General features: G+C 63.0%; 119 protein-coding genes (2 of these 119 cut by a window edge). 108 read left to right on the top strand and 11 right to left on the bottom strand.

Features of this window, described 5'->3' with window-relative positions; genetic code table 11:
* From pknB to spoVM, 4 genes are all read left to right on the top strand, one after another.
* A protein-coding gene (gene pknB / locus ACYQ0Z_RS09130) for a Stk1 family PASTA domain-containing Ser/Thr kinase (RefSeq protein WP_459867058.1) crosses the window boundary here: on the top strand, window positions 1-427 show its final stretch. It extends 1,553 nt beyond the left edge of the window; the window shows 427 of its 1,980 coding nt (coding positions 1,554-1,980); the start codon falls outside the window, past its left edge; its stop codon occupies window positions 425-427.
* Window positions 428-458: 31 nt separating this feature from the next.
* On the top strand, window positions 459-1,340 hold the full coding sequence (rsgA, locus tag ACYQ0Z_RS09125; protein ID WP_459867055.1) for a ribosome small subunit-dependent GTPase A: 882 nt from the start codon (window positions 459-461) through the stop codon (window positions 1,338-1,340).
* A gap of 2 nt (window positions 1,341-1,342) precedes the next feature.
* Window positions 1,343-2,026 carry a ribulose-phosphate 3-epimerase gene (gene rpe, locus ACYQ0Z_RS09120; protein ID WP_459867052.1) on the top strand — a complete coding sequence of 228 codons (684 nt, stop codon included), beginning with the start codon at window positions 1,343-1,345 and terminating at the stop codon, window positions 2,024-2,026.
* Between the two features lie 89 nt (window positions 2,027-2,115).
* Window positions 2,116-2,196, top strand: a complete 81-nt coding sequence (spoVM, locus tag ACYQ0Z_RS09115) for a stage V sporulation protein SpoVM (RefSeq protein WP_459868841.1) — start codon at window positions 2,116-2,118, stop codon at window positions 2,194-2,196.
* Window positions 2,197-2,320: 124 nt separating this feature from the next.
* Here spoVM and ACYQ0Z_RS09110 read toward each other — a convergent pair whose 3' ends face one another.
* From ACYQ0Z_RS09110 to ACYQ0Z_RS09095, 4 genes are all read right to left on the bottom strand, one after another.
* Window positions 2,321-2,503: a sulfurtransferase TusA family protein gene (locus tag ACYQ0Z_RS09110; protein ID WP_054671877.1), complete on the bottom strand. Its 183-nt coding sequence runs from the start codon at window positions 2,501-2,503 to the stop codon at window positions 2,321-2,323.
* Between the two features lie 82 nt (window positions 2,504-2,585).
* Entirely contained in the window at window positions 2,586-3,821 is a 1,236-nt protein-coding gene (yedE, locus tag ACYQ0Z_RS09105; protein WP_459867048.1) for a selenium metabolism membrane protein YedE/FdhT, read from the bottom strand.
* A 112-nt stretch (window positions 3,822-3,933) separates the two neighbouring features.
* Entirely contained in the window at window positions 3,934-4,122 is a 189-nt protein-coding gene (rpmB, locus tag ACYQ0Z_RS09100; protein WP_459867045.1) for a 50S ribosomal protein L28, read from the bottom strand.
* A 152-nt stretch (window positions 4,123-4,274) separates the two neighbouring features.
* Window positions 4,275-5,726, bottom strand: coding sequence for an ISLre2 family transposase (locus tag ACYQ0Z_RS09095; protein ID WP_459864219.1), 1,452 nt, complete (start codon window positions 5,724-5,726; stop codon window positions 4,275-4,277).
* A 279-nt stretch (window positions 5,727-6,005) separates the two neighbouring features.
* Between ACYQ0Z_RS09095 and ACYQ0Z_RS09090 the strand changes: the two genes are divergently transcribed.
* The 10 genes from ACYQ0Z_RS09090 (at window position 6,006) to ACYQ0Z_RS09045 (ending at window position 15,171) form a co-directional block, all read left to right on the top strand.
* On the top strand, window positions 6,006-7,703 hold the full coding sequence (locus ACYQ0Z_RS09090; RefSeq protein WP_459868838.1) for a DAK2 domain-containing protein: 1,698 nt from the start codon (window positions 6,006-6,008) through the stop codon (window positions 7,701-7,703).
* 60 nt (window positions 7,704-7,763) lie between these two features.
* The gene (locus tag ACYQ0Z_RS09085; RefSeq protein WP_459867042.1) at window positions 7,764-8,624 is read left to right on the top strand and encodes a DegV family protein; all 861 of its coding nucleotides are present in this window, start codon (window positions 7,764-7,766) and stop codon (window positions 8,622-8,624) included.
* An 86-nt stretch (window positions 8,625-8,710) separates the two neighbouring features.
* Window positions 8,711-9,376, top strand: a complete 666-nt coding sequence (gene sdaAB / locus ACYQ0Z_RS09080) for an L-serine ammonia-lyase, iron-sulfur-dependent subunit beta (RefSeq protein WP_459867039.1) — start codon at window positions 8,711-8,713, stop codon at window positions 9,374-9,376.
* Between the two features lie 28 nt (window positions 9,377-9,404).
* A complete protein-coding gene (sdaAA, locus tag ACYQ0Z_RS09075) occupies window positions 9,405-10,316 on the top strand; it encodes an L-serine ammonia-lyase, iron-sulfur-dependent, subunit alpha (protein ID WP_459867036.1) in 912 nt (303 codons plus the stop codon).
* Window positions 10,317-10,341: 25 nt separating this feature from the next.
* The gene (gene recG / locus ACYQ0Z_RS09070; RefSeq protein ID WP_459867033.1) at window positions 10,342-12,402 is read left to right on the top strand and encodes an ATP-dependent DNA helicase RecG; all 2,061 of its coding nucleotides are present in this window, start codon (window positions 10,342-10,344) and stop codon (window positions 12,400-12,402) included.
* Between the two features lie 358 nt (window positions 12,403-12,760).
* Window positions 12,761-13,171 carry a hypothetical protein gene (locus tag ACYQ0Z_RS09065; protein ID WP_459867030.1) on the top strand — a complete coding sequence of 137 codons (411 nt, stop codon included), beginning with the start codon at window positions 12,761-12,763 and terminating at the stop codon, window positions 13,169-13,171.
* Entirely contained in the window at window positions 13,116-13,406 is a 291-nt protein-coding gene (locus ACYQ0Z_RS09060; protein WP_459867027.1) for a hypothetical protein, read from the top strand. The genes ACYQ0Z_RS09065 and ACYQ0Z_RS09060 overlap by 56 nt, the downstream gene beginning before the upstream one ends.
* Before the next feature lie 6 nt (window positions 13,407-13,412).
* Window positions 13,413-13,694 (top strand): hypothetical protein, encoded by a 282-nt coding sequence (locus tag ACYQ0Z_RS09055; RefSeq protein ID WP_459867024.1) that lies wholly within the window; start codon window positions 13,413-13,415, stop codon window positions 13,692-13,694.
* Window positions 13,695-13,978: 284 nt separating this feature from the next.
* Window positions 13,979-14,575 (top strand): DsbA family oxidoreductase, encoded by a 597-nt coding sequence (locus ACYQ0Z_RS09050; RefSeq protein ID WP_459868835.1) that lies wholly within the window; start codon window positions 13,979-13,981, stop codon window positions 14,573-14,575.
* A gap of 65 nt (window positions 14,576-14,640) precedes the next feature.
* A complete protein-coding gene (locus tag ACYQ0Z_RS09045) occupies window positions 14,641-15,171 on the top strand; it encodes a MogA/MoaB family molybdenum cofactor biosynthesis protein (RefSeq protein ID WP_459867021.1) in 531 nt (176 codons plus the stop codon).
* A gap of 58 nt (window positions 15,172-15,229) precedes the next feature.
* On the opposite strand, the gene ACYQ0Z_RS09040 is transcribed toward ACYQ0Z_RS09045, so the two are convergent.
* On the bottom strand, window positions 15,230-16,537 hold the full coding sequence (locus ACYQ0Z_RS09040) for an APC family permease (protein WP_459867018.1): 1,308 nt from the start codon (window positions 16,535-16,537) through the stop codon (window positions 15,230-15,232).
* Window positions 16,538-16,763: 226 nt separating this feature from the next.
* A complete protein-coding gene (locus ACYQ0Z_RS09035; protein ID WP_459864370.1) occupies window positions 16,764-17,990 on the bottom strand; it encodes an IS256 family transposase in 1,227 nt (408 codons plus the stop codon).
* 804 nt (window positions 17,991-18,794) lie between these two features.
* Between ACYQ0Z_RS09035 and ACYQ0Z_RS09030 the strand changes: the two genes are divergently transcribed.
* From ACYQ0Z_RS09030 to coaD, 10 genes are all read left to right on the top strand, one after another.
* Entirely contained in the window at window positions 18,795-19,049 is a 255-nt protein-coding gene (locus tag ACYQ0Z_RS09030) for a mersacidin/lichenicidin family type 2 lantibiotic (protein WP_459867015.1), read from the top strand.
* 92 nt (window positions 19,050-19,141) lie between these two features.
* Window positions 19,142-22,402 carry a type 2 lanthipeptide synthetase LanM family protein gene (locus ACYQ0Z_RS09025; RefSeq protein ID WP_459867012.1) on the top strand — a complete coding sequence of 1,087 codons (3,261 nt, stop codon included), beginning with the start codon at window positions 19,142-19,144 and terminating at the stop codon, window positions 22,400-22,402.
* 21 nt (window positions 22,403-22,423) lie between these two features.
* Window positions 22,424-23,347 carry an ABC transporter ATP-binding protein gene (locus ACYQ0Z_RS09020; protein WP_459867009.1) on the top strand — a complete coding sequence of 308 codons (924 nt, stop codon included), beginning with the start codon at window positions 22,424-22,426 and terminating at the stop codon, window positions 23,345-23,347.
* Between the two features lie 16 nt (window positions 23,348-23,363).
* On the top strand, window positions 23,364-24,092 hold the full coding sequence (locus ACYQ0Z_RS09015; RefSeq protein WP_459867006.1) for an ABC transporter permease: 729 nt from the start codon (window positions 23,364-23,366) through the stop codon (window positions 24,090-24,092).
* On the top strand, window positions 24,093-26,261 hold the full coding sequence (locus ACYQ0Z_RS09010; protein ID WP_459867003.1) for a peptidase domain-containing ABC transporter: 2,169 nt from the start codon (window positions 24,093-24,095) through the stop codon (window positions 26,259-26,261).
* 301 nt (window positions 26,262-26,562) lie between these two features.
* Window positions 26,563-27,432, top strand: a complete 870-nt coding sequence (locus tag ACYQ0Z_RS09005) for an SDR family oxidoreductase (protein WP_459867000.1) — start codon at window positions 26,563-26,565, stop codon at window positions 27,430-27,432.
* 248 nt (window positions 27,433-27,680) lie between these two features.
* On the top strand, window positions 27,681-29,861 hold the full coding sequence (locus ACYQ0Z_RS09000; protein WP_459866997.1) for an MMPL family transporter: 2,181 nt from the start codon (window positions 27,681-27,683) through the stop codon (window positions 29,859-29,861).
* Window positions 29,862-29,919: 58 nt separating this feature from the next.
* Entirely contained in the window at window positions 29,920-31,005 is a 1,086-nt protein-coding gene (locus ACYQ0Z_RS08995) for a class II aldolase/adducin family protein (protein ID WP_459866994.1), read from the top strand.
* A 289-nt stretch (window positions 31,006-31,294) separates the two neighbouring features.
* Complete coding sequence (gene rsmD, locus ACYQ0Z_RS08990; protein ID WP_459866991.1) at window positions 31,295-31,912, top strand: 16S rRNA (guanine(966)-N(2))-methyltransferase RsmD; 618 nt, start codon at window positions 31,295-31,297, stop codon at window positions 31,910-31,912.
* Window positions 31,909-32,451: a pantetheine-phosphate adenylyltransferase gene (gene coaD, locus ACYQ0Z_RS08985; protein ID WP_459866988.1), complete on the top strand. Its 543-nt coding sequence runs from the start codon at window positions 31,909-31,911 to the stop codon at window positions 32,449-32,451. The genes rsmD and coaD overlap by 4 nt, the downstream gene beginning before the upstream one ends.
* Here the strand turns inward: coaD and ylbJ are convergent.
* A complete protein-coding gene (gene ylbJ, locus ACYQ0Z_RS08980; RefSeq protein ID WP_459866985.1) occupies window positions 32,401-33,627 on the bottom strand; it encodes a sporulation integral membrane protein YlbJ in 1,227 nt (408 codons plus the stop codon). The genes coaD and ylbJ overlap by 51 nt on opposite strands.
* Window positions 33,628-33,734: 107 nt before the next feature.
* On the opposite strand from ylbJ, the gene ACYQ0Z_RS08975 reads away from it, so the two are divergent.
* Both ACYQ0Z_RS08975 and ACYQ0Z_RS08970 read left to right on the top strand, forming a co-directional pair.
* Window positions 33,735-34,529: a patatin-like phospholipase family protein gene (locus ACYQ0Z_RS08975; RefSeq protein ID WP_459866982.1), complete on the top strand. Its 795-nt coding sequence runs from the start codon at window positions 33,735-33,737 to the stop codon at window positions 34,527-34,529.
* A complete protein-coding gene (locus ACYQ0Z_RS08970; RefSeq protein ID WP_459866979.1) occupies window positions 34,526-35,593 on the top strand; it encodes a SepM family pheromone-processing serine protease in 1,068 nt (355 codons plus the stop codon). Before ACYQ0Z_RS08975 ends, ACYQ0Z_RS08970 begins: the two co-directional genes overlap by 4 nt.
* 4 nt (window positions 35,594-35,597) lie before the next feature.
* Here ACYQ0Z_RS08970 and ACYQ0Z_RS08965 read toward each other — a convergent pair whose 3' ends face one another.
* Window positions 35,598-36,821: a nucleotidyltransferase gene (locus ACYQ0Z_RS08965; protein ID WP_459866976.1), complete on the bottom strand. Its 1,224-nt coding sequence runs from the start codon at window positions 36,819-36,821 to the stop codon at window positions 35,598-35,600.
* Window positions 36,822-36,955: 134 nt separating this feature from the next.
* On the opposite strand from ACYQ0Z_RS08965, the gene ACYQ0Z_RS08960 reads away from it, so the two are divergent.
* From ACYQ0Z_RS08960 to ACYQ0Z_RS08820, 29 genes are all read left to right on the top strand, one after another.
* Window positions 36,956-37,528 carry a YceD family protein gene (locus ACYQ0Z_RS08960; RefSeq protein WP_459866973.1) on the top strand — a complete coding sequence of 191 codons (573 nt, stop codon included), beginning with the start codon at window positions 36,956-36,958 and terminating at the stop codon, window positions 37,526-37,528.
* Window positions 37,529-37,548: 20 nt separating this feature from the next.
* On the top strand, window positions 37,549-37,722 hold the full coding sequence (gene rpmF, locus ACYQ0Z_RS08955; protein WP_459866970.1) for a 50S ribosomal protein L32: 174 nt from the start codon (window positions 37,549-37,551) through the stop codon (window positions 37,720-37,722).
* A 139-nt stretch (window positions 37,723-37,861) separates the two neighbouring features.
* Window positions 37,862-38,473, top strand: coding sequence for a transcription factor FapR (gene fapR / locus ACYQ0Z_RS08950; protein WP_459868832.1), 612 nt, complete (start codon window positions 37,862-37,864; stop codon window positions 38,471-38,473).
* The gene (plsX, locus tag ACYQ0Z_RS08945; RefSeq protein ID WP_459866967.1) at window positions 38,457-39,437 is read left to right on the top strand and encodes a phosphate acyltransferase PlsX; all 981 of its coding nucleotides are present in this window, start codon (window positions 38,457-38,459) and stop codon (window positions 39,435-39,437) included. Before fapR ends, plsX begins: the two co-directional genes overlap by 17 nt.
* Window positions 39,438-39,450: 13 nt before the next feature.
* Window positions 39,451-40,458 carry a beta-ketoacyl-ACP synthase III gene (locus ACYQ0Z_RS08940; protein WP_459866964.1) on the top strand — a complete coding sequence of 336 codons (1,008 nt, stop codon included), beginning with the start codon at window positions 39,451-39,453 and terminating at the stop codon, window positions 40,456-40,458.
* Between the two features lie 3 nt (window positions 40,459-40,461).
* Window positions 40,462-41,397 (top strand): ACP S-malonyltransferase, encoded by a 936-nt coding sequence (gene fabD / locus ACYQ0Z_RS08935; protein WP_459866961.1) that lies wholly within the window; start codon window positions 40,462-40,464, stop codon window positions 41,395-41,397.
* A gap of 59 nt (window positions 41,398-41,456) precedes the next feature.
* Window positions 41,457-42,194, top strand: coding sequence for a 3-oxoacyl-[acyl-carrier-protein] reductase (gene fabG, locus ACYQ0Z_RS08930; protein WP_459866958.1), 738 nt, complete (start codon window positions 41,457-41,459; stop codon window positions 42,192-42,194).
* 53 nt (window positions 42,195-42,247) lie between these two features.
* Window positions 42,248-42,487 carry an acyl carrier protein gene (locus ACYQ0Z_RS08925; protein WP_459866955.1) on the top strand — a complete coding sequence of 80 codons (240 nt, stop codon included), beginning with the start codon at window positions 42,248-42,250 and terminating at the stop codon, window positions 42,485-42,487.
* Between the two features lie 123 nt (window positions 42,488-42,610).
* Window positions 42,611-43,855 (top strand): beta-ketoacyl-ACP synthase II, encoded by a 1,245-nt coding sequence (fabF, locus tag ACYQ0Z_RS08920; protein WP_459866952.1) that lies wholly within the window; start codon window positions 42,611-42,613, stop codon window positions 43,853-43,855.
* A gap of 29 nt (window positions 43,856-43,884) precedes the next feature.
* Complete coding sequence (rnc, locus tag ACYQ0Z_RS08915) at window positions 43,885-44,574, top strand: ribonuclease III (protein ID WP_459866949.1); 690 nt, start codon at window positions 43,885-43,887, stop codon at window positions 44,572-44,574.
* Between the two features lie 86 nt (window positions 44,575-44,660).
* Window positions 44,661-48,230, top strand: a complete 3,570-nt coding sequence (gene smc / locus ACYQ0Z_RS08910) for a chromosome segregation protein SMC (protein ID WP_459866946.1) — start codon at window positions 44,661-44,663, stop codon at window positions 48,228-48,230.
* A 51-nt stretch (window positions 48,231-48,281) separates the two neighbouring features.
* Window positions 48,282-49,283: a signal recognition particle-docking protein FtsY gene (ftsY, locus tag ACYQ0Z_RS08905; protein WP_459866943.1), complete on the top strand. Its 1,002-nt coding sequence runs from the start codon at window positions 48,282-48,284 to the stop codon at window positions 49,281-49,283.
* A gap of 185 nt (window positions 49,284-49,468) precedes the next feature.
* Window positions 49,469-49,801 (top strand): putative DNA-binding protein, encoded by a 333-nt coding sequence (locus ACYQ0Z_RS08900; RefSeq protein ID WP_459866940.1) that lies wholly within the window; start codon window positions 49,469-49,471, stop codon window positions 49,799-49,801.
* An 11-nt stretch (window positions 49,802-49,812) separates the two neighbouring features.
* On the top strand, window positions 49,813-51,162 hold the full coding sequence (gene ffh / locus ACYQ0Z_RS08895) for a signal recognition particle protein (RefSeq protein ID WP_459866937.1): 1,350 nt from the start codon (window positions 49,813-49,815) through the stop codon (window positions 51,160-51,162).
* 44 nt (window positions 51,163-51,206) lie between these two features.
* Window positions 51,207-51,485, top strand: a complete 279-nt coding sequence (rpsP, locus tag ACYQ0Z_RS08890; RefSeq protein WP_459866934.1) for a 30S ribosomal protein S16 — start codon at window positions 51,207-51,209, stop codon at window positions 51,483-51,485.
* Between the two features lie 27 nt (window positions 51,486-51,512).
* On the top strand, window positions 51,513-51,740 hold the full coding sequence (locus ACYQ0Z_RS08885; protein WP_459866931.1) for a KH domain-containing protein: 228 nt from the start codon (window positions 51,513-51,515) through the stop codon (window positions 51,738-51,740).
* 77 nt (window positions 51,741-51,817) lie between these two features.
* A complete protein-coding gene (locus tag ACYQ0Z_RS08880) occupies window positions 51,818-52,249 on the top strand; it encodes a YlqD family protein (protein ID WP_459866928.1) in 432 nt (143 codons plus the stop codon).
* On the top strand, window positions 52,230-52,754 hold the full coding sequence (gene rimM / locus ACYQ0Z_RS08875) for a ribosome maturation factor RimM (RefSeq protein ID WP_459866925.1): 525 nt from the start codon (window positions 52,230-52,232) through the stop codon (window positions 52,752-52,754). The genes ACYQ0Z_RS08880 and rimM overlap by 20 nt, the downstream gene beginning before the upstream one ends.
* Before the next feature lie 13 nt (window positions 52,755-52,767).
* Window positions 52,768-53,505 carry a tRNA (guanosine(37)-N1)-methyltransferase TrmD gene (trmD, locus tag ACYQ0Z_RS08870; protein WP_459866922.1) on the top strand — a complete coding sequence of 246 codons (738 nt, stop codon included), beginning with the start codon at window positions 52,768-52,770 and terminating at the stop codon, window positions 53,503-53,505.
* A 151-nt stretch (window positions 53,506-53,656) separates the two neighbouring features.
* Window positions 53,657-53,998, top strand: a complete 342-nt coding sequence (gene rplS, locus ACYQ0Z_RS08865) for a 50S ribosomal protein L19 (protein WP_459866919.1) — start codon at window positions 53,657-53,659, stop codon at window positions 53,996-53,998.
* Window positions 53,999-54,074: 76 nt separating this feature from the next.
* Window positions 54,075-54,662, top strand: a complete 588-nt coding sequence (gene lepB, locus ACYQ0Z_RS08860; protein WP_459866916.1) for a signal peptidase I — start codon at window positions 54,075-54,077, stop codon at window positions 54,660-54,662.
* Between the two features lie 10 nt (window positions 54,663-54,672).
* Window positions 54,673-55,560: a ribosome biogenesis GTPase YlqF gene (ylqF, locus tag ACYQ0Z_RS08855; RefSeq protein WP_459866913.1), complete on the top strand. Its 888-nt coding sequence runs from the start codon at window positions 54,673-54,675 to the stop codon at window positions 55,558-55,560.
* Between the two features lie 35 nt (window positions 55,561-55,595).
* Entirely contained in the window at window positions 55,596-56,384 is a 789-nt protein-coding gene (gene rnhB, locus ACYQ0Z_RS08850; RefSeq protein WP_459868829.1) for a ribonuclease HII, read from the top strand.
* Window positions 56,385-56,561: 177 nt separating this feature from the next.
* Window positions 56,562-57,914, top strand: a complete 1,353-nt coding sequence (locus ACYQ0Z_RS08845) for a hypothetical protein (RefSeq protein WP_459866910.1) — start codon at window positions 56,562-56,564, stop codon at window positions 57,912-57,914.
* Window positions 57,911-58,225 (top strand): EscU/YscU/HrcU family type III secretion system export apparatus switch protein, encoded by a 315-nt coding sequence (locus ACYQ0Z_RS08840; RefSeq protein ID WP_459866907.1) that lies wholly within the window; start codon window positions 57,911-57,913, stop codon window positions 58,223-58,225. The genes ACYQ0Z_RS08845 and ACYQ0Z_RS08840 overlap by 4 nt, the downstream gene beginning before the upstream one ends.
* Entirely contained in the window at window positions 58,222-58,623 is a 402-nt protein-coding gene (locus ACYQ0Z_RS08835; protein WP_459866904.1) for a YraN family protein, read from the top strand. The genes ACYQ0Z_RS08840 and ACYQ0Z_RS08835 overlap by 4 nt, the downstream gene beginning before the upstream one ends.
* A gap of 30 nt (window positions 58,624-58,653) precedes the next feature.
* On the top strand, window positions 58,654-59,505 hold the full coding sequence (locus ACYQ0Z_RS08830) for an SDR family oxidoreductase (protein WP_459866901.1): 852 nt from the start codon (window positions 58,654-58,656) through the stop codon (window positions 59,503-59,505).
* 27 nt (window positions 59,506-59,532) lie between these two features.
* Window positions 59,533-61,068 (top strand): YifB family Mg chelatase-like AAA ATPase, encoded by a 1,536-nt coding sequence (locus ACYQ0Z_RS08825; protein ID WP_459866898.1) that lies wholly within the window; start codon window positions 59,533-59,535, stop codon window positions 61,066-61,068.
* Window positions 61,069-61,348: 280 nt separating this feature from the next.
* Window positions 61,349-62,581: an MFS transporter gene (locus ACYQ0Z_RS08820; protein WP_459866895.1), complete on the top strand. Its 1,233-nt coding sequence runs from the start codon at window positions 61,349-61,351 to the stop codon at window positions 62,579-62,581.
* Between the two features lie 29 nt (window positions 62,582-62,610).
* Here the strand turns inward: ACYQ0Z_RS08820 and ACYQ0Z_RS08815 are convergent, their stop codons facing one another.
* Window positions 62,611-62,907, bottom strand: coding sequence for a hypothetical protein (locus tag ACYQ0Z_RS08815; RefSeq protein WP_459866892.1), 297 nt, complete (start codon window positions 62,905-62,907; stop codon window positions 62,611-62,613).
* A gap of 351 nt (window positions 62,908-63,258) precedes the next feature.
* On the opposite strand from ACYQ0Z_RS08815, the gene sucC reads away from it, so the two are divergent.
* From sucC to codY, 9 genes are all read left to right on the top strand, one after another.
* Window positions 63,259-64,419 carry an ADP-forming succinate--CoA ligase subunit beta gene (sucC, locus tag ACYQ0Z_RS08810; RefSeq protein ID WP_459866889.1) on the top strand — a complete coding sequence of 387 codons (1,161 nt, stop codon included), beginning with the start codon at window positions 63,259-63,261 and terminating at the stop codon, window positions 64,417-64,419.
* A gap of 83 nt (window positions 64,420-64,502) precedes the next feature.
* Entirely contained in the window at window positions 64,503-65,411 is a 909-nt protein-coding gene (gene sucD / locus ACYQ0Z_RS08805; RefSeq protein ID WP_459866886.1) for a succinate--CoA ligase subunit alpha, read from the top strand.
* 126 nt (window positions 65,412-65,537) lie between these two features.
* Window positions 65,538-66,752, top strand: a complete 1,215-nt coding sequence (gene dprA, locus ACYQ0Z_RS08800; protein ID WP_459866883.1) for a DNA-processing protein DprA — start codon at window positions 65,538-65,540, stop codon at window positions 66,750-66,752.
* 61 nt (window positions 66,753-66,813) lie between these two features.
* Window positions 66,814-68,943, top strand: a complete 2,130-nt coding sequence (topA, locus tag ACYQ0Z_RS08795; protein WP_459866880.1) for a type I DNA topoisomerase — start codon at window positions 66,814-66,816, stop codon at window positions 68,941-68,943.
* Window positions 68,940-70,271 carry an FADH(2)-oxidizing methylenetetrahydrofolate--tRNA-(uracil(54)-C(5))-methyltransferase TrmFO gene (gene trmFO, locus ACYQ0Z_RS08790; RefSeq protein ID WP_459866877.1) on the top strand — a complete coding sequence of 444 codons (1,332 nt, stop codon included), beginning with the start codon at window positions 68,940-68,942 and terminating at the stop codon, window positions 70,269-70,271. Before topA ends, trmFO begins: the two co-directional genes overlap by 4 nt.
* 41 nt (window positions 70,272-70,312) lie before the next feature.
* Window positions 70,313-71,209 (top strand): tyrosine recombinase XerC, encoded by an 897-nt coding sequence (gene xerC, locus ACYQ0Z_RS08785; RefSeq protein ID WP_459866874.1) that lies wholly within the window; start codon window positions 70,313-70,315, stop codon window positions 71,207-71,209.
* Window positions 71,210-71,281: 72 nt separating this feature from the next.
* Window positions 71,282-71,770, top strand: a complete 489-nt coding sequence (gene hslV / locus ACYQ0Z_RS08780; protein WP_459868826.1) for an ATP-dependent protease subunit HslV — start codon at window positions 71,282-71,284, stop codon at window positions 71,768-71,770.
* Complete coding sequence (gene hslU, locus ACYQ0Z_RS08775) at window positions 71,767-73,176, top strand: ATP-dependent protease ATPase subunit HslU (RefSeq protein ID WP_459866871.1); 1,410 nt, start codon at window positions 71,767-71,769, stop codon at window positions 73,174-73,176. Before hslV ends, hslU begins: the two co-directional genes overlap by 4 nt.
* Before the next feature lie 52 nt (window positions 73,177-73,228).
* The gene (gene codY / locus ACYQ0Z_RS08770) at window positions 73,229-74,008 is read left to right on the top strand and encodes a GTP-sensing pleiotropic transcriptional regulator CodY (protein ID WP_459866868.1); all 780 of its coding nucleotides are present in this window, start codon (window positions 73,229-73,231) and stop codon (window positions 74,006-74,008) included.
* Window positions 74,009-74,349: 341 nt separating this feature from the next.
* On the opposite strand, the gene ACYQ0Z_RS08765 is transcribed toward codY, so the two are convergent.
* Window positions 74,350-75,576 (bottom strand): IS256 family transposase, encoded by a 1,227-nt coding sequence (locus tag ACYQ0Z_RS08765; protein WP_459864370.1) that lies wholly within the window; start codon window positions 75,574-75,576, stop codon window positions 74,350-74,352.
* 187 nt (window positions 75,577-75,763) lie between these two features.
* Here ACYQ0Z_RS08765 and flgB point away from each other — a divergent pair, with 187 nt between their 5' ends.
* The 38 genes from flgB to ACYQ0Z_RS08575 all read left to right on the top strand — a co-directional run bounded on the left by flgB (window position 75,764) and on the right by ACYQ0Z_RS08575 (window position 106,645).
* Entirely contained in the window at window positions 75,764-76,177 is a 414-nt protein-coding gene (gene flgB, locus ACYQ0Z_RS08760) for a flagellar basal body rod protein FlgB (RefSeq protein WP_459866865.1), read from the top strand.
* Complete coding sequence (gene flgC, locus ACYQ0Z_RS08755; RefSeq protein ID WP_459868823.1) at window positions 76,177-76,626, top strand: flagellar basal body rod protein FlgC; 450 nt, start codon at window positions 76,177-76,179, stop codon at window positions 76,624-76,626. Before flgB ends, flgC begins: the two co-directional genes overlap by 1 nt.
* Window positions 76,627-76,657: 31 nt before the next feature.
* The gene (gene fliE / locus ACYQ0Z_RS08750) at window positions 76,658-76,951 is read left to right on the top strand and encodes a flagellar hook-basal body complex protein FliE (protein WP_459866862.1); all 294 of its coding nucleotides are present in this window, start codon (window positions 76,658-76,660) and stop codon (window positions 76,949-76,951) included.
* Window positions 76,952-77,020: 69 nt separating this feature from the next.
* On the top strand, window positions 77,021-78,607 hold the full coding sequence (fliF, locus tag ACYQ0Z_RS08745; RefSeq protein ID WP_459866859.1) for a flagellar basal-body MS-ring/collar protein FliF: 1,587 nt from the start codon (window positions 77,021-77,023) through the stop codon (window positions 78,605-78,607).
* 12 nt (window positions 78,608-78,619) lie between these two features.
* Entirely contained in the window at window positions 78,620-79,630 is a 1,011-nt protein-coding gene (gene fliG, locus ACYQ0Z_RS08740) for a flagellar motor switch protein FliG (RefSeq protein ID WP_459866856.1), read from the top strand.
* A gap of 1 nt (window position 79,631) precedes the next feature.
* Window positions 79,632-80,474, top strand: coding sequence for a flagellar assembly protein FliH (gene fliH, locus ACYQ0Z_RS08735; protein WP_459868820.1), 843 nt, complete (start codon window positions 79,632-79,634; stop codon window positions 80,472-80,474).
* Window positions 80,449-81,777 (top strand): FliI/YscN family ATPase, encoded by a 1,329-nt coding sequence (locus ACYQ0Z_RS08730; RefSeq protein WP_459866853.1) that lies wholly within the window; start codon window positions 80,449-80,451, stop codon window positions 81,775-81,777. The genes fliH and ACYQ0Z_RS08730 overlap by 26 nt, the downstream gene beginning before the upstream one ends.
* Window positions 81,774-82,238, top strand: coding sequence for a flagellar export protein FliJ (fliJ, locus tag ACYQ0Z_RS08725; protein WP_459866850.1), 465 nt, complete (start codon window positions 81,774-81,776; stop codon window positions 82,236-82,238). The genes ACYQ0Z_RS08730 and fliJ overlap by 4 nt, the downstream gene beginning before the upstream one ends.
* A gap of 2 nt (window positions 82,239-82,240) precedes the next feature.
* Window positions 82,241-83,167 (top strand): magnesium transporter MgtE N-terminal domain-containing protein, encoded by a 927-nt coding sequence (locus ACYQ0Z_RS08720; RefSeq protein WP_459866847.1) that lies wholly within the window; start codon window positions 82,241-82,243, stop codon window positions 83,165-83,167.
* Between the two features lie 14 nt (window positions 83,168-83,181).
* Window positions 83,182-84,645, top strand: coding sequence for a flagellar hook-length control protein FliK (locus tag ACYQ0Z_RS08715; protein WP_459866845.1), 1,464 nt, complete (start codon window positions 83,182-83,184; stop codon window positions 84,643-84,645).
* A gap of 11 nt (window positions 84,646-84,656) precedes the next feature.
* Window positions 84,657-85,055, top strand: coding sequence for a flagellar hook capping FlgD N-terminal domain-containing protein (locus tag ACYQ0Z_RS08710; RefSeq protein WP_459866842.1), 399 nt, complete (start codon window positions 84,657-84,659; stop codon window positions 85,053-85,055).
* A 12-nt stretch (window positions 85,056-85,067) separates the two neighbouring features.
* A complete protein-coding gene (locus tag ACYQ0Z_RS08705; RefSeq protein WP_459866839.1) occupies window positions 85,068-85,892 on the top strand; it encodes a flagellar hook-basal body complex protein in 825 nt (274 codons plus the stop codon).
* Window positions 85,893-86,075: 183 nt separating this feature from the next.
* Window positions 86,076-86,270: a flagellar FlbD family protein gene (locus ACYQ0Z_RS08700; protein ID WP_459866836.1), complete on the top strand. Its 195-nt coding sequence runs from the start codon at window positions 86,076-86,078 to the stop codon at window positions 86,268-86,270.
* Between the two features lie 17 nt (window positions 86,271-86,287).
* Window positions 86,288-86,737, top strand: a complete 450-nt coding sequence (locus ACYQ0Z_RS08695; RefSeq protein ID WP_459866833.1) for a flagellar basal body-associated FliL family protein — start codon at window positions 86,288-86,290, stop codon at window positions 86,735-86,737.
* Between the two features lie 33 nt (window positions 86,738-86,770).
* A complete protein-coding gene (fliM, locus tag ACYQ0Z_RS08690; RefSeq protein WP_459866830.1) occupies window positions 86,771-87,763 on the top strand; it encodes a flagellar motor switch protein FliM in 993 nt (330 codons plus the stop codon).
* Window positions 87,756-88,949 (top strand): flagellar motor switch phosphatase FliY, encoded by a 1,194-nt coding sequence (gene fliY / locus ACYQ0Z_RS08685; RefSeq protein WP_459866827.1) that lies wholly within the window; start codon window positions 87,756-87,758, stop codon window positions 88,947-88,949. Before fliM ends, fliY begins: the two co-directional genes overlap by 8 nt.
* Window positions 88,950-88,989: 40 nt before the next feature.
* Window positions 88,990-89,352 (top strand): response regulator, encoded by a 363-nt coding sequence (locus ACYQ0Z_RS08680; RefSeq protein WP_459866824.1) that lies wholly within the window; start codon window positions 88,990-88,992, stop codon window positions 89,350-89,352.
* A gap of 9 nt (window positions 89,353-89,361) precedes the next feature.
* Window positions 89,362-90,066, top strand: a complete 705-nt coding sequence (locus ACYQ0Z_RS08675; RefSeq protein WP_459866821.1) for a flagellar biosynthetic protein FliO — start codon at window positions 89,362-89,364, stop codon at window positions 90,064-90,066.
* Window positions 90,063-90,830: a flagellar type III secretion system pore protein FliP gene (gene fliP / locus ACYQ0Z_RS08670; protein WP_459866818.1), complete on the top strand. Its 768-nt coding sequence runs from the start codon at window positions 90,063-90,065 to the stop codon at window positions 90,828-90,830. The genes ACYQ0Z_RS08675 and fliP overlap by 4 nt, the downstream gene beginning before the upstream one ends.
* A gap of 13 nt (window positions 90,831-90,843) precedes the next feature.
* Window positions 90,844-91,113: a flagellar biosynthesis protein FliQ gene (gene fliQ, locus ACYQ0Z_RS08665; RefSeq protein WP_459866815.1), complete on the top strand. Its 270-nt coding sequence runs from the start codon at window positions 90,844-90,846 to the stop codon at window positions 91,111-91,113.
* Window positions 91,114-91,122: 9 nt separating this feature from the next.
* Complete coding sequence (fliR, locus tag ACYQ0Z_RS08660; protein ID WP_459866812.1) at window positions 91,123-91,902, top strand: flagellar biosynthetic protein FliR; 780 nt, start codon at window positions 91,123-91,125, stop codon at window positions 91,900-91,902.
* A 14-nt stretch (window positions 91,903-91,916) separates the two neighbouring features.
* Window positions 91,917-93,002 (top strand): flagellar biosynthesis protein FlhB, encoded by a 1,086-nt coding sequence (gene flhB, locus ACYQ0Z_RS08655; protein WP_459866809.1) that lies wholly within the window; start codon window positions 91,917-91,919, stop codon window positions 93,000-93,002.
* A gap of 15 nt (window positions 93,003-93,017) precedes the next feature.
* Complete coding sequence (flhA, locus tag ACYQ0Z_RS08650) at window positions 93,018-95,060, top strand: flagellar biosynthesis protein FlhA (protein ID WP_459866806.1); 2,043 nt, start codon at window positions 93,018-93,020, stop codon at window positions 95,058-95,060.
* Window positions 95,060-96,379: a flagellar biosynthesis GTPase FlhF gene (gene flhF / locus ACYQ0Z_RS08645; protein ID WP_459866803.1), complete on the top strand. Its 1,320-nt coding sequence runs from the start codon at window positions 95,060-95,062 to the stop codon at window positions 96,377-96,379. The genes flhA and flhF overlap by 1 nt, the downstream gene beginning before the upstream one ends.
* On the top strand, window positions 96,372-97,283 hold the full coding sequence (locus ACYQ0Z_RS08640) for a MinD/ParA family protein (protein ID WP_459866800.1): 912 nt from the start codon (window positions 96,372-96,374) through the stop codon (window positions 97,281-97,283). The genes flhF and ACYQ0Z_RS08640 overlap by 8 nt, the downstream gene beginning before the upstream one ends.
* A 39-nt stretch (window positions 97,284-97,322) precedes the next feature.
* A complete protein-coding gene (locus ACYQ0Z_RS08635; protein ID WP_459866797.1) occupies window positions 97,323-98,444 on the top strand; it encodes a protein-glutamate methylesterase/protein-glutamine glutaminase in 1,122 nt (373 codons plus the stop codon).
* Between the two features lie 5 nt (window positions 98,445-98,449).
* A complete protein-coding gene (locus tag ACYQ0Z_RS08630) occupies window positions 98,450-100,603 on the top strand; it encodes a chemotaxis protein CheA (protein WP_459866793.1) in 2,154 nt (717 codons plus the stop codon).
* Window positions 100,604-100,685: 82 nt separating this feature from the next.
* The gene (locus tag ACYQ0Z_RS08625) at window positions 100,686-101,162 is read left to right on the top strand and encodes a chemotaxis protein CheW (RefSeq protein ID WP_459866790.1); all 477 of its coding nucleotides are present in this window, start codon (window positions 100,686-100,688) and stop codon (window positions 101,160-101,162) included.
* Between the two features lie 3 nt (window positions 101,163-101,165).
* On the top strand, window positions 101,166-101,783 hold the full coding sequence (locus ACYQ0Z_RS08620; RefSeq protein WP_459866787.1) for a chemotaxis protein CheC: 618 nt from the start codon (window positions 101,166-101,168) through the stop codon (window positions 101,781-101,783).
* Window positions 101,780-102,280, top strand: a complete 501-nt coding sequence (locus tag ACYQ0Z_RS08615) for a chemotaxis protein CheD (RefSeq protein ID WP_459866784.1) — start codon at window positions 101,780-101,782, stop codon at window positions 102,278-102,280. Before ACYQ0Z_RS08620 ends, ACYQ0Z_RS08615 begins: the two co-directional genes overlap by 4 nt.
* A 3-nt stretch (window positions 102,281-102,283) precedes the next feature.
* Window positions 102,284-102,667 carry a hypothetical protein gene (locus tag ACYQ0Z_RS08610; protein WP_459866781.1) on the top strand — a complete coding sequence of 128 codons (384 nt, stop codon included), beginning with the start codon at window positions 102,284-102,286 and terminating at the stop codon, window positions 102,665-102,667.
* Between the two features lie 13 nt (window positions 102,668-102,680).
* On the top strand, window positions 102,681-103,466 hold the full coding sequence (locus ACYQ0Z_RS08605; protein WP_459866778.1) for a FliA/WhiG family RNA polymerase sigma factor: 786 nt from the start codon (window positions 102,681-102,683) through the stop codon (window positions 103,464-103,466).
* Window positions 103,467-103,485: 19 nt separating this feature from the next.
* Window positions 103,486-104,064 (top strand): DUF6115 domain-containing protein, encoded by a 579-nt coding sequence (locus tag ACYQ0Z_RS08600; RefSeq protein WP_459866775.1) that lies wholly within the window; start codon window positions 103,486-103,488, stop codon window positions 104,062-104,064.
* A gap of 174 nt (window positions 104,065-104,238) precedes the next feature.
* Complete coding sequence (locus ACYQ0Z_RS08595) at window positions 104,239-104,547, top strand: ArsR/SmtB family transcription factor (RefSeq protein WP_459866772.1); 309 nt, start codon at window positions 104,239-104,241, stop codon at window positions 104,545-104,547.
* A complete protein-coding gene (locus tag ACYQ0Z_RS08590) occupies window positions 104,540-105,316 on the top strand; it encodes a cation diffusion facilitator family transporter (RefSeq protein ID WP_459866769.1) in 777 nt (258 codons plus the stop codon). The genes ACYQ0Z_RS08595 and ACYQ0Z_RS08590 overlap by 8 nt, the downstream gene beginning before the upstream one ends.
* Complete coding sequence (locus ACYQ0Z_RS08585; RefSeq protein ID WP_459866766.1) at window positions 105,280-105,597, top strand: acyl-CoA dehydrogenase family protein; 318 nt, start codon at window positions 105,280-105,282, stop codon at window positions 105,595-105,597. The genes ACYQ0Z_RS08590 and ACYQ0Z_RS08585 overlap by 37 nt, the downstream gene beginning before the upstream one ends.
* A gap of 425 nt (window positions 105,598-106,022) precedes the next feature.
* Complete coding sequence (locus ACYQ0Z_RS08580) at window positions 106,023-106,358, top strand: hypothetical protein (protein ID WP_459866763.1); 336 nt, start codon at window positions 106,023-106,025, stop codon at window positions 106,356-106,358.
* Between the two features lie 191 nt (window positions 106,359-106,549).
* Entirely contained in the window at window positions 106,550-106,645 is a 96-nt protein-coding gene (locus ACYQ0Z_RS08575) for a YjcZ family sporulation protein (RefSeq protein WP_459866760.1), read from the top strand.
* Window positions 106,646-106,706: 61 nt separating this feature from the next.
* Here the strand turns inward: ACYQ0Z_RS08575 and ACYQ0Z_RS08570 are convergent, their stop codons facing one another.
* On the bottom strand, window positions 106,707-107,708 hold the full coding sequence (locus ACYQ0Z_RS08570) for a DMT family transporter (RefSeq protein ID WP_459866757.1): 1,002 nt from the start codon (window positions 107,706-107,708) through the stop codon (window positions 106,707-106,709).
* A gap of 270 nt (window positions 107,709-107,978) precedes the next feature.
* Here ACYQ0Z_RS08570 and rpsB point away from each other — a divergent pair, with 270 nt between their 5' ends.
* The 6 genes from rpsB to ACYQ0Z_RS08540 all read left to right on the top strand — a co-directional run.
* Complete coding sequence (gene rpsB / locus ACYQ0Z_RS08565) at window positions 107,979-108,680, top strand: 30S ribosomal protein S2 (RefSeq protein WP_459866754.1); 702 nt, start codon at window positions 107,979-107,981, stop codon at window positions 108,678-108,680.
* 118 nt (window positions 108,681-108,798) lie between these two features.
* Entirely contained in the window at window positions 108,799-109,449 is a 651-nt protein-coding gene (tsf, locus tag ACYQ0Z_RS08560) for a translation elongation factor Ts (protein ID WP_459866751.1), read from the top strand.
* 148 nt (window positions 109,450-109,597) lie between these two features.
* Window positions 109,598-110,323, top strand: a complete 726-nt coding sequence (pyrH, locus tag ACYQ0Z_RS08555) for a UMP kinase (protein WP_459866748.1) — start codon at window positions 109,598-109,600, stop codon at window positions 110,321-110,323.
* Window positions 110,323-110,880 (top strand): ribosome recycling factor, encoded by a 558-nt coding sequence (frr, locus tag ACYQ0Z_RS08550; RefSeq protein ID WP_459866745.1) that lies wholly within the window; start codon window positions 110,323-110,325, stop codon window positions 110,878-110,880. The genes pyrH and frr overlap by 1 nt, the downstream gene beginning before the upstream one ends.
* Window positions 110,881-110,959: 79 nt before the next feature.
* Window positions 110,960-111,724 (top strand): undecaprenyl pyrophosphate synthase, encoded by a 765-nt coding sequence (uppS, locus tag ACYQ0Z_RS08545; protein WP_459866742.1) that lies wholly within the window; start codon window positions 110,960-110,962, stop codon window positions 111,722-111,724.
* 11 nt (window positions 111,725-111,735) lie between these two features.
* Window positions 111,736-111,885, top strand: the 5' portion of a protein-coding gene (locus tag ACYQ0Z_RS08540; protein ID WP_459866739.1) for a phosphatidate cytidylyltransferase. The gene runs 636 nt beyond the window's last position; the window shows 150 of its 786 coding nt (coding positions 1-150); the start codon lies at window positions 111,736-111,738; its stop codon lies off the right edge, out of view.

Genomic DNA, 111,885 nt, shown 5'->3' with positions numbered 1-111,885 from the left:
GGCCCAAGCGGAGGACACCCTGCGGAAACACGGGCTCAAGTTGGGCAGCGTGCGGGAAGAGCGCAGCTATTGGCCAAAGGGGACGGTGTTCCGCCAGTACCCGTACAATGCCGGGGACAACGTCCAGCCCGGGGCCTCGGTAGACGTGTGGGTGAGCGGCGGGCTTAAGGACGGTGCTGTGGAAGTGGTGGAAGAGGTACTCGTGTTGCCCCAGGATGGACCGGTCGACGTCACCATCAAAGTACAGGATGCCCGCGGCGTCCCGCTCACCGTGGCGAGTCGTACCGTGTCACGCCCGCAAACCATCGAGGTGCCGCTGATCCTCTCGCCCGATGCGGACGGCGTGATCCAGGTGTACCAGAATGGCAAGCTGGTCCGGCGCCAGACGGTCCGGTACCGTGACGTGGTAGAGAACGGCGGAACCTGAAGCCAAAACGATCGTCGAGGCAGGTGATGCGATGGCAACGGGTCGAATCATCAAGGCCATTGGCGGATTCTATTCTGTAGATGACGGTTCCAAGGTGTGGCAGTGCCGGGCGCGGGGGGTGTTTCGCAAAAAGGGGATCACCCCCCTTGTTGGTGACTGGGTCGAATTTGAGCCCGTTGGTACGGACGAGGGTGTGGTAACGGAAGTGGCCCCGCGCCAGAATTCCCTTGTCCGTCCGCCCATTGCCAACGTGGAACAGGCGGTGCTCGTCTTTTCCCTTCGCGAGCCGGACTTTAGCACGCTGCTCGCCGACAAGTTCCTCGTACACGTAGAACAGGCGGGGCTCGAGGCCCTCATCGTCCTGACCAAGGCCGACTTGGTCGACGACGAGGAGGAAATCGACGCGGTGCGGCGCCTCTATGAGACGCCCGGCTATCCCGTGGTGGCCACGAGCACCGTCACCGGCCGGGGTCTCGAGGAGGTGGCCGCACGTCTCAAGGACCGCGTCAGCGTGCTTGCTGGACAGTCGGGTGCCGGGAAATCGAGCTTGCTCAACGCCCTCGTGCCGGAGCTCAAGTTGCCCACGGGGGCCATCAGCAAAAAGCTTGGCCGCGGGCGGCACACCACCCGCCACGTAGAGCTAATCCGTCTACCGGACGGCGGTTTCGTGGCCGACACGCCGGGGTTCAGCCAGCTCGATTTTGGGGACATTGCGTCAACAGAGCTGGCCGCCTGTTTTCCGGAGATCCGCCGCGCGGCGGAAGGCTGCCGGTTTCGCGGATGCCTGCACGTGCGGGAGCCGGACTGTGCGGTGCGCGCCGCGGCGGACACCGGGGCGATTCCCCCGTCCCGCTATCGCCACTACTTGGCCTTTTTGACCGAGATACGTGAAAGGGAAGCGCGGAGGTACTGAGGATGATTCGTGTTGCTCCGTCAATCTTGTCGGCGGACTTTGCCCGTCTGGCCGAAGAAGTGAATGCCGTCGAGGCAGGCGGGGCCGATTGGATCCATGTGGACGTGATGGACGGCCATTTTGTCCCTAACCTGACAATCGGCCCGATGATCGTCGAGGCGCTGCGCCCCCATACGACGTTACCCCTCGATGTGCACCTCATGATCGAAGAACCGGAACGGTACATTGCCGCCTTCGCCCGTGCGGGAGCCGACATCATCACCGTGCACCAGGAAGCGTGTATCCACCTGCACCGCGTCGTGCACCAGATCAAGGAGGCCGGCGCCAAGGCGGGCGTGGCGATTAACCCCGCGACGCCGCCTGAGATGCTGACCGCCATCCTTGATGATGTGGACCTGGTCTTGCTCATGACCGTCAACCCTGGCTTTGGGGGACAAGCCTTCATTCCCGGCGTGCTGACGAAGATCCGCACCGTCCGCCGCTGGCTCGACGAGCGTGGCCTTTCCCACGTGCACCTCGAGGTGGACGGCGGCATCAACGCACAAACGGCGTCGCAGGTGGCCGAAGCCGGCGCCGACGTGCTGGTTGCCGGATCGGCTGTGTTCGGGGCTGCCGATCGCCGCGCAGCCATCGCCGCGATCCGCGCCGCAGCACAGCACGGCTTCTCCCTTCGCTCCCCTTCCTGAGTGTGGCACACATTTCTCGGCACCGGCTGAATATACTTTTACTAACGTGAAGGTGCCGTCATCACGGAGGGGATGAAGGAGGGGTAGGTGTGCGGTTTTATACCATCAAACTCCCGCGGTTTTTGGGCGGACTGGTAAAGGTGATGTTGGGTCTTCTAGGAAAAAAATAATGGACGGCACAAAAAAAGCCCCCCACCAGAACCTCCCGCGTGCAGGCCGGTACTGCTGCGATCAGGTCTGCACGCGTTGTTGTCGGAGGGATCTGGTGGGGGGAGGGTTTTTATGCCGTGCGGATTACGGACGCGGAACGCGAATGTAGAAATAGAGGTCTTGTCCGCGTTTTTCGGGTTCGCGCATTAGCTCGTACCCGTGTTTGACCACCTCTTCGGGTACGCTGCGGAAGGATTGCGGACAGTCTGCGATCACCAGCAACACTTCTCCGGGTTTCATCTGATTCAGCGCATCCAGCGCATACACGACCGGATAGGGTCACGGTTCGCCGCGGATATCGAGGAGATAATCCGCTTTCCACTCCTCGGCCATCTGGCTCCCCCCTTCCTCATTGAACGGTCGTCTTCTGCGGGATGAGGCGCGGTTCTGCCGCTTTCAGCCCCCGGCCGAACCGGTAATGCTTCTCCCACCACGACGCGATGAGGAACCAGCAAAGCAGCATGGCCAGGGTGCCGAATAGCGCGCCCCAGGGCCCCCAAGTCTCGAGCAAGTTGATGGGCTTCCAGCCCTCCGTAAGCGCATGGTAGAGGCCGAGATGGTCCCAGGCGTAGGCCAGCAGGGTTGCGCCTGTGATGTTGCCCACGCCGACCACCCAGAACAGGACCTGCCCTTCCATGGCGCGGTACATCCAACCGGTTTCGCAGCCGCCGGCAAGGACGATGCCCAGCCCGAACAGGAGACCGCCCAGCGCGGTGCTGGGAGCGGCCACCTTGATGACCGGCGGCATGCCGGACTGAATCAACCAGAAGGTGAGCACGACGGAAATCATCATGCCGACCGCCAACGCTTTGGTCATGACGGCACGGCCGCTGACCCAGAGATCGCGGAAGGCAGAGGTGAAGCAGATTTGTCCCCGCTCAATCAGGATGCCGAATCCGGCACCGAACAAGGCAGCCGCGGCGAGCAGGGGCTTGCCGGCAATCAGGTAGTGGACCACGATGGCGACAAAAATAACCAGCACCAGCAGGCCCAGGAGCGGCTGCACCTTCCGGCGGGACGTTGTTGCTGCGGCCGGTATCGGTTTGCCCGCCACACGCGTCAGATTCGGCTTGCCTCGCCACCAGGGGGTTTGCACGATTTTGACGCCAAGGTAGGTACCGGCGGCGGTGGTGATCATGAAGATCCAGGAGTGGAAGGAGAATTGCGGGACGCCGGTGAAAAAGGCCGCGAGGTTGCACCCCAGAGCCATGCGGGCCCCGAACCCCGCGATAACGCCCCCGATGAACCCCTGCAGCAGGCGGCGCTTTTGCTGGGGCACCCGGAGCTTGAAGTGGTTGCCCAGGAGCACCGTGATCAGCGCGCCGAACAGCATGCCGAAGACGATCCAGCCGTCGGTCCGCGTCAACGGCGTTCCGTCCATGTGGATCATCTGAAAATACGCCCACTGGGAGACGTCGACCCCCATGGCCTGCAGCAGGTGACCGCCGAAACGCGTAAACTCACCGGTCACTGCCCAGACGGTGCCGGTCACGCCGAAATACAGGGCGCTGAGCACACCTGCCAGACCGACGGCCACGTACGGGTTCCAGTAGTTATCCAATAGTTTGGTGTAGAGGCGTTGCACCGTCGTTCCCCCTTCACGCATCGCACCCGTTGGTTGTGCGCTTCCTCCGCGGATGCGTTGCTTGCCGACGAGCAATAGACGAGCAATATAAGAACGCGCGTCTGGACGAGGCTCAGACGCGCTGCACTTTGCCGGATTTCAGCGCCTTGACGCTGACCCATACGCGTTTCGGCTTGCCGTTCACCAGAATGCGCACCTTTTGCAGGTTCGGCATCCAGCGACGCTTGGACTTCTTATTCGAGTGGCTCACTTTATGTCCGGTGGACGGACGCTTTCCCGTCACATAGCAAACGCGTGCCATGTCGCCACCTCCTCCGTTCAGGGTCGATGCGGTGAGGCAGAAAAACACTGTGTCAATCTTACCACAGCAACGGAAGAGATGCAAGGCGCGCAGAACGCGCGTGCGTGTCAACTTTCAGTAGGTGCCCCGACACAAAAATTTGAGTGATCGGTTTACACCCTTCTTGGAATCGCCCGCACAAGCTCACGAAGCACATACTTTACCCAAGGCGCACCGGATCCAGGCCCGTTAAGGGCCGGAATCCTTGCGCGCAGCCATCCCTCTATGTCTGCTCTCCAACTCTTTTCCCTTTCCTCCGCCGCTCCTTTGCCAAACACATGGCTCATTCTTTCCGGTTGGGCTGTCCACTTGGTTTTCACCACTTCAGCCAGTTCCCCATTTGCCCGCGACGCCAAAAGCCGCGCCAACCGGCCGGCCCCCTCGACGCTCCAACGCGCTCCATGACGCTTCATCCGCCGTGCAATGTGATGAAACACTTGTCCCTCAATCGCCCCTAATCGCACGGGCTCTCCCAACTCCCGAATGCCTTCCCAGTTGGTCCGCAGATAGCGCCGCAACTGAACCACCCGCTGCCGCTGTGCCCCGCGGCTGCGATGTTCGGCTGCTTTCAGAGCCTGCTCAACCCCTTCCCAATCGGACGTTGCCAGCGCAGCACAAACCTCCCGATACGCCTTCTCGTCATGTCGAAGACTCTCCACCAGGTTCCGACGAAGGTGAAACGGATCGAGCCGGTATTGCGCTCCCGGAAAATACGCACACCCTTCTTTTACAAACGCCGCTCCATCACCCCCCACATACCATCGCTCCACTGCGCCGAAATCCCAATGTTCACCAAACTTCGCCACGCACTCTTCCCAAAAGGTCGTCCCTTCTGCTACACCGGCATGCACACAACGTTCTTGCAAACGACGCCGCTGGGCCGAAACGTCCCCTTTTCCCTCGTAGGCCACCGCCACCTTGACGGGAATCGTTGCCCGCTTCCCTTCCGAACGCCGGGCTGGTACCCAAACCTCATCCGCTTCCACATACACTGCCGAGCTCTTTCGTTGCCCTTTGGGGCTTACGCCCCGTTCAAACACATCCCGCCGCCGCTGTTCGATCTGTTGCCCCAATTCCCTACCGGCCTTTTGTACCTCCTGCCAGATGCTCATGGCCCGGATGTCCACATTCCCAAGCGTCACGTGCTTGAGCACTTCCGCTGCCCGGTGATACGGCATCTCCACCGCCAGGGCTACGGCCAACTGTCTTGCCCACGGCGAAAGCCGCTGGCGTGGTGCCAAGCCCAGCGCCTCATCCAGAAGGTACCGGCCCTGACCGCTTTCCCGGTCCACGTAGTACCGCCGCTCAATACGCACCTCACCAAAGGGCGTCAGGACCGTGCGCTCCTTGCGATGCACGATCTTTAAATGCTTCCGATCCCGGTTTTTCATAAACTGTTGATCCAACTCCGCACAGGCCGCCTGCAAAAGCCGGAGGGTTGCCTGCTGCACCAGTCGGTAGATGCCCTTCTCCAATGCCTCAAAATCCGGGCTTTGCTTCAGGAGGTCAGCCATTTCCTGCACAAGAAGGAGGATTTCTTGCACGGTTTCGCGAATCAATTTCATGAGACCTCACCGCCTCCTCGACTTCGTGTCGGGGCAAGTTGCCTGGCCAGACAACTTGCGGTGAGGTCTCTTTTCGTTTTTTCCTCACCGTGTTCCTACTGAAACTTTACACGCTCAGAACGCGCATCGTCTTTCCAAGGGTGCAATCCGTGATGTACAATGGGCGTTAGGCGTTCGGCGAGCGGACGACAGGCGGAAGCGGCGATGAGGCGCGGCGATCTGAATCTGTTCGGCATATCCAACGAAGAACGACATGCAACATGAGGAGGAACGCCGTTGGTGCAGACAATCGACGCAGTATGGTTTACGCGTATGGCGGAAACCGCGTTGAAACGCCTTCGGGATCACGCACCGGAAATCAACGCGCTGAACGTGTTTCCGGTTCCCGACGGCGATACGGGGACCAACATGACCTTGACATTGGAGGCAGGGGTTGCCGAGCTGCGGCGCGCCGCTGAGGCACATCTTGGCCGAGCGCTGCAGGCGTTTGCGCGCGGATTGCTGATGGGTGCCCGCGGCAATTCCGGGGTCATCTTGTCCCAGTTGTTCCGTGGGTTTGCGCAGGCCTGCTGCGACCGCGCTGTCCTCGACGGCTCCGGTCTGGCAAAGGCGCTGGAGGCCGGCGTGCACATGGCGTATCAGGCCGTGCTCGAACCGGCAGAGGGGACGGTGCTGACCGTGGCCCGGTTAGCTGCCGCCCGGGCGACGGCAATCGCGCAGCGGACCAGCAGCGTGGTCACGGTGATGGCGGAGACGTTGGAGGCGGCCCGTATGGCCTTGCGCCAGACGCCGGAGCTCTTGGCCACGCTGAAAAAGGCCGGCGTTGTGGATGCCGGGGGACAGGGGCTGGTGTACGTCTACGAGGGATTCCTCGATGCTCTGTGGGGCGAAGGCGCGTGGACGGAAGGGAAAGCGCTTTCAATCCCGGGCCTCGCAGCGTCGGAAGGCGCACATGCCTCCGTTTCTCTTCGGACTATGAAAGCCCATTCGTCTACCGAACCGATCGTTTACGGCTACTGTACGGAGGTGCTGATCGGCCTTAATCCGGCCGGCGCGCCTGCCTTCCGGGAGGAGGCCCTCCGCGAGACACTCAGCCGTCACGGTGATTCGATTCTTGTCGTGGCCGACGGGGAACTGGTTAAGGTCCACATCCACACGGAAACGCCCGGTACCGTTCTCAACCTGGCCCAAACCTATGGCGAACTTCTCCGCGTCAAAATCGAGAACATGCGCCAGCAGCATGCCCAGTTTCTCGGCGGGGCGCGGGATGCTGCTGACGCCGACTTCATAGAGGGGGCCGCCGAACCGGGAAATGCCCCCAAACCCTACGGCGTAGTGGCCGTGGCGGCCGGCGAGGGCATTGCCCGGCTGTTCCGCGGCCTAGGGGTGGACGTGGTCGTGGAAGGCGGGCAGACGATGAACCCGTCCGCGGCGGCGATCGCGGACGCCATTCGGCAGACGGGTGCCCGGCAGGTGATCGTGCTGCCCAACAACGGGAACGTGGTGCTGACTGCCGAGCAGGCGGCGACCCTGGCGGGGGTGCCGGCGATCGTCGTGCCTACCCGCTCGATTCCCCAGGGCCTGGCGGCGATGGTGGCCTTTGATCCAGACCGCTCCCTCGACGAGAACCGCACCGCCATGCTTGGGGCGGCCGCCGCAGTAAGGACGGGGCTCGTCACCACGGCGGTGCGCGATGGTGTAACGGACGGTTTGGCCGTCCGGAAGGGAGACTACCTCGGCATTGCCGAGTCGGCGATCGTTGCTTCCGGAACGGAGCTGTTGCCCGTCGTGCGGCAGCTGCTCGAGGCGCTGATCGATGCCGACGCGTCGCTGGTTACCGTGCTGGCCGGAGCCGATGTCGACGACCAGACGGTAGAGGAGGCGATTTCCGCCATTGCTGCGGCATGGCCGGAGCTGGAGGTGGAAGCCCACCGCGGCGAGCAACCGGTCTATTCCTTTATCTTTTCCGTGGAGTGAGCCTGCCCGCAGGCTGGGAGCGTGACGAAGGAAACGAATTTGCCTTCAGGAGGGGATTGGGTGGATGGGGTGTACGTGGTAACGGACAGCACAGCAAACCTGCCGCCAGAGACGGCCGAGCGCCTCGGCATCGCCGTGGTCCCCATCGTGGTGCACATCGGCGACAAAAACTACCGCGACGGGGTGGACATCACCGCAGCCGCCGTTTACGAGCGGATGGGGGAGGGGGACGTGCCGGTGAAGACGTCCCAGCCGTCGCCCCACGATTTCGTGGCCGTGTACGAGCGCATTATCGAGCGGGCCGGCGGTGCACGGCCAACCATTCTCTCCCTTCACCTGTCGTCCCGTTTCAGCGGAACGCTGCAGGCGGCAACGGTGGCCAAGCAGCTGGTGGCCGATCGGGCCGATGTAGTTGTTGTAGACACGAAGCTTACAGAATACCCAATGGGGTATATCGTGCAGCGTGTGGCAGCGGCGGCGCGGGACGGGGCGTCGGCGGACGAATGCGTTGCGCTGGTGGACCGCCTTCGCGCGAACACGCACGTCTTCTTCCTGGTCGATACCCTCGAGTATCTGCAAAAGGGCGGGCGCATTGGTCGCGCCGCCGCGCTGGTGGGGAGTTTGCTGCAGATCAAGCCCCTGCTGACATTGGAAGCCGGCGAAATCGGGGTGGCCGACAAGGTACGCGGCAAGAGGAAGGCCCTCGATCGTCTCTTTGCCCTGCTGGCGGAACGGGTCGGAGACCGACCGGTGCACGCGGGTGTCCTGCATGCCGCCGTGCCCGACGAGGCGGCGGCGCTCCGGGAGCGCGTGCAGGCGATGTTTCGCGTGGAGGGCCCCGTCGATGTGGTGGAGATTGGGCCGGTGGTGGGTGCCCACGTGGGGATCGGCACCCTCGCCGTCTCACTGGTAACCATATAAAATGATGTTGGAAGGCAATTGCGGAAGCGCTTTCGTTGTGGGCATGACCACGGTTGGTCGGGTTGCAAACAGGGGAGGCGGCGGAAATGAAATACCGATCCGTGTTCGACATCATCGGTCCGATCATGATCGGGCCGTCCAGCTCCCATACCGCGGGCGCTGCCCGAATCGGCCGCACGGCGCGCGCGCTGTTTGGCCGCGAACCGAAGGAGGTCGTCATTACCTTTTACGGGTCCTTTGCCCAGACGTACCGCGGTCATGGTACCGACGTGGCCATCGTCGGGGGCATCCTCGACTTTGACACCTTCGATCCGCGCATTCCCAGGGCCCTAGAGATTGCAGCCGAACGCGGCATTCGCGTGGTGTTTCGCCTGTCGGACGAGGAGGCGCCCCATCCCAACACGGCCCGCGTGCATCTGCGCGACGGGAGAGGGAGCCTGGAACTGGTCGGAATATCCATCGGCGGCGGAAAGATTGAGATCGTCGAGCTAAACGGCTTTGCCCTGAAGCTGTCCGGCAACCACCCGGCGCTCCTGGTGCTCCATGAGGACCGGTACGGCATGATTGCGGCCGTGTCAAACGTGCTGGCCAAGCACGCCATCAACATCGGGCACATGGAAGTGTCGCGCCGGGAGCGCGGACGCGAGGCGTTGATGGTCATCGAGACCGACCAAGGGATACCGGGGGATGCCATCCAGGAGATTGCGGCCATTCCGCACGTGCTCGCGGCCAACTACGTCCAGCCGGTATAGCAGAGGAAACGGCAAAGGAGCGGGGAAGATGGTCCACTTCCGGAGCATAAAGGAATTGGTGGAGCGATGCGAACGGGAGCAAAAACCGATCTCCGAGGCGATGATCGAGGCGGAAATGGCCGTCTCCGGCCGCAGTCGCGAGGCGATCTGGAACCAGATGGCCCAAAACCTCGAGGTGATGGAACAGGCCGTCAAACGGGGCATCACCGAGGACATCCGCTCGCGCAGCGGCCTGTCGGGCGGCGCGGCGAAGAAGGTGCAGGAGTACCTGGCCCGGGGAATGTTTTTGTCCGGCCACACGGTGCTTGACGCCGTGTCCAAGGCGATGGCGGTGAATGAAGTGAACGCGGCCATGGGCACGATCGTCGCCACGCCCACGGCCGGCGCCGCCGGCGTTGTCCCGGGGACGCTGTTTGCCCTTTCGGAGAAGCTGGAGGCGACAAGGGAGCAGCAGATTCGCTTCCTGTTCACGGCGGGCGCCATCGGGTACATTATTGCCAACAACGCCTTTATTGCCGGGGCTACCGGGGGCTGCCAGGCGGAAGTGGGTTCGGCTACAGCGATGGCAGCGGCGGCCATTGTGGAAATGGCTGGCGGCACGCCGCGCCAGTCGGGGGAGGCGGTGGCCATTGCCCTGAAAAACCTGCTCGGGCTGGTGTGCGATCCCGTGGCCGGACTGGTTGAGGCGCCGTGCGTCAAGCGCAATGCCATGGGGGCGGCCGTCGCCCTTGTCGCCGCCGATCTGGCCCTGGCCGGCGTCACCAGCGTTATCCCACCCGACGAGGTGATCGAGGCCATGTACCGCATCGGTGCCAGTATGCCGCGGGCGCTCAAAGAGACGGCCCTGGGCGGGCTGGCGGCGACACCAACGGGCCGTGCCCTGGCGGCCAAGATTTTCGGCCGCCCGCCGGCGATCGAGCCGCAGCAGACCGGCGACTGACGCGGGTGCGAGTGAGGGGGCAACGATGGGAAACAACGCTCGCATCCTCGAGCTGCCGGTGACGGCCGTCCCCGGCGTGGGAGAGGAGCGTGCCCGCCAGTTGGCCACCCTCGGCATCGCCACCGTAGGCGACCTCCTCTCCTACTTTCCCTATCGCTATGACGACTGGCGCGTGCGCGACCTGGCCACGGTCCAGCACGGCGAGCGGGTGACCGTCGAGGGCGAGGTGTGGGGGGAGCCGGTGCTGCGGGCATACGGAAAGAAGAAGTCGCGCCTGGCCTTTCGCGTGTTTGTCGGACCGGTGCTGGCCACGGCGGTGGTCTTCAACCGGCCGTACCTGGCCAAGCAGCTTGCTCCGGGCAAGCGGATCCTCCTCAGCGGCAAGTGGGACCGCTACCGGGCGCAGATCACCGTCGACGCCTACCGCTGGCCGGGGAAGGGCCACAACGAGGGGCTCGTGCCCGTTTACTCGGTGCGCGAGGGCGTGCCCGTGTCCCTCGTGCGCCAGGCCGTGGCTGCGGCCCTTGCAGCCTTTGGACCGCAGCTGGTTGACCCGCTTCCGGCCGAGGTTGTGGCCCGCCGCAAGCTGTTGCCCTATGCCGAGGCGCTCCGGCTGATGCACTTCCCCCGGAATGCCGCCGAAGGGGAGCGCGCCCGCCGGCGTTTCGCGTACGAGGAACTCTTTTTCTTCCAGCTCAAGATGCAGGCCTACCGCTACGCGACGCGCCGCAACGCGCCGGGTGAGGCAAAGTCCGTCCCGCGAGAGGCGGTGCGGGCCTTTGTACGCCAGCTCCCCTTTCCCCTGACCGGCGCACAGAAGCGTGTCATCGCCGAGATCCTCAACGACCTGGAAGCGCCGTACGCAATGAACCGCCTGCTGCAGGGCGATGTCGGGTCGGGGAAGACGGTGGTGGCGGCCGTCGCCCTCTTCGCCACCGTTCGCGCCGGCTATCAGGGAGCGCTGATGGTGCCGACGGAGATCCTCGCCGAGCAGCACCGCGACACGCTGGAGGGCCTCCTTGCCCCCCACGGCGTGCAGGTGGCCCTGCTCACCGGCCGGACGACGGCTCGAGAGCGCCGCGAGATCCTGGATGGACTGGCCATGGGCCTGGTCGACGTCGTGGTGGGAACGCACGCCCTGATCCAGGAGGACGTACAGTTCCGCCGCCTGGGCCTGGTCATCACCGACGAGCAACATCGTTTCGGCGTCGAACAGCGGCGCATCCTGCGGCAGAAGGGGCTGAATCCCGATGCCCTGTTTATGACGGCGACGCCCATTCCGCGCACGTTGGCCCTCGCCGTTTTCGGGGACATGGACGTTTCGGTGATGGACGAGCTGCCCGCGGGGCGCAAGCCGGTGAAGACCTACTGGGTGAAGGAAGCGCTGATGGAGCGTGTCCTCACCTTTGTGGAAAGGGAGCTGGCTGCCGGACGCCAGGCCTACTTCATCTGCCCCTTGATCGAGGAGTCGGAAAAGCTGGACTTGGAAAACGCCGTCGATTGGTACGAGCGCCTCCGCGCGCGCTTTGAACCGCGCGGCTACCCTGTTGCCCTGCTGCACGGCCGCCTGTCGGGCCAGGAGAAGGATGCCGTCATGCGCCGCTTTGCCCGCGGTGAGGCGCGCGTCCTCGTCTCCACGACGGTGGTGGAAGTGGGCGTCAACGTGCCCAACGCCACGGTGATGGTCATCTACGACGCCGAGCGCTTCGGCCTCGCCCAGCTGCACCAGCTGCGCGGTCGCGTGGGCCGGGGGGAGCACCAGGGGTACTGCATTCTCGTCGCCGATCCCAAGTCGGAGGTGGGCCGCGAGCGGATGCGCATTATGATGGAGACCACGGACGGCTTCGAGCTGGCCCGACGTGACCTCGAACTGCGCGGCCCGGGGGACCTCTTCGGCACGCGCCAGAGCGGGCTGCCCGATTTCAAAGTGGCTGACCTGGCCCGCGACGCCGTGCTGCTGGACGCGGCACGGGCCGATGCTGCCGACCTGGTCAGCCGTCCTGCCTTTTGGACGATGCCGGAATATGCCGCCCTGCGCGCCTATCTCGAACGGGAAGGCGTGCTGGAGGGCGTTAAGCTGGATTGAAAGGGAAACGCGGAACGCGGGGATCCCATCGCCAAGAGAACAGGCCTGCTCACCGGCCTGTTTTTCTTTTTTCATTGTCGCTTCCCCTGGGAACATGGGGGCGCTGCGGTACATCCGGGGCGGGAAATGGAGGAAATTTTTCTCCGTATCAGAAGGAAACCCAAAATTCCCATCGAATAGAAACCATAGGACGGACGCAAAAGGAGGGAACGGCACAAGAGCGGCTGGGACCATCGCTGCCGGCAACAGCGGGCCGGGCGTCATCACCATCGGCGTGCCGGGAGACAGCACGGCGGCCGTCACATCGAGGGCATACATCGCGGCAGGCTCTCCATACCGGGTGTATCAGGGGACGAGCATGTCGTCGCCGCCGAAGGCGGTTACCATCCCTGCCAATCGCGGAAAGAAGCGGTCGGGGACGGCGCCGCTTCCCGTGACGTTAAACACGAAGCACTTGGTGCCGGGGTTTTACAGTTCGGTGATCCGTCTCGATGACGGCGACGGCGTAACCGATCTCGAAATCCCGGTATCGGTTGTCGTACCGGTGTTACTGGATGTCCAGACCCGCGACACCTATAGCGATGAAGCCAGCGTGCCGACGGCCAAGTACACGCGCTATTTCTTCCGCATGCCGCACGGGGTAGAGAAGGCCGTGATCACCCTGCAGGTGGCGCGGCACGCGGCGGGCAGGCCCCCCTGGACGCTTGAAGCCCATGGTGTATACGCCGGACGGCCTGCTGTATCGCGACGTGCCTTATGTGGGCCTTGACTCGGCCGATGACGTCAGCATCGTGGAAATTCCCCATCCCCAGCCGGGGGTGTGGGAGGTGGACGTCTATGCCAGCCACGGGCAGGCCGGTCCCGCGTATCGGCTGGCCGCAGGACGGTACGCGCTCAAGGTCCAGTTGCGCGGCGTGATCGCCGAGCCGGATCAGTGGACGCTTACCGTTGCGCCGGCTATACGCTCGCTGACCAACCCGGCCGGTGACAACTACGACCTGTAGTACACGGTGCTCATCGACAACTTCGCCACGCCGTCGGGGCATGCCGAAATCGAGTACAGGAAGGCCCTCGTCAATGCCAGCGACGCCGAGCCGAACACGGCCATCGCGGTCAAGAACCTCGGCGCGAACGCCGTGCCACCGGACGGGAAATGGCGGGCGGTGGCCACGGTGAAGGTGCCCACGAGCAAGCGTACCGCGTACGCGGCGTTCCTCGTGGTGGAATACGGCGCGGGCCGGGCGCTGGTGCCGGTGACGGTGTCGACGGAAGGGACCGGTAAAACAAAATGAGCGTTGACGGTGTCGAAGGGACGGACAAGCGGTAACGGGCCTCCTGCGGGAGGCCCGTTTCTGTGCGTGCGGCGCGAGGGGGCCGTTCCGGATTGGTGGAAAGCGGCGGCGCAAAATAAAGACAGCGGCTGCCCCATCCTTTGTGCTATGGTGTAGGGGGAGCCGGTTTACGCATCAACCCAACAACGCGGTGAACGGGACAACCCGCATGCCACGAAAGCGAGGGGAGACACATGGCGGTTATCGTCCGCGTCTATTCCGATTTTGTCTGACCGTTCTGCTTCCTGGCGGAGGTTCCGCTCAACGAAGCAGTGAAAGGAAAGGATGTTCAGGTCGAGTGGATGCCGTTTGAATTGCATCCGTACCCGACACCGACGCTTCGCCCAGAATCGGACTACGTGCGACGGGTGTGGACCCAATCAGTTCAACCCTTAGCCCAACGGCTGGGCGTGCGGATGATTCTCCCGCCCATCTCTCCCATGCCCCATACCCATCTGGCCTTCGAGGGGTACCACTTCGCCAAGGAGCACGGCCAGGGCCACGCTTACCATCACCGGGTTTTCACCGCTTACTTCCAGGAAGGGAAAGATATCGGTGATCTCGACGTGCTCACGGAGCTGGCCCGCGACGTGGGACTCGATGCGGTAGCGTTTCGCGCCGCGCTTGATGCGCGCACCTATCAGGCGGTTCACCGCAAGGCCCTGCGCCACGCCGTCGAGGAAATGGGCATCACCGCCGTGCCGACCTTCGTCATTGGCCCGCGTGTTCTCGTTGGTCTGCAACGTAAGGAGGCCCTGGAACGGGCCATCGCCGAGGCGGCACGGCATGAAAGGGGCGCGGACGAGGCGGGGACGGCCTGTGGGCGGGACGGGTGCGGTTGAGCGGCCCCGCCGATCCCGTTCCATACGGGCATGCCAACCGGAAACGCGAAAGGGGGAGCGAAGCGATGTCCCGCGAGTCGATGTCCGTTGACGCGCATCGCCGCGAAGGGCCCGACACCGTGCGCTGCATGGTCGTCACCGTCTCCGACACGCGCACGCCGGAGACGGACAAGAGCGGCCAGCTGATGATGGCGTTGTTGCGGGAACACGGCTACGAAGTGGTCGACTACCGCATCGTCCCGGACGAGTACGACCGGATTTCTGGCGTGCTCCGCGAGGCCGCTGCGCGGGATGACGTCGAAGCCATCCTGCTCAGCGGAGGAACCGGCATCGCCGGGCGGGACACCACCTACGAGGCGGTGCGCGACGTTCTCGACAAGGAAATGCCCGGTTTCGGCGAACTTTTTCGCTGGCTTAGCTACGAGGAGATCGGCGCGGCGGCGATGCTGAGCCGGGCCATCGCCGGCGTCTTCGGTCAGACGGCCGTCTTTGCCATGCCCGGCTCCTCGAATGCGGTGCGCCTGGCCTTGACACGCCTCATTTTGCCGGAGATCCGTCACGTGATGCGCGAGATTTACAAGGACCGGCACCGGTGACGACCGTGACCGCATCGGAACCGGCTCCCTCCCGAAAACGGCCGCGGACGCCGTCACCTCAGCGGCGAAACGCGGCGGCAGGCGGGCGGTGCCGATGCCGCGCGGAGGGGCCGAACCATCGCCGCACCGCAAACAGGCCGGCGACGATGGCAACGGGGTAAAGCGCGCTCCATCCCAGGAAGGGAAGCGCCAGCGCGCACGTGGCCAGTGCCGCAACGGCCAGGACCCGCTCGGCGCGCCGCTCGGCCAGGCGAATGCCCGCCGCGGCGCCGAGGAGGTAAAGGGCAAGGTAGTTGGCCGTGGGAAGGGCGATGAGGCGGCGGACCGCCGCAGGGTCGGCGGCCAGCAGGACGAACACGGCGGTCCATCCCGCCAGGAGCGCGAGCAGGCCGCCGATCGGCACGTCACGACGGGCGAGCGAGCGCGCCAAGATGCGCGGGGCCGCGCCGCTCTCGGCGAGGGCGCGGGCGAGATGGGCCGCGGCACCGGCATAAGCATTGACGGTGGCGGTGGCGCAGAAGAGGGCTACGGCTCCGATTAGCCAGCCGGCCGCGGGCCCGAGGGCCACCTGGGCTACCTGCACCAAGCCTGCCTCCGTTTTCCCCGGGCCGTAGCTGCCGGTCCCCACCGTGACCAGCGCCGCGCCGAGGTACAGGGCGCCGATGATCGCTGCCGCCCACAGCACTGCCGGGACCAGATCACCTCGTGGGTCGCGGAACCCGCCGGACAGATGGGTGACGGCTTCCCACCCCACGAAGCACCAGAAGGTGAGCGCCATTGCCTGCCCGATGCCGATCCAGCCGTGCGGGGCGAAGGGAACAAAGCGCTGCGGATCGAGGTGGGGAAGGGCCGCCAACAGGGCGAGCAGGAGCACCGCCACGATGCCGCCGACGACGGCCACCTGCAGCCCGCCGGCTCCCTTGAAGCCCTGCAGGTTGGACACGAACGCGACCAGGAGAATGGCCGCGGTCAGCCATACGGCGGCGTTCGGAGGGAGACCGATCGCCGCCGCGGCATAGGTGGCACCAATCCACGCGGCGAGGGGTCCGCCGATGGGCGTGGCCAACAGGAACAGCCATCCCGTCGCGGCGCCGGCGGCGGGGCCGAACGCTTTCCGGGCGAAAGCGGCCACGCCGCCACCACCCGGGTAGCGCGCGGCCAGGAGGGCCATGGTTAGGGCCAGGGGCACGATGGCGACACTCATGAGCCCCCACGCCAGCAGCGAAGCGGGGCCGGCCCGTTCCGCAACGAGGCCGGGGAGTAGTAAAATGCCGGAGCCAAGCACAGCGCCGACATACAAGGCGACCCCGTGCACGCGGCCCAGCGGAGCGTGGCGGCGCGCATGCCCGTTTAAACGCGCCTCCATGAACGTCCCTCCTTCTCTTGACTGTAATCCCATCCTACACCGGGTGATAAAATCGGGCAAGACGATTCGTTACTAAAAAATGGAGATGACCAATACGGTATCAAGATAAACAAAAAGACTTTAGCAAGATGGTGTAAGATCAAGTCCAAATTTCTGTGTAAAATTGCCCCTCGGCTCGAACGGGCTTATCCCAAGAAATTACATACGGTCGGTAAGGGAATGGCCCCTAGCTGACCCGCACCACTTTCGCAGACGCTTCGGCCTCCTGAGCGGCACGCCATTCCAGGTATTCGGTCATGCCCAAATACTTTTTGCCGCTGGCCCACTTCTCGTCAATCTCCATCAGCAAAGCACCCAAAAGCCGCAAGGCGGACTCGCGGTTGGGGAAGATCCGAATCACTCGTTCACGGCGCCGAATCTCCTCATTCAGCCGTTCAACGGCGTTGGTGGTGCGCAGCCGCCTCCGGTACTTTTCTGGCAACGCCAAGACCGCCGTCGCGTCTTCAAAACCGGCTTCCAGGATCGCCATCGCTTTCGGTGCCTTCTCCTCGTACGCCTTCAGCGTTTGCTTCAGGAGTTGCCGTGCCGTCTCCATATCCGGTGCCTCCAGGATGGCCCGTACCCGGCCATGGACCTCCTCCTGCAGCGGTTTTGGTGTAGCATCGAGAATGTTTCGCACAAAGTGCGTCTGGCACCGCTGCCAGGTTACGCCCTGAAAGTGCCGCCGAATGGCGCGTACGAGCCCGCGATGGTCATCCGACACCACCACATCAACACCATGCAGCCCGCGGCTTTTCAACCAGCTGAAAAACTCGCCCCAGCTGGCTTCCGACTCGCTGTCGCCAAGCATCAGGCCCAACACCTCACGATATCCCTCGGTGTTGATGCCAATTCCGATAAGCGCGCCGCGTGACCGGACGCGCCCCTCTTCGCGTACCTTCAGCACCAGCGCGTCGACGAGGACAAAGGGATAGGCCTTCTCTTCAAGCGACCGGTTGTTCCATGCCTTGACCACCGGATCCAGCCGCTTGCACAGCTCCGAGATGGTGGATTTCGAGAACTCCGTACCGCACAGCTCCTGCGTGATCTGTTCAATTTTGCGCGTCGATACCCCGTTCACCACCATTTCCATTAAGGCCAACACCAGCGCCTGTTCGCTCCGTTGATAACGGGCAAACAGCTCCGTCGAAAACTTCCCGTTTCGAAACCGCGGAACCCGAAGCGTGAGGGTACCCACCCGGGTCGTGAGCTGATGCGGATACGTCCCATTGCGGTATCCCTGGCGTTCTTCCGTCCGTTCATAGGGCTCTGCACGCAGCTGCTCCGTGGCCTGAGCTTGCAAAATTTGATTCAAGACGGACTCCAGGAGCTTGGCGAGCGCATCGTCTTTCGTGTCGCGGAGAAAAAGTTGATGCAAAAGCTGTGCATCTACGGTAATCTGATAGTGAGCCATTTCGATCCCCTCTCCCTTTTTGGTTTTTGTGGGTTCAAGCTCCATTCTAACCGAGGGGGATTGGAAATGGCTCTCTGACTTTTTTCAGAGAGTCCTTTTTACACAAGAATATGGACTCAACTTGGTGTAAGCTGGCCGATGATCAGACAATACTTTTGGGCATATGGTTGACTAGTACTATAGATATGTCCGTTTTTTGATGGAAGTAAATGGGTATATCGATTTTGATCGAATGGACTATGAGTGTGTCCAATATGTTTTTAACTTTTAAGATCGTACAAAAACGAATGATGGAGACACGAGAAAACATCTATAACGTCAACCGTGCCAAAATCAAGCCCGGCGCGCTCCGGCTGTCGTACGCTGTGTGCTTCCGTACATGGCCGAACTCGACCTCGGCGGTATCAATGCCAGATTTCTAGCGCGCATCAACATGGTGAAGCGGTACGTCTGCTCCTTTGGCTTGTGCCCAATGCTTGAGTGACAAGATGGAATTTAAACACTCCGTCGGATTAACCGGCGGGGGTTTTCGAAGGTGTGAGAATTATGCACCTATGAGATGTTTTATTTTTGGGACACACAGAAAAACGGCTGGGATCGGGAGATCATTGAAGTGTTCTACCAAAACGTATAGAGTGGAGAAAAGACCCGAATTATGTCGAAATTTTTTTATTGATTAAGCAAGTCCACAAGGGGTAAGATGGAATAGGAGGAAGGAGGTGAGAGATTTGAATAAAGGACTACTAAGTCAATAGAAGTTTGTATTTTCCATAAAATAATTAAAATTAAGGAGGCATTTCAAAAATGAGTGTGGATCGCATTATTCGTGCTTGGAAAGATCCGGATTTCCGTCGTTCCCTTTCCCCGGAAGAGTTATCGGCTCTGCCGGAAAATCCAGCTGGTTTGCCTCTTGCCGAGCTAGATGCAGCCGAGTTGCAAGGAGTAGTTGGGGGTAATACCGCTAACAGCTATTGCAATTGTTATTCGGATAAAGGTTCTTGCGGTCGTGTCTGCACTGCCACGACCGAATGTCCTGTTATGACGTGGATTTGCTGCTAAAATAACAGGCGCCCCGGAAACAATGTCCTGGGGCGCCAACACCTGATTACTCATCATTTTGTTGTGAATTTCCTAGAAAGGGGTTTGACATAATGAAACAGGCATTTCCTTATGAAAGGTGTGCGGAATTTTGGAAACCGGCAGCTTTTCTTGATGAACGTCTTCTAGCAAAGAATGGTTCTGAAAATCTGGCTTCGGTTACAGAGACTGATTTGGATAGGGCCTATCAAAAACTTCAAAAGTGGCAAGAAGGAATGCTGGCAGACGATAAACTTTTTGCTGAGCGTCTCCGTGCCTCAGGACTTACCAAGGAACAGTTTTTAGTCCTGTTGGCCGATCGGAGCGCTTCCCAAGGAGTAACACCAGAAGCTCTTCATTGGATCGAGATAATCAATGACTTGACGGCAGGTCTATGTAATGATGAACATCTGCCCGAAATATCGGTCATCAACCCAGCTCAACCAAATGCTGGACCTCATCCACTCCCATTCGGCAGTTTTGTTCGTCCGTTTTTGCAAATCGGAGCGTATCGATTGCGTAAAGGTGTGGCGAGCATTCGCCGTCGCTTTAATTTGGAAGTTATTTATACTCCGGATGCAGAGGCCGAACTGCTTCAGAATTTGGCCCAACGACTTCTGGCCCAATGTTCCCGGACATTAATTCTTGAATTGAATGTTGCTCGTTTGCGCGGGATCTTACAAGGACAAACCCCTGAAGAACGTTACACGTATTTCGCCGAGCACTACTTCCAGGATACCCAGCGAATCGTTGAGCTGTTGACTGAATATCCAGTTCTGGCGCGACTTATGTCCACAACAGTACTTCGGTGGGTTAAAGTAGTTCTGGAGTTTTTGAAGCGAATAGCCAATGACCGTAAGCTCTTATCTGAGGTCTTCCATTTTGGTCAACCTGTCGGCACAGTACGATCTGTACGGATGGGAATATCTGATCCTCACCGAGGCGGTCGAGGAGTTATCCATGTGATTTTTGATTCTGGACTTGAAGTGATTTACAAACCCAAATCCATGGCGGTTGACAGCAAATTCCAAAGTTTACTCGCTTTTTTGAATGAAAAAGGAGCTCGCTATCCTTTCCGCTTGTTAAAGGTTTTGGATCGAGGAGAATACGGATGGATGGAGTATGTCAGAGCCGATAGCTGTCATAATCGTGAAGAACTCCATCGTTTTTATTGGCGACAAGGTGGGTACTTGGCCCTTCTCTACCTTCTCAAGGCTGTAGACTTTCACTTTGAAAACTTAATTGCCGCCGGAGAATATCCGGTTCTGGTCGATCTTGAAGGTCTCTTTCATCATGACAAGCCTGCCCCCTCGGAGTGGACAGCCTCTGAACTGGCGGGGCGAATTCTTGATCAGTCGGTTCTCCGTGTGGGCCTTCTGCCCATGAAGGTCTATGGGCGTGAGGGTTTGAAAGGAGTAGATTTGAGTGGGCTGGGTGGCCCGGACGGACAAGTTTTTCCCCGTAATGTGCCACTTCCTCGTGATGCATTTACTGACAAAATGCGGATCGAACTTGGCGAAGTGGTAATGGGAGGTGGGCAGAACCGGCCACAATTGAAAGGCCATCCCGTTGATCCTTTGCAGTTTCAGGATGATATTATTCAAGGGTTTGAAGAGGTTTATCACCTGCTGCGGAACCACCGGGATGAATTGCTGCCCATTTTGGACGCTTTCGCTCAAACCGAGGTTCGGCATATTCTGAGAGGAACGATGCGTTACACCCTTTTCCTTCAAGAGGGGCATCATCCCGATTACCTTCGTAACGGGTTGGACCGGGATGAGCTTCTGGACAAGCTTTGGGCGGAAACTACCCTCGCTCCTTATCTTAAGCGTGCGATCTCCTCCGAACAAGCCGATCTCCGATTGGGTGATATCCCTTATTTCACTGCCCGTCCGGGAGAACGCCATTTATGGGACAGTCGGGGGAAATGTCTGGAAAACTTCTTTGATAATCCTAGCCTCGAGGATGTGAAGGAACGTCTTCGGAAGCTGAGTGTCGAAGATTGTGCCGAGCAAGTACGCTTGATCCGCGCATCTATGGTATCCATTGATCGGCATCGCACCTTTAATCGCCGTCCGATCGTTTTACCGTCAAAACCAGATCCAGTTACGAAGGATCGTTTCTTGGGTGCCGCAATCAAGATTGGCGAGTATCTTGCCTCTCGGGCCATTCGCACCGAAAAGGACGCATGCTGGATCGGGGTCAATTTGGAAGGATTGGATCATTGGCAATGGGTTCTAAATCCTGTCGGAACCAGCCTCTATGAAGGGACAGCAGGTATCGCGCTCTTTTTTGCCTACTTGGCCAGTGCCACGAATCGTGCCGATTTTGAAAACTTGGCCAGATTGGCGATCGAACCTGTTCGCAAACACCTGAGTCTACCCGACGTACCCGGATATGGTAATTTAGGCGCGTTTAGTGGTAGGGCGTCATTGATTTATACGATGATGCACCTAGCTGTTTTGTGGAAAGAACCAAAACTTTTAGACGAGGCTTTCATGAGCCTTGACGAATTAGAACGGCACATCCCGGTAGATGAATACCTCGATCTGCTTAGCGGTGTTGCTGGATGCGCGGTAGTGCTTTTGGATCTCTACCAAGCTACAGGTGAAAAACAAGCACTCAGACTTGCCCGTATGTGTGGAGATCGTCTGCTTGCGACGTCTATCCCGATGGAAAAGGGAATCGGCTGGAAAACGAAAGCTGCTTCAAAACCTCTGGGAGGGTTCTCTCACGGCGCTTCTGGGATTTGTTGGGCTTTGTTGAAGCTGGCAGCGGCCACTGGAGACGAGCGTTATCATCATGCAGCACGCGAAGGACTCGCTTACGAACGAAGTCTTTTCAAAGCTGAACGGGGGAATTGGGCCGACCTCCGTTATGTAGAGAATGGGCCAACAGTGGATCCTGAATTTATACCTTGCACCTGGTGCCACGGTGCTCCCGGGATCGTACTTGGGAGACTCCTTGGGTTGCCATATCTTGACGATAATATGGTAAGATTTGAAATTGAGGTAGGGCTTCAAACCACGTTGCGGGAAGGGTTTGGAGATAACCATTGCCTATGTCATGGTGACTTGGGCAATGCCGTGGTACTTCTTCACGCGTCCCGCGTACTGAAAGAGGACTCCTGGCAGCACGCTGCTTATCGGGTAGCTCAAGAGGTTACGCATCAGGTAGAGATTGGACAGCCACGTTGTGGGCTACCCAAAGGTATAGAAACACCTGGTCTCATGTTAGGATTGGCCGGAATCGGGATGGGTCTTCTCCGTTTCTGGTCGCCGGATCGTGTTCCATCCGTTCTGTGTCTGGAACCACCTTTTATCCGGCAACAATGAATATGAAGCGGGGGTGGCGTTATGGAAGACCACGCACCTGTAATTCGCACGCGTAACCTGACCAAACGGTATGGCCGGAAAATCGCGGTGGATCACATCAATCTACTCGTGAAGCAAGGACAGGTGTACGCCTTTCTCGGGGAAAACGGCGCAGGAAAGACCACGACAATTCGTTTACTGTTGGGTCTTCAACACCCTGACGAGGGAGAGGTAGAACTTTTTGGACTTTCCCTTCATAAACACCGTTTAGAAATTCTGCGACGGGTCGGTTCCTTAATCGAGTTTCCCTCGTTTTACGGCCACCTGACGGGTAGAGAAAACCTTGAGGTGATTCAACGGCTTCGTAACCTTTCCGCTAACGAAATTGATCGTGTGCTGGAAATTGTGCGGTTGCAAGACGCTGCCAACCTCCGGGTTGCACATTACTCCCAAGGCATGAAGCAACGGTTGGCGATTGCCATGGCCCTGATGGGGAACCCCGACTTGGTGATCTTGGATGAACCGACCAATGGACTGGATCCCTCAGGAATTCGTGAGATGCGGGAACTGATCCGAAGCTTGCCCCGTGAGTTCGGCATAACCGTATTGGTTTCGAGTCATTTGCTAACCGAGGTGGAACAGATGGCTACGCATGTCGGAATCCTGCATCGTGGGCGGCTCCTGTTCCAGGGAAGCTTGGAAGAACTGAAGCAATTGGCGCAGCCACGGATTATCGTATCGACAAACAACCTGAACACCGCAAAAAAACTACTTTCTGCCCACCACTTTCCTGTCACAACAAAGGACGACGAAAAACTGATTGTGCACGCAACACCTTCCCAAATTGGTGAAATCCAGCAGTTGCTCATCAAAAACGGGCTTCAGGTGTATCGGCTCACACCACAGGAAGCCTCGTTGGAAGAGCTTTATTTTTCCCTTGTGCATCATCAGGAACCACCAGCGTAAGGAGCTGATTTTTAGCATGTGGTCCGCATTCCGTTCCGAAATTCTCAAATACCGCCGTTCGTGGGCTCTCTATCTCTCTGTCGGGTTGCCGCTTTTCGTCGTTTTTCTAATATGCTTAAATTTTTCTCTTCGTAAGGATTATTTCATAAATACTGAGCGGTTCACATGGGTCTGGTTTGCGCAAAGTAGCCGGTCCATGTGGGGAGTGTTTTTGCTTTCCCTTTACGTTGCGTTGGTTGCAGCACTGATCGCCCAAATGGAACATAGCAACAACAACTGGAAGTTGATTTTGGCCCAACCGGTTCGGCGCAGCTCGGTTTATCTCGCCAAACTTTTGATGGGCGTCCTGCTGCTAACAGTTTCTACTTTGGTGTTGGCAGCTGTAATCCTGCTGGGAGGGCTAGCCTTTGGGTTTTCCGACGAGATATCGATTGGCCAATTTTTGCTTTCCGTTTTCATTGGAATTCCGGTTGCCTGGCCGGCTCTGGCGCTTCACTTCTGGCTTGGGATCCGCTTTCGTACCTTCCTTGTAACCCTCGGTGTGGCGCTGGCAGGCAACTTTTTAGGGCTAGTGTCCTTTACACATGAAATTGGACGGTACTTTCCTTGGTCCTTTCCAATTGCAACACTTGGTGTCAATGGGCAGCAGGGAATTGATTGGAACTATCTCGGTGCGGCCGTTCTTTTAGGATTGGTGTTTAGTGTTGCGGGATATTGGGACTTTAAAAGGAAAGAAGTGACATAGATGTTTAATGTCCTAAGGCGACGAAGAGTACCCTTTGTTCCACAAATGGAGATGACCGAATGCGGGCCGGCCTGCCTGACAATGATACTTCGCTTTCACGGCTGTCGTGTGCCTCTCAGCAAAGTACGGCAGGAGTGTGGTTCAGGCCGAGACGGAGTTAGCGCCTTGGTTCTCAAAAAGGCGGCCGCCCGTTTCGGCCTGGAAACCAAGGCGTATCGAGTTCATTATTCGCAACTAAGCGATATTCCGCTACCCGCTATTCTCCATTGGCAGGGACACCATTATGTTGTATTGGAGCGTTTGACACGCCGGGGGGCTTGGATTGTAGACCCTGCCAGTGGTCGACAACGAATCTCCCTGAAAACTCTAGAAGAACATTTTAGTGGCATAGTACTCACGTTCGTCCCAGGGACAACCTTTGTTCCTCGAAACGAATACAAAATCAGCTGGCGATACTATCTTAACCGATTGTGGGAAGATCGTCGGCTAGTGCTCTTTATATTGCTTACCACTTTTTTGATGCAAGTAATAGGTCTAATATTTCCTTATTTTACCTATTTGGCTGTAGACAGGGTTATCATGACTCGTAACTTGGGGTTATTACCTTCTATTTTAATAGGAATAATAGGAGTTTCAATTGTTCAGGGATTGACTATTTATTTGAAGGGAACGCTAACTAGTCGTTTACAAACAAGGATCTCGTTAACACTTCATAGTGATTTTATTAGTCATATGTTCAGCCTTCCCCTTGGATTCTTTGAGCAGCGTTCTACCGGGGATTTGATGACCCGTGCAAACAATATCATTATTTTAAGGGAGATATTGTCTGGGAGCAGTGTGTCTGTGCTTCTGGATGGGGTGCTTATCATAACGTATGGCATATCCATGCTGGCTATCTCCCCGCGATTAACATTAGTTGCGGTAACCATCGGTCTGATTCAGATGGGACTGTTGTCAGTTCTTACACCACGGATCAGGAATTTGACCCGACAGGAGCTGTTAGCCCAATCAGAGGCCAACAGTTACTTGATGGAAGCACTCCGGGGGATGATGTTGGTTAAATCGACAGGAGTTGATAGGAAAATCCTTGAGACTTGGAATGCTCTCTTTGCCAAACAGGTAAAATGGGGAATGTACCGTGATCGTACGCGAGCAGTTCTGGATGGGTCGCTCAATGGCCTGCGCGTTTCTATGCCCGTGGTGCTTTTGGCCTTGGGGACCCACGAGATTGTGAGAGAAGAGCAAACGTTGGGAATGCTGCTTGGCTTCAACGCCTTGGCCTCGGCATTTATGCTTCATGTCACTTCTCTTATTGGAAGCCTTCAACAATTGCAGTTGCTCACCAGCATTGTTGAACGGCTTCAAGATGTGTTAGAAGCCAAGCCCGAAAACACAGAGAAACAGCCGCATGTGCTACAATCCACCAACGTAGCGATCCGATTTGAAGGCGTAACGTTTTCTTACAATCCTTACAGTTCGCCCATTTTAGATGGAATTCGTCTATGCATTAATCCAGGACAAAAAGTCGCGCTCGTAGGACCAACCGGCTCAGGAAAATCCACCTTCATCAAACTGCTTTTGGGTCTATATCTCCCTACCAAAGGAAGAATTCTTTATGGAAATGTTGAGCTTAACCAGTTAAATCGTACTCAATTGCGGCAAATGATTGGCGTAGTACTACAAGAAACCCATCTTTTCAATGACACCATTGCACGGAATATTGCCTTTTACCGTGACATCCCTCGTTCCCAGATCGAGTGGGCAGCCAAAATGGCCCTCTTACATGAGGAAATTCTGAAAATGCCTATGGGGTACGATACACTGATTGGAGAAAACGGCCTGGCCTTATCTGGCGGTCAACGGCAAAGGTTAGCCATCGCTCGTGCCCTAGCTAGTCGACCTTCCATCTTGCTCCTTGATGAAGCAACCAGCAATCTGGATGTTGCAACCCAAGGGGCTTTAGAAGAGAATCTCAGGCAACTGGGAATTACTCGAATCGTTGTTGCCCACCGTCTCAGTACGGTAATTGATGCAGATCAGATCATCGTACTGAATAAGGGACGTATCGTTGAGCAAGGGAGCCACCAGGAGCTCATGCGTTTAGGAGGGCTCTATGCTCAGCTGTGGGAGCGACAGAACAGCACCAATGCTGTCGCAGAAATTACATAACGAATTTCATCCGGCTAAAAGATCGGAAAATTGGGTTTCACCTAGGAATGCCGTGAGGGAAGCTACAGAAGAATGCAGACCATCTTTCATCCGCCGTCATGTAGTGGGAAACGGAATGTCACCGCATGCTGATCGTTGCCGAACGATGGGCTCAATGCAACGATCTGCTCGAGGACATCTTGGCCTGAAAACGTCAGGGGATAGGTGGCGGCGATAATCCGGCTGCGTTTGTAGTGACCCGCTAGGTTACAATAAAACGCAAAGGAATTTTCCAAAAGCAACAGCAGGGGAGGATCGAATGATGTCCATTGTGGTTACGGGCGCAACAGGGCAATTGGGGGGGCTTGTGATCCAACACCTTTTGAAAAAAGTGCCCGCAAGCCAAATTGTTGCCAGTGTCCGTAATGTAAAAAAGGCCTCTAATCTCGCCGATCTTGGAGTGGAGGTTCGCTACGGGGATTACAATGATTTCGAATCCATGAAGAAATCTTTTGCGGGAGCATCGAAGGTGCTGTTTATCTCAAGCCCGGACTACGATAATACCCTGCGTGTCCGTCAGCATGCGAATGTGGTTCAAGCGGCCCGAGATGCAGGAGTCAAACATATCGTCTATACGGGATATGCCTTTGCTGAGGAGTCGAAATTATCCCTGGCCCATCTTCACCTGGCTACCGAATATGCCATTCGGACCACGAACATCCCGTATACGTTCCTGCGCAATTCCCTGTATACCGAAGTATTTGTCAATCCAGGGCTGAAGGCGGCCGTAGAGCACGGGGCATTGGTTACGAATGCAGGAAGCGGACGGCTGAACACGGTGACCCGGAACGATCTTGCCTTAGCTGCCGCCACAGTGCTTACGGAAGACGGGCATGAAAACCGAACGTATACCCTCGTGTCCAATCAAACATGGAGCTTCGATGATCTTGCGCAAATTTTAACCAAGCTTTCTGGAAAAAAGGTGGTTCACCGGTCTGTTTCCTTTGATGAGGCCAAAGAAAATTTTGTGAAGAGCGGACTCCCTGAGCCTTTTGCTGTTGAAGTTGCAAAAATCTATCAGGCGATCGCCGAAGGGGAGACAGCAAAAACCTCCGATGACCTCCAAAAGCTCATCGGATCTGTAACTCCCCTGGAGGAAATCGTAATACAAGTTTTGCGCAATGGGCAGTAACTGGGCCGATTTTGCCGCGGTCCGGGCTATGCGGGAGGTGTCGGGCAGGGCCGAGCCCGTTGCGCGAGGAAGGGAAAAGGGAAAGGCGTTTGTCGGATCACCCGGGCGTTGCGCTGCCGGTTTGCGGCAGCGTTTTTGTTTTTCAGCCAGCCTTCGGGGTTTTTCCGTGTCACGGTTTGGGAATCCCTCCCCGCGCATGGACGGAGCGGCTGGCTCATAAAGATGGATCAGGAACGATGGGGACGGGGGTGACGAGGCCCGTGGACCTGTGGCAGGCGCTTGCCCGGTTGGTGTGTCGATGGCCGAAAGCGATCGTGCTGACGTGGCTGGCGGTGTTGGCGTGGAGCGTGCCCCACGCGGTCCAGCTCCCCGAACGCCTCGGGGGGACGGGTTTTGTCGACACCTCGAGCCCGTCCCACTACGTAACCGAGCAGTTGCGGGAGCGGCTGGGGCATCCGGCCTCGGCGCTCTTTGTCTTCCTGGAGGCTCGGGAGGGGGACACGGTTGCGGAGATCCGCCTGCGGCGTGCAGCGGAAGAATTGCAGGCGGAAATCGCCGCGCTGCCTGCGGTGCGTGAGGTGACGCGCACCCTCTTGCCGCGGGAAGGGGGCGAGCGGGGCGTGGCGGTGCTCACCGCACACCTCGAGGTGGACGACGAGCGGGCCCAAGCCCTCGTGCCGACGCTGCGCGCGCTGGTAAAGGAAAGCGGTGTACCCGGCTACGTGACGGGGACGGCCGCCGTCGACCGCGACATCGCCGCCCTCAGCCAGGCTGACCTCGCGCGGGCGGAACTGGTCGGTGTGCCGCTGGCCCTCCTGGTGCTGCTGTTGGTGTTCGGCAGCGTCGGGGCGGCGTTCCTGCCCGTTGCTGTCGGCCTGGCCAGCGTGACGGCGGCGCTGGCCCTCCTGGCGCTGGTGGCCCGGCACGCCGACCTGTCCGTGTTTACGCTGAATGTGGTGACCATGCTCGGGCTGGCGGTGGGGATCGACTACGCGCTGCTCGTCACCAGCCGCTTTCGCGAGGAGCGCCGGCACGGGTTCTCCGTACCAAACGCCGTGCTGCGCACCCTCCCGGCCACCGGGCGTACGCTGGTGACCTCCGGCCTTTTGGTGGTCGCCGGGCTGGCGTGCGCCTACGGGTTTGACGTTGTGGTGTTTTCCTCCATCGCCACGGGGGGCATCGCGGTGGTGATCCTGTCCGTGCTGGCGGGCGTCACCTTGCTGCCGGCCCTTCTTGTGTGGATGGGCGATCGCCTCGACCGTTGGCGGCTTGCGCCTGCGTTCGGCGGCGGGGAGCGCCTCATCGGTGTCGTCACCCGCGTGGTCCTGCAGCGCCCGTTCCTCGTCCTCCTCCTCGTTCTGGCCTGCCTGTGGCCGGCTGTGGAGCGGGTTCCCGCGTTCCGCGTGGGCGTGCTGGACAGCGACGCTCTTCCGGTCCAGGCGGAATCGAAGTACGCCCTGGGGCGAATGGAGAAGGCCCTCGGCACCTCCCGCCTGTACCCCATTGACATCCTGGCGGAGACGGACCGCCCGGTGGGGGAATGGTCGACGCTTCAGAAGCTGGATGCCCTGATCCGCGCTGTCGAGCGCCATCCCCATGTGGTGGGGGTGGAGAGCGTGGTGCGCGTCGTTCCTTCGTGGAACGCGACCGACTACGCCCGCATCTGGCGCGCCCCGGAACGGCTGCCGGAGCCGTGGCAGCAGCTCTGGCGCCACCACGTCGGTGATGGCGTCACCCTCATTCGCGTCCTGACCGATCTCGACCCGAAGAGCGAAGCGGCGGGCGATTTGGTGCGGCAGCTACGCGCGTTGGATCCGCCAGAGGGATGGACGCTGTGGGTTGGCGGAAAGACGGCCGCCGAACACGACTTCCTGCAAAAAATCAGGGCCCGCGCGCCGGCGGTGGCCGCCGCGGTACTGGCGCTGACCTTTGTCCTGCTGATGACGGCCTTTTCGCCGGTCCTCGCCCTCAAGGGCCTTCTGCTCAACGCTCTGAGTGTGGCGGCCACCTTCGGCCTGCTGGTGGCCGTGTTTCAGGAGGGGATTGGCGCGGAATGGCTCGGCGCCCAGCCGCACCCGTTCCTGGATGCCTCGATTCCCGTCTTCATCCTGTGCGTCGCCTTTGGCCTGTCGATGGACTATGAAGTCTTCTTGCTGGCGCGCATTCGCGAGGCGTACCGACGTACGGGCAACCTTCAGCGGGCCATTGTCGAGGGGCTTGCCAAGAGCGGGCGCATCGTCACCAGCGCGGCGCTGATCATCATTGTCATCACCGGCTCCTTTGCTGTAGCCGGGATCCAGCCGGTCAAGCAGATCGGCTTTGGCATCGCCGCTGCCGTGGCCATCGACGCGACGTTGATCCGGCTGCTCCTGGTTCCAGCGCTGATGAAGCTTGCGGGGCGGTGGAATTGGTGGCCGCACCCGGCATGACCGGTGCGCTGCCCCATACATATAAGAAGGGAGTTGCAAAAGGGAGGGAAATCGCCCCATGATCTTTCGCATTTTTGGTCGGCAAAGCAGTACCCGCACGGCCCGCTTCGGTCATCTTCTGCAACAGATGCTGGTTCGTCGGGGATGGGAGCCGGCAAGGGGAAGGGAAGACGAGGCGGTCAAGCTGGTGGTCCACTTCCTCGATGCCGACGCGCCGCGCCCCTACCGCCGCAGAGCCCAGGCCACGTTTGTGGTGGGGGTCGTCGAATTCGCCCGGCGCCCGGCCAATGTGCTCGCGGCGGCCTATCCCCTGCTGATTCGCTCCTTGTCCAACCTGCTCATCGTGCTGACGGAAGAGGGGGAACAGCCGGAGACCTATTTCATCACACTGGAGCAGGGGTGCTACCCGATCGGCGAGAGCGTCGATCCCGAGGGGTACATGGAACGGGTATGGGCCCGTCTGGCACCGCTGGCGACAGCGCAGCTGGTCATCGACAACCGTTTCGAGCGGGATCTGCCGCCGGAACTGTGGGAGGGGGATGAACGGACGGCCGCGCTGTCTGAAGCCGGCCGGCGGCTCGCGGCGTGGGACGTGCTGCCGGCCCCCTTTCCGCTGGAGGAGCTGCTGGATGCCCGTGACCTGCGCCACCTCAAGCGGCTGTTTGGAATCGGTGGCCTCAGCTACGGAAATCTCAGCGTGCGGCGCGACGAGACGACCTTCTGGATGAGCGCCAGCGGCGTCAACAAGGCCGATTTGCGCGAAATCGGCCGCGACATCCTCCTCGTCAAAGGATATGATGAGGTCGCCAACGCCATCGTCCTGAGCGTGCCACCGCACATCGAGCCCCGGCGGGTTTCCGTGGACGCCATCGAGCATTGGATGATCTATCGAGAGAATCCCGAGGTGGGGGCCATTGTCCACGTGCACGCGTGGATGGAGGGGATTCCGTCGACGGAGATCAATTACCCGTGCGGCACGCGGGAATTGGCCCAGGAAGTGGCCAAGTGCATCCGTCGCGCGCCGGACCCGTCCCGCGCGGTGGTCGGCCTGAAGAACCATGGCATCACCGTCACCGGGCCGTCGCTGGAGGAGATCTTTGCGCGCCTCGAAGGAAAGCTGATCCGCCAGGTACCCATGACCTAAAGACAGAAAAAAAGTCCCGCATCCCGGGGAACGGATGCGGGCCATTTGGGAGAGGAGAAACCGGAGGAAGAGCTTAATGGGGAAACGTAAGCTTCTCCGCGGTTTCGCAACACCCGGGGAGGTGCTGCTGGTCCTATCTTTGACCGAAATCGCCACGATTATACCTCTTCCTCCACAATTTTTTTCACGCCCGGTTTCCGTGTCGTGGATTTGGCGCCGACGTGGCGCTTTCTTTTTTTGCCGAAATGGTTGTGCTACCATTGAAGCGGACGATCAGGGGGGAACAAGGATGCGCGTCATCGCCGGACGCTTGAAGGGACGCCGCCTCGCGTCCGTTCCTGGGACGGACACCCGGCCGACGACGGACCGGGTAAAGGAAGCCCTATTCAACATCATCGGCCCCTACTTTAGCGGCGGCTGGGGGCTTGACCTCTATGCCGGGACCGGCGCGCTGGGCATCGAAGGGCTCAGCCGCGGGCTGGAGCGCGTCGTCTTCGTCGATGCAAGCCCGCAGGCCGTTCGGGTCATCCGCACCAATCTCGAAGCGCTGGGGCTCACCGCCCAGGCAGACGTGTACAAAGCCGACGTTCGTCGCGCTTTGGCCGATCTTGGGCGGCGGGGGCTTCGTTTTGACGTGCTGTTTCTCGATCCGCCCTATGCCGATCAGCGTATCGTCGAGGATCTGTCCGAGGCCGCTCTGCGTGGCATCGTGCACCACGGTGCCGTGGCGGTGGCCGAGCACAGCCGGACGGTGGAGTTGCCGGCGCGGATCGAGGGATTCGTCAAGGTGAAGACCAGCACCTACGGCGATACGGCGCTATCCGTGTTCCGGTACGAAGACGAAAACCAGAGAAACAGCAATGACGAGTCGGGTGAGGAAGACGAGGAAAAGGGGGAGAGAATGTGATCATTGCGGTGTATCCCGGCAGTTTCGATCCCGTTACCTACGGTCACCTCGACATCATTCAGCGGGGAGCCAAGGTGTTTGACAAGGTGATTGTGGCCGTGTTGCGCAACCGGAACAAGACCCCGCTGTTTACCGTGGAAGAGCGGGTGGAACTGTTAAAGGCGGTCACGAAGGACATTCCCAACGTGGAGGTAGATTTTTTTCACGGGCTGCTCGTCGACTACATGCGCCAGAAACGGGCGCGGGTGATCATCAAAGGGCTGCGGGCGGTGTCCGATTTCGAGTATGAGATGCAGATGGCGTCCATCAATCGTAAACTGAATAACGATGTGGAAACCTTTTTTATGATGACCAACAACCAGTACTCGTTCCTCAGCTCGAGCATTGTGAAGGAAGTGGCCCGCTTTGGCGGGCCGGTGAACGACTTGGTGCCGCCGGTTGTGGAAGAGGCCCTGCGCCGGAAATTCGCCGAGCTGGCCGCCGAGGCGTCAGCGACGGGGCGGGCGGCGGAAGGGGCGCGAAGCGACGAACGTCGCTAGGCCCAGCAGCACCAGGGCCAGGGCGAAGAGGAGCGTCGCAGCCGCCCATTGCAGCCATCCGCCGGGCAGATGTCCCGTCTGCGGCGTCCAGGGCAAGAGGGGGACCCATGCGGGCAGGGCGTGCGATTGCCAGCGCGCGCTGGTCCACCACGCGACCCCCCCGGCAAGGACGGCGTGGACGACGCGGGCGATCAGGTATGGCTTGAGGCGCATCCCCAGCGCGCTGACGATGCTGGCCACCTGGGCGTGAATGGACAGCCCGCCCCACGCCAGGAGGGCGCTCACCGACGCGAGCACCACCGGCGTGGAGACGCCGCCCGCGGCGTCGGCGGCGGTGCGCGTCCCCATGGTCACCTCGAAGGTGCCGGCCACAAGGGCCGGAAGGAAGTCGGACGGCACCCCAAAGGGGGACAAGATGAGGGCCAGCGCCGCGCTCAGCAGTGCGGCGATCCCCGAACGGGTGAGCAGGTCAAGCAGCACGGAAAACAGAATGATGAACCCGCCGATCACCAGCAGGGTTTGCAGCGACGACCAGACGGCGTCACCCAACACTTGTCCCAGGGGCCGGGAGTCTGCCTCCCGCGCGCGATGCATGGCGCGGAGGGCGCGCAGCAGGAGCCAGCCTCCTTGCGGCGGGCGGTAGACGGTGCGCGCACCCCGGCGGTCGTAAAACCGCATCGCCACCCCGATGAGGAGGGCGGTTCCGTAGTGCACGGCGGCCAGAAATCCGGCGGCGGCGGGGTTGTGGAGAAAGCCGGCAGCCACGACGCCGCCGATGAACAGGGGGTCGGCCGTGGAAGCGAACGCGACGAGGCGTTCCGCTTCCGGGCGGGTGAGCAACCCTTGGCCGGCAAGGCGCACGGCCATTTTGGCGCACACGGGGTAGCCAGAGGAAAAGCCCATCGTGAGCACGAGGGCCCCCGTTCCCGGCACGTTAAAGAGTGGCCGCATCAAGGGCTCGAGAAGCACGCCGCAAAAGTGGGCCAGTCCGAAGGCGACGAGCACCTCCGACACGATCAGGAACGGCAGCAAAGCGGGAAAGACGATCTCCCACCAGATGGTCAGCCCCCGCAGGGACGCTTCGAGAGCGGGCTTGGGCGCCACGATGATGCAGGCAGCGACGACGAGTACCAAGCCACCGAACAGGCCGGTTCGCAGTGGAGCGCGTTTGGGCATACTCGACCTTCCTTCCCGCGCACGACGAAGGGCCGCGTGCTGTTACACGCACATCATACGCGGGGCTGTCCGCGAATAGACCCTTTGCGAGGAGTACGACACGCGAGGTGAAAACGGTGGGGAACCCGAAAATCGGCTTGGTCCTGGGTGCCGGGGGAGCGCGGGGCATGGCGCATCTCGGCGTCCTCAAGGTTCTCGAGGAGCGGGGCATTCGTCCCGATTGCATCGCCGGCTCGAGCATGGGCAGCCTGGTGGGGGTGCTGTATGCCAATGGCTTAAACCTGTCCATGCTGGAGCGCCTTGCCACCCACCTGCGCCGCAAGCATTGGCTCGACATGACCGTGCCCAAGCTGGGGTTTGTGGCCGGCGAAAAGGTAAAGCAGCTGATCCGCCTCCTCACCCACGGCAAAAACCTGGAGGACCTTTCCCCGCCGGTCGCGGTGGTGGCCACCGATCTCGAGCGCGGCGAGCGGGTGGTGTTTCGTACGGGACCCATTGACCAGGCGGTGCGCGCCAGCATGTCGATCCCGGGTATTTTCGTCCCCGAATCCATTGATGGGCGTCTCTATGTGGATGGTGCCGTCACCGACCGCTTGCCTGTCGACGTCGCGCGCGAGATGGGGGCCGACTTCATCATTGCCGTCGACGTGACGCCGTTTCAGCTTTCGACGCGCATCCAGTCCATTTTCGACGTGATCGCACAGACGATCGACATTCTGGAAAAAGAAGCAAATCGAAGCCGCGTGCTGCAGGCCGATGTGGTGATCAGTCCCGATGTGGGACGGTTCAGTTCCACGGCGTTTACCGACATTGGGGAGATTATCGCCGAGGGCGAGAAGGCGGCGCGGGCCGCGATCGACGAAATCGAGGAGAAGCTGCGCCGATGGGAGGGGGCCCGATGAATCCCCGCTGCGTGCGGACATGGCTGAGGCGGCTCGGGGTTGCACTGGGGGTTGTGGTCCTGCTTTTGGTTCCCGTGCCGTACTACATCACCAAACCGGGTCTTGCCGAGCCGGTTCACGCCATGGTGCGCGTCGAGGGCGGGGGCGCGACAGGGGAGGGAGCGTTTTTGCTCACCACCGTGTCGATGATGCCGGGGAACGTGGCCCTGTACGCCATCGCCGCCCTTCATCCGTTCTATGATGCCCTGCCCAAGCAGCAGATCCTCGCCCCTCACGAGTCACCGGAGGAATACACCCAGCGCCAGCTGCAGGTGATGCGCCAGTCGCAGGAAAACGCCGAGATTGTTGCCTTTCGCAAGGCCGGCCTGCCGGTCGACGTGCGCGCGGTCGGAGTCCGCGTCCTCGAGGTGCGGCGCGACGGTGCGGCGGCGGGGGTGCTGGAGCCGGGCGATGTCCTCGTACGCGTGGACGACCGTCCGGTGCGCACGCGTGAAGAGCTTCTTCGTGCGCTCCAGGGCCGCCGTGCCGGGGAGACGGTCCGCGTCGCGTTCCTGCGGGAAGGGAAAAGGCGGGAAGCCGACATTCGCCTCAAGCCCCTCCCCCTCGAGCCGGGTGAGCCGCACCGGGCGGGCCTGGGTATCGTGCCGGCCACCGAGCGATCCGTCACGCTGCCACGCCGCGTTACGGTGAATGCGGGCAGCATCGGCGGGCCTTCGGCGGGGCTCATGTTTACCTTGGAAATCCTGAACCAGCTGGATGGGCGAGACTGGACGAAGGGGTACCGCATCGCCGGTACCGGCACGATTGACGAGGAAGGCCGGGTTGGTCCCGTTGGCGGGGTGCACCAGAAGGTGTGGGCGGCGGTGCGCGCCGGTGCGGACATTTTTTTCGTCCCGGCCGCCGCTGCCCCAGGCGAACCGTCAAATGCCGAGGTGGCCAAGCGGGCCGCCAAACGCTTGGGAAGCACGCTGCGCGTGGTTCCGGTGCGGACGGTCGACGACGCGCTGCGCTTTCTGGCGGAGCTGCCGCCGAAAGCGGAGGCGGGGCCGGACGCGAGAGTATAAGGTCCTACACCTGCACCGGGGACTGGCGAAACTCGCGGTTCCACTCCGTGGCGGCGACTTCTGGTGGGTACCCCAAGGCGTACACCCGCGCCGCGCGCAGGTCGAAGGCAAACAGCGGGTGGTCGAGCTCGCTCGCCCGCGTCACCAGGGGCACGGTCACGTGTTTCTTGCGCAGGCGCAAGAATTCCCGGCCGCGGGTGGTAAACCCGAGCACCCGCAGGTAGGGGACGCCGGCACGGAGGTTGAGGGCACGGAAGCGCTCCTTTGTCAGCCGGAGGAGCAGGTGGACAAGGGCGCGCTGCAGCCGCGTCCACGTGTACCGCTTTGTTTTGGCGGCGCGCAGGAAGGCGTCGAAGGAGGGCGCGCTGCGTACGGCGCGCAGTAGGCGGTGTTCCAGGCCCTCGTCCACATCGAAAATGGTGGCGATCTCCTCCGGTTCCAGAACCGCAAACTGGTGCAAGAGAAGCGGGTAAAACCGCTCCCAGTGCATCGGCGCGCGGCCGGATGCTTCCTCGCGCTTTAGGATGGCGTAGGTGATTTCCGGCACATAGGGGCGCACGGCGTCGAGCCGACCGGTGTTGAGCCACAACCGGCGGATGGCCGTGGCGCTGGCGATGCGCTTGTCCGTTGGTGCCGGGTCGTGGTACTCCGCCTTCTCGCGGCGGATGGTGACGGGACGGATGGCGCTGTTCATCCGCCGCAGGGCAAGACAGTAGTGCAGGCCGAGGATGTTGTTGGGCTGGTCGACGGGGAGCGGCGGGCGCCCCTGCGCCGCTTGCCAGGCGTTGACGGCGTGCCCGAAGGCCTTGGGAAAGCTCATCCCCTGCGCCAGCGCCTCCCGGAGCCGGGCACGAAACCCTTCCGGTTCCTCGGCCAGGTGTTCGGCCAGCTCCAGCATCCAATCGATGGACCCGCTCTCGCTGCCGAAGCAGACGGCGTCGATCCCGCCCAGGGCTTCCAGGCAGGCCATGGCCCCCCACGCGAAGAGCTCGGCGTTTTGGGTGGCGTACACGACCGGCAGTTCCAGCACCACGTCGACCCCCTGGCGAAGGGCCATCTCGGTTCGCGACCACTTGTTCGTCAGGGCCGGCTCACCGCGCTGCAGGAAATTGCCGCTCATCACCGCGACGACCACGTCGGCTCCGGTAACCTCCCGCGAGCGCAACACGTGATAGGCGTGGCCGTTGTGCATGGGATTGTATTCGATGACGATGCCGACGGCGCGCATGGGATGCCTCCTTTCGCGCGTTCTCGGTAGGATTATAACAGGGCGACGGAAAGGCGGCGATGCGCCGGACCGAGCGTTGACAAAACGAAATCGGGAAGGCTATAATCAAACGTGTTGTCCTCGAGGTGAACGACATGATGATCCTTCGGTTGCCCGAGTTGGAAGGGCAGCAAGGCAAGGCGCTCCGCGTGCATGAGGTGTTTGCGGCCGACGAGCTGGTCCGTATGCATCCGCAGGTGCAGTCGCTGTCGCCGGTGACGGTGGATGCCGAAGCGCGCTACGAGGCCGGCGAGGTGCGCGTGGAAGGCACGTTGAGCGGTTCCCTGGTCTTGTCCTGTTCGCGCTGTTTGAAGGCGTTTCCCTACTCCTATTCCATTCCCGTGGACGAGCGCTTTGTCCGTGCATCAAGCGGCGAGACAGCGCCCGAGGAAACCGATGAGGAGAATGTCCACGTCGTAGACGGCGATACGGTGGACCTGAAGCCGTACCTGGTCGAGCTGATCGCACTTGCCATTCCGTTTGCGCCGCTGTGCAGCGAGGCGTGCAAAGGCTTGTGCCCGGTATGTGGCGTCGACCGCAACACGGAAAGCTGCTCCTGCCGCACCGAGCGGATCGATCCACGCCTGGCGCCTTTGGCCGAGCTTCTCGCCGCGCAAATGGGGCAAGGTGAACAGAAGGGGCCAAACGGGAAGCCAAATGATACGTAACGCCGAAGGGGGTGGCAGCCATGGCAGTGCCTTTCCGGCGGACTTCGAAGCAGCGCAAGCGCAAGCGTCGCACGCATTTCAAGCTGGAGGTTCCGGGTCTTGTCCGCTGCCCGGAGTGCGGTGAGCTGAAGCTCAGCCATCGCGTGTGCCCGGCGTGCGGCACGTACAAAGGCGTGCAAGTCATCAAGAAGTAAGGAAAGGATGGAGTTGACCCCACCCCGCGCCCATACGGCGCGGGGTTTTGTGCTGTTTCGCCCCTTGTATTTTTTGGCGCGGCAGCCTATACTAAAGCTAAACTTGTGAGTAGGTCATAAGAGAATCTCATAACAGGTGGTGGTAGTCATTCGGCGGCTCCCGAAGCGTGAGCGCCAGAAGGCCCTGATGGCCCTGTTGACCGAAAACCCGGTTTTAACCGACGAGGAACTTGCGCAACGGTTTGGCGTCAGCGTGCAGACCATCCGCCTCGACCGCTTGGAGCTGGGCATCCCGGAACTGCGCGAACGCTTGAAGGATGTGGCCCGCCGTCAATTGGATCCGATTCGCTCCCTTCAGCAGGATGAAGTGATCGGAGAGATCGTTGACCTGGAACTGGATCGTTACGCCATTTCCATCCTCGACATTGGCGACAGCCATGTCTTCGCCCGCACGGGGATCGCCCGCGGACACCACATCTTCGCGCAGGCCAATTCGCTGGCGGTGGCGGTCACCGACGCGGAGGTGGCGCTTACGGCTTCGGCGCGCATTCGGTTTGTGCGTCCCGTGTACCGGGGGGAGCGGCTGGTGGCCAAGGCCAATGTGATCGCGTCCGACCCGGAGCGCAATCGTGTGCGGGTGGAGACGCGGGTTGGTGGGGAGCTGGTGTTCAGCGGCACGTTTACCGTCTACCGTGCGGCGCGCGACGCACAGCGAGGGGCAGGAGGGATCGCCGATGCGGATCGCCATTGACGCCATGGGCGGGGATCATGCACCGCAGGCCATTGTTGACGGGGTGCTGCGTGCCGCAGCGGAGCGTGCCGATGTGGAGTTCGTCCTGGTGGGCGACGAGACGGCCCTGGTTGCCCTGGGCGCCACTTGGCCGCGCAACGTGCGCATTCGCCACGCGCCCGAGGTGATCGGCCCCGACGAGGAGCCGGTGCGCGCCATCCGCCAGAAGAAGCATTCGTCCCTTGTCACGGCGGTAAAAATGGTGAACGAACGGGAGGCGGATGCCTGCATTTCCGCCGGCAACACCGGCGCGTACATGGCCGCGGCCCTCCTGTATGTCGGCCGCATTCCCGGCATTGAACGCCCGGCGCTGGCACCGGTCTTTCCCACGACGGGTTCGTGGGGCGTTCTCGTGCTCGACGTCGGCGCCAACGTTGATGCGCGGCCCCAGCACCTGTTGCAGTATGCGGTGATGGGGAGCGTCTACGTATCGAGCGTGGAAGGGGTGAACAACCCCCGCGTCGGCCTGCTCAATATCGGCACCGAAGCCACGAAGGGCAACGAGCTGACCAAAGCGGCCTACGCCCTGCTGGAACAAGCGAACCTCAATTTCATCGGCAATGTCGAGGCGCGCGACGTGCTCGCCGGCGTGGCCGACGTCGTCGTATGCGACGGCTTCAACGGCAACGTTTTGCTCAAAGCGGCGGAAGGGACGGCGGAGACCATCTTTCGCGTGCTGCAGGAAGAGCTGACCGGCCGGTGGACGCACAAACTGGCCGCGGCCCTGCTGCGCCCCGCGTTTCGCCGCCTGAAGGCGCGCATGGATTACAAGGAGCACGGCGGCGCTCCACTTCTGGGGATCAACGGGCCCTGCATCAAGGCCCATGGTTCGTCGGACGCGCGTGCCATCCACAATGCCGTGCGGCAAGCCATCGCCTTTGTGGAGCGCGACGTGCTCGGCTCGATTTCACGACAACTGGGATAGGAAGGGAAGCCCTATGGAGCGTTATGGTGTGGGAATCTTGGGGACGGGTTCGCACCTGCCGGAGAAAGTGCTTTCCAACGCCGACCTGGAGAAGATGGTCGAGACGAGTGACGAATGGATCGTCACGCGCACCGGTATTCGCGAGCGGCGCATCGCCCGGCCGGAGGAGGCGTCCTCCGATCTGGCCCTCGCGGCGGCGCGCAAGGCCCTCGACGCCGCCGGCGTGGCGCCGGAGGCCATCGACCTGATCGTTGTCGCGACGGTGACGCCGGACATGATGTTCCCCTCGACGGCATGCATCGTGCAGGAGAAGCTGGGGGCCACGCGCGCGGCGGCCTTCGACCTGTCGGCGGCCTGCTCGGGCTTTATGTACGGCGTGGCGGTCGCGTCCCAGTTCATCCGCACGGGCATGTACCGGTATGCCCTCGTCATTGGCGTGGACTGTCTGTCGAAGATCACCGACTGGACCGACCGCGCCACCTGCGTCCTCTTCGGTGACGGGGCCGGCGCGGTGGTGCTCGGCCCGGTGCCGGAGGGCTACGGCTTTCTTTCCTTCGAGTTGGGCGCGGACGGCAGTGGCGGCGACCTGTTGAAGCTGCCGGCCGGCGGATCGCGCCTTCCCGCGTCGGAGGAGACGGTGCGCGGGCGGCAGCACTACATCGCCATGAACGGCAGCGAGGTGTTCAAGTTTGCCGTGCGCATCCTCGGCGCCGCGGCGGAAGAGGCGCTCAAAAAGGCGGGGCTGACGAAGGATGACGTGGATTTTCTCGTTCCCCACCAGGCCAACTACCGCATCATCGAAGCGGCCATGCGTCGCCTCGGGCTTGCGGAAGACAAGGTGGTGATCAACCTCGACCGCTACGGCAACATGTCGTCGGCGTCGGTGCCCGTCGCCCTCGACGAGGCCGTGCGCGCCGGACGGGTGCGCGCAGGGGATCGCCTCGTCCTCGTCGGGTTTGGCGGCGGCCTCACGTGGGGCGCTGCGGTGCTGCGCTGGTGGGACGCGAAGAAGGAGGGATGAGGCATGGGGAAAGTGGCGTGGGTGTTTCCGGGACAGGGTTCGCAGGTCGTGGGGATGGGCAAGGCGATTGCCGAAGCGGATGCCGATGCACGGGCCGTGTTTGATTCGGCAGACGAAGCGCTGGGCTTCGCCCTGTCGCGTCTGTGCTTCGAGGGCCCGGAAGAGGAGCTGCGCCTCACCGTCAACACGCAGCCGGCCATTTTGACAACGAGCGCAGCCCTCCTGGCGGTGTGGCGGAAGGCCGCGCCCCAGCCCGATTTTGTGGCCGGCCACAGCCTCGGCGAGTATACGGCCCTTGTGGCGGCGGAGGCTCTCTCCTTCGTCGACGCCGTGCGCATCGTGCGCCAGCGCGGGGCGTTCATGGAGGAGGCCGTCCCCGCCGGGCAGGGCGGCATGGCCGCCGTCCTCGGGATGGAGCGGGATGCCCTGCAGGCCATCGTCGACGCGGTGTCCGCCGAGGGGGACGTTGTCGAGCTGGCCAACTTGAACTGCCCCGGGCAAATCGTCATCTCCGGGACGATTGCGGGGGTGAAGAAGGCCGCCGAGCGGGCGCGGGAAGCCGGCGCGCGCCGCGTGCTGGAGCTTGCCGTGAGCGGCCCGTTCCACTCCTCGCTGATGAGGCCGGCCGCCGAGCGCCTGGCCGAGGTGCTCGCCGATGTGCCCCTGGCCGATGCGCGGGTGCCTGTCGTGGCCAACGTCACGGCACGCCCCGTCACGCGGGCCGAGGAGATTCGCCGCTTGCTGGTCGAGCAGGTGGCCGCGCCGGTGCTGTGGGAGGACAGCGTGCGCGCCATGCTCGATGCGGGCGTTGACACCTTCGTCGAGATCGGTCCGGGCTCGGTGCTCACCGGCCTGATCAAAAAGATCGACCGCCGGGCGCGGTGCTTCAACGTGCACGATCCGGCTTCCCTGGACAAGGCGCTGGCCGAGCTGGCATAACCATTCAATACGGGCGGGTTGAGCGCCCGTCTACACTCATCGGGAAAGGGAGATGAGCGGTGAAGGATCGAGTGGCACTGGTAACCGGCGCCTCGCGCGGCATCGGCCGCGCTGTGGCCTTGGAGCTGGCCGAGGCGGGCGCCCACGTGGTCGTCAACTATGCGGGCAGCGAGGGCGCGGCGCGCGAAGTGGCCGAGCAGATTCGTGCCAAGGGGCGGGAGGCGCTCCTGGTGAGAGCCAACGTGGCCGACGCCGGAGACGTGGAGGCGATGGTGAAACAGGTCCTCGACCACTTCGGCCGTGTCGACATCCTCGTCAACAACGCCGGAATCACGCGCGACAACCTCGTCATGCGCATGAAGGATGAGGAATGGGACGAGGTGCTCGCCGTCAACCTGAAGGGCGCCTTCCTCTGCGCCAGGGCGGTGGCCCGTCCCATGATGAAACAGCGCTACGGGCGCATCGTCAACATCTCCTCGGTCGTGGCCCTGCGCGGCAATCCCGGGCAGGCCAACTACGTGGCGGCCAAGGCTGGTGTCATCGGCCTGACCAAGACCCTTGCCCGCGAGCTGGCCTCGCGCGCCATCACCGTCAATGCCGTGGCTCCGGGGTTTATTGTCACCGACATGACGGCCAAACTGGGGGATGATGTCCGCGAAGCGCTGCGTGCGCAGATTCCCCTTGGCACCTTCGGACGTCCGGAAGACGTGGCCAAGGCGGTACGGTTTCTCGCCTCCGACGATGCCGCCTACATTACGGGCCAGGTGTTGTGTGTCGACGGCGGCATGGTGATGTAGCTTTTCTTCCCTAACGGTTTTTCGTATAATACGGCAAGGAGGTGAAGAAAACCATGTCCGATACCTTTGAGCGTGTGAAACGCATCATCGTCGATCGCCTCGGCGTCGACGAGTCGGAAGTGACGATGGACGCGTCCTTTAAGGATGACCTGGGCGCCGATTCCCTGGACATCGTTGAGCTCGTGATGGAGCTGGAAGACGAATTCGACATGGAGATTTCTGACGAAGATGCGGAGAAGATCACGACCGTTGGGCAAGCCGTGGAGTACATAAACGCACGCCTTCAGTCGTAAGCCGATCAAAGTCCCGTGCGACCCGCGGGACTTTCTCCGCATCTAGGCCCGCTTTGTGCGCACACGCTGGCGGGAGAAGACGTGCGGACGATAAGGTCCGCTTCTCTCATAGAGGTGAATCCGATGGAAAAGCGTCGAGTGGTGATTACCGGGGTGGGGGTGATCTCGCCGGTAGGGAACGATGCCCAGACCTTTTGGGCGTCGCTTCTGGCCGGCAAATCTGGCATCGGGCCCGTGACGCATTTTGATGCCAGCGAGTTCCCCACGCGGATTGCCGGCGAGGTAAAGGACTTTGATCCGTCGGCGTACATGGATAAAAAGGATGTGAAGCGTACCGACCGCTTCGTGCAGTTTGCCATTGCGGCAACGAAGATGGCCCTCGAGGACGCCCGGCTGAAGATCGAGAAACAGGATCCGGAGCGCGTCGGCGTCTACATCGGGTCGGGGATCGGTGGGCTGGCGACATGGGAGGACCAGCACCGCGTATTGTTGGAGAAAGGGCCGCGGCGCGTCAGCCCCTTTCTCATCCCGATGATGATTGCCAATATGGCCGCGGGGCAGGTGTCGATCCACTTCGGCCTCAAGGGTCCCAACAGCGCGCCCATCACCGCCTGTGCCACCGGCACCCATGCCATCGGCGACGCATTCAAGATCATTCAGCGCGGCGAGGCCGATGTCATGGTGGCCGGCGGGACGGAGGCGACGATCCGCCCCCTGGCCTTTGCCGGGTTCTGTGCCGCCAGGGCGATGTCGACGCGCAACGACGAACCGGAAAAGGCCAGCCGGCCCTTCGACAAGGACCGCGACGGGTTCGTGATGGGTGAGGGTGCGGGGGTGCTCATTCTCGAGGAGCTGGAGCATGCCAAGCGCCGCGGCGCACCGATCATCGCCGAGGTGATTGGCTACGGTATGAGCGCCGACGCTTTCCACCTCACCCAGCCCGATCCCGACGGGGACGGGGCCAAGCGGGCGATGCTGGCGGCGATCCGCGATGCGGGGATCCGCCCGGAGGAAGTGGACTACATCAATGCCCACGGGACGTCAACGGAACTGAACGACAAGGTCGAAACGCAGGCCATCAAGGCGGCCTTTGGCGAGCATGCCTACAAGTTGGCCGTCAGTTCGACCAAGTCGATGACCGGCCACATGCTGGGGGCAGCCGGTGCGGTGGAGGCGATTGCGACGGCGCTGGCGCTGCGCGACCAGATTCTCCCGCCGACGATCAACTACGAGACGCCCGATCCCGCGTGCGACCTGGATTACGTGCCCAACGAGGCGCGTCGCGCACCGGTTCGGGTGGCCCTGTCCAATTCCTTCGGCTTCGGCGGCCACAACGCTACAATCGCTTTGAAGCGGTACGAGGGGTAAGAGGGCTCGTGCCAGGAGGGAAACCACCCATGGACTGGGAGACGCTTCAGGCGCGGGTCGGCATCCGGTTTCGCAACTTCGCGCTGTATGAGCAGGCGTTTACCCATTCGTCCTACGTCAATGAGCACAAACGGGAACGCCTCCAGCACAACGAGCGACTCGAGTTTCTCGGTGACGCCGTGTTGGAGCTGGCTGTATCGCAGTTCCTGTTCCAAACGTTCCCCCACATGACCGAAGGGGAGATGACCAAGCTGCGCGCGGCCATCGTTTGCGAGCCGTCCCTCGTGTCGTTTGCCGAGGAATTGGACTTTAAGCGGTTCATTCGTCTCGGCAAGGGAGAGGAGTTGACCGGCGGTCGCCACCGGCCGGCCCTTCTGGCGGACGTGTTTGAGGCGTTTGTCGGCGCCTTGTACCTTGATCAGGGGCTCGACGCCGTGTTTGCCTTTCTCAACAAGGTGGTGTTCCCGCGCGTTCTGCGGGGGGACTTTGCCCACACCACCGACTACAAGAGCCTCCTGCAGGAGCTTGTGCAGCAGGACAACCTGGGCGAGCTGACCTACCGCATTGTGGAGGAGCGCGGGCCGGCGCACAACCGGGAGTTTGTCTCCGAGGTGCTCCTCAACCAGCAAACGCTCGGGCGCGGGTGCGGGCGCTCCAAGAAAGAGGCGGAACAGAAAGCGGCAGCCATGGCCCTCGGGGTACTGGGCGCGCGGCGATAACGGCGTATAGGGGCGGCGTACGGTGCGCCGCCTTTTTTCACGCGTGCAAGATGGGTGGTGCAAACAGAAGAAAGGGTGAACCGCGATTGTACCTGAAGCGGATCGAGCTGGTGGGTTTCAAGTCCTTTGCCGACCGCACGACCCTGGAGTTCGGCCCGGGCATCACGGCGGTAGTGGGGCCCAACGGGAGCGGCAAATCGAACATCGCCGACGCCGTGCGCTGGGTGCTGGGCGAGCAGAGCGCCAAAATGCTGCGCGGGTCGAAGATGGAGGACGTCATCTTTGCCGGCTCCAGCACGCGGCGGCCCATGAACTACGCGGAGGTGTCCCTCACCCTGGATAACCAGAGCGGCGTGTTGCCGCTTGCATATGGAGAAGTGACCGTTACGCGCCGCGTCTACCGGACGGGGGAAAGCGAGTACGCCATTAACGGACAGCCGTGCCGGCTGAAGGACATTGCCGAGCTCTTTTACGACACCGGCGTGGGGAAGGAAGCGTATGCCCTCATCGGGCAGGGGCGCGTCGAGGAGATCATCGCGGCCAAGCCCGAGGAGCGGCGGGCCATGTTTGAAGAGGCGGCCGGCATCGTGAAAACCAAGGCCCGGAAACGCGAGGCGCAGCGCAAACTGGAGGAGACGGAGGCCAATCTGACGCGGCTGGCCGACATACTGAGCGAGCTGGAAAACCAGCTGGCCCCCCTAGCTGAACAGGCGGAAAAGGCCCGACGCCATCAGGCCCTCGCGGAGGCGTTGCGCGAGCGGGAAATCGGTCTGTTGGTCCACGACATTGCCCTGCGCCACGAGCGATGGAATGCGGCCAAGGAGGCCCTGGCCCGATGCCGGGCGGACCGCGAGGCGGTGGCGGCGGAGCTGGCGCGGGGCGAAGCGGCCTTTGCCGAGGCGCAGGAGGCCTTCGCCCGGCTGGAGGCGGAGCGGGAGGCGCTGCAGCAGGAGCTCCTCACCCTGAGCGAGGAGGGGGAGAAGGCGGAAGGCCAGCGCGACGTGCTACGCGAACGCCTGCGCCATTTGGATGAGCGGCTGGCCGAAGCCGAGCGGGCGGCTGCGGACCTCGCCGAACGCGAGGCGGCCCTGGAGACGGCGCTCGGCCAGCAGCGCACGGCGCGCGCCGAGCTGTCCGCGGCGGTCGCGCGTCTTGAGCGGCAGGTGGCAGAGGAGGAAGAACGCCTGGCCGAGGGGGAGGAGGCCCTGCGCGCGGCGCTGGAGCAGAAAAAGAGCGCGTACATTGACCTCCTCAACGAGTCGGCCGCCGTCCGCAACGAGATCCGAAGCGCCGAGCAGCATGTCGCCCAGCTGCGCCAGCGCCTGGCCCGCCTCCGCGCCTCCCGGGAGGAGCTGGCGGCAGCATTGCGCGAGAAGGAGGCCGCGGAGCAGGCGGCGCGCGAGGCCCTCGGGCGCGTGCAGGGGGAGCTGGCCGCCTGCCTCGAGCGTCTGCGCGAGGTGACGGCGCGCCAGCGCGAGGCTGCCGTGCAAACCGACGAGCTGCGCGAGGCCCTGCGGCGCGCCCAGGGGCGGCGGGAGACGCTCGTGGCGCGCCAGGGCATGCTGCGGGAACTGAAGGAAGGCTACCAGGGCTATGCCCAGGGCGTGCGCGAGGTGCTCAAGAACCGCCGGACGATCGGCGGGATCCACGGAGCGGTCGCCGAACTGATCGCCGTCCCCAAGGCCTATGAGCTGGCCATTGAGACAGCCCTCGGCGGATCCCTGCAGCACGTGGTGGTGGACGACGAGGCGGCCGGGCGCCGGGCCATCCAGTTCCTGAAGGACAAGAAGGCGGGGCGGGCCACCTTCCTGCCCCTCGACGTTATCCGCGGGCGGGAGCTGTCCGCCGCCGAGCGGGACAAGCTGGCCACCTGTTCTGACGTGGTGGGGGTGGCCGCCGATTTGGTTCGTTGTGAACCGCGTTACCGCAACGTGGTGGCCAATCTGCTCGGAACCGTGGTGGTGGTGAAGGATCTCGAGGCGGCCAACCGCGTGGCGCGCCTGTTGGGCTATCGCCACCGCGTTGTCACCCTTGACGGCGATGTTGTCCACCCGGGCGGCAGCATGACCGGCGGCTTTTCCAAAAAGGGTGGCGACGCGTCGTCCCTCCTCGGCCGCCAGCGCGAACTGGATCAGGTGACGCAGGAACTGGAGGGGGTGACGGCAGCCATCGCCCGCCTCGAGCGGGATGCGGCCGCCGCCCGCGAACGGCATGCGGCGCTGGAGGCCGAGGTGGAGCGGCTGCGCGCGCAGGGCGAGGCGCTGATGAAGGAGGAGCAACGGTGCAAAGAGGCGCTCCATGCGCGACAGGTGGAAGCGGGCGCCTTGCGCGAGCGTCTGGTCCTGCTGGAAGCCGATGAGCAGCTTTACGCCCAGGAAGCGGCGCGCCTCGAAGCGGAAACCTCCCGCGCCCGCGAGCGGCTTGCGGCCTTGGTTGCGGAGGAGGAGGCGCTGGCGGCGGACATCCGCACCGCGGAAGAGGCCCTCGCGGCCAGGGCGCGGGACCGCGAGGCCCTGCACGCGCGGGTGACCGCCCTCAAGGTGGAGCTGGCCCGCGTGCGGGAACAGGTGGAGGCCCGCCAGGCGGAAGAAGCCCGGCTGCGCCGGGAACGCAAGCAGCTGGCTGCCGAGCGCGCCGCCCTTGCCGAGCAGGTGGCCGCGTGGCAAAAGCAGCGCCGCCAGGAGGAACAGGAGCTGGCGGAAACGGAGCGGCGCCTGGCCGACCTGAAAGCACAGCGGGGGCGCGTAGACCGGCGCTTGGCGGAACTGGGCAAGGAGCGGGAGGTTTGGCGCGCGGCCCTCGCGGAGCAGGAGGCGGCGCTTTCTGCCCTGCGCCGGCGGCTTCACGAGGCCGAGGAGCGCCTGCGGCAGGCGGAGGTGCGCCTCAGCCGGGACGACGTGGAGCTGGAGCGCGCCCTCGCCGCGCTGCGCGAGCGCTACGGTTTGTCCTATGAGCTGGCCCGCGAGCGGTATGCGCCGCCGGAAGACGTGGAGGCCGCGCGGCGCGAGGTGGAGCGCCTCCGCGCGGAGATGGAGGCGCTCGGGCCGGTCAACCCGGGAGCCGTTGACGAATACGAGCGGTTGGCGGCACGCTACCGGTTTTTGACGGAGCAGAAGGCGGACCTGGAGGAAGCCAAGGCCGGGTTGTACCGGATGATCGCCGAGCTGGACGAGGAGATGGCCAAGCGCTTTGCCCACACCTTCGCCGAGGTGCGACAGGCGTTCCAGGACGTGTTTCGCCAACTGTTCGGCGGCGGCAAGGCCGATCTCCTCCTGGTCGACCCGAGCGACCTCCTCGCCACCGGCGTGGAAATTGTCGCCCAGCCGCCGGGGAAAAAGCCGCAGGCGCTGTCGCTTCTGTCGGGCGGTGAGAAGGCGCTGACGGCCATTTCGCTGCTTTTTGCCTTTCTTCATGTCAAGGCGGTGCCCTTCTGCATCCTCGACGAGGTGGAAGCGGCCCTTGACGAGGCCAACGTCCGCCGCTTTGCCCGCTACCTGCGCCGCTTCGCCGACCGGACGCAGTTCATCGTTGTCACCCACCGCAAGGGCACGATGGAAGAGGCCGATGCCCTGTACGGGGTTACGATGCAGGAGTCGGGCGTGTCCAAACTGGTGTCGGTGCGGCTGGACGATGCCCAACGGCTCGTGTCGGCGTAAGGTCCGCCACGAAGGGTTTTCGCCATGCGCGAACGGAAGGAGGAACGCCCCATGAGTGTGTTTCGCAAGCTCAAGGAAGCCCTCGCAGCCAAGACGGAAGCGGTAACGGCCAAGTTTCGCGACGGCCTGGCCAAAACCCGCGAGGTCCTGGCCGAAAACGTCGAAGCCCTTTTCCGGCGCACCAAAGCAATTGATGAGGAATTCTTCGAGGAGCTGGAGGAGATCCTGATCGCCGCCGACGTGGGCGTGAAAACCGCACTGGCCCTCGTGGACGAGTTGCGCGAGGCGGCGGCCGAGCAGAAGATGCGGGACGCGGCGGAGCTGAAGCCGCTCTTGGTGGAAAAGCTGGTCGCGCTCATGGACGAAGGGCAGGAAAGGGCCGCCCTGAACCTCAACCCGGAAGGCCTGACCGTCATCCTGTTTGTTGGCGTCAACGGCGTTGGCAAGACGACCACCATCGGCAAGCTGGCCCATCGGCTCAAGCAGGAAGGGAAAACGGTCATCCTTGCCGCCGGTGACACCTTCCGCGCCGGGGCCATCGAGCAGCTGGAGGCGTGGGGACGCCGCGTGGGCGCCGACGTGATCCGCCACCAGGCCGGGGCGGATCCGGCTGCCGTCATCTACGATGCCATCCAGGCAGCCAAATCGCGGGGGGCAGACGTTCTCCTCTGCGACACGGCGGGTCGCCTCCAGAACAAGGCCAACCTGATGGAAGAGCTGAAGAAGATCGCCCGCGTCATCGCGCGCGAGGTGCCGGGCGCGCCCCACGAGACCCTTCTCGTCGTCGACGCCACCACCGGCCAAAACGCCCTGTCCCAGGCCAAAGCCTTTGGCGAGGCGGCCAAGGTGACGGGCATCGTGTTGACCAAGCTGGACGGCACGGCCAAGGGCGGCATCGTCCTGGCCATCCGCCGCGAGCTGGGGGTGCCGGTCAAATTTGTCGGGCTTGGCGAGAAGCCGGACGATCTGGTGCCCTTCGACGCCGAGCAGTTTGTGGCCGGCCTGTTCGCCGGGTGGCTGGAGCAGCCGGATGAGGCGCGCAGCGGTGGGTAAGCGTGGGTAAGCCCGTGCAACCGTCCGCTGACGGCGTTTTTCCGGCGGTGTTTCCGTTGCGCGTTGTGCCGGGGAAGCGCCGTTTTCTCCGGTGGCCTGTCAATCTCTCGGCCTTGACATGGCGCGCTTTGTTCGGTATGCTAGGTCCGTAAAGGGAAACGCCTTGACAGCGCCGCGAGGGAACCATGCTCGAGAAGACGAACCGTCTCAACCTGCTCTACGATTTTTACGAACCGCTCTTGACGGACAAGCAGAAACGTTACCTCGAGGACTACTATGTGCATGACTGCTCGCTCGGCGAGATCGCCGAAGCGCACAACGTGAGCCGTCAAGCGGTGTACGAGCAGCTCAAGCGGGCGGAAGCCCTGCTGGAAGCGTACGAGGAAAAGCTTGGCCTCCTCCGCAAGCACCAGGAGCGCCTCGGCCTCATCGCCCGACTGCGCGCCCTGCTCGAGGCGCAGGGATGTCTGGGTGCCGAAGCGGAGCGGCTGCTCGCCCAACTGGCGGAGGCCGATTAGGGGGGAGCCCCATGCTGTTTGAGAGCCTGGCCAGCCGGCTGCAGGAGACGTTCCAGAAGCTGCGCGGGAAGGGCAAGGTGACGGAGGCCGACGTCAAGGAGGCGATGCGTGAGGTGCGCCTCGCCCTCCTCGAGGCCGACGTCAGCCTGGACGTGGTGAAGGACTTCATCGCGCGCGTTCGCGAGCGCGCCGTGGGGCAGGAGGTGCTCAAGAGCCTCACCCCGGCGCAACAGGTGATCAAGATCGTCCACGACGAGCTGACCGCCTTGATGGGCGGACAGACGGCGAAGCTGGAGATGGCCCCCACCCCGCCGACCGTCGTCCTAATGGTTGGCCTGCAGGGGGCGGGGAAAACGACGACGACCGGGAAGCTGGCCCGCTACTTGCAAAAGCAGGGCAAAAAGCCGCTCCTTGTCGCCGCCGATGTGTACCGCCCGGCGGCCATCCGCCAGTTGCAGGTCCTCGGCGAAACCATCGGGGTGCCCGTTTTCACCATGGGCGAGGGGGCCAATCCCGTTGATATCGCCAAGGCAGGCGTCGAGCGCGCTAAGGGGGAACGGCTGGACGTCGTCTTGATCGACACCGCCGGCCGGCTGCACGTCAACGAAGAGCTGATGGACGAGCTGGCTCGCATCCGCGATGCGGTGCAGCCCACGGAGATCCTCCTCGTCGTCGACGCCATGACCGGGCAGGACGCCGTTAACGTGGCGCGCGCGTTTCATGAGCAGCTGGGTCTGACCGGGGTGATTCTCACCAAGTTGGACGGCGACACGCGCGGCGGGGCGGCCCTGTCGGTGCGGGCCGTCACCGGCTGCCCGATCAAGTTTGCCGGAATGGGCGAAAAGCTCGACGCTCTTGAGCCCTTCCATCCCGACCGCATGGCTTCGCGCATCCTCGGCATGGGCGATGTGCTGACGCTGATCGAGAAGGCGCAAGCGGCCGTCGACGCCGAAAAGGCGGCCGAAATGCAGCAGAAGCTTATCCGCGCCGAGTTTACCTTCGACGATTTCCTGGAGCAGTTGCGTGCCGTTCGCCAGATGGGGCCCCTCGAGGAGCTCCTGGGCATGCTGCCGGGCATGGGGCAGCTCAAGGGGATGAAGGACCTCAAGGTGGACGAGAAGCAGCTCAAGCGCATCGAAGCGATCATCCTGTCGATGACGCCGGAAGAACGGGCCAATCCCGACATCCTCAACCCCAGCCGCAAGCGGCGCATTGCCGCGGGAAGCGGCACGTCGCTCCAGGACGTCAACCGCCTTGTTAAGCAGTTTGAGGAGATGCGCAAGCTGTTCAAGCAGTTCGGCAAGATGGCCAAGCAGGCCAAGAAGCGGCGCGGTTTCCGCCTGCCCTTTTTCCCAACATGACCGTTTCCATTTCGCATCGATCGATCTTCGGAGGTGACCGCATCATGGCTGTGAAAATTCGTCTGAAACGCATGGGTGCCAGGAAAAAGCCCTTCTATCGCATCGTGGTGGCCGACTCCCGTGCGCCGCGTGACGGCCGCTTCATCGAGGAGATCGGCTACTACAACCCGGTAGCGCAGCCGGCTGAGATCAAGATCAACGAGGAGAAAGCCATCAAGTGGCTCCTTACCGGTGCGCAGCCGACGGACACGGCGCGCAGCTTGCTGAGCAAGGCGGGCATCCTGAAAAAAGTCCACGAGATCAAGTACGAGAACAAGCAGTAAGGACATGCGCTTCGCGGAGGCGGGCCGATGAGGGCGCTGGTGGAGCTGATTGCCCAGGCGCTGGTGGATCGTCCGGACGATGTCCGCATCCACGAGGTGGTCCAGGGCCGGTCGGTGGTGTACAGGATCTCGGTGCACCCCGACGACGTGGGCAAGGTGATCGGCAGACAGGGCCGCACGGCGAAGGCGCTGCGCACGGTGGTGAGCAGTGTGGCAGCGCGGGAAGGGAAACGGGTGAGCGTGGAAATCGAGTGACGGGTTGGGGCGTTCCCAACCCGTCTTTTCCGCGTGACGGATTTCATGCTCGCGCCTGCGTAGGGAGGCGAAAGGCGATGCGAATCCGCAGGCCGGTTCAGGTGAAGCTGATCTTGACCGAACCGACGCGCAACCGGTTTCTCGGCGAACTGGAGGAACAGGTGAAACGGCTGCGCATGGAGCTGGAGCAGCTGCAGTTCCAGGGGAAGAAGCTCTTGTCCGATGCCCAGCGACGGGGACCGGCCGCCGTGGAGGTGGTCCGGGAACGCCTGGCGCGGGAGGAGCGGGCGCGCCGGGAGCGGATCGAAGCCCTGAAGGCGCAGGCCGAACAGTTGCGCGTGCTGCCGGAGGGAAGCGAGGTTCTCTATACCACGGTGGAGAGCGATGTGGAGATTCGCGTCGGCGATGACTGGAACGCCCTGATGCAAGGGGCGGAGATTGTGCTCAAGGACGGCGTTGTGGTTGCCATTCGTGACGGGAGGATGTCCCATGGTACCGAAACGGTATAACGTCGGCAAGCTGGTCAACACCCACGGCATTCGCGGCGAGGTGCGGGTGATTTCCATCACCGACTTTCCCGAACAGCGCTATCGTAAAGGGAGCCGGCTCTGGCTTTCCCATCCCGATTTTCCGCAACCGATCGAGCTCGTCGTGGAAAGCCACCGGCGGCACAAACAGTTTGACCTCCTCAAGTTCGAGGGGTACGATTCGATCAACGACGTGGAAAAGTTCAAGGGCGGCATGCTCCAGGTGGCCGAGGAGGACCTTGAGCCCCTTCCCGAAGGAGAGTACTACTACCACGAGATCATCGGCTGCACGGTGGTGACGGAGGAGGGCGAGGAGCTCGGTACGGTGAAGGAAATCCTCTCCCCCGGTGCCAACGACGTGTGGGTGGTGGCGCGCAAGGGCGGCGGAAAGGACATCCTCATTCCCTACATCGACGACGTTGTCAAGGATGTGGACGTCGCCAAGCGGCGGGTGACCGTGCACCTGCTTCCCGGCCTGGTGGAATGAGGGGGGATGACCTGTGCGCATCGACATCCTGACCCTCTTTCCGGAAATGTTCCCCGGCGTGCTGGGCGCCAGCATTTTAGGCAAGGCGCAAGAGCGGGGCCTTGTGACGATCAACGTGGTCAACTTCCGTCAATACGCCGGCAACAAGCACGGAACGGTGGACGATACCCCGTACGGTGGCGGTGCCGGCATGGTGCTCAAGCCCGAGCCGATCTTTCGGGCCGTGGAAGCGATCCTGGAGGAGGTTCCGGGGACCCAGCCGCGCATCATCCTCCTGTGCCCGCAAGGACGGCCCTTCCGCCAGGAGATCGCCGAAGAGCTGGCCCAAGAGAAGCACCTCATCTTCCTCTGCGGCCATTACGAGGGCTTCGATGAGCGGGTGCGCCAGCACTTGGCCACAGACGAGCTGTCCATCGGCGATTACGTCCTCACCGGGGGCGAACTACCGGCCATGGTGATCATCGACGCGGTGGTACGCCTCCTCCCCGGCGTCCTCGGCAACGAGGAGTCGGCACGCACCGATTCCTTCGCCACGGGGCTCCTCGAACACCCGCACTACACGCGGCCGGCCGACTTTCGCGGCTGGAAGGTGCCCGAGGTGCTGCTGTCGGGTCACCACGCCAACATCGCGCGGTGGCGGAAAAAAGAGGCCTTGCGGCGGACGATGGAGCGGCGCCCGGACCTCCTGGAGCGCCTCGAGTGGGATGACGAGCTGCGCGAGTTGTATGAGGAGATCCTGCGCGGCGAGTAGCGCCTGCAACGGGTGTTCCGCCGCCGGCCGGTTCGGTTGCCTGGCGGTGCTGGCTTGTGCTACAATAGCGCTTGTGGCGCCGAAACAGGCGTGAGCAAGACGGTCCGCTGCCTGCGCGACAGGCATGAACGTCTGAAGAGGAGGGAACACGATGCATCCGTTGGTTCGCGAGATCCAGAAGGAGCAAATGCGCCAAGATCTTCCGGAGTTTCGCCCCGGTGACACGGTGCGCGTGCACGTGAAGGTCGTCGAAGGGCAGCGCGAGCGCATTCAGGTGTTTGAGGGCGTCGTTATCGCCCGGCGCGGGTCGGGGCTCAACGAGACCTTTACCGTGCGCAAGGTCTCCTATGGCGTCGGCGTGGAGCGGATCTTCCCCGTTCATTCGCCGAAAATCGAGAAGATCGAAGTGGTGCGCCGCGGAAAGGTGCGCCGCGCGAAGCTGTACTACCTGCGCGAGCGCGTCGGGAAGGCGGCGCGGATCAAAGAGGCGTAAGGGCGCGGATGGGAGGGACTTGGTTGCCAAGTCCCTCTTTTGCCATGTGGCGATGTTGTGACGAGGGGGAGCCGAGATGGACGACGTGAACAAAACGGACGCGAGCGGGTCGGAGGAGGGCGGCCGCCTGTCGCGCGGCGAGCTGTGGGAATGGATCAAGGCGCTGGTCATCGCCCTGGCGGTTGCCATGGTCATCCGCTGGTTCCTGTTCGCCCCGTTTGTGGTGGATGGCTCGTCCATGCTGCCGAATCTCCACGACCGGGACCGGCTGATCGTGAACAAGCTGGCCTATCGCCTTGGAGAACCCAAGCGGGGCGATGTTGTCGTGGTCTACATCCCGTCGGAAGACCGCGATTTTATCAAGCGCGTGATTGCCGTCGGCGGGGAAACCGTGGAGATGAAGAACGACGTGCTGTACATAAACGGGAAGCCGGTGGAGGAGCCGTACCTGAAACGGGCCAAGGACGAGGCCCATGCCCGCGGGGAACTGTACACGCTGGATTTTGGGCCGGTCACGGTCCCGGAGGGGCACGTTTTCGTGTTGGGGGACAACCGCGGCAATTCCAAGGACAGCCGCCTGCTCGGTCCCTTGCCCCTCGAGCACGTGGTCGGGCGGGCCGATGTGATCTTCTGGCCCCTGGCAGACTTCGGATGGGTGCGATAGGAGGCGGAACGTGACGATCCAATGGTTTCCGGGCCACATGGCCAAAGCCCGCCGCCAAGTCCAAGAGCGGCTGAAGGTGATCGATGTTGTCGTGGAGCTGGTAGACGCGCGCTTGCCCGCTTCGAGTCGGAACCCGATGATCGACGAGATCGTGGGGGCCAAGCCGCGCCTGCTGCTCCTGAACAAGGCCGATCTGGCCGACCCGCGCGCGACCACCGCCTGGATCAACTGGTTCGCCGCGCAGGGCCTGCCAGCCTTGCCGATTGACGCCCAGAGCGGCAAGGGGGTAGAACGCATCGCTACGCGCTGCAAAGAACTGGCCCGGCCGGTGCTGGAGCGGCGGATCCAGAAGGGCATGGCCGCGCGGGCCGTGCGGGCGATGATCCTCGGCATCCCCAACGTCGGCAAGTCTACCCTGATCAACCGCCTGGCCGGACGGGCCGCCGCCCGTGTCGGCGATCGGCCGGCGGTGACCAAGGCGCAGCAGTGGGTCCGCGTCGGGCGCGAGCTGGAACTTCTCGACACGCCGGGCATCCTGTGGCCCAAGTTTGACGACCCGGAGGTGGGGCTGAAACTGGCGGCGACGGGGGCGATCAAGGATGAGATCCTGCCCCTTTACGACGTGGCCCTCTTCGCCGTTCGCCACCTGATGGCCCATTACCCGGAGCGCTTGCGGGAACGGTACAAGCTGACCGCCTGGCCGGATGACGCCGGCGCGATGCTGGAGCACATCGGCCGCGTTCGCGGGTGCCTGGTTAGCGGCGGGGCCATTGACGTGGACAAGGCGGCCGAGGTGTTCCTGCGCGACCTCCGTGCCGGACGCCTCGGACCGCTGACCTTTGATTGGCCGCCGGAAGCGGCCGAGGGGCGGAACAATTTGGCAACGAAACGCCCATAACACCGGAAACGAAAAACGAGTGGTGGACAATGGACATGCAATCGTGGTCCGTTGCGGCCATCGTGCGGTGGCTGCACGAGCAGAAAGAGCTCGACCCCGATACGCTGCGCCGCTTGGCCGAGGACAAACGGGCCGGCGTACGGCGGGCCGTTGCCCAGTGGCAGCGAAAAAAGGCGCAGGAAGCGGCCTTGCGTGCGCGCTGGGAGGCGATGACGGCGTGGGAGCGGCGCCTGTGGGCCGAAGGCTTTACGCGCATTGCCGGCATCGACGAGGTGGGACGGGGGCCCCTTGCCGGCCCGGTGGTGGCGGCGGCGGTGATCCTTCCTCCCGACGCCTACCTGCCGGGGCTCAAGGATTCGAAAAAGCTGACGGCCCAGCAGCGCCTTGAGCTGGACGAGGCGATCCGGCGCACGGCGCTGGCGGTGGGGATCGGGTTGGCGACGGTGGAAGAGATCGACGAGCTGAACATCTACCACGCCACACGCCTGGCCATGCGGCGGGCGGTGGAGCAGCTTGTGCCCGCGCCGGACGCGTTGCTCCTCGACGCGATGACCTTGCCCGATCTGGCCATCCGCCAGGAAGCCGTGGTAAAGGGCGACGCCTGTAGCGTGTCAATCGCCGCCGCGTCGGTTGTGGCCAAGGTGGCGCGCGACCGGATGATGGAAGCGGCGGCGCTGCTGTACCCGCAGTACGGCTTTGAGCGCAACGCGGGGTATGCCACGCCCGAACACCTTGCCGCCCTGGAACGGTATGGCCCCTGTCCCCTGCACCGGCGCTCCTTTGCCCGCGTGCAGGCGGCACAACTGGCCATGGAGTGGTTGTGATCCGTTTGAAAAGCAGAAACGATCCGATTTCGCGTCCTCCAGCCGGCAGGAGGACGTTTTTTCTCTGGCGAAAAAATATGGTGAATCCGGTACGCTGACGGATGCGCCTAGGTTAACAGAAGATTTCTTATGTTAACCTAATGAACCTTGCCGCCTGCGAAAGCGAGGGAGCGACCGGTGCAGATTTACTCCCATGCGATGCCGCTTGTGAACAAGGCGGGGGCGCTCATACCACCTCCCCTGTCGCTTCGGCCCGGACAGGTGGTGCTGGCTACCGTCGTCCAGGTGTACGGGGAGCAGGCATTGGTGCGGATTGGCGAATACGTGGTGCGGGCGGCGCTGTCGGTGCCGCTGGAGCCGGGCGCTCGCGTCTGGCTGCAGGTGCAAGATGCCGCGTGGCCGCTGGTCCTGCGTGTGATCCCGCCGCTGCCCCGGGAGGCGGGGGAAGGGCGTTCCGCGCGGGATCCGAGCGGGGCGGCGCTGGTCCGCGCGCTGGGCGTGCCGGTGGACGAGGCGGCCCTCCGCGCCCTCGATGCCCTGGTGGCAGCCGGGCTACCCGTGACGCGGGAGGCGGTGGAAACCCTGCGCGCCTATCTGCTTGCGCGCGGCGGGAGGATGACGGAGACGGAAATGTCCGCCGCGCTGGCGGCGCTGGCGCGCGGTCTGCCGCTCACGGATGCGACGGTGGAGGCCTTACACGCCTTTTCGTTTGGTCCCGGGTTGGCGGCCTTATGGGCGCGCGTTGTGGAGGCGGCCAAGGCCCAGCTGGCCGGCCGGGTCGATCCACGCGCGGCGACCGCGTCGGCGGCGGAAGAACAAACGGCGCACGGGACGGCGGTGGTGGCCCTCCTTGCCCAGCTCCTCCAGGTGGGGCAGCGGGTCTTTCTGCGCGCCGAGCGTCCCAAACCCGATGCGCTGCGGCGGCTCCTGCACCTGCTCGGTTTGGATCATGAGGCCACGTTCCGCGCGCGGCTGCGACACGGCATGCCGGAAGAGGGGGCGGATGCGGAGACGCTCAAGGGGCTTCTGCTCCGCCTGCTCGAGCACGAAGTCAGCCTGTCGGAACCGCTGCGCCAGGCCGCCCAACAGCTGCTTCGCCACCTGGTGGGACAGCAGCTGGCACTGGTTTCCGATCCCCAGGCCCCCATTGTTCACACCATCCTGCAGCTGCCCATCCAGGTGGGGGATCGGCGCGAAACGGCCACGCTACACGTCGCCGCGCGCAAGAAGGGGGCGAAGGTCGATGACGATTACCTGCATCTGTACCTGTCCCTGACGTTGCCCCATAGTGGTGATACCGCTGTGGCCGTTGACGTCCATAAGAACAACCTGACCGTGACGGTGTGGACCCGGCATCCGGCTGTCGAGGAGGCCGCACGCCAGTGGGAGTCACATTTCGCCGAGCGCCTGGCCGAATGCGGGTTTTACCTGCGCGCCCTGCGTTGGAAGCGCCTTGCCGATGGCAAAGCCGATGCCATGCCGGCATTGCCGGCCCTCATTCGCTACAAAGGAGTGGATGTGCGCGTATGACCGCCCAGGACGACCGGCAACGCCAAAGGACGTCACTGCGCCGTGCGGTGGCCCTCAGGTACCAGCCGCCGCGGGATGAGGCGCCGCGGGTGGTGGCCAAAGGAGCGGGCGCGGTGGCGGAGCGGATCATCGCCGAAGCGCGCGCCCACGGAGTTCCCCTCCACGAAGACCCCGCGCTGGTGGCCGTGCTCAGCCAGCTCGACCTGGACCAGGTCATCCCGCCGTCCCTCTACCCGGTGGTGGCCGAAATCCTCGCTCTCCTCTACCACACCGACCGCGCCCTCGGCCAGCGGGAGGCGCCCTCCTCGTGAACCGGGACGGCGGAGGCGGCCGTCACCGGATCGGCCGGCGTCCCGACGGCCGCCGCCTGCTGGGCCGGCGTAGCGAGGAGGCGGCGCGCCGGTACCTGGAGCAAAAGGGGTACGTTGTCGTCGCAACGAACGTGGCCGTGCGGTGGGGCGAGATCGACCTTGTCGTCGAGAAGGACGGATGGCTGGTGTTTGTCGAGGTGCGCGCCAAAACGGGTGAGCGGTTCGGCAGCGGCGCCGAGTCGGTGGACGCGCGAAAGGCGGCCCGCATCCGCCGCGTCGCCGCCTGGTTTCTGCAGCGCACGGGACGTACGGAGGCGCGCGTGCGCTTCGACGTGCTCTCCCTGCGCTGGGAAGGGCCGCATCGCGTCCGCGTGCGGCATATTGAAAACGCCTTTTAGACGAGGGTTCCGCGGGAAGGGGGGAGAGGGATGGACCGGGTAGCCCTCATCACCGGCGCGTCGAGCGGGATCGGGTATCAGGCCGCGCTGGCCCTAGCGCGGGAAGGCTACCATGTCGCCGCGACGATGCGCAACCTGGCCGCTCGCGATCGGCTGTTGAATGCGGCCCAGCAAATGGGTGTGGCCGACCGCCTCGAGGTGTACCGCCTCGACGTGACCGACGCCGAGGCGGCCACGCGGGTGGTGGCAGCCGTGACCGACCGGTGGGGTCGGATCGACCTCCTGGTCAACAACGCCGGGATGGCCGTGGGCGGCTTTGTGGAGGAAGTGGACCTCGAGGCGTGGCAGGAGCAGTTCGCGGTCAACGTGTGGGGCCTTTTGGCCGTGACGAAGGCCGTCCTGCCGGTGATGCGCCGGCAAAAGAGCGGGCGGATCATCAACATCAGCAGCGTGGCGGGCCGCTTCGGCTTCCCCGCCCTCGCGCCCTATGCGGCGTCGAAATTTGCCGTCGAGGGGTTAAGCGAGGCGCTGCGCCTTGAGCTGCTCCCCTTCGGCATCCAGGTGGTGCTGATCGAGCCCGGCGCGTTTCGCACGGCCATCTGGGAAAAGGGGCTGGGCCGCATCGCGAGCGATTCCGGGTCGCCCTATGCGGACATGGCTGCGCGCATTGCCCGCCAGGTGATGCGCTCGGCCCAGACGGCCCCGCCGCCCGATGCCGTCGTGGCCACGCTGCTCAAGGCGGCGCGCGCCAAGCGTCCCAGGCTGCGCTACGTGGTGGGGTCGGGGGCGCGCCGGCTGCTCTGGCTCAAGGCGCTCCTGCCGTGGACGGTGGTGGAGCGGGCCGCCCTTCGCGTGCTGTTCGGTCGGGTCGGCAGGCAATAAGGCTCGGGGAGGAAGGAGCGAACGGGTGTGTACGCCAAAGTGATGAGCGCAGCGGTGCTCGGGGTCGACGGGTTTCTCGTCGAGGTCGAGGTGGACATTGCGAACGGGCTACCGCAAACGGAGATCGTCGGGTTGCCGGACACTGCCGTGCGGGAAGCACGGGAGCGGGTGCGGGCGGCGGTGCGCAACAGCGGAGCCACCTATCCCATCCAGCGGATCACGGTCAACCTCGCCCCGGCCGATGTGCGGAAGGAGGGGGCGGCCTTCGATCTCGCCATCGCCCTCGGCGTGCTCGTGGCCAGCGGGCAATTGCCGGCTGACACACTGAACGGGGTGCTGGTACTGGGGGAGCTGGCCCTCGACGGCACGCTCCGTCCCGTTCCGGGCGTGCTGCCGATGGCGCTGGCGGCAAAGGAAAAGGGGCTGGGGACGATTCTCCTCCCTCGGGCCAACGCGGGGGAGGCGGCGGTGGTGAGCGGGATCCGTCTCGTTCCCGTTGGCTCGCTGCGGGAAGCGCTGGCGGTGTTGCAGGGTGAAGCGCCCCTGCCGTCGTGGGCGAGCCCGGTTGCGCCACCGGTACGGGAGCGGGCAGTCGGCCTCGATTATGCGGAGGTGCGGGGCCAATTTCACGCCAAGCGGGCCCTGGAGGTGGCCGCCGCCGGCCGGCACAATGTGCTCCTCATTGGCCCGCCCGGTTCGGGCAAGACCATGCTGGCCCAGCGTCTGCCGGGCATTTTGCCGCCCTTAAGCGAAGCGGAGGCGCTGGAGGTGACGAAAATCTACAGCGTGGCCGGGCTGCTAACCCGCGGGGGCAGTCTCGTGACCGAACGCCCCTTCCGCGCGCCCCATCACACCATTTCCCCGGCGGGGATGATCGGGGGCGGCAGCGTGCCCCGCCCGGGGGAAGTGAGCCTGGCCCACCGCGGGGTGCTGTTTTTGGACGAAGGACCGGAATTTTCTCGCAGTGTACTGGAGGTCTTGCGCCAGCCCCTGGAGGACGGCTACGTGACGATCGGCCGGGCGCGGGCGGTGGTGCGCTATCCGGCGCAATTCCTGCTGGTTCTTTCGATGAACCCTTGTCCGTGCGGGTATTACGGATCCGACGCGGCTTGCCGTTGCGCGCCGGGCCAGGTGCAGCGCTACCGCGGCCGGTTGTCGGGTCCGCTCCTGGATCGCATCGACCTGCACGTGAACGTCCCGCGCCAAACATACCGCGAATGGGCGGCAGAGGCCAAGAGCGAGGCGTCGGCGGCCATCGCCGCGCGCGTGCGGCGGGCGTGGGCCATCCAGGAGGAACGGTTTCGCGGCACGGGCGTCTCGTGCAACGCCGAAATGACCCCGGCACTGCTGCGGCGCCATTGCACCATGGGACGGGAGGCGGCCGCACTTTTGCGCCGGGCCTTTGATGCCCTCGGCCTTTCCGCGCGGGCCCACGACCGGATCTTGAAGGTGGCCCGCACCATCGCCGACCTGGCCGGATCGGAGAAAGTGGAAACCGAGCACATCGCCGAAGCGATCCAGTACCGCATGCTGGATCGGCCGGGCGAGGGGATGTTGGGGTGACCTGCATCAAAGCCCGATTGACCTCCGCGCCACCTGTATAGGCCACGGCTGGATTGTGTTGGCCCCACTGGATCTGCACCACAACCACCACCTTCTCGGTCACTCCGATGAACTGGCCATTGGAAACGGAGCAAACGTGATGCAGGAGGGGACCTGCGGGCCGCCTCTAAACCCCGGCAACCGCGCTGCTTTGGGGCTGTGCTTGTGCGGTTCGGACATGAAAAAATGGCGAGACGCGGAAAATGGCGCGCGTTCTCGCAGACAGGAGGAGAGACAGAAGATGGCGGGCTCAACGCCTTCCCTCACGCTGACTGGGGCGCAGCCGGTCGGAAATGCACCGCCGGCGGCCACCGGCGGCAAAAAACCGCAACTGCGCATCCTGTGGCGCATCAGCCTGGCCCATTTTTTAAACGACATGTTTACCTCGGTCGTTCCGGCCCTTCTTCCCCTCGTGCAAAAGCTCCTGGGGCTGGCCTACGTGCAGGTTGGCGTGGTGGTCATGGTGGCCAACGTGACGTCCTCACTCCTGCAGCCTGTTGTCGGCGCGTGGACGGACCGGAGGCCCCTCCCGCAGCTGATGCCGGTGGCGTTTCTCGTCACCGGTGCAGGGCTGGTGGCCCTGGCGGTGACGGAATCCTACGGGGAACTGCTGGCTGCCGTGGCGCTGATCGGCATCGGTTCGGCCGTGTTTCATCCGGAAAGCTCCCGCGTCGCCCATCTGGCGGCGGGAACGCGCAAGGGGCTGGCCCAGGCCATCTTCCAGGTCGGCGGGAACGCGGGACAGGCCGTGGGGCCGCTCTTAGTACCGCTCCTCTTTCTTCCCTTTGGGTTGTACGGCGGTTTCGGGTTGGCAGCTGTGACGGCATTTGGCGCCGCCGTGCTTGTTCCCGTGGCGCGCTGGATGCGCATGCGCAGCCCGCAGCGTGCGGAGGGCACGGCCGCCGCTTCCCCGCGCGCCGCGTACGGGGCACTGGCGTTGCTCGTCGCCGTGGTGACCATGCGCTCCTGGATCCACAGCGGGGTGGCCAGTTTCGCTCCCCTCTACCAGGTGGACGTGCTGAACGTTTCCCTTTCGGAGGCGGAGGTCAACCTGTTCCTGTTCCTCTTTGCCGGCGCGCTGGGCACCTTTCTCGGCGGCCCGCTGTCAGACCGCATCGGACGCAAAAATGTGGTCCTGACGTCGATGATCGGCGCTGTCCCCTTCCTCCTTCTGCTGCCCTATACCACCGGAGCGTGGACGTCGTTCGTCCTGTTCCTGCTCGGTCTGGTCAGCCTGTGCAGCTTCGCGGTGACGGTGGTCTATGCCCAACAGCTCGTGCCGGGCCGGGTGGGCATGGTGTCGGGGCTGATGATCGGATTGGCCATCGGCGCGGGCGGCATCGGATCCGCGCTGCTGGGCGTGGTGGCCGACCGATGGGGGCTGGACGCACTGCTGCGCGGCATGGTTCTCTTGCCGCTCATCGGATTCCTCCTGGCACTGCCCTTGCCCGATGACCGGCGGTTGGAGCGATAGATCCCTTATGTGGACGGGCGGTTGGCCCGTCAGTGTACCTGGAACCGCTCGCGCAGCAGGGCGTTGAGCAGGTCGAGGCGGCGCATGTGGTGAAAGAGGACATCGCCGTCGGAGGGGATGCCGAGCGCCACCGTGTTTTTGATGCAGCAGTGGGTTTGCCAGTAGGCCAGGACCAGTGTAGCGGTCGGCTGTGCGCGGAACCAAGCTTCCTCGTCCGCGCCGTCGGGCGCTCCAATCTCGACCGGCGATGCACCCGGTTCCTCCGGCGGCGCGGGGAGGTGTGGCATGGGCGTTTCGATCGGGTCGAGGCGGTGGCCTTCTTCCATACTGATGTCCCCCCTTTTGCGGATGTCGGACACCCGGGTGGGGCATCCGGCTGCGGGCTAGTATAACCGGCGGCCGGCAGAGCCATTCGGCACGGGCGTACGGCGGATCGGCGGGAGCTGTGGGATCGGCAGTCTCCCGTCCGGGGGCGCGGGAAAGGGCAAAACAAGTCGCATTTCCTGGAAAATAAAAAAATTCGCATGTTTCGTGCCGATGTCGAAGGTTGTCAACCGAACGAAATCACCGGTTTTCGCTTGCAATTTTCATTCAGACGTGAGAATATCGGTAGTGGACAAGAGCTGTCAGCGTTTTCTGCACCTTTGGTCAGTCCAGGACAGGAGGATGGTACGCGCATGAACATTCACGAGCACCAGGCCAAAGAGATTCTCAAGCAGTACGGCGTGGCGGTTCCCAAGGGAAAGGTGGCCTTTACGGTTGAGGAGGCGGTGGAGGCGGCCAAGGAACTGGGAACCGACGTGGTGGTCGTCAAGGCGCAAATCCACGCTGGTGGGCGCGGGAAGGCCGGCGGCGTCAAGCTGGCAAAAAACCTTGACGAAGTGCGTGCCCACGCTCAGGCGCTCTTGGGCAAGAAACTGGTCACGTACCAGACCGGTCCGGAAGGCAAGGAAGTGAAACGCCTCCTGATCGAGCAGGGCTGCGACATCCGGAAGGAGTACTATGTCGGCATGGTTGTCGACCGGACGACGGGCCGCGTTGTGCTGATGGCCTCGGAAGAAGGCGGCGTGGAAATCGAAGAGGTGGCCAAGCGCGCGCCGGAGAAGATCGTAAAGGAGTACATCGACCCGCTGACCGGCCTGATGCCCTTTCAGGCGCGGAAGGTGGCTTACGCCATTAACATTCCGAAGGAGCTGGTCGGCAAGGCGGTCAAGTTCTTCATGGGTCTCTACCAGGCTTTTGTGGACAAGGACTGCTCCCTGGCGGAAATCAACCCGCTCGTCGTTACGGGAGATGGCGAGGTGCTGGCCCTCGACGCCAAGCTGAATTTTGACGACAACGCCCTCTTCCGCCATCCGGAGATCGCCGCGTTGCGCGATCCGAACGAGGAGGACCCGCGGGAGCAGGAGGCGTCCAAGTACGACCTCAGCTACATTGCCCTCGACGGCAACATCGGCTGCATGGTCAACGGCGCCGGATTGGCCATGGCCACCATGGACATCATCAAGTTCTACGGCGGCGAGCCGGCCAACTTCCTTGACGTCGGCGGGGGCGCGTCGGCGGAAAAGGTGCGGGAAGCGTTCAAGATCATCCTCTCCGATCCCAATGTGAAGGGCATTCTCGTCAACATCTTTGGCGGGATCATGAAGTGCGACGTGATCGCCACCGGTATTGTCGAGGCGGCCAAGCAGGTGGGGCTCAAGGTACCGCTCGTGGTACGCCTTGAAGGGACGAACGTCGAGCTCGGGAAGAAGATCCTCGACGAGTCGGGCCTCGATATCGTCTCGGCCGACTCGATGGCCGACGCGGCGCAAAAGATTGTCTCGCTGGTTTCGTGAGCGGCTTGTGGTGAAGGCACGACGCTGAAACTCGCGTGTGGCCAATCTGTTGTGGGCCAAGATAAAGAAGGTGAGGGAATCCGATGAGCATTCTGATCAACAAGGACACCAAAGTGATCGTCCAAGGGATTACCGGTTCGCAGGGCCTGTTTCACACGAAGCAGATGATCGAATACGGCACGAAAATTGTCGGTGGCGTGACCCCGGGCAAGGGCGGGATGGAAGTGGAAGGCGTGCCGGTGTTCGACACGGTGGCCGAGGCGGTTGAACAGACGGGGGCCAACGCGTCGGTCATCTATGTGCCGCCGGCCTTTGCCGCCGATGCGATCATGGAGGCGGTCGACGCCGGCCTGGAGCTCGTGGTGTGCATCACCGAGGGCATTCCCGTGCTGGACATGGTGAAGGTGAAACGCTACCTGGAAGGGAAAAAGACGCGCCTCATCGGGCCCAACTGTCCGGGCGTCATCACCCCGGGCGAGTGCAAGATCGGGATCATGCCCGGGTATATCCACGCGCCGGGGCATGTGGGCATCGTCTCCCGCAGCGGGACGCTCACCTATGAGGCGGTGCACCAGCTCACCGCGCGCGGCATCGGCCAGTCGACGGCGGTGGGCATCGGCGGCGATCCGGTGAAGGGCACCGAATTCATCGACGTGCTGCGGATGTTTGAGGAGGACCCCGACACTTACGCCGTCATCCTCATTGGCGAGATCGGCGGGACGGCGGAAGAAGAGGCGGCCGAATGGATCCAGGCCAACATGTCGAAACCGGTCGTCGGCTTTATCGGCGGGCAAACGGCGCCGCCCGGCAAGCGCATGGGCCATGCCGGAGCCATTATCTCCGGAGGCAAGGGCACGGCCGCGGAGAAGATCGCGAAGCTGGAAGCCTGCGGCGTGCGCGTGGCCAAGACGCCGGCGGTGATCGGGGAAACCCTCGTTGAGGTGCTCAAGGAGCGCGGGCTGTACGAGCGCTGCCTGACCGTCAACCGGTAAGGTCAGGGGCGCCGGAGGCGGCGACGCGAAGAGAACCCTGCCCCCAGCGGGCGGGGTTTCGCTTTTTGTGGCGCAATCGGGCAGCCGAGGCGGACAGGAATCGGAAGGGAAAGGATGGCGAGGGAAATGGACCGATCCGAATCCAGCGGCCTGTTGGCCTTGTTGGCCACAGTGGACGGCATCGGGCCGCGCGCCCTCTTTCGGCTGGTCGCGGTGGCGGGAGGCCGCCCCGAGGACCTTGTCGGCAGCGACCTGGAACGGCTGTGCCGCGACGCGCGCATCAAGCCGGAGGTGGCGGCGCGGGTGCAGGAGGCGGCGACGCCGCGGGCGGTCCGCGCCCTATTGGCGCGTCTGGCCCGGCGGGAGATTGCCGTGCTGACGTTTTGGGATGCGGCGTACCCGCCTCTCCTCGCGCACATTGCCGATCCGCCGCCGGTGTTGTTTGCGCGTGGCGATCTGGGGGTGCTCGCGCTGCCCGGTTTGGCCGTCGTCGGTACGCGACGGCCGACACCCTACGGCCGGGCCGCGGCGCGTAGGCTGGCGGCCGATGCAGCGTCTCGGGGATGGACGGTGGTGTCGGGCATGGCCGCCGGCATCGACGGCGAAGCCCACCTCGGCGCGCTGGAGGCCGGCGGGCGGACCGTCGCCGTGCTCGGCTGCGGCGTCGACGTGGTGTACCCCCGTCAGCACCGCCGCCTGTACGAGCGCATCTGGCGCGAGGGCGGGCTGCTCTTGTCGGAGTTTGCGCCGGGCATGCCCCCGCAAAAGGGGTTTTTCCCCCGCCGTAACCGCATCGTCAGCGGCCTGTCCCACGGGGTGGTCGTGGTGGAGGCGGGCGAAAAGAGCGGTTCCCTCATCACGGCCGACCTGGCCCTCGAGCAGGGGCGGGAGGTGTTTGCCGTGCCCGGCCCAATCTTTTCCCCCGAAAGCCGCGGGCCGCATCGGCTCATCCAGCAGGGAGCCAAGCTGGTGACGGGCATCGAGGACGTGCTGGCGGAGCTGGAGGGTATGGCGGGTGGCGGCGCACAAGCCGCCCTCGCTGCAGAAGAGGGCCGAACCGGGCGCGCGAACACCGGCGGGTTACCGGCCGATGGGACGGAGCCCACTCCGGCTTCCCTTTCCCCCGAGGAGCAGGCCGTGTGGCCGCACCTTGCCCGCGGACCGGTGCACGTGGATGACCTCGTCGCCGCTACCGGCCTGTCGCCGGGCAGGCTGCAGATGGCCCTTCTGGCCCTCGAGCTCCGGGGGTGGGCGCTCAAGCTGCCCGGCGGGCTGTACACAGCCCAGAAGCCCGTTCCCCGCTGCGAGGAGAAAAGGTTTGCAGAGGGACAGGGTGATTGATAATATGCTGTAGGGAGACAACGGTATTGACCGAGTTGGGTGTGCGAAAGGGGGAGGTCTCTTGGCCAAAGCGCTGGTCATCGTCGAGTCGCCCGCCAAGGCCAAGACGATCGGCAAGTACCTCGGCCGCGGCTACATCGTCAAGGCGTCGATGGGTCACGTGCGGGACTTGCCGAAAAGCCAGATGGGGGTCGACATCGAGAAGGGGTTTGAACCCAAATACATCACCATCCGTGGGAAAGGCAATATCCTGAAGGAGCTGCGTGAAGCGACGAAAAAGGTGAAGCAGGTGTTCCTGGCGGCCGACCCCGACCGCGAGGGGGAGGCCATCGCCTGGCACCTAATGACCATTCTCGAACTGGATCCGGCATCCCCGTGCCGCGTGGTGTTCAACGAGATCACGAAAAACGCGGTCCGCGAGGCCTTTGCCCACCCGCGGCCGATCAACATGGACCTCGTCAATGCCCAGCAGGCGCGCCGCATTCTCGACCGCCTGGTGGGATACAAGATCAGTCCGCTCCTTTGGAAAAAGGTGAAAAAGGGTCTCAGCGCCGGGCGCGTGCAGTCCGTCGCCGTCAAGCTGATCATCGACCGGGAAAAGGAGATCCGCAATTTCGTCCCGGAAGAGTACTGGACGGTGACGGCTCATCTGTTGGCCGACGGCACGCCCTTTGAGGCGCGTTTTTATGGCTTTGGGGCGGAGAAGGCCGAGCTGAAGAACGAGGATGAGGTGAAGGCCCTGCTGGAGCGGCTGGAAGGGAAACCCTTCGTCGTGCGCGAGGTAACGGAGCGGCAGCGTCGGCGTCATCCCGTTCCGCCGTTCACCACCAGCACGCTCCAGCAGGAGGCGGCGCGCAAGCTGGGCTTCCGCGCGACGAAAACGATGATGCTGGCCCAGCAGCTCTATGAGGGGGTCGAACTGGGAGCGGAAGGGGCCGTCGGCTTGATCACCTACATGCGCACCGACTCGACGCGCGTTTCCACCGTCGCGCAAGAAGAGGCCCGCTCGTATATTACCCAGACTTTCGGCCAGGACTACCTGCCCGAGGCACCGCGCACCTTTGCCAAGCAGGAGAAGGCCCAGGATGCGCACGAGGCGATCCGCCCGACGTCGGTGTTTCGCGAACCGGAACGGGTCAAGCCCTACCTCACCCGTGACCAGTATCGGCTGTACAAGCTGATCTGGGAGCGCTTTGTGGCCAGCCAGATGGCCTCCGCCGTTCTGGACACGATGACCGTCGACATCGACGCCGGCGGGGCTATCTTCCGCGCGACGGGTTCGGTGGTCCGCTTCCCCGGGTTCATGAAGCTGTACGTGGAGGGGACGGATGACGAAAAGAGCGAGGAGGACCGTCTCCTGCCGCCGATGCGCCCGGGTCAGACCGTGGCTGTGGCCTCGATTGAGCCCAAACAGCACTTCACCCAGCCCCCGCCGCGGTACACCGAGGCGCGCCTGGTGAAGACCATGGAAGAGCTGGGCATCGGCCGGCCCAGTACCTATGCGCCGACGTTGGAGACGATCCAGAAGCGCGGGTACGTGCGGCTGGAGAACAAGCGCTTCGTGCCGACGGAATTGGGCGAAGTGGTCATTGCGCTCATGGAGGAGTTTTTCCCAGAGATCGTCGATGTTCAGTTCACGGCCAAGATGGAGGAGGCCCTGGACCGCATCGAAGAGGGCCGCGTCCCGTGGACCCGCGTGCTCGAGGAGTTCTACGAGGGATTCTCCAAGCAGCTGGCAGAAGCGGAGGAAAAGATGGAACGGGTGGAGCTGGCCGATGAGGTGTCGGACGAGACGTGCCCCAAGTGCGGCCGGCTCCTCGTCTACAAGATGGGCCGCTTCGGCCGTTTCCTGGCGTGCTCGGGGTTTCCAGAATGCCGTTTCACCAAGCCGATCGTGAAGAGCACCGGGGCGCGGTGCCCGACATGCGGCGGCGAACTGGTCGAACGGCGCTCCAAACGCGGCCGCGTGTTTTACGGTTGCGCGCGGTATCCCGAATGCGAGTTCGTCTCCTGGGACCGACCGGTTGCCCAGCCCTGTCCGGCGTGCGGCGGGCTGCTCGTGGAAAAGGGCGGCCGGAAACAGGAGCGCGTGATCGCGTGTGTCCGGTGCGACTACCGGCGGAAGGAGTCCGAAGCGGTTGACCACCCGGGCGAAGAAGAGACGACGACGGTGGGAGGTGAGGCGACGTGAGTCAACCGGTGGTGACGGTGGTCGGGGCGGGCCTGGCGGGCAGTGAGGCGGCATGGCAGATCGCGCGCCAAGGGGTGCGCGTCCGCTTGTACGAGATGCGCCCGCGCAAACAGACGCCGGCGCACCACACCGACAAGTTTGCCGAACTGGTCTGTTCCAATTCCTTGCGCGCCAATGAACTCACCAACGCGGTGGGTATATTAAAGGAAGAAATGCGCCAGCTCGATTCGGTCATCATCCGTTCGGCGGACGCGTGTGCCGTGCCCGCCGGCTCGGCGCTGGCCGTCGACCGGGACGCGTTTGCCCAGCGGGTGACCGACGCAATCACCGGCCATCCGCTCATCGAGGTCATCCGCGAAGAAGTGACGGAGATCCCCGACGGCATCGTCGTGATCGCCACGGGCCCCCTCACCTCTCCCGCCCTGTCCGAGAAGCTGCGCGAGCTCACAGGGGAAGAGTACCTCTACTTTTATGATGCGGCGGCGCCGATCGTCGAGCGCGATTCGATTGACTTCAGCAAGGTTTTTTTTGCCTCGCGCTATGGCAAAGGGGAGGCGGCGTACATCAACTGCCCGATGACGAAAGAGGAGTTTGACCGCTTCTATGAGGCCCTTGTGACGGCGGAAACGGTACCGCTCAAGGAGTTTGAGAAGGCCATCTATTTCGAAGGATGCATGCCCATCGAGGTGATGGCCAAGCGCGGCAAGGACACCATCCGCTTCGGCCCGATGAAACCGGTGGGGCTTGTTGACCCGAGAACGGGCACGGAACCCTACGCCGTCGTCCAGCTGCGGCAGGACAACGCCGCGGGGACGCTGTACAACATCGTTGGGTTCCAGACGCACCTGAAGTGGGGCGAGCAGAAGCGCATCATCCGCATGATCCCCGGCCTGGAGAATGCCGAAATCGTCCGCTACGGGGTGATGCACCGCAACACCTACCTCAATTCGCCCAAGCTCCTCCGACCCACATACCAGTTCAAAGGGCGCGACAACCTGTTTTTTGCCGGCCAGATCACAGGGGTCGAAGGGTACGTCGAGTCGGCGGCCTCCGGCCTCATCGCCGGCATCAACGCCGGGCGTTTGGCCCGCGGGCTGGAGCCTGTCGTCTTCCCGCCCGAAACGGCCATGGGCAGTATGGCGCGATACATCACCGAGGCCGATCCGCGCAACTTCCAGCCGATGAACGCCAACTTCGGCCTGTTTCCGCCGCTTGCGCAAAAGGTCCGGGACAAGCGCGCGCGCAACTTGGCCCATGCCGAGCGGGCTCTGGCGGCGATACGGGAATTTTCACAAAACATCCACAACTTCAGTTGCACAAACGGATGATCGTATGGTAAGATGAGGTTGCTTCGCGGCTGGAGGAGGGTGTGGGCAACGTGCAAAGCGACCCGGTGCTGGCTTTCCGCGCCTATTTGCAAATCGAGAAAAACGCGTCGCCCCACACGATTGAAGCGTATCAGCGGGATATTGCCGCGTTTCAGGAAACGGTCCTGCAGCGACAGGACCTGGACTGGGACGAGGTGACGCCCTGGCACGTGCGGGCGTACCTGGCCCACCTGCACGAATCCGGATATTCCCGCCGATCCGTCGCGCGGATGCTGTCGGCCCTGCGCGCCTTTTTTCGCTTTTTGCACCGGGAAGGCCGAGTCGCTCACACGCCCTTTGAAGGGGTGGCGACGCCCAAGCTGGAAAGGCGGCTTCCGGTGTTTCTCGATGAGGACGAGGTCACCCGATTGCTTGCGCTGCCCGATCCGGCTCACCCCCTCGGCTTGCGAGACCGGGCCCTGTTGGAGACGCTGTATGCCACCGGCATGCGTGTCAGCGAGCTGTGCGCCCTCGAGGTGACCGCACTCGACCTGTCGGTGGGCACGGTCCTGGTGTACGGAAAAGGGGCCAAAGAACGGTACGTTCTCCTCGGTTCCCACGCCATCGAGGCCTTGCGCCGGTACCTGCGCGACGGGCGCCCGAAGCTCGCCGCGCCCGGCGAGACGCGCCTCTTCGTCAACCGCCGAGGGGGTCCCCTTTCTCCGCGCAGCGTACGTCGAATCGTGACGAAATATGTCGAACAAGCCGCGCTGGCGAAGCGGGTGAGCCCCCATACGTTCCGCCACAGCTTCGCCACGCACCTCTTAAACGCGGGCGCCGATCTGCGCGTGGTGCAGGAGCTTCTCGGACATTCCAGCATCTCGTCGACACAGGTGTATACCCATGTTACCCGGCAGCGGCTGCGGCGCGTCTATGACGACGCCCATCCGCGGGCCTGAGGAGGGAAACGGTTGGAACGCGGTTTTCACGGGACGACCATTTTCGCCATCCACCACAATGGCCGCGCGGCCATGGCCGGCGATGGGCAGGTCACCTTTGGCGGCGCAGTGGTGATGAAGAAAAGCGCCAAGAAGGTGCGCCGCTTGTACCGCGGACAGGTGCTGGCCGGCTTTGCCGGTTCCGTGGCCGATGCGATGGCCTTGTTCGAGAAATTTGAAAACAAGCTGGAGGAACACCGCGGCAACCTGCCGCGCGCCGCGGTGGAGTTGGCCAAGGAGTGGCGCACCGACCGCATGCTGCGCCGGTTGGAGGCGCTCCTCGTTGTCATGGACAAGCGCCACCTGCTCCTGATCTCGGGAAGCGGCGAAGTGCTGGAGCCGGATGACGGCATGGTGGCCGTCGGTTCGGGTGGCAGCTATGCGTTGGCGGCGGGACGCGCCCTCAAGCGCCACGCCCCGCACCTGAGCGCACGCCAAATCGCCGAAGAGGCGCTGCGCATCGCGGCCGAACTTTGCGTTTACACAAATGACCACCTGGTCGTCGAGGAGCTGGAGGGGTGAGCGTGCGACGCGATCGGATTCCAACGCCACGGGAGATCGTCGCCGAACTGGATAAATACATCGTGGGGCAGAAGGGCGCCAAGCGCGCGGTGGCCATTGCCCTGCGCAACCGCTACCGGCGCAGCCTCTTGCCCGAAGGGTTGCGGGATGAGATTACGCCGAAAAACATTCTCATGATCGGGCCGACCGGGGTCGGAAAGACGGAGATCGCCCGGCGGCTGGCCAAGCTTGCCGGCGCGCCTTTTGTCAAGGTGGAGGCCACCAAGTTTACCGAGGTGGGGTACGTCGGCCGCGATGTCGAGTCCATGGTCCGCGACCTGGTGGAGACGGCCATCCGCATGGTCAAAGCGGAAAAGATGGAGGAAGTACGCGATCGGGCGGAAAAGCTGGCCGAGGAGCGCCTTCTTGACCTGCTGGTTCCGGGCCCGAAAAAGGAACGGGGTTTCCAGAATCCGCTTGAGCTCCTATTTGGTGGGCGGATGGGCACCCGTCCGGAAAAGGAGACCGATGGGGACGCCCAGGAGCGGCAGCGTCGCCGGCGGGAGCTGGCCGAGCGCCTGGCGCGCGGCGAGCTGGAGGACTGGATCGTCGAGGTGGAGATCGAGGACACGGCCCTGCCGATGATCGACCTGTTCGCCGGGTCGGGCGTGGAGCAGGTGGGGCTTAACATGCAGGAGCTGTTCGGCAACCTTCTCCCGAAGCGCACCAAACGCCGAAAAGTACCGGTGCGCGAGGCGCGAAAGTTGCTGGTGCAGGAAGAGGCGAACAAGCTGATCGACATGGACGAGGTGATCCAGGAGTCCATCCAGCGCGCCGAACAGCACGGGATTATCTTCATCGACGAGATCGACAAGATCGCCGGCCGGGAAGGGGGTGTTGGCCCCGATGTCTCCCGCGAAGGCGTGCAGCGCGACATCTTGCCCATCGTTGAGGGCTCCACGGTGATGACGAAGTACGGGCCGGTCAAGACGGACCACATCCTCTTCATTGCCGCCGGAGCGTTTCACGTGGCCAAGCCGTCCGATCTGATCCCCGAATTGCAGGGACGCTTTCCCATTCGCGTTGAGCTGACCAGCCTCGAGGCGGACGATTTTGTGCGCATCTTGACAGAGCCGGAAAACGCGCTGATCAAGCAATACACGGCGCTCATCGAGACCGAGGGCGTCAAGGTGCAGTTCACCGACGAGGCGATCCGGGAGATCGCGCGGCTGGCCGCCGAGGTGAACCGCCAGACAGAGGATATCGGTGCCCGCCGTCTCCACACGGTGATGGAAAAGCTCCTCGAGGACCTTTCCTTCGAAGCGCCGGACATCAACCTGGAGACGGTGGTGATCACGGCGGAGTACGTCCGCGAAAAACTGCGCGACATTGTGGAAGACCGCGATTTGCGCCAATACATTTTGTAGCGCGTATGCTGCCGTTCGTTTTCATCATTTCCAACAAGAGGAGGCGTTTTCGATGGATCTCTTGACCAAAACGCGACGGATTAACCGGCTGTTGCAAAAGACGGCTGGCCATGCCGTGAATTTTATGGAAATGGCAGAAGTGCTGCGCGACGTGATCAACGCCAACGTGTTCGTGCTCAGCCGGAAGGGAAAGGTACTCGGCTATGCCATTGCCCATCAGATCGAAAACGAGCGAATGCGGCGGATGCTCGAGGAGCGGCGTTTCCCCGAGGAATACAACCGTGAAGTGTTGAAAGTGGACAGCACCCAGACCAACATCCCGATCGAGAGCGACCTGACCATCTTCCCCGTCGAGCTCCGCGACGTGATCCAGGAGGCGTGGACGACCATCGTTCCCATCATCGGCGGTGGCGACCGTTTGGGCACGCTGGCCCTGGGTCGTCTGAACGAGAAGTTCACCGAAGACGACCTGGTGCTGGCCGAATACGGGGCGACGGTCGTCGGGACGGAGATCCTGCGCGAGCGCGCGGAGCAGATCGAGCAGGAAGCGCGGGCCAAGGCGGTCGTGCAGCTGGCTATCGGCTCTCTCTCGTATAGCGAACTGGAAGCGGTGGAGCACATCTTCGAAGAGCTGGACGGCAAGGAAGGGCTGCTCGTGGCGAGCAAGATTGCCGACCGCGTCGGCATCACCCGCTCGGTGATCGTCAACGCGCTGCGCAAGCTGGAGAGCGCCGGCGTCATTGAGTCGCGCTCGCTGGGGATGAAAGGGACGTACATCAAGGTGTTGAATGACAAACTGCTGCCGGAGCTGGAGAAGCTCAAGTCGTCGTAAGCGCGGAAATCGTCGCAAGTGCGCCATGACCCCCCGCCGCATTGGACAATGTTGTTTCGTAACGAAAAGCCCCTGTCAACATTCGACAGGGGCTTTTCGTGTTGCATGCGGAAAGTCTGGACGCATATGGGAAACAAGGATCAGGAGCGGTTTCACCCGATTGGGAAAAGAGGTGGAGTTCGAACTTTTTTGGGTGGGTCGACTCGCTCATTTTCGACAACAAGCAACAAAGTTTTTGTCGAGTGATGAAGGGATCAAGTCCAAATTTCTGTGTAAAATTGCCCCTCGGCTCGAACGGGCTTATCCCAAGAAATTACATACGGTCGGTAAGGGAATGGCCCCTAGCTGACCCGCACCACTTTCGCAGACGCTTCGGCCTCCTGAGCGGCACGCCATTCCAGGTATTCGGTCATGCCCAAATACTTTTTGCCGCTGGCCCACTTCTCGTCAATCTCCATCAGCAAAGCACCCAAAAGCCGCAAGGCGGACTCGCGGTTGGGGAAGATCCGAATCACTCGTTCACGGCGCCGAATCTCCTCATTCAGCCGTTCAACGGCGTTGGTGGTGCGCAGCCGCCTCCGGTACTTTTCTGGCAACGCCAAGACCGCCGTCGCGTCTTCAAAACCGGCTTCCAGGATCGCCATCGCTTTCGGTGCCTTCTCCTCGTACGCCTTCAGCGTTTGCTTCAGGAGTTGCCGTGCCGTCTCCATATCCGGTGCCTCCAGGATGGCCCGTACCCGGCCATGGACCTCCTCCTGCAGCGGTTTTGGTGTAGCATCGAGAATGTTTCGCACAAAGTGCGTCTGGCACCGCTGCCAGGTTACGCCCTGAAAGTGCCGCCGAATGGCGCGTACGAGCCCGCGATGGTCATCCGACACCACCACATCAACACCATGCAGCCCGCGGCTTTTCAACCAGCTGAAAAACTCGCCCCAGCTGGCTTCCGACTCGCTGTCGCCAAGCATCAGGCCCAACACCTCACGATATCCCTCGGTGTTGATGCCAATTCCGATAAGCGCGCCGCGTGACCGGACGCGCCCCTCTTCGCGTACCTTCAGCACCAGCGCGTCGACGAGGACAAAGGGATAGGCCTTCTCTTCAAGCGACCGGTTGTTCCATGCCTTGACCACCGGATCCAGCCGCTTGCACAGCTCCGAGATGGTGGATTTCGAGAACTCCGTACCGCACAGCTCCTGCGTGATCTGTTCAATTTTGCGCGTCGATACCCCGTTCACCACCATTTCCATTAAGGCCAACACCAGCGCCTGTTCGCTCCGTTGATAACGGGCAAACAGCTCCGTCGAAAACTTCCCGTTTCGAAACCGCGGAACCCGAAGCGTGAGGGTACCCACCCGGGTCGTGAGCTGATGCGGATACGTCCCATTGCGGTATCCCTGGCGTTCTTCCGTCCGTTCATAGGGCTCTGCACGCAGCTGCTCCGTGGCCTGAGCTTGCAAAATTTGATTCAAGACGGACTCCAGGAGCTTGGCGAGCGCATCGTCTTTCGTGTCGCGGAGAAAAAGTTGATGCAAAAGCTGTGCATCTACGGTAATCTGATAGTGAGCCATTTCGATCCCCTCTCCCTTTTTGGTTTTTGTGGGTTCAAGCTCCATTCTAACCGAGGGGGATTGGAAATGGCTCTCTGACTTTTTTCAGAGAGTCCTTTTTACACAAGAATATGGACTCAACTGATGAAGGATTTTGTTAGCGGGGTGTAGAAGCAAATTTTGGACGTATGAAAGAGAGGCGAGACCGGTGCGCGTATTTCAAAATCAAACGCTTTCCGTCTTGGAACAAGCAATGAATGCCGCCATGCTCCGGCAGCGTGTCATCGCGAACAACCTCGCCAATGTCGAAACGCCGGGTTTTAAGGCGGCGGATGTCGCTTTTGAAAATGTGCTCGCGGAAGCGCTTGCCCGTCCAACCGCATCCTTTGTCGGCGCAAGAACCGATTCGCGTCACCTGCCCATCGGCGGGCCGGTGCCCGCGGTGACGCCGCGCGTTGTGCCGTCTGCCCACACCCGCATGCGGCACGACGGCAACAACGTGGACGTGGACGCGGAAACGGCCAATCTGGCCCGCAATGCCTTGTGGTACCAAGCGTTGGTGCAGAGCACCCAGCACTACTTGGACCAGCTGCGAACGGTCATCGGGGAAGGGAGGCGGTGATCGTGGCGCTCTCGCCGCTTGACATCAGCGCCTCGGCGCTTACTGCCGAGCGCTTGCGCATGGATGTCATCGCGTCGAACATCGCCAACGCGTCGACCACCCGCGCTCGGTTGGTGAACGGCACGTGGCAACCGTACACCCGCAAACTGGTGGTCTTCGAGCCGCGCACGCCCTTTGCTTCAATCCTGGGCCGGGCGTTGAGCCGGCAGACGGAGGTTGGCGCAGGCGTGCAGGTGAGCCGCATTGTCGACGATCCCACGCCGCCGCGGCTGGTGTATGACCCGGCCCACCCCGACGCGGGGCCGGATGGTTACGTGCGGCTTCCCAACGTGGACATTGTCAAGGAAATGGCCGATCTGATCGCCGCCACGCGGGCGTATGAGGCCAACGTCGCCGCGTTTCAAGCGGGTAAAGCCATGTTGACAAAGGCACTCGAACTGGGCCGTTAAGGTGCGCCGGAGGCTGAAGGAGGGTGAACGCATGCAGGCAACCAGGATAACGCCCGTCGGCCTCGGGCTGCCGGTGGAGGGCGGGCGGATCGCGGACAAAGCCACGACCTCGTTCGCCGATTGGCTGGCCCAGGCCCTTGACCGGCTCAACGCCGACCAGGTGAACGCCGAACGCGCCGCGGTGCGAGTGGCCGCCGGGGATGTGGCCAATCTGCACGAGGCCTTTCTGGCGATGCAGAAAGCGTCGCTCAGCTTGATGCTGGCCGTACAGGTGCGCAATAAAGCGATTGAAGCGTACCAAGAAGTGTTCCGCATGCCGTTGTAATAATGAAAAAACAACATTTCCTGCTGTGATTGGTTCAGGTGAGCCATGTCGACCAATCGATACGCGAGGATGAGAGAGAGAATCGATCAGCTCAGACGTCAGGGCATCGAGCTGTGGCACCGACTGTCGCGCAAGCAGAAGTGGCTTCTGGGAGCAACGGTGTTGTTTCTCGTGGCCGCTGCGGGGCTGTCAGTGGCCCTCGTCGCGCAGCCGGAGTATGTGCCGCTGTACACGGAAAACCTGACCCAGGAAGAGTTGGGACAGATCAAGGCCCAACTGGAAAAGATGGGTGTCTCGTACCGCATTACACCAGGGGGCCATTCCATTGAAGTGCCGCGCACGGAGCGCGACCGGGTTCTCCTGGATCTGGCGGCACAGGGCCTGCCGAAGAGCGCAGCGATCCGGTATGACACCTTCTTGGACAAGCTGCCCTTTGGCGTGACCGATCGGCAGTTTGATGTGCTGGAGCGCGACGCGATCCAGGGGGAAATCGAAACCCTCCTGGAAAACGGGGTGGACTGGATCCAGAAGGCGCGGGTCATGATTACACTTCCGAAGGAACGCCTGTGGGTAGGTGAGGATGAACAGCAGGCCACGGCGTCTGTTGTGCTCACCCTTGAGCCGGGGTATCAGCCCTCACCCGACCGGGTGCGCGCCTTGTACCACCTGGTGTCGCGCAGCGTTCCGAACTTACCGGTCGAGAACATCGTCATCACCGACCAGTACGGTCGGCTGCTCGAATACCCGGAAGCGTTGGACGCGGAAGGTACGATCGCGGCTCTTGATCAGGAGAAAATTCGCCAACAACTCGAAAAAAATTTGCAGAGCAAACTGCAATCCCTTCTCGGTACAGTATTCGGACACGAGAAGGTCGTTGTGTCCGTTGTGGCCAAGGTCAATTTTGACCGGGTCCAGGAAACGCGCCAGCTTGTCGAACCGCCCGCCGGCCGCGACGAAGGGCTGGTGGTGAGCGAAGAGCACGTGGCCGAATCGGCGAGCGGGGAAGGGGCCACACCGGGCGGGGTCGCCGGCACGGGCAATACCGACATCCCCGGCTACCCGGGGGTGACCGGAAGCGGCAACCAGACCTATGAGCGGACCGAAGACCGCGTCAACCGGGAGTTCAATCGCATCAAACAGGAGATCGCCCGCAGCCCGTACGCGATTGACGATGTAGCCATCACCGTCGGCATCGAACCCCCCGATCCGCTCAATCCCACCTCCCTTTCGCCGGAGATGCAGCAGCAGGTGCGCGACATGTTGCGCGGTGTCGTGCGGGCGGTGCTTGGTGGCGCCGAAGGGCGTCAGTTGAGCGATGCGGAGCTGGACAGCCGCATCACCGTGATGCCGTACCCGTTACAGGGGAAGGTGACGGCGGAGGAAGAGAGCGACTGGCGAGATTTCCTGTGGTACGGGCTCGGTGCGGCGGCGGTTGTCGCGGCTGGGGCGGCCACCTATACGATTGTCCGCCGGCGTCGGAACGCGCCGGAGGCCGAGGTGGCGACCGACCTGCCCGTGGTTCACGATGTGCCCGCAGCCGCCGAGCACGACGTGCCGCCGGCGGAAGGCGTTCTTTCCCAGAGCATCGAGCAGTTGGCGCGCGAGCGGCCCGAAGAGTTCGTCAAGCTGCTTCGGGCGTGGCTGTCGGAAGAGTAGGAGGGATGAGGCGTGGCGGGGCGCAAGCAGCTCAGCGGGTTGCAAAAAGCGGCGATCTTGCTGATTAGCCTCGGGTCTGAGGTGTCCGCCCGGGTCTTCCAACACCTCACCGAGGAAGAGATCGAACAGCTGACACTGGAAATCGCCAGCATGCGCAAGGTGGAACCGGAACTGAAAGAGGCGGTGCTGGCCGAATTCCAGGAGATGGCCCGCGCCCAAGCTTACATCGAACAGGGCGGAATTCTATACGCCAAACAGGTGTTGGAACAGGCCCTCGGCGAGGAGAAGGCGCTGCGCATACTCAACCGGCTGACGGCCAACCTCCAGGTGCGGCCCTTCGATACGATCCGCAAGGCCGACCCGGGGCAAGTCTTAAACTTCATCCAGAACGAGCATCCCCAGACCATCGCCCTCGTCCTCTCCTACCTGCAACCGGAGCAGGCTGCGGTCATCCTCTCCGCCTTGCCGCCCACCCTGCAGGCGGACATCGCCCGACGGATCGCCCTCATGGACCGCGCGTCGCCCGAGGTTATCAGCCAGGTGGAGCACATCCTGGAGCAAAAGCTGGCCGCGAACGTGTCCCAGGATTACCTGTCGGCCGGCGGTATCGAGGCCATTGTGGCCATCCTCAACCGCGTCGACCGCACGACGGAGCGCACCATCCTCGATACCCTGGAAGTCGAGGACCCCGACTTGGCGGAAGAGATCCGAAAGCGCATGTTTGTGTTCGAAGACATCGTCACCTTGGACGATCGGTCCATCCAGCGTGTCATTCGCGAGGTGGACCAGCGCGACTTGCAACTGGCGCTCAAGGTGGCCAGCGAGGAAGTGCGCGAGGCCATTTTCCGCAACATGTCGAAGCGGATGGCGGAAACCTTCCGCGAGGAGCTCGAGTACATGGGTCCGGTACGCCTCCGCGACGTGGAGGAGGCCCAGTCGCGCATCGTCGCGGTGATTCGTCGGCTCGAAGAGGCGGGCGAAGTGATCATCTCGCGCGGAGGAGGCGACGAGATCATTGTCTAGGGTGATCAAGGCGCCCAGCTGCGTGCGGTCGGAAGGCGTGATCCTCGCCTGGAACGGACCGCTGTCCAACGGGGCGAACCCGGAGGAGCGAAACGCGGACGAACCGTCCGGGGATGATGCCGGAGGCCGGGATTCCGTCGTCGATGCTGCCGAATTGCGCGCGCAGGCCGAGCGGCTTGTTGCCGAGCGTCTGGCGGCGGCGGAAGCGGAAGCTGCGGCCCGGCTCGCGGAAGCGGAAGAACGGATCGCGCAGTGGTGGGCAGAGCGGCGGCGCGAGGATGAAGCGTTGCGGGACCGCGTACGCCAGGAAGCGTATGAAGCGGGTTATGCCCAGGGCCTTTCCGAGGGACGCGAAGCAGCCCGGCGTGAATGGGAGGATGAGCTGCGGAAGGCGCGGGAGATCGTGGCCCTTGCCCAACAGGAAAAGACCCGCATTATCGCGGAAGCGGAGCCCTTTCTCGTCGAGTTGGCGGTGGCCATTGCCGAAAAGCTGATCGAGGAGCACCTCGCCTTGGCTCCCGAGACGGTGCTCACCATCGTGCGCAGCGCGATGCGGCGTTCGCGGGAGCGGACGGAAGTGGCCGTTTACGTTCATCCCGATGACTACCCAGTTGTCCTTGACGGCCGCCCGCTGCTTGCCGACGTGCTTTCTCCGCAGACGGAGCTGGTGGTCTATCCCGACGAGACGGTGAAGCGCGGCGGCTGCCTGGTGAAGACGTCGCTGGGCACGATCGATGCCCGCCTCGACCGGCAGTTGGAAGCAGTGCGCGAGGCGTTGCTGGCGGTGGCGAAGGATCAGGCGACCGGGGGGAAAGACGATGTCGTGGAAACTGTCCCCCGATAAGTACCGCACCGCGCTGGCCAAAGTGGATCCGGTGCGCGTGCACGGCCAGGTGGTGCAGGTAATCGGGCTGACCGTCGAGTCGATCGGGCCGGACGTGCGCATCGGCGAGCTGTGCACGATCTTCCCCTCGCGCGATGCGCCGCCGGTGCGCGCCGAGGTGGTGGGGTTTCGCCACAACCGCGTGCTCCTGATGCCACTTGGGGAACTGGGGGCCGTTGGGCCCGGATGCGACGTGGTGGCCACCGGCCAGCCCTTGACGGCGCCGACGGGCCCCCAGCTCCTTGGGCGGGTGCTGAACGGCCTGGGCGAGCCGATTGACGACGGGCCGCCGTTGCACGCGGTGCCGCGCGTCCCGGTTGACCGCGCGTCGCCCTCCCCCTTGGAGCGTCCACCGGTTGCCGAGCCGGTGGGCGTGGGGGTGCGCGTGATCGACGGCCTGCTTACCGTGGGCCGGGGCCAGCGCGTGGGGATCTTTGCCGGTAGCGGGGTGGGGAAGAGCACCTTGCTCGGCATGGTGGCCCGCAATACGGAAGCCGACGTCAATGTCATTGCCCTCATCGGCGAGCGGGGACGTGAGGTGCGTGCCTTCTTGGAGCGCGACCTGGGGCCGGAGGGACTCGCCCGCAGCGTCGTCGTGGTGGCCACGTCGGATCAGCCGGCATTGATCCGCATCAAGGGGGCCCTGGTTGCCACTGCCATCGCCGAGGCCTTTCGCGATCAGGGACGGGATGTCATGCTCCTGATGGACTCGGTTACCCGTTACGCCATGGCCCTGCGCGAAGTGGGGCTGGCGGTGGGGGAACCCCCGACGACGAAAGGGTACACGCCGTCGGTATTCGCCGCGCTCCCACGCCTCTTGGAGCGGGCGGGCACGAGCGCCGCGGGCACCATCACCGCCTTTTACACGGTCCTGGTCGACGGGGATGACCTGAATGACCCGATCGCCGACGCCGTGCGCGGCATACTGGACGGTCACATTGTCCTCGACCGCGCGCTGGCCAACCGTGGCCATTTTCCGGCCGTCGACGTATTGGCCAGCACGAGCCGGGTGATGCGGGACATCGTCAGCGCCGATCACATGCGCGCCGCGGAAAATGTGCGCCGTGTCCTGGCCCTGCACAAGGACGCCGAGGACCTGCTGCAGATCGGCGCCTACAAACGGGGAACGAACCGGGAGCTGGACATCGCCTTGCAGCACATCGAAGCCGTGCGCCGGTTTACCCGGCAGTCTCCCGACGAGGCGGCGCCCTTTCCCGATACGACCGCCGAACTGATTCAACGCTTTAAGGAGATCGGGCTATGAGCGCGTTCGTCTTTCCCTGGGAACACCTGCGTTCGCTGCGGCACAAGGAACAGGAGTTCGTGGCCCGGCAACTGGCCGAGGCGCTGCGCCTCCTGGGTGAAGAGAAACACCGCCTCGAGGCGCTGGAGGCTGAGCTGAGGGAAGTGCAGCACGCGCTGGTGGAACGACAGCGTGAGGGCCTGCCCGTGGCCGAACTGGTTGCGCGCCAGCAGATCTGCCAGCTCCTGCGTCTGCGCATCGCGCGGCAACGTCAGCGGGTGGCCGAGGCTGAGCTGCGCGTGCGCATCGCCCAGGAGCGGCTGCAGGCCAAGTGGAAGGAAGCGCAAACGTGGGAACGTCTGAAGGCGCGCTACTGGAGCGCCCACCAAGCGCGCGTGCGGGCGGCGGAACAGAAAATCCTCGATGAACGGGCCGTCCTGGCGTACGCACGCGCGGTGCGGCATGAGCGGGAGGGCGAGTGACCGTGGAGCGCGTCGACGAGCGTCCGTACGGAAAAGGCGAATGGTTCTTCTACGTGATCTTGCTCCCCGTCCTGTTTGCCGCTGCCCTGTTGGGGATTGTCCTCACCTTTCTCGGTGTTGACGTTCCCGGTGCGCTGTGGCGAGGGGCCAACGCCGTTCCCGGCCTCGAGCGCCTCATACCGGATCCCCCCGGGCAAACGGAAGCGAATGCCGCGGAAACGCCGGAGGGGAAAACAGGAGGAGAGGTGGACCGCTCTGTGCTTCAGGCCCAGTTGCAGGCCAAGGAGGCAGAGCTTCGCACCCTGCGGGAACGCCTGGCACAGCGCGATCGGGAAATCGAGGCCCTGAACCAGAAAATTGCCTCGCTCCAGCAAGCGCTGGGCGGCAAGCGGCTTACCGACGAGGAACGGGAGGCCCGCTTGAAGGAAACGGCACAGCTGTATGCCAGCATGCCCCCCAGCAAGGCGGCGCGGATTCTCGAGGCGATGACGCGCGAGGAAGCGGCACTCGTCCTGGCACGCATGAAGCCGGAGAAGCGGGCCCAGGTGTTGGCACAGATGAGTCCGCAGCGCGCCGCTGAGCTGTCCATGCGCCTTTCCAACGACACGCCGGCAGAAGACCCCGACATCGCGGCCCTACAGGCACGCATTGCCGAATTGGAGCGTCAGCTGGACGCGGCCGAACGGGGTGCTTCCGCGTCAGCGCGGGACGTGGCGGTATCCCTGGCCCGTATGGCGCCGAAGGAGGCGGCCGCCGTGGTGCTGGAGTTGAGCCGTCAGCAGCCGCATCATGCGGTGGCCGTGCTCGCGGCGATGGATCCGGGGGCTCGCGGTGCCATCTTTGACCAGCTTGCCAAGCAACAGCCGGCGTTGGTGGCCCGGCTTACCCGACTGTTGCTCGGTGCGACGCCCCAAGCCGCGCAACGATGAAGGAGGGCAGGCTCATGTCGACGATTCCCTTGCTCTCGTCTACGGCCCATCCGCTTCCCGTCCCGCACCATGCGGAATCAACGGACGGGACAGAGCGAACCTCTTCCCTCGGGGAGTTCTCCTTTGCTGAGCTTCTGCTTCAGGCGGCCGATACCGCCTTCGCTCCGCCGCCAGGTGACGGGTCTTCCACCGATGCGCAGGAAGGCAGTGCTTCCGATGCCGGTGCACCGACGGCAGCAGAGGGACCGATCCCCCTGCAGATAGCGGTGGGGCTCGCCGCCCTTCAGCCCAGTGGGGCAGGAGGCGAGCCGGAGACGGGCAGCGCCCGGTCTGCCACATCCTTGTCTACCCCCGCGCTTCCGTCGGCCCGTGAGGTGGCACCGTCGTTCCCGGCGGTGGAAAACAGCGAGGCGGGCCAAAAGACCGCCGAGATGCGTTCTGCCGAGGAAGCGGGCGCGGATGGGCGTCCCACGCCTGGCCAGCGTCCGGCCGGGCAAATGTCTGAGGCCTTGCCCGTGATGTCCGTTGCGGCGACTGAGGGGACAGACCAGCCGGTTGTGCGCGGAACCGCACTGCGGCAGAACGACGGGGCGAGCGTGCCGCACGTGAATGATGCCACGCCGCGGCAGGCTGTGGACGGCCACCTGCTCCAGGTGACCGATGCCACGCCGGGGGCTGGATCGGAGGTGGAACCGGTCCACGGCGGTCCCGTCGCGGAGGGGATTCGGGAGCGTCTCACCGGATTCGGTGCAGTCGGGCAGCTCCTGCCTGCGGAGGCGGACAGGCACGCGGGAATGGCCGTAAACGCACGCGAAGGAAAAGCCGGGCGTGCGGCCCAGGGGTCCTTTGCGGGCCTTCTGGATGCCGCACATCGTCCGCGGTCCGGAGACCCGGCGGCGGGGAACGTGACGGCCGACGGACGTCCGTCGACCCTGCCCTCGGCTGATGTGGCGATGGCCGTTTCCTCCCCGCGCGACGCCGGGTTGCCGGGCGTGGCGTCGGCTGCCGATCCCGTTCCGGTCGAGCGGTTTGCCGAACAGGCCACACCCGTGCTCCTTCGCGCCCTGCGCTTCGGTACCGGTGGCCAGGCCGTTGAAGCCCGCCTGCACCTCGTTCCGGAACAACTGGGAAAAGTGGATGTGCAGCTTGTCGTGCACAACGGCCATGTGACGATCGCGTTTGCGGTGGACACGTCCGCGGCGAAGGAGGTCCTGGAGAGCCAGCTGCCCCAGTTGCGCTGGCAACTGGAACAGCACGGGCTGATCGTGGACAGGGTGGTGGTCAATCAAGGGACGAGTGGAGGCCTGGCCTTCTTCCATGGCTTTTCGCACGGCCACCGCGGTACCCTGCCGCATCCGCAATCCCCGGTGCGCCGCGCGCAAGCGGCCTATGGCGGCGAGGAGGCGGCTGAAGCGCTCCCGGCTGTTTCGGTGCACCCGGCGGGGGAACGTGCCTCGCGCGTTGACTATTCGGTATAGGGGGGGAGGCCATGCGCGTCGCGAACGCGATAACCCCATCCGCCGCTGCGCAGTCCCAGTCGGCTTCTCCGCGCACGGAACTGGGCAAGGACGACTTTCTCAAGTTGCTGATCGTGCAGCTCAAGATGCAGGATCCTCTGCAACCCTTGCAGGATCGGGAGTTCATCGTCCAGCTGGCCCAGTTCCGCATCCTCGAGCAACTCGACCAGCTTAACCGCACGAGCGAGGCTGCCCTGTTTGCGTCCGTTTCGTCGGTGATCGGCAAGCGCGTGACATGGGGCGAGGGCGAAACCGACACCGTGAGCGCTGTCGTGCGGCGGGACGGACGGTACTATGTACAGACGGCCGGTGGACGGGAGATTCCCTTTGAGTCGATTGCACAGGTCTCCGAATCCGCATCAACACTGTGAGGAGGGGGAAGCATGCTCCGCGCGCTGTACTCGGGGGTTTCTGGCATGCGCCAATTTCAGTTGAAACTGGATGTTGTGGCGAACAACATCGCCAACGTGAACACGGTGGGATTCAAAAAAGGGCGTGTGCTGTTTCAGGACATTCTCAGCCAAACGGTCAGCGGTGCAGGACGGCCGGAAAATGCCACACGTGGGGGTACGAACCCGCGCCAGATCGGGTTGGGCGTGACCACAGGGGCGATCGATACCGTCTTTACACCGGGCAGCCCCATGACGACCAACGTTCCGACGGACCTCTACATCAACGGAGACGGTTTCTTCGTCTTACGCCCATCAGAGGATGGACCGGTGTACCTCACCCGTGACGGGAGCTTCCATGTCGATTCCCTCGGCTACCTGGTTAACGCCCAGGGGCTATACGTCATGGGGACGAACGGTCTGATCCAGATTGACCCCGACACGTATACGTCCTTTACCATCACGCCCAACGGCGAAGTGATGGGAGTGTTGGACAACGGGACCTACGATGTGATCGACACGATTCAATTGGCCAAAATCCCCAACCCTGCCGGTCTAATGAAGGTGGGCAACTCGCTGTATGAGGTGACGGCCAACGCGATCGATCCCAATGCCACAATTGACGATTATTTCACCACACCCAACGATCCGGTTCGAGGAACCGGCGCCGTCATCGCCGGGATGCTGGAGATGTCGAACGTCGACTTGACGGAAGAGTTCACCGAAATGATCATCAGCCAGCGCGGCTTCCAGGCCAACGCGCGCACCATCACTACTTCCGACGAGATCCTGCAGGAACTCGTCAACCTGAAGCGCTAATCGGCAGTGGGAATGACGGCACGTAAGCGCCGGCGCCTGCGGTCGCGACCGCAGGCGCCGGAACATGGGCGATTGTCCGGTCCCATTCGCCGGATCTTGGCGCGGTCCTCGGGGTATGGTGGAATGGAGCGGGCGCTCGCCTGAGGCCTTGGGATGGCACCACGGAGAGCGCGAGGTGAGGCGATGATTCTGCTGACGCGGCTCAACGGGTCGCAGTTTTCCCTCAACGCTTTTCTGATCGAGACGGTGGAAGAAACACCGGATACCGTCGTCACCCTGGTGAACGGCAAGAAGTACATCGTGCGCGAGTCGATGGCTGAGGTCGTGGAACGTGTGCGCACGTTTCTGAAAGAGGTACGGGTTGGCAAAGTGTTGTAGCGAGACGGAGGGATTCGGTGACACGGCATCGGTTGTTCTACATCGCGCTGATCCTCATTCTTGCCATCGTCCTGCTCTTTGGCGTGTGGTTTGTCTTGTGGTGGACCACGCAACAACTCAAGGCCCAACCGCTGTCAGGTCAAGCCCGTTCGGGTGAAAGTGCGGAAGAGCTGCTGGAGCGAACGGTGGATACGCCAGAGATCGTGACCAACCTCTACAGTGGAAATTTCATCCGTATCCAGTTCAAGCTGGTCTTGGACAGCGAGGAAACGAGGGAAGAACTGGAAAAACGTATGTTCCAGGTCGAACATACGGCAATTGCACTCTTGTCATCGCTGACCCCCGACGACATCCGCGGGGAACAAGGGCTGCGGAATGTCGAAGAACGGCTCAAGGCGCGGGTCAACGCCCTCTTGCAAACCGGAAAGGTGGAACGGGTGATCACAATCAAGAAGATGGTACAGTGATGGGGCGAGGGGCCACAGGTGGAGGTGACACCCGTGACGTCTGATGTGTTGTCGCAAAGTGAAATCGACGCGCTCCTAGCTGCGCTCACCTCGGGGGAGATGTCGGCCGAGGAGCTGAAGCGCGAGCAGGAGACGCGAAAGGTTAAGCCCTACGATTTTAAGCGGGCCCTTCGCTTCTCCAAGGATCAGATCCGCAGCTTGGCGCGCATTCACGAAACCTTCGCCCGTTCGCTCACCACGCTGTTTTCCGCGATGTTGCGCACCTTTGTCCAGTTTTCTGTGGTTTCCGTCGATCAGCTGCCGTACGACGAGTTCGTGCGTTCTATCCCTAACCAGACCGTGCTCAACGTGTTTGAGGCCCGCCCGCTGGAAGGGCGCATGGTTCTCGAAGTCAACCCCAACGTTGCCTACGCCATGCTGGACCGCTTGTTGGGCGGGCGGGGCAAGGGGATGCAGGTGATTGGAAAGTGGACGGAAATCGAGATGTCCATTCTCCAGCGCCTGTTTTCACGGGCCCTGTCCCTTTTGCCCGATGCATGGAAGAATGTGCTCGACCTCGACGTGCACTACGACACCCTCGAGGTGAACGCCCAGTTTATCCAGATTGTCTCCCCGAACGACACGGTCGCCGTGATCACGTTCCGCACCGTGATCGGGGACACCTCGGGGATGATGAACCTGTGCCTGCCGCACATCGTCCTGGAGCCGGTGATGCCGAAACTCTCCTCCCATCACTGGCTGTCCCCGCAGAAGAAACAGCGCCCCCCGGAACAGGGGGCCCTTCAGCGGCACATGAAGCGGGCCGCTGTGCCGGTAGTGGCCGAGCTCGGCACAGCCACCATCACGCTGCGCGATCTGCTGCAGCTGGCTCCGGGAGACTGCATTGTGCTCGACCAATCACCGGGCGACCCGATTGTCGTCAAGGTGGGCAAGATCCCCAAATTTGTGGCCCGTCCGGGGACGCATCGCGGCCGCCTCGCCGTCCAGATCGAAGCGAGGGTAAAGGGAGAGGACGCCGATGACTGAGCGCGACAAGTTGAGCCAGGAAGAGATTGACGCCTTGCTGCGCGGCTTAGGGGGAGACGCGGAGGGTGATCGCTCCGAACCGCAGCCGGATGCGGTCTTGTCCCCCATCGAACAGGATGCCCTGGGCGAGATTGGCAACATCTCCTTCGGCAGCGCGGCAACGGCGCTGTCCACGCTTCTGGGGCAAAAGGTGGAGATCACCACGCCGACGGTATCCTTGGTCCGCCGCGACGCGCTGCGTGACGAGTTTCCCACGCCCCATATTGCCATTTTCGTCCAGTACACCGACGGGCTGGAGGGCACCAACCTGCTCGTTCTGCGCACCGATGACGCGCGGATCATCGCCAATCTGATGATGGGCGGCGACGGGACCAATCCCGACCCGGAACTCGGTGAGCTGCAGTTGAGCGCCGTGCAGGAAGCAATGAACCAGATGATGGGCGCGGCAGCCACGTCGATGTCGACGGTCTTCAACCGCAGGGTGAACATCTCGCCGCCCATCGTCCAGCTCTTCGACCTGTCCAAACCGGACGAGGAACTGCCCCTGCCCGACGAGACCCTGGTCAAGGTTTCCTTCCGCCTGCGGATCGGCACATTGATCGACTCCACGATCATGCAGCTGTGCCCCTTGTCGTTTGCCGTGCAGCTGGTCAAAAGCCTGCTCGGGGAGACGAAGGTGGCGGAGCAAGCGGCGACGCCTGCGGAACCGGTGAACCGGGAAGAGCCGGCGCCGTCTACGTCCGCCCCGTCATCGCCGGCGGCATCCGCGCAGCCGCAGACAGGGGCGGGTGAAGCGACTGCTTCCGCCGAGCGGTCGGCACGGCTGACGGCGGGCAACGGGAACACGGGCGCGTCGCCTTCGCGCACGGTGAACGTCCAGCCCGTCCAGTTCGCACCCCTCAGCTCCGGACTGCTTTCCACCGAGGAGACGAACCTGAGCCTGCTCTATGACGTTCCGCTCCAGGTGACGGTCGAGCTGGGACGCACCGAGAAAACGATCAAGGAGATTCTCGAGTTGACATCAGGGTCGATTGTCGAGCTGGACAAGCTGGCGGGAGAGCCGGTGGACATCTTAGTCAACGGCAAGTTGATCGCGAAAGGGGAGGTCGTCGTCATCGACGAGAACTTCGGCGTGCGCGTCACGGACATCGTCAGCCAGCGGGATCGGATGGAAAAGTTAGGGTAGTTGACGGGTGCAAATCGCCACAGAAGGAGGTAGGGAGCCCATGTCGGCACGCGTACTGGTGGTGGACGACGCCGCGTTCATGCGCATGATGATCAAGGAAATCTTGACCAAGAACGGGTACACCGTCGTGGGGGAGGCAAGCGACGGGCATCAGGCGGTGGCGCTGTACAAGGAATTGCAACCCGATGTGGTGACGATGGATATCACCATGCCCGAGATGGACGGCATTACCGCGCTGAAGGAGATCAAGAAATTCGATCCGAATGCCAAGGTGATCATGTGTTCGGCAATGGGGCAGCAGGCGATGGTGATCGATGCCATCCAGGCGGGGGCCAAGGACTTTGTGGTCAAGCCGTTTCAGGCGGACCGGGTGCTGGAAGCGTTGCGAAAAGTGTTGGGGTAGGGTTGCGGGATGCAAACGGCTCGCAAGGCGCTGGTTGCCTGTGCGTTGCTGTGGTTCCTGGGGGGGCATTTCGCCCTCGGCATGCCCGGCAGCATCGCGTGGGCCGAAGGGGAGCGCTCCGTCTACGAAACGTATCAAGCGCCGACCCCCTCGACACGGCCTCCTTCTGCGCCGAACCAGCAGGACCGCGGCCAGCCGGCGCCCTCCGAAGCGGCGGCCGGCGAGGGCGGAGGACTGGCCGCGATCCTCGTCCGTCTGGTCGCCGCACTGGCGCTGATCCTCGCGCTGATCGTCGGAGCGGGTCGATGGCTGTCTCGCCGCAACCCGTTTGTTCGGCCCGGCATGCCGGTTCGCGCCCTCGGGGGATGCGCGGTGGGTCAGAACAAGAGTGTGCAAGTGGTGCAAATCGGCGACGGCCTTTACGTGTTGGGGATCGGTGAGGACGTGCAGTTGCTGCGCTACATCCCACCGGGGGACGAGGCAGAGCGGCTGCGTGCCCTGTTCGACGCCGCGGGCGCGGGGAGCGATCGAAGGGGTTGGTTGGGGCGCATACGCGGGATCGCGTTTCCGATGCAATCGGAAGCACGGACCGAGGGTTCCTCGTTTTCCGAGCTGCTGGCCACCCGCTTGCAGGCGTTACGGGAGGCCCGCGCGCATCTGCCGGTGGAGGCGGAACGCAAACCCGATGCGGACGGAAGGGAACGGCCAGAATGAAGCAGCAATTGGGGCGCGGAATGCGGTTCGGCATCTTCCTCGCCGCGACACTGCTTGTCGGATGGCCGTCGCCTGTTAGTGCGGCCCAGCGCACGGCGATTCCCGGCGTCAAGCTGGAGATCGGCACGGGTGCACCGCCCGACGTCGCCGTGACGGTGCAGCTGCTTCTCCTGCTGACGGTATTGTCTTTGGCCCCGGCCATCCTGATCCTCATGACCGCCTTCACGCGCATCGTTGTGGTGCTGTCGTTTGTGCGCATGGGGCTGGGCACGCAGCAGACGCCGCCAAACCAGGTGCTGATCGGTCTGGCCCTGTTCATCACGTTTTATGTCATGGCGCCCACCTTTTCGCAGGTGTACCATCAAGCGGTTGTGCCGTACCTCGACGGCAAGCTCTCGCAGCAAGCGGCACTGGAGGCGGCCGCCAAGCCGCTCAAGGCGTTCATGGCCAAGCATACCCGGGAAAAGGATTTGCGTCTGTTTCTGCGCCACGCCAAGGGCGCAGAGCCGAAAACGATTGACGAGATCCCTCTGCACATGCTGGTGCCCGCGTTCGTGCTCAGCGAATTGCGGACGGCGTTTCAAATCGGGTTTCTGCTCTTGTTGCCGTTTTTGGTCATCGACATGATTGTGGCCAGCACGCTCATGGCGATGGGAATGGTGATGCTGCCGCCGGTGATGATCTCCCTGCCGTTTAAGCTGCTCCTGTTTGTGCTCGTGGACGGCTGGTATCTGGTCGTCGAAAGCTTGCTCGCGGGGTACTAGGAGGGGGAGGCGCGTGACACCCGAAATGGTCGTTCACCTCGCGCGTGAGGCGGTTATCGTCGTGCTTCTTGTGTGCGGGCCGCTGTTGGGGGTGGCCCTGGTCGTGGGCTTCGTGGTGAGCCTCTTTCAGGCGGTGACCCAAATTCAAGAACAGACCCTTGTCTTCATCCCCAAGATTGTGGCCGTTTTCGTGTCCGTGGCCCTGTTCGGCCCCTGGATGCTGCGCCAGTTGCTCGCCTTTACCCATGAGATGTTCAACCAGATTCGATTGCTTACCCAGTAGGTGGGGGCCATGGCCGATTGGCTGACCCAGCTCCCGGCGTTTGGCTTGGTGTTGGTTCGCATGACGGCATTTTTTACCGTTGCGCCGGTGTTTGCCGGGCGCACGATACCGCCGATGGTCAAGGCGGGGTGGGCGGCGCTGGTGGCCTTGCTGGCGATGGGCGTTGTGTCCCCTCCAGAGATCCCGCTGGACGGGCGCTATGTTCTCCTCGCAGCGAAGGAAGCCCTCGTGGGGCTGGCCCTGGGGTTTTTGGCCGCGCTCTTGTTTTCCGCCGTGCAGACGGCCGGCGGATGGCTGGATCTGCAAACCGGCTACGCGGTGGCCAACCTGTTTGACCCGCAAAGCGGGACGCAGATCCCGCTCTTGGGTCATGCCAAGCACCTCCTCGCCATGCTGTTCTTTCTTGCCACTGACGGCCATTACTTGCTCGTGGACGGCATCGTGGAAAGCGTCCGCCTTGTGCCGGTAGAACATCTGGCGGTGCCGCTGGCCGGTGCTCCGGTAAATGCCCTTTTCGTGCGCGCCGTTGTGCGCATGATGGTCATCGCCGTCCAGCTCGCGCTACCGTTTGCCGCGGCACTCTTTCTGGCCGATCTGGCGCTGGGGATGTTGGGGCGGGCCGTGCCCCAGATCAACGTGCTGGTTCTCGGCCTCCCGGTGAAAATTGGCCTCAACTTGCTGGGATTGGCCGTGGGATTGCCTGTTTTTTTTGCGGTGTTGCTGGGGCTGTTTCGCGAACTATTCGCGGCTGTTCGCGCCCTTGTTTACCTGCTGGGCGCGTCGGCGTGAGAGGATGCACGGCGATGTCGGTTGGGTTGGCGTTCGATTTGCAGTATTTCGCCGAGGAGAAGACGGAAAAGGCCACGCCGCGTCGGCGGCAAGAAGCGCGGCGGAAGGGGCAGGTGGCCAAGAGTGCCGAACTGCCCGCGGCGCTCATCCTGCTGGCGGCGTTTCTCCTCCTGCTGACGGCGGGGAGCACGTTGGCCCGGGAAACGGTGGAACTTTTTCGACAGGGGCTGGCGGTTGAGGTGCGCGATCCGCTTACGCCCCGCTCGATCGAGCACCTGATGATCGCGTACGCGCTGGCGGGACTGAGGATTGTTGCCCCCTTTGCGGTTGTCGCCCTCTTGTTGGGCGTGTTGGGCAACACGGTCCAGTTCGGATTCCTCGTGACCACCGATCCGCTCGTTCCCCGGTGGACGCGGCTGAACCCCGTGGAAGGGCTAAAGCGGATGGTGTCGGTGCGGGCGCTGGTCGAGCTGGGCAAGGCGTTGCTCAAGTTTGTGATCATCCTTGGGGCCCTGATCCTGGTGCTGTGGCGGGAGGTGGAGCGGATTGCGACACTGCCGCGCATGCCCCTCGCCGATGGGCTTGCCTACCTGGGCCGCACGACAGTCTACCTGGGCCTGGTGTTCGCCGGCGTGCTCGTGGTGCTCGCCGTTGTCGATTATGGCTACCAGCGGCTGGTATACGAGCGCCAGCTGCGCATGTCCAAGCAGGAGGTCAAGGACGAGTTTAAGCGCACCGAGGGGGACCCGCTGATCAAGCAACGCATTCGCAAGCGCCAGCGAGAAATGGCCATGCGGCGGATGATGCAGGAGGTGCCCAAGGCCGACGTCGTCATCACCAACCCGGTCCATGTCGCCGTTGCGCTGCGCTATGACGCCGGGGAGATGGACGCGCCCCAGGTGGTGGCCAAGGGGGCGGATTACCTCGCGCAACGCATTCGCCAGGTCGCCGAGCAGCACGGGGTGACGATCATGGAAAACCCGCCTTTGGCACGGGCCTTGTACGCGCGGGTGGAGGTGGGGCAAACGATTCCGGAAGACCTGTATAAGGCCGTGGCCGAGGTGCTCGCGTACGTCTATCGCTTGAAAGGGAAGGCCTAGAGAGGAGGCACAGGGATGATTCGCCTGCAAGATCTCGGGGTGCTCGTTGCCGTCATCCTCATTGTCCTGATGATGGTCATCCCGTTGCCTCCGGCGGTGCTCGATTTCCTGATCTTTCTCAACATCTCGCTGTCGCTGCTCATCCTCCTCGTGGCCATGAACACGCGGGAGCCCCTCGAGTTTGCCATCTTCCCCTCGCTGCTCCTGTTGACGACGCTGTTTCGCCTGGGGCTGAACGTCTCGACGACACGGGCCATTCTCACCGACGCCAACGCCGGAAAAGTGGTGCACACCTTCGGCTCCTTCGTCATCGGCGGCCAGCCGGTGGTCGGGTTCATCGTGTTCCTGATCCTGATTGTCATCCAGTTCGTGGTGATCACCAAGGGAGCCGAGCGTGTGGCCGAAGTGGCGGCGCGCTTTACCCTCGACGCCATGCCCGGAAAGCAGATGGCCATTGACGCCGACCTGAACGCCGGGCTGATCACCGAAGCCGAGGCGCGGCAGCGGCGGGAGAAGATCGACCGGGAAGCCGACTTCTACGGGGCGATGGACGGGGCCAGCAAGTTTGTCAAAGGGGATGCCATCGCCGCGATCATCATCTTTCTCATTAACATCCTGGGCGGATTTGTCATTGGCATGGCCATTCACGGCATGCCCTTTTCGGAAGCCCTCCACACCTACACCCTGCTCTCGGTCGGCGACGGGCTCGTGAGCCAGATTCCGGCCCTCCTCATCTCCACGGCCACGGGGATCATTGTCACCCGTGCGGCATCGGACGGCAACTTCGGCCAGGACGTCTTGCGGCAGATTCTGGCCTATCCGAAGCTCTTGTACATCGTTGCCGCCACGGTGTTTGCCCTTGGCCTCTTCACCCCCATCGGGCTGTTCAGCGCCTTGCCGGCTGGCCTCTTGGCCCTTGGTGGCTGGCGCATGCGCCAGGTGGCCACCCGTCCCGCGGTGGAGGAAGCGGCGGCAGCGGATCACCCGGCCGAACGGGAAGCGGAACGGCTGCGCAGCGCCGAATCGGTGCAGCAGCTTCTGTATGTCGATCCGATCGAATTCGAGTTCGGCTATGGCCTGATTCCCCTCGCCGACGCATCCCAGGGCGGCGACCTTCTCGACCGCGTGGTGATGATCCGCCGCCAGTTGGCGCTGGAACTGGGCATTATCGTGCCGGTGGTGCGCATCCGCGACAACATCCAGCTGAAGCCCAACGAGTACGTCATCAAGATCCGCGGCAACGTGGTGGCCCGGGGCGAGCTGATGCCCGATCACTACTTGGCCATGAGCCCGGGAGTCGACGACCCGCGCGTGGTGGGCATCGAAACGACGGAGCCGGCCTTTGGACTCCCGGCGCTGTGGATCGACGAGGAGATGAAGGAAACGGCAGAGCAGGCCGGCTATACGGTGGTTGACCCGCCGTCGGTGGTGGCCACCCACCTGACGGAGGTGCTGAAGCGGCATGCCCACGAGCTCCTCGGCCGTCAGGAGACCAAGGCGCTGTTGGACGCCGTGAAGGAGCACGCACCGGCGCTGGTGGAGGAACTGGTGCCGAACGTCCTTTCCGTCGGCGACATCCAGCGCGTACTGGTCAAGCTCCTGAGGGAGCGGGTTTCCATTCGCAACCTGGTGACGATCCTGGAGACCCTTGCCGACTACGGGCGGTACACGAAGGATCCCGACATCCTCACCGAGCACGTGCGGCAGGCCCTGGCGCGGCAAATCACCCGCCAATATGTCCAACCGGGCGAGCCGCTGTATGTGGCCACGCTTGACCCGGAGACGGAAAAGCGCATCGCGGACAGCGCGCAACAGACGGAGCACGGGTTCTACGTGGTGCTCGAACCCGAAGTGGCCCAGCGCTTTTACCGGTCGGTCAACGAGGCGGTGAGCCAACTCCTTCAGTCCGGCCGTCAGCCGATTCTGCTCACCGCACCGGGGGTTCGCCCCTATGTCCGCCAGCTTGTCGAGCGTGTTTTGCCTGACGTGCCGGTGCTGTCCTACGCCGAGCTGGAGCCGAATGTGGAAGTCCGCAGTGTCGGGGTGGTGAAGTTGTAATGCGCGTCAAGCGCTATGTGGTCGACTCGCTGCCGCATGCCCAGGAGCTGATCAAGAACGACCTGGGCCGCGATGCGGTGATCCTGTACACCAAACCGGTTCGTGCCGGTGGGCTGTTCGGGCTTTTCGGCAAGAAGAAGTTTGAGGTAATTGCTGCAGTAGACCACTTCCCGCCGGACACGTGGGCCGATGATAGGGATGCCCGCCGGGAGCGGCAAACCGTGTCGCCGGACGGGCAACCCGCCGGTGGCCGGCCGCTGACGGCGGTGCCGGCTGCGGTGGCCCGCGCCTACCGGGCGGCATCGGAAACGATCCCCTCCCCGTCTGCGGCGGATGCGGCGCCGCCGGCGGCGGAACGCCGTGCCACGGGCCGGCCTTCGCGGGAGCAGGCGCAAGCGGCGCCCCCCGCCGACACGGCTGCTTCGGCATCCGGTTCGACAACCGCGCCCGACGGTTTGGCCGGCGAAATCCGCGCCCTCAAGGAGATGGTGGCGCGCCTGATGGTCAACCCGGCGCGGATGAGCCATCTGCCCCCCACGCTGCAGGCAATCTGTCAGCACCTGGATCAACAAGGCGTTTCCGACGCGCTGGTGGCACGGCTGGTCGACCGCTTGCTGTCTGGCGCGAGCGAAGTGGCGGACAATGAGAAGGTGCTGTGGGCCGAAGCGCAGGAGGCCCTCGCGGCGCTTATCGCCGAGCTGGCACCGCCGCGTTCCGAGCGCGAGGCCCAGTTGCACGTGTTCGTCGGGCCCACCGGCGTCGGCAAGACGACCACCATCGCCAAGCTGGCCGCCGAGCAGGTGTTGAAACACCGGCGCAAGGTAGCTTTTGTGACGGCCGACACGTACCGCATTGCGGCGGTCGACCAGCTGCGCACCTACGCCAACATCCTGAATGTGCCCCTCGAGGTGGTCTTCTCTGCCGACGATCTACGCAAGGCGCTGGCCAAGCTGGCCGATTGCGACCGCATCTACATGGATACGGCGGGCCGCAACTACCGCAACGCCTCCTTTGTCGAGGAGCTCAAGGCCTTGCTGGAACCGGCTCCCGCCTGCGCCACGCACCTGGTGCTCAGCCTGACGACGAAATACGAGGACCTGAGAGCCATCGTGGCCAACTTCCTGCCCCTGTCGATCGTCTCGATCATCTTCACCAAGGCCGATGAAACGTCGTCCTACGGTGCGCTCCTGAACGTGGCCAGTGAGTTCGGCCTGCCGACGCGGTACATCTGCTGCGGCCAAAATGTTCCGGATGACATCTGGCCGGCTACGCCCGCGCGCATCGCCGATCTTCTGGTGGGGGGCAAGGGCCGTGCGTGACCAGGCGGAACCCCTGCGCGAGCGCATGCGGCGGCTAGCCGCGGATGTCGTGCATCCCCAAGCCGCGGCGCCGGCAAGCGGTACGGCACGCGTTCTGGCCGTCACCAGCGGGAAAGGCGGCGTGGGCAAGTCCAATGTGGCCCTCAATGTGGCGTTGGCCCTGGCCCGGGCGGGGAAGCGCGTGGTTCTGGTCGACACCGACATCGGCTTTGCCAACCTCGACGTGCTGATGGGCATTGCGCCGCGGTTCCATCTCCTCGATCTGGTGAGGCGCCGCCTGTCGGTGTGGGACGTGCTGACCGAGGGGCCGGAAGGGATTCGCTTTCTGGCCGGTGGATCCGGGGTTGATCTCCTGCTGTCGCTGGAAGAGGAGGCCCTCGGGTACCTGTTTGACCAACTGGAACAGCTTGAAGAGGTTGCCGACGTGGTGCTGTTTGACACGGGAGCGGGCCTGTCCTCCCATGGCTTGCGTGTCCTCCAGGCGGCCGACGACATCCTCCTCGTTACAACGCCCGAGCCCACCGCCCTCACCGACGCGTATGCCCTGGTCAAGCTGTTGGTGCAGCAGGCATCTGGCGGGCCCGGTCTGCCCTCGTTCGCCATGTGGCTGATCGTCAACCGTGCCCGCTCGCGCCGGGAAGGAGAGGAGGTGGCCCGCCGCCTGGTGACGGTGGCCCAGCGGTTTCTCAACCTGTCTATCGCGGTTCTCGGCTGGATCCCCGAGGATGACCATGTACGCCGGGCCGTCCAGCTGCAGCAGCCGCTCCTCGTGGCCTACCCCCATGCCCCGGCGGCCAAGGAGGTGGCGCGCATCGCCCGAACGTTTGCCGACGGGGATGCGCCTGCCATCCGTAGGCCGGGGGGGATTCGCCAGTTTCTCCACCGCCTGTTCAACCGGTTGTAGCGCATCGTGCAGCACCCGACGCGAAAGGGGGTGGACGGCATGCCGATCCGCGTGCTGGTCGTGGACGATTCGCCGTTCATGCGTCAGGTGATCACCGACCTGCTGGCCAAGGATCCGGACATCGTGGTCATCGGTACGGCGCGGAACGGACAGGAAGCCCTGGAGAAGGCGGTGGCCCTTCGGCCTGACGTCATTACCCTGGACCTGGAAATGCCGGTGATGGATGGCCTGGCCTTCCTCCAGGCGCTGATGGCCAGGGACCCCTTGCCGGTGATTGTGCTCAGCAGTCTCACCCACGCCGGGGCGGAGGCGACAATCCGGGCCCTGGAGCTGGGTGCGGTCGACGTTGTGGCCAAGCCTTCCGGGGCGGTTTCCCTCGATTTGCACAAGGTGCAGGGGGAACTCGTGGCCAAAATCAAGGCCGCATCGCGCGCTCGTGTCGCGCGGCAGCCGGGTTCTACAGGCCGGGACGGGGCCCGGGGCGAACAGGGGACGGTGTGGCCAGGGAGCCCACATTACGCCCGGCAGCCGGTGGCAAAGGACGGCGGTCCAAAACAGGGGGGAGAGAGGCGGCCGCCTTGCGAAGTGGTGCTGATTGGCGCGTCGACGGGCGGGCCCCGCGCGCTGCAGGCGGTGCTCGCGCCGCTGCCGGCCGACTTTCCGGCGCCGGTGCTGGTGGTGCAGCACATGCCGCCGGGGTTCACCCGGCAGTTGGCGGGGCACTTGGACCAGCTCTGCCGGCTGTGCGTCGTCGAGGCCCAGGACGGCATGCCCCTGAAGGCGGGAACGGTGTATATCGCGCCGGGTGACTTTCACCTGGTTCTCGCACCGGGACCGGATCCGGTGGTGCGCCTGACGCAGGACCCGCCGCGTGGGGGGCACCGTCCCTCGGTGGACGTGCTGTTTGCCTCGGCGGCGAACGTCCCCGGCCTGCGCGCGCACCTCGTCGTGCTGACCGGAATGGGATCCGACGGGGTGTGGGGCGCCCGCGTCCTGAAGGAACGGGGGCAGGTCGGCACCATCATCGCGGAAGACGCCTCCACCTGCGTCGTGTTCGGGATGCCGCGGGCCCTCATCGAGGCGGGGCTCGCCGACCGCGTTGTCCCCCTCGGGGAGATCCCCCGCGTGTTGATGGAAGCCGTGACATTCCGGGAGGTGTGAAGCCCTTGGACATGAACCAATACCTTTCCCTGTTCTTGGAGGAGGCGCGCGAGCACCTGCAGGCCATCACCGACCGGCTGCTCGACCTGGAACGTGAGCCGGCCGAATTGCAGCACGTGCACGAGATCTTTCGCTCGGCTCACACGCTGAAAGGCATGGCCGCCACCATGGGGTTCGAGGATATGGCCCATTTGACGCACGAGATGGAAAACGTCCTCGATCGCGTGCGCAATGGGGAGCTGGCCGTTACCCCGGCGCTGGGGGACCTCCTGTTCCGCTGCCTGGACGCGCTCGAAACCATGGTGGCGAACATCGAGGAGGGCGGCGACGGGGCGGGCGATGTGGCGGACATCGTGCGCGCGCTCCGCGCGGTCGCCGAAGGCCGGATGCCGGACGAAGCGATGGGCGGCGAGTCAGGGGCGGAGCGGGAAGCGGCGGCCGACGGCTCCGGGCAGGTGTCGACGGGCGGTGCGGCAGAAGAAGCGACCCCGCAGGCGGGGAGCGGCGATGTCGCTGCCATTGGCGGCGACTTCAACGAGTATGAGTGGACGGTCATTCAGCAGTCGCGCGAGGCCGGAATGTCGGCCTTGATCATCACGGTACGGCTTGACCCGGCCTGCGTGCTGAAGGCGGCACGCGTTTTCCTGGTGTTCCGGGAGCTGGAGGCGTTTGGCGAAGTGATCCGCTCTCACCCGTCCGTGGAAGACCTGGAGAACGAGAAGTTTGACGATTCCTTCACCGTGGTGCTGATCACCGACCAGTCGGCGGAGACCGTGCGCGAGCGGATCCTGAACATTTCGGAAATCGCTTCCGTTGACGTCGTTCCCGTTGGGGAGGGGCAAGCCCGCCGCGAAATGGCGGCCGCATCGGCCCCGTCTGCTCCCGCCGACGCGCCGTCTACGCCTTCTGCCGCGCCGACCTCGGGGGCGGTTGCTCCTGGCGCCCAGGCCGGCCCTTCGGCCGGGTCGTCCCGTTCCGAATCAGCGGGTCCCCGCTCCCGAAAAGGATCCGGGCGGACCATCCGTGTTGACCTTGAGCGGCTCGACCAGCTGATGAACCTGTTCAGCGAGCTGGTAATCGACCGCGGACGCCTGGAACAGCTGGCCCGCGAGCTGAACCATCCGACGCTGCTGGAGACGGTGGAACACATGAGCCGTATCAGCAGCGACCTGCAGAACCTGGTGCTGACCATGCGCATGGTGCCGGTGGAGAACGTGTTCAATCGGTTTCCGCGCATGGTGCGCGACCTGTCGCGTGAACTGGGCAAGCGCGTCGAACTCGTCATCGAGGGGGCGGAGACGGAACTGGATCGTACCGTGGTCGACGAGATTGGCGATCCCCTCGTCCACCTGCTGCGCAATGCGATCGACCACGGCTTGGAACCGGTGGAAGAGCGGCGACAGGCGGGTAAGCCGGAGACGGGGCAGGTCAAGCTCTCGGCCTACCACAGCGGCAATCACGTCATCATCGAGGTATCCGACGATGGACGGGGCATCAACCGCGACAAGGTGTTGCGCAAGGCGCTGGAACGCGGATTGATCACGCAGCGGGAGGCCGAGGGGCTTACCGATGAGCAGGTGTACAACTTGCTGTTCATGTCCGGATTCAGCACCGCCGAGACGGTGACCGACATCTCCGGTCGTGGCGTCGGCCTTGACGTGGTGCGCAGCAAGATTGAATCCCTCGGCGGCACGGTTTCGGTCCAGTCGGAGCCGGGGGTCGGGACAACGTTCCAGATCCAGCTGCCCTTGACCCTCTCCATTCTTGATGCGCTCTTGGTGCAGGTGGAGGCGGAGAAGTACGCCATTCCCCTCAGCTCGGTGCTTGAGGCCGCCATCTACAAACCGGAGGCGGTTCACACTGCCCGCGGCCAGCCGGTCGTCGATTTTCGCGGTCGCCTGGTTCCGCTTGTTTTCCTCAAAGACGTGTTTGCCGTACCGGACGCGGGCGGGCCCAAACCGACCGACGTGCAGGTGGTCATCGTACGCAAGGGCGAGAAGATGGCCGGGCTAGTTGTCGACCGGCTCATCGGCCAGCAAGAAATCGTGCTCAAGTCGCTGGGCAAATACCTGCCCCACGTGTTTGCCATCTCCGGCGCCACCATCCTGGGGGACGGCCAGGTGGCCCTCATCCTGGATTGCAACGCGCTGGTGAAGTGAGCGGCGCCGCGCGAGATGCCCGCCGCGGCCCTCCCCTGGTGGTTCCGGGCCGGGATCGAACTTGCGAAAGGAGGAACGGCGAATGACGGAACAGCATCGCACCGCAAACGAACTCAAGGTCATCGTGTTTCAGCTGAACGACGAGGCCTACGGAGTGGACGTGTACCAGGTGCGCTCCATTGAACGCATGCAGCCGATCACGCGCGTCCCGGGGGCTCCGCCCTTCGTCAAGGGCGTGATCAACCTGCGCGGCGTGGTGACGCCGGTGATCGATCTGCGCAGCCGCCTGGGGCTTCAGGAGCGGCCGTACACCGACGAAACGCGCATCATCATCGTTTCCATCGACGACAAGGACGTGGGCCTGATCGTCGACGCCGCCAACGACGTGGTGGATCTTCCGGCGTCGTCCATCGAGCCGCCCCCGGAAGTGGTGGGGAGCGTGCGGACCGAGTTCCTCCGCGGGGTCGCCAAATGGGGCGACGGGGTGCTCGTCCTGCTCAACCTTGACCGTGTGCTGACCCTCGACGAACGGACGCAGCTCAAACAGCTCGAGGGATGAACGATGGACCTGTTTTCGCGGTTGGATGAGTTTCAGTTTGATGTGCTGCGCGAAGTGGGCAACATCGGTTCCGGCCATGCCGTTACGGCGCTGTCTACACTGCTGCAACGCCGGGTGCACATGCACGTGCCGCAGGTGAAGCTCGTCCCGTTCGACGCGGTCGCCGATGTGGTCGGTGGCCCGGAGGCGGTGGTGGCGGCGGTCTTCTTGCGCGTCGAGGGCGACGTGCCCGGCAGCCTTTTCTTCCTGATGGACCTGGCGACGGCGCGGCGGCTTCTCAGCGCCCTGCTCGGAGCGAGTCCCGGGGAAGAGGGCTTCAACGAAATGGAAAGCTCGGCGCTGCAGGAGATCGGCAACATCCTGTCCGGATCGTATTTGTCCTCTTTGGCCGACCTGACCGGGTTGCGCCTGCAGCCGTCGATCCCGGCACTGGCCATCGACATGGCCGGCGCGTTGCTCAGCGTCGGGCTGCATGAAGTGGGGCGAGTCGGCGACATGGCCCTGGTGATCGATACGACCTTCGCCGAAGGTGAGGACGTGCTGGACAGCCATTTCGTGCTCATTCCCGAACCCGAGGCCGTTGACCGGCTGTTCCGGGCGTTGGGAGTGCCGCTGCCATGAACAACGTAGCGCGGGTGATCAAGGTGGGCATGGCGGATCTGCAGGTGGCCAAGGCGCCGGATCGTCTGGTGACGGTAGGCCTGGGCTCGTGTGTGGCCGTCTGCATCTACGACCCGACGGCCAAGGTGGCGGGGCTGGCCCATGTCATGTTGCCGTCGTCGGAACTGGCGCGCGGCGAGGCTGTGAACGTCGGGAAGTACGCCGACACGGCCATCCCCGCCCTCCTTGCGCGCATGGAGGCTTGGGGCGGCCATAGGCGGCGTTTCGTCGCCAAGCTGGCCGGCGGGGCGCAGATGTTTGCCATCGCCGCCGCGGGGAATCCGGCATTGCGCATCGGCGAACGCAACGTTTCGGCGTGCAAGGCGCTTCTCGCCGAACACGGGATTCCCGTTGTCGCTGAGGACACCGGCGGCTCCAGCGGCCGGACCGTCGAGTTTGACAGCGAAACGGGGAAGCTGGTGATCCGTACGGTACAAAAGGGGATAAAGGAAGTTTGAGCCATGTCCGCATGGGGAAAAGGCAGCCTCATTGTGGCGGCGACTGTATCCGTGTTGGCGTTTCTGGCGGCGCTTCCCGCCAACACCGTGTCGACCGCCCTGGTGCGCGCGGGGGGGGTCTTCGTCCTGTTCCTGGCTGTTGCCGCCATGGCCGCCGCGGTGTTGCATCGGGTTCTGGCAGCGGCGATGGACGTGGTCACCCCGCACGAGCCGAAGCCCACGCACAGGAACGATACAGCCGATGCCAAGCCTCCGGCGAATGTGCCGCAGGCATCGGACCCCGGTGGCTTTGCCCCACTGGATCCGCCGCGCTTGAACCCGGTGGAGGCGGGTGAGGTGCGGCGGGTGGTGTCCACCGTCCGGCGAATGATGGAAGAGGAGTCCTAAGGGGGCGAGGGGCGTGACAGCCGTGGAAAACGACCAGGTGCGCTCGCTGTGGCGCGCGTGGAAGGAAGACGGCGACGCCGAGGCCGAACGGGCCTTGGTGGAACGCTACGCCGGGCTGGTTGACCGCGTGATTGCCCAGTTGGCACGCTCACTGACGACGGCGGTTCCGGTGGAAGACCTGCGCAGCTACGGGATGATTGGCCTGTTGGACGCCATGCACAAATTCGACTACCGCCGCGGGTTGCGCTTTGAGACGTACGCCGTCTGGCGCATCCGCGGCGCCATCTACGACGGCCTGCGCGAGATGGATTGGGTGCCGCGCTCCTTCCGGGAAAAGGCCAAAAAGGTGGAGGACGCCTACGCCGAACTGGAGCAGCGCTACCTCCGGTCGGTGACGGAGGAGGAGGTCTCCCACCACCTCGGCATGCCGGTCGAGTCGCTCCACCAGGTGCTGCGGGACATGGTCCGCGCCGTGCAGGTGTCCCTCGACGAGCCGGTGGTGGACGACGAGGGGGCCTCAACGTCGCGGCACATGACGGTGACCGACCACGAGGCACCGTCGCCGGAAGACCTCGTGCAGGCCAAGCAGGTGAAAGAGATTCTCGCCCGGGCCATTGAACGGCTTCCCGAGAAGGAGCGGCTCGTGGTGACGCTGTTTTACTACGAATCCCTCTCCCTTACCGAGATTGCCGAAGTGATGGGACTGTCGCCGTCGCGCATTTCCCAACTGCACACCAAGGCCATTTATCGCCTGCGGGGCGCCTTGGGGCGGTACAAGCGCGTGCTGTGCGCGCCGTGAGACGGAAAGGAGGCGGAACATGGACGGATGGCTGATGTTGGCTGCGGGGCTGGCGGTGGGGCTTGCGGCTATGCGCTGGTGGGTGCCGCGCGTTGTGGCGCGAGAGGTGGCCCGCCGGGATGATCCCGCCGGCGAGCGGGAAGCGCTCTTGGCCGTGCTCGACGAGTATACGGCCCTGTGGACCGAGGACAACCAGAAGCTGCTACGCGCCTGGCGGGACGAGCGGCGTGCCTTGGAGCAAGCGGTGCAGGACCTGCAGCGCCGCGTGGCCGAGCTGGAGGGGCGCCTGGAGGCGATGGCGGCGCACATGCGGGAAGAGGCGGCGCATGCGCAGGGAACCCGCTTCTCGACGGGCCCGTCCAGTCCTGAGGACGGCGACCCGGCACAGAACGATGCGCCGGCTACAGCCATGGTCGAGGCGGGGGTGATTGGGGCCAACTATCGAGCGGTGCTGGAGCTGGCTCAGGAAGGCCTGTCTGCTGCGGAGATCGCCCGCCGCCTGGACATCGGGACGGGCGAGGTCCAGCTCGTGTTGACGCTGGCCGAAGAGGCCCGGCGGTGGCGAAAGCCGGTAGCGGAAAACACGGACGAAACCTAGCCCGGCGGACCGCCGCACATCCTCACGGGAAGGGAGGGAATGGCCTTGTCGTAAATCGGAAAGTTTTTTAGAATAAACATATGAACAAATGCTCATATACACATGAGTTCAATTGATCAACGGGCCAGCGGCGAAGGGAGAACGCAGCATGGTGGACACGGAAGGAGGGGTGCGATGGCGAAAGGGAATCCCGCCTTGTTGCCGCTCGAAATCGCGGAGCGCGCCGCACTTACGTTTAAAGCGTTGGCGGATCCGACGCGCATTCGCATCTTGCACCTCCTGGCGCAGGGGGAGCGTTCCGTCACGGACCTCGCCAAAACACTGGGGTTGTCGCAATCCGCCGTATCCCACCAGCTGGCTTTCCTCCGGTCCATGGGTTTGGTGAAGTATCGGCGGCAGGGGCAGTTGCTTTTCTACACGTGTGACGATGACCATGTGATGACGTTGCTCAGCCAAGCGTTAGCCCATCTGGAACATGAATAGGGGAGGGGTTGGCGTGCTTCATCACCACCATCACCATCAATCTTGTTCCCCTGACCACGCGAATTTCCTTGATCCGCACCGCCATGAAACAGCGGATCGCGCAAACAACATGCGGGCCCTGACGGTGGCCCTTCTCATCACCGGTGGCATCATGCTGCTGGAGGTTGTCGACGGCCTGCTGACCCGCAGCCTGGCTCTCCTCTCTGACGCCGGCCACATGCTGAGCGATGCCGGTTCCTTGGCCCTGAGCCTCCTGGCCATGAGGATGGCGGCGCGCCCGCCGTCGCCGGGCATGACCTACGGCTTTTCTCGGGTGGAGGTTCTGGCGGCGCTGGTCAACGGTGGCACCCTCCTGGGGATTGCCGGGATCATTGCGTGGGAGGCGGTGGAGCGGTTTTTCCAGCCGCCCGAAGTGGCCAGCGGAACGATGGTCGTCGTGGCATTGATCGGGCTTGCGGCGAACCTGCTCAGCGCGTGGTGGCTCATGCGGAAGGGGGACGTGAACGGGAACGTGAACCTGCGGAGCGCGTATCTGCACGTCCTCGGCGACGCCCTCGGATCGGTGGGGGCGATTGTTGCGGGCCTGCTGATGTACGGGTTTTCGTGGTACGCGGTCGACCCGCTCATCAGCCTTGTGGTGGCGGCCTTGATCGTGAAAAGTGCGTGGGGAATTCTTCGCCACGCCGCGCGCATCCTGATGGAGGGGAAAGCGTCCAGCAGACAATTGCCGAAATGCGCATTGTGTTCGACCAGGCCGAGCGAGTGCTAATGGATGCCTGCAAACGTATGGAACAGGGGACGCTCGATCCTGTCACGATGCTGGAAATCAAAGTCATGGCCTGCGACGCCGTTCGGAAGATTGCTAACTTGAGCCTCAAGGTGTGCGGAGGCCATGCTTACTCCGCCCGGACTCCGCTTGAACGGTATATCCGGGACAGCATGGCCGGCACGGTAATGGGCCCCAAACCAGAGATCCTTGAAGGAGCTGATTGGCAAGCTCTTGCTCGATGTCCCGGTCACACTTTGATCGCGCCAAGTTGTAAACGATAAGCGTATTGAAAGGGGGTAGCGCTTTGCCAAACCAAGGGGAACGTTCACGCCGACGCAGTGGGCTTAAACAGGTGTTCGTCGTCAGTGTGGGGTTCTACCCTTCTCAACACCGAATCGTTTCGCGGCGTGCCGGGCGGAAGCTGGGCCAGCGCTTCGTGAACCTTCTGCTCAACGAGCGCCTCGCGCACCATCGGATCGACGGTGAATCCCTCAACGGGCCGGTTTGGGTCGAAGAAATCCTCGCGCCGCGGCGGACGGGTTGAGATGTGCCGACGTCCTCCCGCGAGAGAGTCCAGAAATACGAAAAACGGGCGGTGCTTTGCTGCCCGTCTTCCGTTTTGTGTCGATGCACCAGGACACGCATCTATGCTCTGCCCGTTCGCCGATCATACCGTAGTAGTATCCCGTGAGAAGGAGGTACCGGCATGTCGCACCACTACCATTATTATTGTGACAAGTACCGCCACCACAAACAGCGCGCCGCGTACTACATGGAGATGGCCGAAAAGCACAAATGCGACAAAAAGAAACACCGCCATTACTATCACAAGTATGCCTACCACAAGCACAAGGCGGACTACTACAAGATGGGGTGCAAGCATTCCTATTCCCAGTATGATTCCCATTACGCCCATTGCGGCAAATCCTACTCCGATTCACACTGCGGTTACGACAAACATTACAAGTACCATAAAAAGTATGATAAGCACTTCAAATACGACAAATGCGATTCCTGCTACGATTCCTCTAGCTCCAGCTGATACGCGTCAAGCGGTTCGTGCGACCGAGAAGCCGTGGACAACGGGGGATGTGCCGGCCATTGCCGCCAATCGGCGGCTTTTCTTGTTGGCCTGCCCGAAAAATGGGCGCGTGTTGTAACGCACCTCGGCAATTCCGCTCATAAAGTAAAGTGCGGTAGCAAATCGGCTATCGACATTTCGCGAGGGGTGATATGACCATGGGTTCCTTCTTTGACAACTTGGACGATTTTGCGATTGTGCTGGTCCTGTTTATTCTTCTGGTGATCGTTGGGGCTTCGGACGACTAGTGTCCGCCCGGCTCGTCCACTTCGACCCCCCCATGCTGCCGCCCCCGCCGGGCGGCGTTCGTTATTTGTTGGGGTTGTGGGTTTTCGAAAACACGGTTGTCTTGTCATCCCCCGTGACGCAGGGGGCATCGGCCACCTGCTTGCGATTTTGGCTGCGGCGGGGCAAACGGAGCGGTGTGGGCGCTGTCGCCGTATACACACCCCCCACGACGAGCAGCCCTCCAACCACGTGGGCTGCGGTTACGCGTTCGTCCAGCACGAGCACACCCAGGATCACGGCAAACAGGACGATCAAATTGAGGTAAACCGATGCCCGGGACGGTCCGATGGCCACAACGGCGCGGTTCCACAGCAAAAACGCGACCACGGACGGAAAGGTTCCCACATAGAGAAGGAGGGCTAAATGGAGAGGGCTTAAGGAAAGGAAGGCGTCCCATTCGGCCCGTTCAGTTGTGGCCAGCGGAAAGAGCAGCACGCAGGCCAGTGCGATGGAAACCAGGAAGGAGGCGCGCTGCGGGAGGAGACGGCCATATTTTTTCATGAGCACCGAGTAGAGGCCCCATGCGGTAATGGCTCCGAGCATGAGCAGGTCGCCGGTGTGGACGGTAAAGGTGCGCAGGCGGTCCAGGTCGCCGCCGACGAGGATCCACATCACGCCCGCGCAGGAAGCGGCGATGCCCGCCAGTTGGATCGGCTTTACGCGTTCGCCAAGCAGCGCGCGCGACAAAGCCAGCACGACAATAGGCGCCGCCGTGTTCATGAGGGCGGCGTTGATGGCGGTGGTGGACTGCAGCGCGACATAGGTCATGGCGTTGAAAGCGGCTACCCCGGTTACGGCCATGGCGAGAAGGGGCTTGAGGTGCCGGCGGAGGAGGGGGCGCGTTTGTTGCACCTCGCGCCAAGCAAAGGGCAGCAACACGACCAAGGAGATGCCCCATCGCACGAGGGAAAGGGTAATCGGAGGGAGCGTGGCCACCAGCACCTTGCCAAATGTGAAATTTCCCGCCCAGAACAAGGTGGCCAAACACAGCAACAAGGCAGGCGGGAGACGAAGCGGGGGCATGGGCGCAGTCCTCCTTTCGGTGGCGCTCGATTCAGCCGCATCTTTCCAACGTTTTCGCTGTTCTCGCGCAATTTCCTGCTCTTGGCGTTCGTTTTGGGGTGGAGGAACCCTCATCGCGCTGCCATTGCATGGCGCGCAGTCAATGTGGTATAGTAGTGAACGGCGTACAACGCACGCCTGCGGATTCGCGTGAAGGTGCTGCCGGCAAGGCAGTCTCACGCGGAGAGGAAGTGGGCGGAGGGCCAAAACCACGCTGTAAGGGGGACCAATATGGCGATTATTTCGATGAAGCAATTGCTCGAGGCCGGGGTTCACTTCGGGCACCAAACGCGTCGCTGGAACCCCAAAATGAAAAAGTACATCTACACCGAGCGGAACGGTATCTACATCATCGACCTGCAAAAGACCGTCCGCAAGATGGAGGAGGCGTACAACTTCGTCCGCGAGCTTGCTGCGAACGGGGGAACGATCCTGTTCGTCGGGACGAAGAAGCAAGCCCAGGATTCCGTGCGCGAGGAAGCCGAGCGCTGCGGCATGTTCTATGTCAACCAGCGCTGGCTGGGCGGCACGCTGACCAACTTCCAGACCATCCGCAAACGCATTGAACGTCTCCACGAACTCGAACAAATGGAGACAGACGGCACGTTTGACGTGCTGCCGAAAAAGGAAGTCATCCGCCTGCGCAAGGAAAAACAGCGCCTGGAGAAGTTCCTCGGCGGCATCAAGGGCATGAAGTCGTTGCCGGATGCCGTGTACATTATCGATCCGCGCAAGGAAAAGATCGCCGTGGCGGAAGCCCGCAAGCTCGGGATTCCGGTTGTCGCGATCGTCGACACGAACTGTGATCCCGATGAGATCGACTACGTCATTCCGGGGAACGACGATGCCATCCGGGCGGTGCGGTTGATCACGTCGAAAATTGCCGACGCGGTGTTGGAAGGGAAACAGGGCGAACAAACCACATCCGCGTGAGGAGCCAAAGGGTGGCAGGCTGAGAAGCGACTTGCCACCCTTTTTCTGCGATTATGCGGGGAAGCCTATGGGTAAAACCCCAACCTCAGTATAAGACCAACAGGGAGGGTGTTGTGCGATGGCCATTACGGCGAGCATGGTGAAAGAGTTGCGCGAGAAGACGGGTGCCGGGATGATGGATTGCAAAAAGGCCCTGGAAGAAGCCGGCGGGGACATGAACCGCGCCATCGAGATCCTGCGCGAAAAGGGCTTGGCCGCTGCGGCGAAGAAGGCCGGCCGCGTGACGGCAGAGGGGCTGGTTGAATCGTACATCCACGGCGGCGGCAAGATCGGTGTGTTGGTCGAGGTCAACTGCGAAACCGACTTCGTGGCCAAGACCGACGAGTTCCGCGAATTCGTCCGCGACATCGCTATGCAGATTGCCGCGGCAGCACCGCGCTATGTCAGTCGCGACGAGGTTCCCGCCGAGGAAATCGAGAAGGAACGGCAGATCTTGCGCCAGCAGGCCCTGAATGAAGGGAAGCCGGAACACATCGTCGAGAAGATGGTCGAAGGGCGTCTCAAGAAGTTTTTCGCCGAAGTCTGCTTGCTGGAACAGCCTTTTATCAAGGATCCGGACAAGACGATCGAGGAGCTGCTCAAGGAGAAAATCGCCAAGATTGGCGAGAACATTACCATTCGCCGCTTCGCCCGTTTTGTGCTCGGCGAGGGGATCGAGAAAAAAGCGTGCAATTTTGCCGAAGAAGTGATGGCGCAGGTGAAAAAGTAACCGGGAAGGTTTCCGTGAGGGGAACACAACGGCAGTGTTCCCTCTTTCTTCAGCGGTCGGGGGGATGGCCCTGGTGCGCCGTCCCCCGCGTGCCCCATGTGCGGCATGCGGCAACCGTGCCGATCTATGCTAGAATGGAGGGGAACGGATGTCTGGGCCGAAGTACAAGCGCGTCGTGCTCAAACTCAGCGGCGAAGCCCTCGCGGGATCGCAGGGGTTTGGCATCGACCCAGACATGATCGCGACCATTGCCCGGCAGATCAAGGAAGTGGTCGACCTGGGCGTGGAGGTGGCCGTGGTTGTCGGCGGCGGGAACATTTGGCGCGGGCTGGCCGGCAGCGCCAAGGGGATCGATCGGGCCACGGCCGATTACATGGGCATGCTGGCCACGGTGATGAACGCCTTGGCCTTGCAGGACGGGTTGGAAAAGCTTGGCGTACCGACCCGCGTCCAGACGTCCATTGAAATGCGTCAGGTGGCTGAGCCCTACATTCGGCGCAAAGCGATCCGTCACCTGGAGAAAAAACGTGTCGTCATCTTTGCTGCGGGAACGGGCAATCCGTTCTTTTCCACCGACACGACCGCCGCGTTGCGCGCGGCGGAAATCGAGGCCGAAGTGATCCTCATGGCCAAAAACCGGGTGGACGGGGTCTACTCGGCGGATCCCGCTGTGGACCCCAATGCGACAAAGTATGAACAGCTTTCCTATCTCGACTTGTTAAACCGTGGCCTCGGGGTGATGGACGCAACGGCTTCTTCGTTGTGCATGGACAACAACATCCCCATCATCGTCTTCTCGATTATGGAGGAAGGGAACATCAAGCGCGCCGTGATGGGCGAAAAGATTGGCACCTTGGTGGGAGGGAAAGCGTAATGCCGCAGGCCATCCTCAAAAATGCCGAAGAGCGGATGAAAAAAGCGATTGACGTGTTGAAAAAGGAATTGGCCTCCTTGCGGGCGGGCCGGGCGACGCCGGCGCTGCTCGACCGCGTGATGGTTGAGTATTACGGCACGCCGACTCCGGTCAACCAGCTGGCCACGATCTCGGCACCGGAGCCGCGCCTGTTGGTGATTCAGCCGTGGGACAAATCGGTGATCGGCGAAATCGAGAAAGCGATCCAAAAATCGGATCTGGGGCTCACCCCGATGAATGATGGCAACGTCATCCGCATCGCCATTCCGCCGCTGACCGAGGAACGGCGGGCCGAGCTGGCCAAAGTGGTCAAAAAGCACGGCGAGGAAGCCAAGGTGGCCATTCGCAATATTCGGCGTGACGCCAACGACGAACTGAAAGCGCTGGAGAAGGACGGCCAGATCTCGGAGGACGAGCTGCGTCGTCACCAGGAGTCGGTGCAAAAGCTGACCGACAAGTACACGGCCGAAGTGGAAGCGGTTGTGGAGGCCAAGGAAAAAGAGATCTTCTCCCTGTAGTTGCATGCACATCAGGGCCCCCTTTCGCGGAGGGGGCTTTCGTCCATCCTGACCCGCGGATAGCGCATGGAGGCGAACCATGTACAAGTGGGGACTGAGAAAAAACGAGGAGCTGCATGACGCGCGGGAACTGCGCGACGAGAACCTGCCGCGCCATGTGGCGATTATCATGGACGGAAACGGCCGGTGGGCCGAACGGCGCGGGTTGCCGCGCTTCATGGGTCACCGCGCGGGCATGAAAGCGATGCGGAACATCATCCGCGTCGCACGGGAGATCGGCATCGAGGTGCTGACCCTGTACGCCTTTTCCACGGAGAACTGGAAGCGCCCGCGCGAGGAAGTGGATTTCCTCATGCGGCTGCCCCAGGAGTATCTGCTGAGCGACTTGCCGGAGCTGATCGAAAACAATGTCCGCGTGCGCATTCTGGGCGATTTGAGCGGGTTGCCGCGCCACACCTTGGAGGCGGTGGAACAGGCGATGCGGGAGACGGCCCACAACACGGGCATGATCGTCAACTTCGCGTTGAACTATGGCAGCCGCGCGGAAATCACCCACGCCGTTCGGCGCATCGCCGAGGAGGTGAAGGCGGGACGGCTAGATCCCCTGGAGATCGATGAGCGCTACATTGCCGCCGCGCTCTTTACGGCCGGTCTGCCCGATCCCGATCTCCTCATCCGGACCAGCGGGGAGCTGCGCATCAGCAATTTCTTGTTGTGGCAAATTGCCTATACCGAGTTGTGGTTCACCGAAGTGTGCTGGCCCGATTTTACGGCCGAACATTTTCGCCAGGCGTTGCGCGACTACCAGTCCCGCACCCGGCGGTATGGGGCGGTCAAGCCTTAGGGGGAGACAAGGTGCTGAAGACACGCGTCGTAACGGCTCTCATTGGCGGGACGGCGTTCATTAGCTTGCTGGTCGCCGGGAGCTGGCCCTTTGCGCTCATGGTGTTTTTGCTGGCGACGATCGGCTACCTCGAGTTTGCCCGAATGGACGGACGGCCTCTG

The organism is Calditerricola yamamurae (assembly GCF_054654135.1).
This window is presented reverse-complemented; position numbering and strand designations above follow the sequence as displayed.

Excerpts from the sequence above, each read along its gene's own strand:
- rsgA (WP_459867055.1), top strand. The coding sequence starts at position 459 with ATGGCAACGGGTCGAATCATCAAGGCCATTGGCGGATTCTATTCTGTA.
- rpe (WP_459867052.1), top strand. The coding sequence starts at position 1,343 with ATGATTCGTGTTGCTCCGTCAATCTTGTCGGCGGACTTTGCCCGTCTG.
- rpmB (WP_459867045.1), bottom strand. The coding sequence starts at position 4,122 with ATGGCACGCGTTTGCTATGTGACGGGAAAGCGTCCGTCCACCGGACAT.
- ACYQ0Z_RS09095 (WP_459864219.1), bottom strand. The coding sequence starts at position 5,726 with ATGAAATTGATTCGCGAAACCGTGCAAGAAATCCTCCTTCTTGTGCAG.
- sdaAB (WP_459867039.1), top strand. The coding sequence starts at position 8,711 with ATGAAATACCGATCCGTGTTCGACATCATCGGTCCGATCATGATCGGG.
- sdaAA (WP_459867036.1), top strand. The coding sequence starts at position 9,405 with ATGGTCCACTTCCGGAGCATAAAGGAATTGGTGGAGCGATGCGAACGG.
- recG (WP_459867033.1), top strand. The coding sequence starts at position 10,342 with ATGGGAAACAACGCTCGCATCCTCGAGCTGCCGGTGACGGCCGTCCCC.
- ACYQ0Z_RS09065 (WP_459867030.1), top strand. The coding sequence starts at position 12,761 with ATGTCGTCGCCGCCGAAGGCGGTTACCATCCCTGCCAATCGCGGAAAG.
- ACYQ0Z_RS09060 (WP_459867027.1), top strand. The coding sequence starts at position 13,116 with ATGGTGTATACGCCGGACGGCCTGCTGTATCGCGACGTGCCTTATGTG.
- ACYQ0Z_RS09045 (WP_459867021.1), top strand. The coding sequence starts at position 14,641 with ATGTCCCGCGAGTCGATGTCCGTTGACGCGCATCGCCGCGAAGGGCCC.
- ACYQ0Z_RS09040 (WP_459867018.1), bottom strand. The coding sequence starts at position 16,537 with ATGGAGGCGCGTTTAAACGGGCATGCGCGCCGCCACGCTCCGCTGGGC.
- ACYQ0Z_RS09035 (WP_459864370.1), bottom strand. The coding sequence starts at position 17,990 with ATGGCTCACTATCAGATTACCGTAGATGCACAGCTTTTGCATCAACTT.
- ACYQ0Z_RS09030 (WP_459867015.1), top strand. The coding sequence starts at position 18,795 with ATGAGTGTGGATCGCATTATTCGTGCTTGGAAAGATCCGGATTTCCGT.
- ACYQ0Z_RS09025 (WP_459867012.1), top strand. The coding sequence starts at position 19,142 with ATGAAACAGGCATTTCCTTATGAAAGGTGTGCGGAATTTTGGAAACCG.
- ACYQ0Z_RS09020 (WP_459867009.1), top strand. The coding sequence starts at position 22,424 with ATGGAAGACCACGCACCTGTAATTCGCACGCGTAACCTGACCAAACGG.
- ACYQ0Z_RS09015 (WP_459867006.1), top strand. The coding sequence starts at position 23,364 with ATGTGGTCCGCATTCCGTTCCGAAATTCTCAAATACCGCCGTTCGTGG.
- ACYQ0Z_RS09010 (WP_459867003.1), top strand. The coding sequence starts at position 24,093 with ATGTTTAATGTCCTAAGGCGACGAAGAGTACCCTTTGTTCCACAAATG.
- ACYQ0Z_RS09005 (WP_459867000.1), top strand. The coding sequence starts at position 26,563 with ATGTCCATTGTGGTTACGGGCGCAACAGGGCAATTGGGGGGGCTTGTG.
- ACYQ0Z_RS08995 (WP_459866994.1), top strand. The coding sequence starts at position 29,920 with ATGATCTTTCGCATTTTTGGTCGGCAAAGCAGTACCCGCACGGCCCGC.
- rsmD (WP_459866991.1), top strand. The coding sequence starts at position 31,295 with ATGCGCGTCATCGCCGGACGCTTGAAGGGACGCCGCCTCGCGTCCGTT.
- ylbJ (WP_459866985.1), bottom strand. The coding sequence starts at position 33,627 with ATGCCCAAACGCGCTCCACTGCGAACCGGCCTGTTCGGTGGCTTGGTA.
- ACYQ0Z_RS08970 (WP_459866979.1), top strand. The coding sequence starts at position 34,526 with ATGAATCCCCGCTGCGTGCGGACATGGCTGAGGCGGCTCGGGGTTGCA.
- ACYQ0Z_RS08965 (WP_459866976.1), bottom strand. The coding sequence starts at position 36,821 with ATGCGCGCCGTCGGCATCGTCATCGAATACAATCCCATGCACAACGGC.
- ACYQ0Z_RS08960 (WP_459866973.1), top strand. The coding sequence starts at position 36,956 with ATGATGATCCTTCGGTTGCCCGAGTTGGAAGGGCAGCAAGGCAAGGCG.
- rpmF (WP_459866970.1), top strand. The coding sequence starts at position 37,549 with ATGGCAGTGCCTTTCCGGCGGACTTCGAAGCAGCGCAAGCGCAAGCGT.
- plsX (WP_459866967.1), top strand. The coding sequence starts at position 38,457 with ATGCGGATCGCCATTGACGCCATGGGCGGGGATCATGCACCGCAGGCC.
- ACYQ0Z_RS08940 (WP_459866964.1), top strand. The coding sequence starts at position 39,451 with ATGGAGCGTTATGGTGTGGGAATCTTGGGGACGGGTTCGCACCTGCCG.
- fabD (WP_459866961.1), top strand. The coding sequence starts at position 40,462 with ATGGGGAAAGTGGCGTGGGTGTTTCCGGGACAGGGTTCGCAGGTCGTG.
- ACYQ0Z_RS08925 (WP_459866955.1), top strand. The coding sequence starts at position 42,248 with ATGTCCGATACCTTTGAGCGTGTGAAACGCATCATCGTCGATCGCCTC.
- fabF (WP_459866952.1), top strand. The coding sequence starts at position 42,611 with ATGGAAAAGCGTCGAGTGGTGATTACCGGGGTGGGGGTGATCTCGCCG.
- rnc (WP_459866949.1), top strand. The coding sequence starts at position 43,885 with ATGGACTGGGAGACGCTTCAGGCGCGGGTCGGCATCCGGTTTCGCAAC.
- ftsY (WP_459866943.1), top strand. The coding sequence starts at position 48,282 with ATGAGTGTGTTTCGCAAGCTCAAGGAAGCCCTCGCAGCCAAGACGGAA.
- ACYQ0Z_RS08900 (WP_459866940.1), top strand. The coding sequence starts at position 49,469 with ATGCTCGAGAAGACGAACCGTCTCAACCTGCTCTACGATTTTTACGAA.
- ffh (WP_459866937.1), top strand. The coding sequence starts at position 49,813 with ATGCTGTTTGAGAGCCTGGCCAGCCGGCTGCAGGAGACGTTCCAGAAG.
- rpsP (WP_459866934.1), top strand. The coding sequence starts at position 51,207 with ATGGCTGTGAAAATTCGTCTGAAACGCATGGGTGCCAGGAAAAAGCCC.
- ACYQ0Z_RS08885 (WP_459866931.1), top strand. The coding sequence starts at position 51,513 with ATGAGGGCGCTGGTGGAGCTGATTGCCCAGGCGCTGGTGGATCGTCCG.
- ACYQ0Z_RS08880 (WP_459866928.1), top strand. The coding sequence starts at position 51,818 with ATGCGAATCCGCAGGCCGGTTCAGGTGAAGCTGATCTTGACCGAACCG.
- rimM (WP_459866925.1), top strand. The coding sequence starts at position 52,230 with ATGGTACCGAAACGGTATAACGTCGGCAAGCTGGTCAACACCCACGGC.
- rplS (WP_459866919.1), top strand. The coding sequence starts at position 53,657 with ATGCATCCGTTGGTTCGCGAGATCCAGAAGGAGCAAATGCGCCAAGAT.
- lepB (WP_459866916.1), top strand. The coding sequence starts at position 54,075 with ATGGACGACGTGAACAAAACGGACGCGAGCGGGTCGGAGGAGGGCGGC.
- rnhB (WP_459868829.1), top strand. The coding sequence starts at position 55,596 with ATGCAATCGTGGTCCGTTGCGGCCATCGTGCGGTGGCTGCACGAGCAG.
- ACYQ0Z_RS08840 (WP_459866907.1), top strand. The coding sequence starts at position 57,911 with ATGACCGCCCAGGACGACCGGCAACGCCAAAGGACGTCACTGCGCCGT.
- ACYQ0Z_RS08830 (WP_459866901.1), top strand. The coding sequence starts at position 58,654 with ATGGACCGGGTAGCCCTCATCACCGGCGCGTCGAGCGGGATCGGGTAT.
- ACYQ0Z_RS08820 (WP_459866895.1), top strand. The coding sequence starts at position 61,349 with ATGGCGGGCTCAACGCCTTCCCTCACGCTGACTGGGGCGCAGCCGGTC.
- ACYQ0Z_RS08815 (WP_459866892.1), bottom strand. The coding sequence starts at position 62,907 with ATGGAAGAAGGCCACCGCCTCGACCCGATCGAAACGCCCATGCCACAC.
- sucC (WP_459866889.1), top strand. The coding sequence starts at position 63,259 with ATGAACATTCACGAGCACCAGGCCAAAGAGATTCTCAAGCAGTACGGC.
- sucD (WP_459866886.1), top strand. The coding sequence starts at position 64,503 with ATGAGCATTCTGATCAACAAGGACACCAAAGTGATCGTCCAAGGGATT.
- dprA (WP_459866883.1), top strand. The coding sequence starts at position 65,538 with ATGGACCGATCCGAATCCAGCGGCCTGTTGGCCTTGTTGGCCACAGTG.
- hslV (WP_459868826.1), top strand. The coding sequence starts at position 71,282 with ATGGCCGGCGATGGGCAGGTCACCTTTGGCGGCGCAGTGGTGATGAAG.
- codY (WP_459866868.1), top strand. The coding sequence starts at position 73,229 with ATGGATCTCTTGACCAAAACGCGACGGATTAACCGGCTGTTGCAAAAG.
- ACYQ0Z_RS08765 (WP_459864370.1), bottom strand. The coding sequence starts at position 75,576 with ATGGCTCACTATCAGATTACCGTAGATGCACAGCTTTTGCATCAACTT.
- fliE (WP_459866862.1), top strand. The coding sequence starts at position 76,658 with ATGCAGGCAACCAGGATAACGCCCGTCGGCCTCGGGCTGCCGGTGGAG.
- fliF (WP_459866859.1), top strand. The coding sequence starts at position 77,021 with ATGAGAGAGAGAATCGATCAGCTCAGACGTCAGGGCATCGAGCTGTGG.
- ACYQ0Z_RS08730 (WP_459866853.1), top strand. The coding sequence starts at position 80,449 with ATGTCGTGGAAACTGTCCCCCGATAAGTACCGCACCGCGCTGGCCAAA.
- fliJ (WP_459866850.1), top strand. The coding sequence starts at position 81,774 with ATGAGCGCGTTCGTCTTTCCCTGGGAACACCTGCGTTCGCTGCGGCAC.
- ACYQ0Z_RS08715 (WP_459866845.1), top strand. The coding sequence starts at position 83,182 with ATGTCGACGATTCCCTTGCTCTCGTCTACGGCCCATCCGCTTCCCGTC.
- ACYQ0Z_RS08710 (WP_459866842.1), top strand. The coding sequence starts at position 84,657 with ATGCGCGTCGCGAACGCGATAACCCCATCCGCCGCTGCGCAGTCCCAG.
- ACYQ0Z_RS08705 (WP_459866839.1), top strand. The coding sequence starts at position 85,068 with ATGCTCCGCGCGCTGTACTCGGGGGTTTCTGGCATGCGCCAATTTCAG.
- ACYQ0Z_RS08700 (WP_459866836.1), top strand. The coding sequence starts at position 86,076 with ATGATTCTGCTGACGCGGCTCAACGGGTCGCAGTTTTCCCTCAACGCT.
- fliY (WP_459866827.1), top strand. The coding sequence starts at position 87,756 with ATGACTGAGCGCGACAAGTTGAGCCAGGAAGAGATTGACGCCTTGCTG.
- ACYQ0Z_RS08680 (WP_459866824.1), top strand. The coding sequence starts at position 88,990 with ATGTCGGCACGCGTACTGGTGGTGGACGACGCCGCGTTCATGCGCATG.
- ACYQ0Z_RS08675 (WP_459866821.1), top strand. The coding sequence starts at position 89,362 with ATGCAAACGGCTCGCAAGGCGCTGGTTGCCTGTGCGTTGCTGTGGTTC.
- fliP (WP_459866818.1), top strand. The coding sequence starts at position 90,063 with ATGAAGCAGCAATTGGGGCGCGGAATGCGGTTCGGCATCTTCCTCGCC.
- fliR (WP_459866812.1), top strand. The coding sequence starts at position 91,123 with ATGGCCGATTGGCTGACCCAGCTCCCGGCGTTTGGCTTGGTGTTGGTT.
- flhB (WP_459866809.1), top strand. The coding sequence starts at position 91,917 with ATGTCGGTTGGGTTGGCGTTCGATTTGCAGTATTTCGCCGAGGAGAAG.
- flhA (WP_459866806.1), top strand. The coding sequence starts at position 93,018 with ATGATTCGCCTGCAAGATCTCGGGGTGCTCGTTGCCGTCATCCTCATT.
- flhF (WP_459866803.1), top strand. The coding sequence starts at position 95,060 with ATGCGCGTCAAGCGCTATGTGGTCGACTCGCTGCCGCATGCCCAGGAG.
- ACYQ0Z_RS08635 (WP_459866797.1), top strand. The coding sequence starts at position 97,323 with ATGCCGATCCGCGTGCTGGTCGTGGACGATTCGCCGTTCATGCGTCAG.
- ACYQ0Z_RS08625 (WP_459866790.1), top strand. The coding sequence starts at position 100,686 with ATGACGGAACAGCATCGCACCGCAAACGAACTCAAGGTCATCGTGTTT.
- ACYQ0Z_RS08620 (WP_459866787.1), top strand. The coding sequence starts at position 101,166 with ATGGACCTGTTTTCGCGGTTGGATGAGTTTCAGTTTGATGTGCTGCGC.
- ACYQ0Z_RS08615 (WP_459866784.1), top strand. The coding sequence starts at position 101,780 with ATGAACAACGTAGCGCGGGTGATCAAGGTGGGCATGGCGGATCTGCAG.
- ACYQ0Z_RS08610 (WP_459866781.1), top strand. The coding sequence starts at position 102,284 with ATGTCCGCATGGGGAAAAGGCAGCCTCATTGTGGCGGCGACTGTATCC.
- ACYQ0Z_RS08600 (WP_459866775.1), top strand. The coding sequence starts at position 103,486 with ATGGACGGATGGCTGATGTTGGCTGCGGGGCTGGCGGTGGGGCTTGCG.
- ACYQ0Z_RS08595 (WP_459866772.1), top strand. The coding sequence starts at position 104,239 with ATGGCGAAAGGGAATCCCGCCTTGTTGCCGCTCGAAATCGCGGAGCGC.
- ACYQ0Z_RS08590 (WP_459866769.1), top strand. The coding sequence starts at position 104,540 with ATGAATAGGGGAGGGGTTGGCGTGCTTCATCACCACCATCACCATCAA.
- ACYQ0Z_RS08585 (WP_459866766.1), top strand. The coding sequence starts at position 105,280 with ATGCGCATTGTGTTCGACCAGGCCGAGCGAGTGCTAATGGATGCCTGC.
- ACYQ0Z_RS08580 (WP_459866763.1), top strand. The coding sequence starts at position 106,023 with ATGTCGCACCACTACCATTATTATTGTGACAAGTACCGCCACCACAAA.
- ACYQ0Z_RS08575 (WP_459866760.1), top strand. The coding sequence starts at position 106,550 with ATGACCATGGGTTCCTTCTTTGACAACTTGGACGATTTTGCGATTGTG.
- ACYQ0Z_RS08570 (WP_459866757.1), bottom strand. The coding sequence starts at position 107,708 with ATGCCCCCGCTTCGTCTCCCGCCTGCCTTGTTGCTGTGTTTGGCCACC.
- rpsB (WP_459866754.1), top strand. The coding sequence starts at position 107,979 with ATGGCGATTATTTCGATGAAGCAATTGCTCGAGGCCGGGGTTCACTTC.
- tsf (WP_459866751.1), top strand. The coding sequence starts at position 108,799 with ATGGCCATTACGGCGAGCATGGTGAAAGAGTTGCGCGAGAAGACGGGT.
- pyrH (WP_459866748.1), top strand. The coding sequence starts at position 109,598 with ATGTCTGGGCCGAAGTACAAGCGCGTCGTGCTCAAACTCAGCGGCGAA.
- frr (WP_459866745.1), top strand. The coding sequence starts at position 110,323 with ATGCCGCAGGCCATCCTCAAAAATGCCGAAGAGCGGATGAAAAAAGCG.
- uppS (WP_459866742.1), top strand. The coding sequence starts at position 110,960 with ATGTACAAGTGGGGACTGAGAAAAAACGAGGAGCTGCATGACGCGCGG.